The 110,145-nt window shown below is 39.6% G+C and carries 97 protein-coding genes and 3 pseudogenes; 11 read left to right on the top strand and 89 right to left on the bottom strand.

The genetic code is table 11. From position 1 onward, the window contains the following. Positions 1-147 precede the first annotated feature (147 nt). The 9 genes and pseudogenes from rplA to N8M09_RS04225 all read right to left on the bottom strand — a co-directional run bounded on the left by rplA (position 148) and on the right by N8M09_RS04225 (position 8,170). The gene (rplA, locus tag N8M09_RS04265) at positions 148-837 is read right to left on the bottom strand and encodes a 50S ribosomal protein L1 (protein WP_001085675.1); all 690 of its coding nucleotides are present in this window, start codon (positions 835-837) and stop codon (positions 148-150) included. Positions 838-1,044: 207 nt separating this feature from the next. Next, positions 1,045-1,470 (bottom strand): 50S ribosomal protein L11, encoded by a 426-nt coding sequence (rplK, locus tag N8M09_RS04260; protein ID WP_001085807.1) that lies wholly within the window; start codon positions 1,468-1,470, stop codon positions 1,045-1,047. A 122-nt stretch (positions 1,471-1,592) separates the two neighbouring features. Next, positions 1,593-2,309, bottom strand: coding sequence for an LD-carboxypeptidase LdcB/DacB (gene ldcB / locus N8M09_RS04255; RefSeq protein WP_261064043.1), 717 nt, complete (start codon positions 2,307-2,309; stop codon positions 1,593-1,595). A gap of 3 nt (positions 2,310-2,312) precedes the next feature. After that, positions 2,313-2,783 (bottom strand): HIT family protein, encoded by a 471-nt coding sequence (locus N8M09_RS04250; RefSeq protein WP_261064042.1) that lies wholly within the window; start codon positions 2,781-2,783, stop codon positions 2,313-2,315. Position 2,784: 1 nt separating this feature from the next. After that, positions 2,785-3,823, bottom strand: a pseudogene (locus N8M09_RS04245) (M42 family metallopeptidase). 97 nt (positions 3,824-3,920) lie between these two features. Further along, complete coding sequence (brnQ, locus tag N8M09_RS04240; protein ID WP_261064041.1) at positions 3,921-5,246, bottom strand: branched-chain amino acid transport system II carrier protein; 1,326 nt, start codon at positions 5,244-5,246, stop codon at positions 3,921-3,923. A 272-nt stretch (positions 5,247-5,518) separates the two neighbouring features. Beyond that, positions 5,519-6,097, bottom strand: coding sequence for a uracil-DNA glycosylase family protein (locus tag N8M09_RS04235; RefSeq protein ID WP_261064040.1), 579 nt, complete (start codon positions 6,095-6,097; stop codon positions 5,519-5,521). A 53-nt stretch (positions 6,098-6,150) separates the two neighbouring features. After that, the gene (gene pepV, locus N8M09_RS04230; protein ID WP_261064039.1) at positions 6,151-7,551 is read right to left on the bottom strand and encodes a dipeptidase PepV; all 1,401 of its coding nucleotides are present in this window, start codon (positions 7,549-7,551) and stop codon (positions 6,151-6,153) included. 13 nt (positions 7,552-7,564) lie between these two features. Continuing rightward, on the bottom strand, positions 7,565-8,170 hold the full coding sequence (locus N8M09_RS04225; RefSeq protein WP_261064037.1) for a nitroreductase family protein: 606 nt from the start codon (positions 8,168-8,170) through the stop codon (positions 7,565-7,567). A 170-nt stretch (positions 8,171-8,340) separates the two neighbouring features. Here N8M09_RS04225 and N8M09_RS04220 point away from each other — a divergent pair, with 170 nt between their 5' ends. Continuing rightward, positions 8,341-9,141, top strand: coding sequence for an amino acid ABC transporter substrate-binding protein (locus N8M09_RS04220; protein ID WP_261064036.1), 801 nt, complete (start codon positions 8,341-8,343; stop codon positions 9,139-9,141). Between the two features lie 65 nt (positions 9,142-9,206). On the opposite strand, the gene N8M09_RS04215 is transcribed toward N8M09_RS04220, so the two are convergent. From N8M09_RS04215 to recJ, 11 genes and pseudogenes are all read right to left on the bottom strand, one after another. Further along, entirely contained in the window at positions 9,207-10,040 is an 834-nt protein-coding gene (locus N8M09_RS04215) for a metallophosphoesterase family protein (protein WP_261064035.1), read from the bottom strand. 83 nt (positions 10,041-10,123) lie between these two features. Then, the gene (locus N8M09_RS04210) at positions 10,124-11,785 is read right to left on the bottom strand and encodes an ATP-binding protein (protein WP_261064034.1); all 1,662 of its coding nucleotides are present in this window, start codon (positions 11,783-11,785) and stop codon (positions 10,124-10,126) included. Then, a complete protein-coding gene (locus N8M09_RS04205; RefSeq protein ID WP_261064031.1) occupies positions 11,782-12,759 on the bottom strand; it encodes a hypothetical protein in 978 nt (325 codons plus the stop codon). Before N8M09_RS04205 ends, N8M09_RS04210 begins: the two co-directional genes overlap by 4 nt. Positions 12,760-12,834: 75 nt before the next feature. Then, a pseudogene (locus tag N8M09_RS11225) lies at positions 12,835-12,909 on the bottom strand (metallophosphoesterase family protein); the annotation flags it as partial. Beyond that, positions 12,899-14,746: an excinuclease ABC subunit UvrC gene (gene uvrC, locus N8M09_RS04200; protein WP_261064029.1), complete on the bottom strand. Its 1,848-nt coding sequence runs from the start codon at positions 14,744-14,746 to the stop codon at positions 12,899-12,901. The gene uvrC and the pseudogene N8M09_RS11225, both read right to left, overlap by 11 nt. Before the next feature lie 38 nt (positions 14,747-14,784). Further along, positions 14,785-15,486, bottom strand: coding sequence for a M57 family metalloprotease (locus N8M09_RS04195; protein ID WP_261064027.1), 702 nt, complete (start codon positions 15,484-15,486; stop codon positions 14,785-14,787). 78 nt (positions 15,487-15,564) lie between these two features. After that, positions 15,565-16,797 (bottom strand): peptidoglycan bridge formation alanyltransferase MurN, encoded by a 1,233-nt coding sequence (gene murN, locus N8M09_RS04190; protein ID WP_261064025.1) that lies wholly within the window; start codon positions 16,795-16,797, stop codon positions 15,565-15,567. A 4-nt stretch (positions 16,798-16,801) separates the two neighbouring features. Further along, on the bottom strand, positions 16,802-18,022 hold the full coding sequence (locus N8M09_RS04185) for a peptidoglycan bridge formation alanyltransferase MurM (protein ID WP_261064023.1): 1,221 nt from the start codon (positions 18,020-18,022) through the stop codon (positions 16,802-16,804). Between the two features lie 111 nt (positions 18,023-18,133). Continuing rightward, on the bottom strand, positions 18,134-18,913 hold the full coding sequence (locus N8M09_RS04180) for an alpha/beta hydrolase (RefSeq protein ID WP_261064021.1): 780 nt from the start codon (positions 18,911-18,913) through the stop codon (positions 18,134-18,136). Between the two features lie 68 nt (positions 18,914-18,981). Continuing rightward, positions 18,982-20,643, bottom strand: coding sequence for a ribonuclease J (locus tag N8M09_RS04175; RefSeq protein WP_261064019.1), 1,662 nt, complete (start codon positions 20,641-20,643; stop codon positions 18,982-18,984). A gap of 172 nt (positions 20,644-20,815) precedes the next feature. Beyond that, on the bottom strand, positions 20,816-23,038 hold the full coding sequence (recJ, locus tag N8M09_RS04170; RefSeq protein ID WP_261064017.1) for a single-stranded-DNA-specific exonuclease RecJ: 2,223 nt from the start codon (positions 23,036-23,038) through the stop codon (positions 20,816-20,818). A gap of 174 nt (positions 23,039-23,212) precedes the next feature. Between recJ and N8M09_RS04165 the strand changes: the two genes are divergently transcribed. From N8M09_RS04165 to N8M09_RS04145, 5 genes are all read left to right on the top strand, one after another. Beyond that, positions 23,213-23,971, top strand: a complete 759-nt coding sequence (locus N8M09_RS04165) for an amino acid ABC transporter ATP-binding protein (protein ID WP_001229569.1) — start codon at positions 23,213-23,215, stop codon at positions 23,969-23,971. A gap of 10 nt (positions 23,972-23,981) precedes the next feature. Then, positions 23,982-24,776: a transporter substrate-binding domain-containing protein gene (locus N8M09_RS04160; RefSeq protein ID WP_261064016.1), complete on the top strand. Its 795-nt coding sequence runs from the start codon at positions 23,982-23,984 to the stop codon at positions 24,774-24,776. A gap of 12 nt (positions 24,777-24,788) precedes the next feature. Continuing rightward, positions 24,789-25,466, top strand: a complete 678-nt coding sequence (locus tag N8M09_RS04155; RefSeq protein WP_261064013.1) for an amino acid ABC transporter permease — start codon at positions 24,789-24,791, stop codon at positions 25,464-25,466. A gap of 9 nt (positions 25,467-25,475) precedes the next feature. Then, on the top strand, positions 25,476-26,135 hold the full coding sequence (locus tag N8M09_RS04150; protein WP_261064011.1) for an amino acid ABC transporter permease: 660 nt from the start codon (positions 25,476-25,478) through the stop codon (positions 26,133-26,135). A 144-nt stretch (positions 26,136-26,279) separates the two neighbouring features. Further along, the gene (locus N8M09_RS04145; RefSeq protein WP_261064009.1) at positions 26,280-27,470 is read left to right on the top strand and encodes a ferredoxin reductase family protein; all 1,191 of its coding nucleotides are present in this window, start codon (positions 26,280-26,282) and stop codon (positions 27,468-27,470) included. Between the two features lie 98 nt (positions 27,471-27,568). Here the strand turns inward: N8M09_RS04145 and N8M09_RS04140 are convergent, their stop codons facing one another. The 20 genes from N8M09_RS04140 to N8M09_RS04045 all read right to left on the bottom strand — a co-directional run bounded on the left by N8M09_RS04140 (position 27,569) and on the right by N8M09_RS04045 (position 50,702). Further along, positions 27,569-28,699 (bottom strand): ABC transporter ATP-binding protein, encoded by a 1,131-nt coding sequence (locus N8M09_RS04140; protein ID WP_261064007.1) that lies wholly within the window; start codon positions 28,697-28,699, stop codon positions 27,569-27,571. A gap of 112 nt (positions 28,700-28,811) precedes the next feature. Beyond that, on the bottom strand, positions 28,812-29,681 hold the full coding sequence (locus tag N8M09_RS04135; protein ID WP_261064005.1) for a PucR family transcriptional regulator: 870 nt from the start codon (positions 29,679-29,681) through the stop codon (positions 28,812-28,814). A gap of 3 nt (positions 29,682-29,684) precedes the next feature. Next, positions 29,685-30,071 carry a Mini-ribonuclease 3 gene (locus tag N8M09_RS04130; protein WP_000567927.1) on the bottom strand — a complete coding sequence of 129 codons (387 nt, stop codon included), beginning with the start codon at positions 30,069-30,071 and terminating at the stop codon, positions 29,685-29,687. Next, entirely contained in the window at positions 30,064-31,407 is a 1,344-nt protein-coding gene (gene cysS, locus N8M09_RS04125) for a cysteine--tRNA ligase (protein ID WP_261064003.1), read from the bottom strand. The genes N8M09_RS04130 and cysS overlap by 8 nt, the downstream gene beginning before the upstream one ends. Before the next feature lie 81 nt (positions 31,408-31,488). After that, positions 31,489-32,373 (bottom strand): GNAT family N-acetyltransferase, encoded by an 885-nt coding sequence (locus N8M09_RS04120; protein WP_261064001.1) that lies wholly within the window; start codon positions 32,371-32,373, stop codon positions 31,489-31,491. 11 nt (positions 32,374-32,384) lie between these two features. Beyond that, entirely contained in the window at positions 32,385-33,002 is a 618-nt protein-coding gene (gene cysE, locus N8M09_RS04115; RefSeq protein ID WP_261064000.1) for a serine O-acetyltransferase, read from the bottom strand. A gap of 15 nt (positions 33,003-33,017) precedes the next feature. Next, positions 33,018-35,231, bottom strand: coding sequence for a polyribonucleotide nucleotidyltransferase (pnp, locus tag N8M09_RS04110; protein WP_261063999.1), 2,214 nt, complete (start codon positions 35,229-35,231; stop codon positions 33,018-33,020). Positions 35,232-35,956: 725 nt separating this feature from the next. Then, positions 35,957-36,823, bottom strand: a complete 867-nt coding sequence (gene metF, locus N8M09_RS04105) for a methylenetetrahydrofolate reductase [NAD(P)H] (protein ID WP_261063997.1) — start codon at positions 36,821-36,823, stop codon at positions 35,957-35,959. A gap of 100 nt (positions 36,824-36,923) precedes the next feature. Continuing rightward, on the bottom strand, positions 36,924-39,173 hold the full coding sequence (metE, locus tag N8M09_RS04100) for a 5-methyltetrahydropteroyltriglutamate--homocysteine S-methyltransferase (protein ID WP_261063995.1): 2,250 nt from the start codon (positions 39,171-39,173) through the stop codon (positions 36,924-36,926). Positions 39,174-39,433: 260 nt separating this feature from the next. Beyond that, complete coding sequence (locus N8M09_RS04095) at positions 39,434-39,727, bottom strand: helix-turn-helix domain-containing protein (RefSeq protein ID WP_261063993.1); 294 nt, start codon at positions 39,725-39,727, stop codon at positions 39,434-39,436. 185 nt (positions 39,728-39,912) lie between these two features. Then, complete coding sequence (locus N8M09_RS04090; protein ID WP_261063991.1) at positions 39,913-40,278, bottom strand: TIGR02328 family protein; 366 nt, start codon at positions 40,276-40,278, stop codon at positions 39,913-39,915. Further along, positions 40,262-40,666: a YbgA family protein gene (locus N8M09_RS04085; RefSeq protein WP_261063990.1), complete on the bottom strand. Its 405-nt coding sequence runs from the start codon at positions 40,664-40,666 to the stop codon at positions 40,262-40,264. The genes N8M09_RS04090 and N8M09_RS04085 overlap by 17 nt, the downstream gene beginning before the upstream one ends. An 81-nt stretch (positions 40,667-40,747) precedes the next feature. Further along, positions 40,748-41,527 carry a hypothetical protein gene (locus tag N8M09_RS04080; RefSeq protein WP_261063989.1) on the bottom strand — a complete coding sequence of 260 codons (780 nt, stop codon included), beginning with the start codon at positions 41,525-41,527 and terminating at the stop codon, positions 40,748-40,750. Between the two features lie 35 nt (positions 41,528-41,562). Further along, the gene (locus N8M09_RS04075) at positions 41,563-43,164 is read right to left on the bottom strand and encodes a type I restriction-modification system subunit M (RefSeq protein ID WP_261063987.1); all 1,602 of its coding nucleotides are present in this window, start codon (positions 43,162-43,164) and stop codon (positions 41,563-41,565) included. Between the two features lie 29 nt (positions 43,165-43,193). Next, a complete protein-coding gene (locus tag N8M09_RS04070) occupies positions 43,194-44,015 on the bottom strand; it encodes a hypothetical protein (protein ID WP_261063986.1) in 822 nt (273 codons plus the stop codon). 1 nt (position 44,016) lies between these two features. Then, complete coding sequence (locus tag N8M09_RS04065; protein WP_261063985.1) at positions 44,017-44,541, bottom strand: hypothetical protein; 525 nt, start codon at positions 44,539-44,541, stop codon at positions 44,017-44,019. Between the two features lie 9 nt (positions 44,542-44,550). After that, positions 44,551-45,741, bottom strand: a complete 1,191-nt coding sequence (locus N8M09_RS04060) for a restriction endonuclease subunit S domain-containing protein (RefSeq protein ID WP_261063984.1) — start codon at positions 45,739-45,741, stop codon at positions 44,551-44,553. Continuing rightward, entirely contained in the window at positions 45,722-46,477 is a 756-nt protein-coding gene (locus N8M09_RS04055; protein WP_261063982.1) for a hypothetical protein, read from the bottom strand. Before N8M09_RS04055 ends, N8M09_RS04060 begins: the two co-directional genes overlap by 20 nt. A gap of 73 nt (positions 46,478-46,550) precedes the next feature. Further along, a complete protein-coding gene (locus tag N8M09_RS04050; RefSeq protein ID WP_261063979.1) occupies positions 46,551-47,693 on the bottom strand; it encodes a bacteriophage abortive infection AbiH family protein in 1,143 nt (380 codons plus the stop codon). Positions 47,694-47,711: 18 nt separating this feature from the next. Further along, positions 47,712-50,702 (bottom strand): type I restriction endonuclease subunit R, encoded by a 2,991-nt coding sequence (locus N8M09_RS04045; RefSeq protein ID WP_261063978.1) that lies wholly within the window; start codon positions 50,700-50,702, stop codon positions 47,712-47,714. 148 nt (positions 50,703-50,850) lie between these two features. Between N8M09_RS04045 and N8M09_RS04040 the strand changes: the two genes are divergently transcribed. Beyond that, a complete protein-coding gene (locus N8M09_RS04040; protein ID WP_000076168.1) occupies positions 50,851-51,468 on the top strand; it encodes a TVP38/TMEM64 family protein in 618 nt (205 codons plus the stop codon). A 41-nt stretch (positions 51,469-51,509) separates the two neighbouring features. Here the strand turns inward: N8M09_RS04040 and scrK are convergent, their stop codons facing one another. Together scrK and N8M09_RS04030 are read right to left on the bottom strand one after the other, a co-directional pair. After that, on the bottom strand, positions 51,510-52,397 hold the full coding sequence (scrK, locus tag N8M09_RS04035; protein ID WP_020900750.1) for a fructokinase ScrK: 888 nt from the start codon (positions 52,395-52,397) through the stop codon (positions 51,510-51,512). 148 nt (positions 52,398-52,545) lie between these two features. Then, positions 52,546-54,432: a sucrose-specific PTS transporter subunit IIBC gene (locus N8M09_RS04030; RefSeq protein WP_261063975.1), complete on the bottom strand. Its 1,887-nt coding sequence runs from the start codon at positions 54,430-54,432 to the stop codon at positions 52,546-52,548. Positions 54,433-54,810: 378 nt separating this feature from the next. On the opposite strand from N8M09_RS04030, the gene N8M09_RS04025 reads away from it, so the two are divergent. Both N8M09_RS04025 and N8M09_RS04020 read left to right on the top strand, forming a co-directional pair. Further along, positions 54,811-56,265 carry a glycoside hydrolase family 32 protein gene (locus N8M09_RS04025; RefSeq protein ID WP_261063973.1) on the top strand — a complete coding sequence of 485 codons (1,455 nt, stop codon included), beginning with the start codon at positions 54,811-54,813 and terminating at the stop codon, positions 56,263-56,265. Next, entirely contained in the window at positions 56,246-57,211 is a 966-nt protein-coding gene (locus N8M09_RS04020; RefSeq protein WP_261063971.1) for a LacI family DNA-binding transcriptional regulator, read from the top strand. The genes N8M09_RS04025 and N8M09_RS04020 overlap by 20 nt, the downstream gene beginning before the upstream one ends. A 190-nt stretch (positions 57,212-57,401) precedes the next feature. On the opposite strand, the gene N8M09_RS04015 is transcribed toward N8M09_RS04020, so the two are convergent. From N8M09_RS04015 to N8M09_RS03895, 25 genes are all read right to left on the bottom strand, one after another. Then, positions 57,402-58,676, bottom strand: coding sequence for a hydroxymethylglutaryl-CoA reductase, degradative (locus tag N8M09_RS04015; protein WP_261063969.1), 1,275 nt, complete (start codon positions 58,674-58,676; stop codon positions 57,402-57,404). After that, positions 58,676-59,848: a hydroxymethylglutaryl-CoA synthase gene (locus N8M09_RS04010; RefSeq protein ID WP_261063966.1), complete on the bottom strand. Its 1,173-nt coding sequence runs from the start codon at positions 59,846-59,848 to the stop codon at positions 58,676-58,678. The genes N8M09_RS04015 and N8M09_RS04010 overlap by 1 nt, the downstream gene beginning before the upstream one ends. A 125-nt stretch (positions 59,849-59,973) precedes the next feature. Beyond that, on the bottom strand, positions 59,974-60,411 hold the full coding sequence (locus tag N8M09_RS04005; protein ID WP_261063964.1) for a threonine/serine exporter family protein: 438 nt from the start codon (positions 60,409-60,411) through the stop codon (positions 59,974-59,976). Position 60,412: 1 nt separating this feature from the next. Next, positions 60,413-61,171 (bottom strand): threonine/serine exporter family protein, encoded by a 759-nt coding sequence (locus N8M09_RS04000; protein ID WP_049524500.1) that lies wholly within the window; start codon positions 61,169-61,171, stop codon positions 60,413-60,415. Between the two features lie 88 nt (positions 61,172-61,259). Beyond that, positions 61,260-63,161, bottom strand: coding sequence for a Stk1 family PASTA domain-containing Ser/Thr kinase (gene pknB / locus N8M09_RS03995; RefSeq protein WP_261063963.1), 1,902 nt, complete (start codon positions 63,159-63,161; stop codon positions 61,260-61,262). Further along, positions 63,158-63,898 carry a Stp1/IreP family PP2C-type Ser/Thr phosphatase gene (locus N8M09_RS03990; protein WP_261063961.1) on the bottom strand — a complete coding sequence of 247 codons (741 nt, stop codon included), beginning with the start codon at positions 63,896-63,898 and terminating at the stop codon, positions 63,158-63,160. The genes pknB and N8M09_RS03990 overlap by 4 nt, the downstream gene beginning before the upstream one ends. Positions 63,899-63,912: 14 nt before the next feature. Beyond that, on the bottom strand, positions 63,913-65,226 hold the full coding sequence (rsmB, locus tag N8M09_RS03985; RefSeq protein WP_261063959.1) for a 16S rRNA (cytosine(967)-C(5))-methyltransferase RsmB: 1,314 nt from the start codon (positions 65,224-65,226) through the stop codon (positions 63,913-63,915). Then, on the bottom strand, positions 65,219-66,154 hold the full coding sequence (gene fmt, locus N8M09_RS03980; protein WP_261063958.1) for a methionyl-tRNA formyltransferase: 936 nt from the start codon (positions 66,152-66,154) through the stop codon (positions 65,219-65,221). The genes rsmB and fmt overlap by 8 nt, the downstream gene beginning before the upstream one ends. Before the next feature lie 12 nt (positions 66,155-66,166). Then, positions 66,167-68,563 carry a primosomal protein N' gene (locus tag N8M09_RS03975; protein ID WP_261063956.1) on the bottom strand — a complete coding sequence of 799 codons (2,397 nt, stop codon included), beginning with the start codon at positions 68,561-68,563 and terminating at the stop codon, positions 66,167-66,169. Between the two features lie 65 nt (positions 68,564-68,628). After that, on the bottom strand, positions 68,629-68,943 hold the full coding sequence (gene rpoZ / locus N8M09_RS03970) for a DNA-directed RNA polymerase subunit omega (protein ID WP_000979235.1): 315 nt from the start codon (positions 68,941-68,943) through the stop codon (positions 68,629-68,631). A 24-nt stretch (positions 68,944-68,967) separates the two neighbouring features. After that, positions 68,968-69,594, bottom strand: a complete 627-nt coding sequence (gene gmk, locus N8M09_RS03965) for a guanylate kinase (RefSeq protein ID WP_261063954.1) — start codon at positions 69,592-69,594, stop codon at positions 68,968-68,970. 129 nt (positions 69,595-69,723) lie between these two features. Continuing rightward, on the bottom strand, positions 69,724-71,337 hold the full coding sequence (locus N8M09_RS03960) for a ribonuclease Y (protein ID WP_261063952.1): 1,614 nt from the start codon (positions 71,335-71,337) through the stop codon (positions 69,724-69,726). 203 nt (positions 71,338-71,540) lie between these two features. After that, positions 71,541-71,795, bottom strand: coding sequence for a Txe/YoeB family addiction module toxin (locus tag N8M09_RS03955; protein WP_261063950.1), 255 nt, complete (start codon positions 71,793-71,795; stop codon positions 71,541-71,543). 3 nt (positions 71,796-71,798) lie between these two features. Beyond that, complete coding sequence (locus tag N8M09_RS03950) at positions 71,799-72,053, bottom strand: type II toxin-antitoxin system Phd/YefM family antitoxin (RefSeq protein ID WP_000388572.1); 255 nt, start codon at positions 72,051-72,053, stop codon at positions 71,799-71,801. A gap of 131 nt (positions 72,054-72,184) precedes the next feature. Beyond that, complete coding sequence (locus tag N8M09_RS03945; protein ID WP_261063948.1) at positions 72,185-73,282, bottom strand: nucleotidyltransferase; 1,098 nt, start codon at positions 73,280-73,282, stop codon at positions 72,185-72,187. A gap of 9 nt (positions 73,283-73,291) precedes the next feature. Continuing rightward, a complete protein-coding gene (locus N8M09_RS03940; protein ID WP_314726048.1) occupies positions 73,292-74,032 on the bottom strand; it encodes a class I SAM-dependent DNA methyltransferase in 741 nt (246 codons plus the stop codon). 206 nt (positions 74,033-74,238) lie between these two features. After that, complete coding sequence (gene rsfS, locus N8M09_RS03935) at positions 74,239-74,592, bottom strand: ribosome silencing factor (RefSeq protein ID WP_045604793.1); 354 nt, start codon at positions 74,590-74,592, stop codon at positions 74,239-74,241. 11 nt (positions 74,593-74,603) lie between these two features. Further along, a complete protein-coding gene (locus N8M09_RS03930) occupies positions 74,604-75,104 on the bottom strand; it encodes a cysteine hydrolase family protein (RefSeq protein ID WP_078237884.1) in 501 nt (166 codons plus the stop codon). Beyond that, the gene (yqeK, locus tag N8M09_RS03925; protein ID WP_261063945.1) at positions 75,105-75,698 is read right to left on the bottom strand and encodes a bis(5'-nucleosyl)-tetraphosphatase (symmetrical) YqeK; all 594 of its coding nucleotides are present in this window, start codon (positions 75,696-75,698) and stop codon (positions 75,105-75,107) included. It abuts the gene before it with no gap. After that, positions 75,698-76,327, bottom strand: a complete 630-nt coding sequence (locus tag N8M09_RS03920; RefSeq protein ID WP_261063943.1) for a nicotinate-nucleotide adenylyltransferase — start codon at positions 76,325-76,327, stop codon at positions 75,698-75,700. The genes yqeK and N8M09_RS03920 overlap by 1 nt, the downstream gene beginning before the upstream one ends. A 51-nt stretch (positions 76,328-76,378) precedes the next feature. Further along, the gene (gene yhbY, locus N8M09_RS03915; RefSeq protein WP_000060169.1) at positions 76,379-76,690 is read right to left on the bottom strand and encodes a ribosome assembly RNA-binding protein YhbY; all 312 of its coding nucleotides are present in this window, start codon (positions 76,688-76,690) and stop codon (positions 76,379-76,381) included. A 213-nt stretch (positions 76,691-76,903) separates the two neighbouring features. After that, positions 76,904-78,010: a ribosome biogenesis GTPase YqeH gene (gene yqeH, locus N8M09_RS03910; RefSeq protein ID WP_261063941.1), complete on the bottom strand. Its 1,107-nt coding sequence runs from the start codon at positions 78,008-78,010 to the stop codon at positions 76,904-76,906. 2 nt (positions 78,011-78,012) lie between these two features. Beyond that, positions 78,013-78,540: a YqeG family HAD IIIA-type phosphatase gene (locus N8M09_RS03905; protein ID WP_261063939.1), complete on the bottom strand. Its 528-nt coding sequence runs from the start codon at positions 78,538-78,540 to the stop codon at positions 78,013-78,015. Positions 78,541-78,556: 16 nt separating this feature from the next. Then, on the bottom strand, positions 78,557-79,462 hold the full coding sequence (locus tag N8M09_RS03900; RefSeq protein WP_023943579.1) for a magnesium transporter CorA family protein: 906 nt from the start codon (positions 79,460-79,462) through the stop codon (positions 78,557-78,559). A gap of 51 nt (positions 79,463-79,513) precedes the next feature. Next, the gene (locus tag N8M09_RS03895; RefSeq protein ID WP_261063936.1) at positions 79,514-80,080 is read right to left on the bottom strand and encodes a mechanosensitive ion channel family protein; all 567 of its coding nucleotides are present in this window, start codon (positions 80,078-80,080) and stop codon (positions 79,514-79,516) included. Positions 80,081-80,231: 151 nt separating this feature from the next. On the opposite strand from N8M09_RS03895, the gene sstT reads away from it, so the two are divergent. Continuing rightward, positions 80,232-81,437 carry a serine/threonine transporter SstT gene (gene sstT, locus N8M09_RS03890; protein ID WP_261063934.1) on the top strand — a complete coding sequence of 402 codons (1,206 nt, stop codon included), beginning with the start codon at positions 80,232-80,234 and terminating at the stop codon, positions 81,435-81,437. 67 nt (positions 81,438-81,504) lie between these two features. Continuing rightward, positions 81,505-82,458 carry an aromatic acid exporter family protein gene (locus N8M09_RS03885; RefSeq protein WP_261063932.1) on the top strand — a complete coding sequence of 318 codons (954 nt, stop codon included), beginning with the start codon at positions 81,505-81,507 and terminating at the stop codon, positions 82,456-82,458. Between the two features lie 181 nt (positions 82,459-82,639). Here the strand turns inward: N8M09_RS03885 and asp5 are convergent, their stop codons facing one another. The 22 genes and pseudogenes from asp5 to N8M09_RS11360 form a co-directional block, all read right to left on the bottom strand. Beyond that, positions 82,640-82,864 carry an accessory Sec system protein Asp5 gene (asp5, locus tag N8M09_RS03880; protein WP_000569974.1) on the bottom strand — a complete coding sequence of 75 codons (225 nt, stop codon included), beginning with the start codon at positions 82,862-82,864 and terminating at the stop codon, positions 82,640-82,642. Between the two features lie 4 nt (positions 82,865-82,868). Beyond that, positions 82,869-83,048, bottom strand: a complete 180-nt coding sequence (gene asp4 / locus N8M09_RS03875; RefSeq protein ID WP_001287962.1) for an accessory Sec system protein Asp4 — start codon at positions 83,046-83,048, stop codon at positions 82,869-82,871. 1 nt (position 83,049) lies between these two features. Continuing rightward, entirely contained in the window at positions 83,050-84,387 is a 1,338-nt protein-coding gene (gtfB, locus tag N8M09_RS03870) for an accessory Sec system glycosylation chaperone GtfB (protein ID WP_261063931.1), read from the bottom strand. Continuing rightward, positions 84,380-85,891 carry an accessory Sec system glycosyltransferase GtfA gene (gene gtfA / locus N8M09_RS03865; RefSeq protein ID WP_261063929.1) on the bottom strand — a complete coding sequence of 504 codons (1,512 nt, stop codon included), beginning with the start codon at positions 85,889-85,891 and terminating at the stop codon, positions 84,380-84,382. Before gtfA ends, gtfB begins: the two co-directional genes overlap by 8 nt. A gap of 12 nt (positions 85,892-85,903) precedes the next feature. Further along, positions 85,904-88,276, bottom strand: a complete 2,373-nt coding sequence (gene secA2 / locus N8M09_RS03860) for an accessory Sec system translocase SecA2 (protein ID WP_261063927.1) — start codon at positions 88,274-88,276, stop codon at positions 85,904-85,906. Further along, positions 88,269-88,709 carry an accessory Sec system protein Asp3 gene (gene asp3 / locus N8M09_RS03855; RefSeq protein ID WP_261063926.1) on the bottom strand — a complete coding sequence of 147 codons (441 nt, stop codon included), beginning with the start codon at positions 88,707-88,709 and terminating at the stop codon, positions 88,269-88,271. The genes secA2 and asp3 overlap by 8 nt, the downstream gene beginning before the upstream one ends. Further along, positions 88,709-90,238, bottom strand: coding sequence for an accessory Sec system protein Asp2 (gene asp2, locus N8M09_RS03850; protein WP_261063923.1), 1,530 nt, complete (start codon positions 90,236-90,238; stop codon positions 88,709-88,711). Before asp2 ends, asp3 begins: the two co-directional genes overlap by 1 nt. Then, positions 90,222-91,802, bottom strand: coding sequence for an accessory Sec system protein Asp1 (gene asp1 / locus N8M09_RS03845; protein ID WP_261063921.1), 1,581 nt, complete (start codon positions 91,800-91,802; stop codon positions 90,222-90,224). The genes asp2 and asp1 overlap by 17 nt, the downstream gene beginning before the upstream one ends. Before the next feature lie 9 nt (positions 91,803-91,811). After that, positions 91,812-93,029, bottom strand: a complete 1,218-nt coding sequence (secY2, locus tag N8M09_RS03840) for an accessory Sec system protein translocase subunit SecY2 (protein ID WP_261063919.1) — start codon at positions 93,027-93,029, stop codon at positions 91,812-91,814. A 139-nt stretch (positions 93,030-93,168) separates the two neighbouring features. After that, complete coding sequence (locus N8M09_RS03835) at positions 93,169-94,920, bottom strand: glycosyltransferase family 2 protein (RefSeq protein ID WP_261063917.1); 1,752 nt, start codon at positions 94,918-94,920, stop codon at positions 93,169-93,171. Positions 94,921-95,136: 216 nt separating this feature from the next. Further along, positions 95,137-96,330 carry a glycosyltransferase family 8 protein gene (locus N8M09_RS03830; protein ID WP_261063915.1) on the bottom strand — a complete coding sequence of 398 codons (1,194 nt, stop codon included), beginning with the start codon at positions 96,328-96,330 and terminating at the stop codon, positions 95,137-95,139. Beyond that, entirely contained in the window at positions 96,327-97,556 is a 1,230-nt protein-coding gene (locus N8M09_RS03825; protein WP_261063913.1) for a glycosyltransferase, read from the bottom strand. The genes N8M09_RS03830 and N8M09_RS03825 overlap by 4 nt, the downstream gene beginning before the upstream one ends. 193 nt (positions 97,557-97,749) lie before the next feature. Continuing rightward, a complete protein-coding gene (locus tag N8M09_RS03820; RefSeq protein ID WP_261063912.1) occupies positions 97,750-100,194 on the bottom strand; it encodes an SP_1767 family glycosyltransferase in 2,445 nt (814 codons plus the stop codon). A gap of 9 nt (positions 100,195-100,203) precedes the next feature. After that, positions 100,204-101,214: a sugar transferase gene (locus N8M09_RS03815; RefSeq protein WP_000766265.1), complete on the bottom strand. Its 1,011-nt coding sequence runs from the start codon at positions 101,212-101,214 to the stop codon at positions 100,204-100,206. Positions 101,215-101,242: 28 nt separating this feature from the next. Next, the gene (locus N8M09_RS03810) at positions 101,243-102,118 is read right to left on the bottom strand and encodes a glycosyltransferase family 2 protein (protein WP_261063911.1); all 876 of its coding nucleotides are present in this window, start codon (positions 102,116-102,118) and stop codon (positions 101,243-101,245) included. A 40-nt stretch (positions 102,119-102,158) separates the two neighbouring features. Beyond that, positions 102,159-102,287 (bottom strand): annotated as a pseudogene (locus N8M09_RS11335) (acyltransferase); the annotation flags it as partial. Positions 102,288-102,436: 149 nt separating this feature from the next. Continuing rightward, positions 102,437-103,618, bottom strand: coding sequence for a glycosyltransferase (locus N8M09_RS03805; RefSeq protein WP_261063910.1), 1,182 nt, complete (start codon positions 103,616-103,618; stop codon positions 102,437-102,439). 186 nt (positions 103,619-103,804) lie between these two features. Beyond that, positions 103,805-104,683 carry an acyltransferase gene (locus tag N8M09_RS03800; RefSeq protein WP_261063907.1) on the bottom strand — a complete coding sequence of 293 codons (879 nt, stop codon included), beginning with the start codon at positions 104,681-104,683 and terminating at the stop codon, positions 103,805-103,807. After that, a complete protein-coding gene (locus N8M09_RS03795) occupies positions 104,673-106,769 on the bottom strand; it encodes a glycosyltransferase (RefSeq protein WP_261063905.1) in 2,097 nt (698 codons plus the stop codon). Before N8M09_RS03795 ends, N8M09_RS03800 begins: the two co-directional genes overlap by 11 nt. A 479-nt stretch (positions 106,770-107,248) precedes the next feature. After that, complete coding sequence (locus N8M09_RS03790; RefSeq protein ID WP_261064044.1) at positions 107,249-108,133, bottom strand: glycosyltransferase family 2 protein; 885 nt, start codon at positions 108,131-108,133, stop codon at positions 107,249-107,251. 116 nt (positions 108,134-108,249) lie between these two features. Continuing rightward, entirely contained in the window at positions 108,250-109,128 is an 879-nt protein-coding gene (locus N8M09_RS11220) for a CatB-related O-acetyltransferase (RefSeq protein ID WP_314726046.1), read from the bottom strand. A 504-nt stretch (positions 109,129-109,632) separates the two neighbouring features. Continuing rightward, the coding region (locus N8M09_RS11360; protein WP_474104142.1) for an LPXTG cell wall anchor domain-containing protein at positions 109,633-110,145 on the bottom strand (513 nt) is incomplete at its 5' end.

Genomic DNA, 110,145 nt, shown 5'->3' with positions numbered 1-110,145 from the left:
TATCAAAAAAGAAAGGACAAATTTCGTCCTTTCTCGATCTTAGCTTTTCTTCAACCCACTACAGTTGACAAAGAGCCATAAACAACATGCCCGTTCTAAGCAAAAAAACGAGCACTTTCGTACTCGTCCTCTTTTATAAACTACTGATTAAAGTGAGTTTACGTCAACTTTGATACCAACACCTTGAGTAGTTGTGATAGTCAAGTTTGTTACGTAAGTTCCTTTAGCTGTAGCTGGTTTTGCTTTTTGGATTGTTTCGTTGAAAGCTTTGAAGTTTTCAACCAATTTTTCAGCTTCAAATGATACTTTACCGATGATTGCTTGAACGTTACCTGCACGGTCAGCACGGTAAGTGATTTTACCACCTTTAGACTCTTCAACTGCTTTAGCAACATCCATAGTTACAGTACCAGTTTTAGGGTTTGGCATCAAGTTACGTGGTCCAAGGACACGTCCAAGACGTCCAACAAGAGCCATCATGTCAGGTGTAGCGATAACTACGTCGAAGTCCAACCAACCGTCGTTGATTTTAGCAACAAGGTCATCTTCACCAACAAAGTCTGCACCAGCAGCTTTTGCTTCTTCAGCTTTTGCACCACGTGCGAAAACAAGAACACGTGAAGTTTTACCAGTACCGTTTGGCAATACCATTGCTCCACGGATTTGTTGGTCAGCTTTTTTAACGTCGATGTTCAAGTTATAAGCAACTTCTACAGTTGCATCAAATTTTGCAAAGTTAGTTTCTTTTGCAAGTGCTACAGCTTCTTCTACGCTGTATGCTTTTGTGCTGTCGATTTTCTCAAGAGCAGCACGAAGTTGTTTGCTTTTTTTAGCCATTTTCTATTCTCCTTGTAAGTGGTTCAATCGATTTTCATCTCCCACGTCACTCCTCGAAATGATGAAGTCTTGCGGGTTTTCAGTCTATTAATTTTCTTTTCCTACGGCCTTAAGTTCCCTTGCTGTACCCAAGTACAAGCATCAGTCACTTGCCTAGTATGAAAAGCAACTAATAGACTGCTGTGAGATTTTCTACTGTGTTATTGATTAGTCAACAACAGTGAATCCCATAGAACGAGCAGTACCTTCGATCATACGCATTGCAGACTCTACGTTTGCTGCGTTCAAATCTGGCATCTTAGTTTCTGCAATTTCTTGTACTTGTGCACGAGTAACTGTAGCAACTTTAGTTTTGTTAGGTGTACCTGATCCTTTTTCAACACCTGCAGCTTTTTTCAAAAGAACAGCAGCTGGTGGTGTTTTAGTGATGAAAGTAAATGATTTATCTTCGTAAACTGAGATAACAACTGGAATGATCATACCAGCTTGGTCAGCTGTACGAGCGTTGAACTCTTTTGTGAATCCCATGATGTTTATACCAGCTTGACCAAGAGCAGGTCCAACCGGTGGAGCTGGTGTAGCTTTACCAGCAGGGATTTGCAATTTTACAAGTTTTTCGACTTTTTTAGCCATTTTTAAATCCTCCTTTGTGGTTTTGGCGGTAATTAGAGATTTTTACCTCCCACAAGTATGTTTTTCACATACCCATCTATTATACACTATTTATCTGGAATTGCAAGAGAAAAGTTTATTTTTTAATCGACGTAATCTCCACCTTCAAAGCCGAAATACTCTTCCAAACAGAGGCCACTAGCTGCAATCTCTTTAGCCTCTTTTCCGACATAACGAAGGTGCCATTCCTCAGCCATATAGCCTGTTTCCTTTTCCTTGCCTTTGAGATAACGGACAACAAAACCATAATCAGCCGCATGATCCAAGAGCCATTGGGCCGCTTTTTCTTCTGTCACCAAATCACCATTTGTCCCAATCACATCAAAGGCTAAACCTGTCTGGTGTTCGCTATAGCCAGGTCGAGCAGAATAACGGTCGGCAGCTTCTTTCCCATCTTGATTGACATAATCTTGATAGAGCTTGGTCTGAGTTTCATAACTTCTAAAGCCACTGTAATGGTCGCTAATTGGGAAACCTGCCTCTTGCATAGCTTTAATGAGTTTGACCAACTCTGCCTTGGCTGTTGGATTTTCCCCTGGATTGTAGTCTTTTGACAAAGGATAGTGTTTATTTGCTACGATGATTTCATCATATTTTCCTTGGATGCTGTAGTAGTCTCCTTTGTTAACCACTTCTGCTTTTTTCTGGGTGGCTCCTTGTGACTTATTTCCGACTGTCCCCTCAGCTTTGGCAGTTTGTTCTGTTTTAGCTGCTCCATCTTCATTTTTTACTTTTTCTTGTGAACAAGCTGCTAGACTCAAGGCTAGCAAGGCTGTCAAGACAAGGTATCTTTTTTTCATTGTTTATCCTTTCATCTCTATCATCTGGTCCAATGTTTTAGATAAGGTGGCAATCAAGTTTTCTAATTTGCTTCCCTTAACCTGATATTCTTCAGCAATCATTTCTTCCCATGGAACCCACCAAACTGGGCCACGGCCATTAAGTCCGTAACCTTTCATATCACCTGTCCGCCTTGGAAATAGGTGCCAGTGAAGGTGGGCATCTCCATTGCCTAGAAGCTCGATATTCATTTTCTCAGTAGCAAAGGCCTTAGCAACCGCCTCTTGGACTAAACTCATTTCTTCTAGAAAACGGATTCTTGTTTCCTTTTCTAAATGGTGCAATTCACTGACATGTTCCTTGGCTAGAAAGAGACTATAGCCTGCAAAATATTGGTGATTTCCAATCACAAGATAGCCTGTTTCCAACTCTCTCATAAAGTAGGGATTTTTTCCAACTTTAATGAGCTCAATTCTTTGACAAATAAGGCACATATTAGTCCACCAACTCACTCTTGAGATAAGCATCAACCATACGCTCCGTTGGCAACCACCGAGTCAATATGAGTGCGCTCATATGAGTGGCTAGACTCAATACCAGCACCAAGAAGGGCATGTTTGACCTCTGCTCCTGCAGACATGGCTGCTGAAGCGTCCGATCCATAAAATGGATAGATATCCAGCTTAAATGGAATATCTTGTTCTTTAGCCAAGGCAACCAAGTGTTGACGGAAGTCATAGTGATAAGGACCTGAAGCATCCTTGACACAGATGGACACTGTGTACTCATCTGTTTGCTGGTCATCTCCCATAGCTCCCATATCCACAGCTAGATATTCTACTACCTGAGCAGGAATATTAGAGTTAGCACCGTGTCCCACTTCTTCAAAGACTGAAAAAGCAAAATGGGTTGTTACAGGCAATTCAATCTTCTCTTCCTTATAAATACGAAGGAGATTGATCAAAATCGCTGCGCTGACCTTGTCATCCAAATGGCGAGACTTGATAAAACCTGTCTCTGTAACGACAGTTCGTGGGTCAAAACTGATAAAATCACCGACCTCAATGCCAAGAGCACGAGTTCCTTTTTCACTGGTTACTTTGGCGTCCAAACGCACTTCCATATTGTCCTGCGTGCGTTCTGCAGTTCCTGCATCCTTGTAGACATGGCAAGAAGTTTGGTGGATGAGGATGGTTCCTGATACTTTTTCACCTGTACTAGCCACATGAACGGTACAGTTTTCACCTTCAATCATGTTCCAAGGAAAACCACCGATACGGTCCAATTTGAGACGACCATCTGGTTTGACAGCACGGACAATGGCACCCAGCGTATCCACATGGGCAGTCACATACCGATGCTTCTCATCATTTTGACCTTTGATGGTCACATTGACACCGCCCTTGGCTTTGCGAACTGGCTGATAACCAAAACCTTCTAGAGTTTTGACTAAATAATTCGAAATTTCACGAGTAAAACCTGTTGGCGACGCAATGGCTGTCAGTTCTTTGATATATTCTACTGTTTGATTCATTTCTTCACCTCTTTTGCTACCTATTATAACACATTTATCATCGTATAAAAAAAGAAAATCACTCCTGTAGACTTGGCTACAAAAATGATTTTAATGATTATTCCATTTCAAAAACATCGCTTTCTTGCTTGTTTGGTAAAACCAATGAGATCAAGATTCCGACAACAGCTGGTACTAACCATGGGAGAGATGCCTTGGCAAAAGGAAGAGCGTTGACAAGGTTTGCAAGAAACTCAACCTTAAACGAGCTTCCTAGTACGCTTGCAATGGCAATGGCTGTAACAACAGCAATTGTCAACTGCATACCTGGTTTTGAAAGAGCCACAAATTTGTTGACAATGACAATCATAACGATAGCAATCGTGATTGGGTACAAGATAACCAATACTGGAATGGAGTACTTGATAATCGCATCAAGACCCAAATTAGCAATGGCAAATCCAATCAAGGTAAAGGCTGTCGCATAAACCTTGTAGCTGATTTGTGGGAAGCGCTCATTAAAGAACTCAGCTGTAGACACAATCAAACCAACCGTTGTTGTGAAGCAGGTTACGGTAACCATAGCTGCAAGGAAGAGTTGAGCTGTTGAGCCAAAGATTTCTTGAGTCGCTTGTGACAAGATGTAAACACCTGGCGTTCCACCCTTCATCGCTTCAGCTGGTACTGGGAAATGATTTCCAAGGAAACCTAAACCGATGTAAAGAGCGCTGAAGGCAAGGGCAACAACGATACCAACAACCCAAATAGTTGAAATGTATTCTTTCTTACTTGAAAATCCAAGTTGTTTCAAGGTTTGAACTGCGATTACGCTAAAGGCAACTGAGGCAAGGGCGTCCAAGGTATTGTAACCTTCTAGGAAACCTGTACCAAAGGCAGAAGCTTGATAAGCAGTTGAAGCAACTTGAGGACTGGTTCCACCGTATTTGAAAGCTCCCAGAACAACCAAGATAACAATCAAAATCGCAAAGACTGGAGTTAAAATACGGCCGATACGGTCCAAAATTTTTGATGGATTAAGCGAAATCAAATAGGCTGCTGCAAAATACAGAACTGTAAAGACAATCAAACCAAGACCTTTATTTGCATCCGACAAAAGAGGACTAATCCCTACTTCGTAAGCTGTTGTAGCTGTACGTGGGATAGCAAAGAATGGACCGATTGACAAATAAAGAACTGAGAGGTAAAGAGTCGCAAACCAAGGCGCTATCTTTGTTGAAATCTCGTAGATATATCCTTTAGGATTTAGCGTTCCAATAATAAGAGTCAAGACGGCGATACCGACGCCTGAAAAGACAAAACCTGCGATGGCAGGAATAAAATGTTCTCCAGATAGAGCACCTAGAGAAGGCGGAAAAATCAAGTTCCCCGCACCAAAAAATATTCCAAACAGGAGTAAACCTGTTAGGGCACCTTTTTTAGCCATGAAAATCTCCTTCATATTTATAAAATACTGACCTAGTATATCATGAATAGGAGTATGAAAAAAGCTTCACGAAGTAAATATTGAATGTTTTCAAGATTCTCAAAAATGAGAATTGTCTAAAAATAACATCCCCTACCCAGTCCACGCCAAGTAGGAGAAAATTCTAATGTTTATACTCTTCGAAAATCTCTTCAAACCACGTCAGCTTCACCTTGCCGTACTCAAGTACAGCCTGCGACTAGCTTCCTAGTTTGCTCTTTGATTTTCATTGACTATAAAATGGTTTTAATTCTTTTTTTCAAATCTGGCACCACTTCTGACTCAAACCAAGGATTTTTGGCCATCCAGATTTGATTGCGTGGTGATGGGTGTACTAGTGGAAAATAGGTTGGCAAGTAGTTCTGGTAGTGTTTTACCCGTTCTGTCACCTTGCCACTGACTTTCTCCTTTAAATAGTAGGCCTGGGCATATTGCCCAATCAAGAGGGTCAATTGAATATCTGGTAATTCTTGCAAGAGCTGCGGATGCCATTTTTCTGCAAACCCAGTTCTCGGTGGCAGGTCACCTGACTTACCATGCCCTGGAAAGTAAAAATCCATAGGCAAAACAGCAAAATAACCTGAATTATAAAAAGTGTCTTCGTCAACACCAAGCCAATCTCGCAAGCGGTCACCACTTTTATCTTTCCAATAAAGTCCTGCCTCCTGCGTTTTAAGTCCCGGTGCTTGACCGATGATATTGATGCGAGCAGTCTTTGGCGCTGCAAAGAGAGGCTCGATGCCACGCTTTGTATAGGTAGCATTCTGCGGATCTGCCATAATAGCCTGCTTGATTCTTTCAATTTGAGACATCTACTTTCCCTCCAAAAAGAAGTCTAAGCATACAATCTCAGACTTCTATCGTTTTATTTGATCAATTCGTAAATAGCTTCGGCATAGATTGCTGCAGCTCGGAAGAGATCGTCCAAGGCGATAAATTCATTAGCTTGGTGCATGGTGTCAATTGAGTCTGGGAACATGGCACCATAGGCAACACCGCGTTCGAGTAAGCGACCAAAGGTTCCACCACCGATGACTTGCTCGTGACCTTTAAGACCAGTTTGTTTTTCATAAACATTCAACAAGGTTTGCACAAGTGGATCTTCCATTGGCACATAGTGAGGCGTATGACCATGTTCAGAAAGGCTAACAGAAGCGACCGACAAGTTTTCAAGGATTGACTTGATTTGTTCTGGACTTGTTCCTTTTGGATAGCGGATATTAAGGGCAATGGTATTATCAGCACTTGTTTCATCAAAACGGAATACACCCGCATTCATAGAAAGGGCACCCATCTTTTCATCCACATGAGCAATCTTGAGATTTTCACCCTCATGATCGTTCAAGAGAATTTTACCAGCGATGTCAAGGTAGTCTTTAGCTGGACCAGCAAAGTCAAACTGGCTAAGGAAGAGGGCTAGGTAAGTCGCACCATTGACACCTGAAGCAGGCATAGCACCGTGGGCTGATTTACCAATGATCGTCACCTTGTATTGGTCAGCTTCTTCTTGGAGTTCTCCTCTAAGTTTGTGTTCTGCAACAAAGGCATCTAGTTTAGCTTGCAAGTCAGCCAAATCACCTGAAACGACTGCTGTTGCTGATTCAGGTACCATATTTTCACGCAAACCACCTGTGAAGCTGTGAAGACAGGCTGCACCTGTATTTTCACCTGCAAAGTGAAGGTATTCCGTGATATTTCCTTTTTCACCATTGATGATAGGGAATTCAGCATCTGGAGAGAAACCGAAGTCTGGTTTTGCAAGTCCTACGTGCTCGAAGTAGTAGTCCATGTCTGCCCAGCCTGATTCTTCGTCTGTTCCGACAATAAAGCGAACCTTCTTAGAAGTTGGAAGCCCCAATTCTTTGATGATTTTCAAACCATAGTAACAAGCTGTTGTAGGTCCCTTGTCGTCCGAAGCTCCACGCGCATAAAGGCGACCGTCTTTGATAGTTGGTGTGTAAGGATCTGTGTCCCAACCGCTACCAGCTGGCACCACGTCCATGTGGGCAAAGATTCCGAGAACTTCTTCTCCTTCTCCAAACTCGAAATGTCCTGCGTAGTTATCGACATTCTTAGTTGGGTAGCCATCACGGTCTGCTATTTCAAGGAATTTTTCCAAGGCCTTTACCGGTCCAGGTCCAAATGGATGTTCAGCATCAACCTTGCTGTCATCACGTTCTGAGTTGATTTCTAAAAGGCTAAACAAGTCAGCCAAGAGATCTTCTTTGCGTTTTTCTACTTCTGCTGTAAAATCAATTGTTGTCATTTCTTTCTTCTTTCTATCTTTTCTCAATGATTTCATCTACTGGCAAGCGGTAGCTTGGTTCCAATTTTTCGTCTGTGTATCCCACTGTAATCAAGAGTTCTGGGCGGAAGCGGTCTTCGATTTCCAAAACTTCGTTGACTTTTGATTTGTCAAAACCAAGGATCAGATTTGATCCGATTCCTTGGTCTGTAAGAGCCAGAACCAAGTTCATAGCAACCAAACCTGCATTGAGGGCTAGGTAGTCGCTGACTTGTTGTTCATTGTAACGGGCAAATTCAGCAGGCAAATTCTTCATGAAGTATTGAAGTTGCTCTTCAGAAAAGTTATGAGCACCACCAACACGGGCAATCTTACGAGCACGTTTAGCCAAATCTGTGTCTGTAAACAAGGCAATAGTTACAGGCGCTGATGATACCTGTTCAAAGTTTGAACCGTAAGCCAATTTTGCTAGTTCGGCATTTTTCTCACGCACCACTACAAATTTCCAAGGCTGGCTGTTGTGGGCGCTTGGTGCCAAGGTTGCAATTTCGATAGCCGTACGCACATCTTTGGGATCAACTGCCTTATCAGTGAACTGCTTGGTCGCATGACGTTTTTTATTTAATTCAAGAAATTTCATAATCGATTTCCTTTTCTAATTCTACTGCTTCCATTTTACCATATTTTGAAAGAGCTTGCAGGGATTTTTCATGATTAAGTTTTTTTATCACAACCATAAAAAATATATACTGGTTCATCAGGAAAGTTTCTGATAAACTAGCAAGTACTTTACATTTGAATGGAGATACTATGAAAAAATTCAGCCTATTACTAGCCATCATCCCCTTTTTAGTTGCCTGTGGGAATCAATCCACACCCAAAGAGACTAATTCTCAAAAGGCAATCGTCGTTGCTACAGCTGGCGACGTGCCACCATTTGACTACGAAGATAAGAGAAATTTGACAGGCTTCGATATAGAAGTTCTAAAAGCAGTGGATGAAAAACTCAGTGACTACGAGATTCAATTCCAAAGAACTGCCTGGGAGAGTATCTTTCCAGGACTTGATTCTGGTCACTATCAGGCTGCGGCCAACAACCTGAGTTACACAGAAGAGCGTGCTGAAAAATACCTCTACTCACTTCCAATTTCGAACAACCCCCTCGTCCTCGTCAGCAACAAGAAAAATCCTTTGACTTCACTTGACCAAATTGCTGGTAAAACAACGCAAGAAGATACCGGAACTTCAAACGCTCAATTCATCAATAACTGGAATCAAAAACACACTGATAATCCTGCTACTATCGATTTTTCTGGTGAAGATATCGGTAAACGAATCCTAGACCTTGCTAACGGAGAGTTTGATTTCCTAGTTTTTGACAAGGTATCCGTTCAAAAGATTATCAAGGACCGTGACTTAAACCTCTCAGTCGTTGATTTACCTTCTGCCGATAGCCCCAACAACTATATCATTTTCTCAAGCGACCAGAAAGAGTTTAAAGAGCAATTTGATAAAGCACTCAAAGAACTCTACCAAGACGGAACCCTTGAAAAACTCAGCAATACCTATCTAGGTGGTTCTTATCTCCCAGATCAATCTCAGTTACAATAAGATATATTAAAAACGATTGGACAGGCCAATCGTTTTTAGTTTGCATTGGTTATTTTAGGAAACTCTTACAAAAAATCAAAATAATCCTTCACATCCTCTACATACCCATGCTTTTCTATTAAGCCGGCTAAAAGTTCCAGATTGTGCCCCTGATAGTTATCTTCTCTTCGTAGCTCTTCATACATTTCGATAAAGGGAAGTCCCTTGGACTTGGCCAATTCTAACTCCGCTTCATAATCATAAGCGACTTTACGAAATAGGATATTTACCAATTCCCCATCTTCAATCTCTATCACGGCATACTGGGCACGGTGATTTTTTAACTTTTCCCAATTAAAATAGGGCATACCAATCGAACCTGGATTGATAATTTGTTGCCCTTGACTGCCATAACGAAGCAATTGCTTGTGAACATGACCATAGACTGCCACGTCGGTTTCCGCATCTAGCAGTTGATCAAATTTCTCTGTATCATTCTCAACTAGCAAGTCACCACCATAGTTCTTATTTGGCAAATTATGAGAAAGAGAAAAGCGCAGTCCGTCAACTTCTTTCTTTTCTAGCAAAGGTAAGCTTCGTAACCAGACAATCGTTGCAGGATCCATTCGCTCCATCAAAAACTGGGTCAATCGCATGAGCTGGATTTCTTGTGGATGTTCCAAACCATATTCACCATCCAAGGCCTCAAGGACACAATCATCCCAATTGCCTCGAACACTGGCTGTGATAGGAAGGTCCTTTAGCAGGGCGACTAAGTCATTTGCGCCTGGACCAGGAAGAAAAATATCTCCCAGAAGCCAGTATTCACTGACTCCTTGATTTTTAGCATCTGCAATCACTGCTTCTAGCGCCGTCGCATTGCCATGAATATCTGATAAAATTGCGATTTTATGGTTCATATTATTACTTTCTAATATTCGTTTACATTAGTATTTCAAACTATTTGTTTACATTAGTATTTCAAACTATTTGTTTACATAAATTATGTATTCCTTGTATTTTCTTCAATCATTGTTCTGACCTTCTGGCGTTGTTCATCAGTGAGACTCAATTTTAGTAGTTGTTTTTCAATACTAAATTCTGAGGTATTGTATTTCTTATCATACATCTCTAATAATTTATTACGAAGAATAGGCTCGCTGATTAAATGAATTTCTTTTAATAGTTCTTCTTCATCTCCTTCTTCCCCATTCAGTCTACTTATCATAGAATTAATCTTTGTTAAAGCAAAATCACCATAAATGTTATCGATCAAATTTTCCTTCATGATTTCTTGGATATTCTTAGCGAAAGTATTTTGAAGAACTTTACCTTCTGAATATCCAGTTTCTTGACTCTTTTCAAGCATAATCACATTTCCTGGTTTAATATCCGAAAGCATGTAAGGAGAATGAGTTGTGAAGATGAGTTGGAAGTTCATTCCTACTATTCTATTGATTTCATTTATATAGTTGACTAAAAAATTTATTAAGGTTCTAGACCATTCGAGATGCATACCCGATTCTAATTCATCCACTACTAATTGACATGGCCCTTGAGAGGGATTCATTTGTAACCACTTTACATAACTCATCACTTTTAATATATTTGTTTCACCAGTAGACATATTATAATAAAAGTCATCTATTACTCTAAAACCATAGTACTTCAAATCTATTGCATTCTTTTCTAATTTTTCATAGTCTAGATATAGTTTTTCAAATTCGATTCGATTATCAAAATTCTTTTCTACATATCCAATCTCAACTATCCGACTTTTCGTACTATCACTGTATTCTTTTGTCTTATACTTATGAATAAATTGTTCTAAATTATTTAAAAAATCGACTAATAAATTCAGAAATTCGTTCATTTCTTCTGTTTCTATTTCTGTTTTTATTTTATCAAATAGGTTCAAATAATTACCATCTATAAAATATATTTCAATTTCTTCATCTCTTAAGCAATACTTAAAGTCTTTACAAATCTTCACAATTATTTTCAAAATGAGACAGGAGAAAAACTCTCTATTTTCCCAACCATTTAAATATTTATCTGGAATATCATACTTACTGACTCCAAAACTAAATTTATATGACGAAGAAACTAATCCTCGAGAATATAATACTTCATAAGCTTCAAAAATACCATTCAAAATATACCATCTAGAAGATTCTGCTAAGTGAACATCTAATAATGATGAACCTCCGTAGCTTCCGCTTGGACGTCTATCTTCGTTCATGATATAAATCAACTTATCTCTCTTTTGATCATCACAGTATCCATTTATATCAACTTGATCTGTTGCTAGACCTTCTATAGTAATTGACGATAAATCAAAATTTTTATCGAATAGATAAAATTTACCATTAGTATCTAAATATATACAGAAAAATTGATTTATATCTTTGTTTTGATCTTCCTCTCGATGATAATAGCCTATTAGATTTAAAATTGTGCTTTTTCCCACACCATTTATACCAACTATAGGTGAAATATTATAAATAGACTCTCCATAAAAGTTTTCAATATAGTCTGGATTTTTATCAATTTTTAATTCATTCGTTTCAAAATCAAAACTTACTTTATATTCGTCTGAAAAATTAAAAATCTGATTCTTAAAAAACTCATCATACTGTTTAATCACCAAGGCAATTAATTTCATTCTTCTTCTCCTACTAGTCCAATTTCTTTGCTAATATCTGTAACCATTTTTGAAAGCGGTCTTTTCCCATAGTTTTCTTTGTCTGTGTAGTAACCTGTTATAAAGCGATTCAACTCAGCTGCACTTAATTCAAGATCTGTTTGATTTAAGATTTTTGACAAGCCTTCTCTATAACTATCTGTGTATACTTCTTTTTTCCAAATCAATTCATTTACTACATCAATGTGGCTTTGATATAGCTCCTCTATACCCAAATCACCAATGCCAATTTTAAAATCCGAATCATATGAAATGATTTTGATTTCAATCTCATCAGCAGACTTTGGAATGTATGTAAATTTTACATCATCGAATGAAAAACTAGTATCATAGGGACTATATTCTAAATCCTTATTTGATTTCACATGATTACAACTATAACAACTAGGGATTAAATTATAAAATGAAACAGCAAACAGTGGATAGCTGTCTTTTGGAAAAAAATGGTCTAGTTGAGCAGTGTTTACTACTTTAGTCTGACCGTTAATCTCTTGATTACAACCTGGACATTCTTTTTCAACCTCATCAATTATCAATAAGTCTTGATTACAATTATCACAGTGAAGCATTGTATATGTTGAGTTTATATAATTACGATTGCAATATGGACATACCGAAACATTCTTTAAATCAATTATCTTCTTCCTTAATTTTGCATCTATCTTGCTATAAGATTTTTTTAGATACTCTGCTAATCTAGATTCTTTATCTATGAAATTATCCAATAATCCTTTATAATCCTTTAAGAATGAAAATTCATCCTTCATTATATTCAGAAAAGCATCCTGTTTACTCTCAAGTCTCGGTATATTATTTACAACCCAGTTATTTAACTCATATTTAAATTCAGGATAATCCTGAAATTTCATTTTCTCATATAATTCCAAGCATATTTTTTCAACTTCAAACGGATTTGATTTTTCTATAGGTATCATAACTGACTTTCCATTCTATCACAGTAGACTGTTCGCAAAATCCTAATTGACATATTAATCATTCGTTTTTGCTGAGGATTCTGCAATCACTGCTTCTAAGGCTGTCGCATTGCCATGAATATCTGATAAAATTGCGATTTTATGGTTCATGATGGTCTCCTTCTGTTTGATATTCTACTCTTTCTTCCGCAACTTGAGCTAATTCCTCTTCTTCCTGCGGGTTCAACTTTCTTTGCACAGCTTCTGCGACAAGTCTTGGCACCCCAACTTCGACAATCTCATCCACACTGGCTTCCTTGATTTTGGTCAAAGACTTGAAATGCTTCATGAGATTCTGCTTGCGTTTAGGTCCCAGCCCTTCAATTCCATCCAGTTGTGATGAAAAGGAATTTTTGGAGCGCAGTTGGCGATGGAAGGTGATGGCAAAGCGGTGCACCTCATCTTGGATGCGCTGGAGAAGGAAAAATTCTTGAGAATTGCGAGACAACTCCACCACCTCAAGCGGATCTCCAAAGAGCAATTCATGGGTTTGGTGCTTGTCATTCTTTTGCAGACCAGCAATTGGAATGTCCAAGCCCAGCTCCTCTTGGATGACCTGCTTGGCGATATTGACCTGACCTTGTCCCCCATCAATGACAATCAAATCTGGCGGAGTCAAGCCGTCATGTTGAACTCGACCATAACGCCTGCGAATGACCTCTCTCATACTGGCATAATCGTCTGGTCCAACGACAGTCTTGATTTTGTACTTACGGTAATCTTTTTTACTTGGTTTGCCGTTAACAAAGACCACCATGGCTGAAACAGGGCTAGTTCCCATGATGTTGGAGTTATCGAAGGACTCGATGCGAACTGGGGTCGGGATTTGGAGCAAACGACCTAGATTTTCAATAGCTCCTTGTGTCTTTTCAACAGATTTCTCTAGCAGGTTGAATTTCTGTTCCAGACTAACTCGAGCATTCTTTATAGCCAGATTGACCAGTTGCTTTTTCTCTCCACGCTGGGGTTTGAGAATCTTGGTATCCGCCAAGACCTTGACTGCTTCTTCATCGATATCTTGCGGAATCAGTACCTCATTGGGTACTAGGTGAGATTTTTCTTGATAAAATTGTCCCACATAGGTTAGAAAATCCTCATCCGGATCATTATAATAGGGAAAAAGATTGACATCGCGCTCAATGAGCTTGCCCTGACGGACAAAGAAAACCTGGACACACATCCATCCCTTGGCCACATAGTAGCCAAAGACATCACGGTTTTGGAGGTCCTTGGCCATGACCCGTTGCTTGGTTCGAAGCGTTCCAATGGCCTGAATCAGGTCACGGTATTCCGCTGCACGTTCAAACTCCATACTTTGTGCTGCGGATGCCATCTTGCCCTTGAGGTCATCGATGATTTTGTCATCCTGTCCTTTTAAGAAGTCAGAAACCTCCTGAGCCATAGACTTGAAGTAGGCCTCATCCTTCTTACAGATAGTGTGGGCCATACATTGACCGATATGGTAGTAAAAACAGACCTTAGAAGGTGGATTAGTACACTTTCTAAAAGGGAAAATCCGATCCAGTAGCCGCTTGATTTCATTGGCTGCCCCTACATCTGGATAAGGGCCAAAGTAGAGACCGCCGTCCTTCTTGACCTGACGGGTGATAATCAAACGAGGATAGCGTTCATTGGTAATCTTGATGAAAGGATAGGACTTATCATCCTTGAGCATGATATTGTACTTGGGCTTATTTTCCTTAATCAGATTAATTTCTAGGAGAAGTGCCTCAATATTAGACTCCGTAACAATAAACTCAAAATCTACAATTTCAGATACCAAGGTCTCTGTCTTGGTATCGTGACTCCCACGGAAATAAGATCTCACTCGGTTACGCAGATTTTTTGCCTTTCCTACATAGATAATGGTGCCGTTTTTATCCTTGTGAATGTAACAACCAGGGCTGGTCGGCAAGAGCTCTAGTTTTGATTTAATCAAGTTATTCATAGTTCTATTATAGCAAAAAAGTAGGGAAAGATTGTTCCCTACTCAGTAGTCTCATATATTTTTCGAAGGTTTGCAACATCCACTTCCTGGATACCATAAAAGGAACCTGCTGGTTGCATGACAGACTTCTCATCTGTATGGTCCAAGCCAATTGCATGCCCCAACTCATGTTCTGCCGTATGGACAATACGCTCAAAGGAATAGCCATAGTTAGGATTGGACAAATAATAATGATTCAGGCGCACCGTTACAGACAAGAATTGCCCCGTCAAGAGATTGGTCTGACTTTCTGCCTCTCCTGCCACAGGAGTGTTTCCGTTGTTCATCTCAGTAGCCAAGATATCCGCCTTGCTGGACTCAGTCACAATTTCAAAGTTAAAAGCACCAGTTTGATTCCAATTCTGGATTGCTTCTAAATAAGCTTCTTGAAAGCGTGAATCCATCTGGGGATCCAAGTAAATACGAGCAGAAGCCTGTGGCCACCTTCCTTCAGAATGCTGGTGGCTATCTGTCTGGTTCAACTTAGGCAGTTGCCCTGTTCTTTCCCATTGGTCGATACTTTGTTGACCAATCTTTACTGACCGCTCTGCTTGCTTCAGCGCTCCTTGAAAATCCCCGTTCAGATACCAGAGAAATCCAAAAGCAAGAGTGCATAAAAGCAAAACAATCCAAACCAGGCGCCAAAACAAACGCCAAATAAAAGAAAAGAAAGCCCCTATCAAACGAAAAAGCCAGCGCATGTCTCTCCACCTTTCTAGCAAATAAAGTCTATTTTACTAAAACAAGCTGAAAGAAAACTAAATACTGACTTTTTCATCTTAACGTCCTAATATTTTTTTGAATAACTGAATAGCTTTGTATTTTAAAGGTGATGGATGATAACGGAAAGTTCCTGATTTACGTACAATATAGCCATTAAAATTTTGTTTAAAACGCAAAACACCATCACTACCATCAAAAATCCCTTGAATGCCTAAGAAGTTGTATTTAGGTATTCTACGTTTTATGCTTTCCAACATAACATATTTTTGAAGCAGTGCAGGGGCATAGAACTTATTAAACTCAGTGTAAGAACCACTAAAGAGATAAGTCGTTTCCTGAGGCATATAAACAAATAAACTCCCGGCTAAAACAATATCTTCTTCTCCATATTTTTCAATCAAGTCTCGCGCTTCTGCTTTTCTAACTTCAAACGTTTCAAATTGACTAGAATATTCTCTCAGTTGATTTTGTTTTTTCTCAGAATGAGGATTTTTGCTCAAATCAAGTCGCAACTTGTCCAAGATTTCTTCTAGTTTACTTTGTTCACCTTGCAATTTGCTCATATAGTCCGAAAAATTCAAGGTTGCTATGAGAAACTCCGCTTGTTCTCCAAATGAATCATAAAAGTGCTCATAATATTCTAAACTTTTATCACTGTATTCTCTACGTTCAGAGGTTTCTTTTGTTATATTCTTAAAAATCGATAGTTCTTCACGTTTTAACTTTTTCAACCGAATGCCAAACGTTTCAGCCTTTTTCACCAAGGGTTTACCCTTTTTGCTAAAACTTTTAAGCAAATTCTTTTCAGTTAATTCAGTCAAATCTTTATAGTATAACCAATCTGGTTCTCCACCTGGATAACCTGTTGTCAATCCATCAAATTGATAACCTAAATCAGTCAAATCTTGAATAATACTTTTTTTCTCAGCATCTATCGGATTACCTTCACTATCAAAAGTTTGATAAGTTTCATAAGGTTTTACAAGCAACTCTAATACACCATTTTGCTTGGCATATTCTTTTAACTCCGCATAAAAAACTGGAAGATCATCTTGTTGGGTATAAATCGGCCCCGAATTGATCTCCATATGCAGACCACCCAGCATGGGCAAGCTATAAACCAGAGCTGCAACTTGAATTTCTCCTTCTTGTTTCAAAGCAAGATAAACAATTCGAGCCCCTCTTTTTTCTAACAAGTCCCCCATCTGGACCGATTGCATAAAGGAACGAGAAGAAACCTGATCAGAATAAGCTTGAAACTCTTCTTTCGTGAGTGTAATTAGTGCCATATACTTACTTTCTATGTTTTTTTCTTAATGTTTTACGGAAATCAAGAGCAAGTCTTAACAGAGGATAGAGAGGATGGGTAGGCATTGTAAATTCTCCCAAATATTCTTCAATCGTTGGATTAAATTTTTCCTTAAAATGATAAAGTCCACCATTGAGAGAGTTTTCAACACCACCTAAATTTTGCCACAACATACCTCGCTCAAAGGCATAGCGAGCCGTTTCATACCAAGTTAAAATTGGTGCATTGTAACGTTTAAAATCATCATCCATACCAGCATATAGATTGACAGAGGTAATACCAAATTCCAAACTCAAAGTAGCCGCTAACGGAATGTTTGATTTTCCCATATTCATATATCCCTGCAAGAAATCTATTTCCTCTTCTAAACGTTCTTTTTCTTTTATATTTTCCTGAATTTTTGAAGGTTTGGTGGCATCATTAAATTTTTCTGCAACTACTCTATTTTTTTCTAACTGTTCTTCTAATTCTCTTAAACGCTTAGAAACATCCAAACTCGTTAGCGTGATATAGGAATCTTCTTTGAAGTTATCTAATAATTTTTTATAATAAGCTTCGTTTCTTAAATGAATCTCTTTTCGCTTCTCAGTTTTTTTCATCAACTCCGAAAATGAATCTAATAGTTCCAGTCCACCATATTGAATCTCAAGCCCTTTGTTTCGTGCTGTTCGGATAGCTTGCCTCGTTGATTTAGAAAGTTTATCTTCTTCAAAATTTTCCTTATATATTTTCGCCTGAATACGAGGCTGAATGGTGTCATCCATCTCGGTTGTCCGCCCAGACCATTTCACTCCTAATTGCCCTAAAATCTCAACAATAGCAAGATTTTCAGGATATTCTATCTTATCTTGATTGACTAAATATTGAGATAGACAAATACTTGGATCGAAAGTCACAAAAACCGCTCTCTTACTGCGAGCATAAGACTTAATGGACTGCAGGACAAACTTTAAAAGTTCTATATCCCTGTAATCCAATATAGGACCTCTTGGAATATAAAACATTTTATAGCCTAAAGGCAGAGATTTTATGAGAATACTAGCCACAGCCAGTAACTTCCCCTCTTCATAGACACCAAATCTCTCATGTTGCCAATCAGATTTCACTTTTTCCCAAGCACTGCTTTGTAATACATTAGCTAATTCATGTTCTTTGACAAACTGATCATATTCTAATGTGGGAATGCCAATTTGATAACGGTACATTTCCTACTCTCTTTCCTCCAGTATCTTATTACTATTCTACTACTTTCGTTTGAAAAGTCTAGTGAAAACATATTTTATTTTAGTTCTACTACCCCTATGCTGGAGTTCAAACTAACTCAATCTCTCTTCTAATTTGAAATCAATTGGTAGGGTTGCTAAAAAACGTTCCAATTGTTTTTCCCAGTAGTACCACTCGTGAGTTCCAGCACTATGGCTATAGGTCACATCAAAACCTAGTTTTTTGAGATTTTTCACTGCTAGATTATTGGCGTCATACAAGAAATCCTGCTCGCCACACCAAGCCCACAGCTTGGTCTTTTTATCCGATTTTTTAGCCAGACTTTCAAGCGAATAGGGACTAGTTGTCCAATCTTTAATCTCTCCAAAAACACCTCTCCAGTAAGCTGGTGTCCCCAGATTTTGGCTTTCAGGAGAAAAATCTTGAAAACTAAGGGCGCCTGAAAAGCTAGCTGCACGAGAGAAACGATTTGTAGCAAGAGCCAGTTTAAAGCAGCCGTAACCTCCCATAGAGAGACCAGCGATAAAGGTCTTTTCACGCTTGCTAGTCATATTAGGGAAGAAGCGTTTTAAAACCTCTGGCAATTCCTCTGCCAGAGCTGTGTAATAATCAAAACCATACTGAGTATCAGTGTACCAACCATTGCTAGTATTGGGCATAACGACAATGAGATTAGTCCCCCGAAGTAAGCGTTCTACATTAGTCCGCTTGAGCCAGCTATTATGATTACCAGACATTCCGTGCAAGAGGTACAAGACGGGAATATCTTTACACTCTGGTTCTTCCACTCGATTGGCATCGGGGTAGAGGACATTCACTCCCCACTCCATATCCAAGACTTGTGAGTAATACTCGATTTTCATTACTGCCATGATTTTCTCCTTCTATTTTCCGATAAGAAAAAGCCAAAACTCAGCTTTCTCTCTATTTATTTCAAAGATTATTTCGCTTCCATCACCACTGGTAAAATAGCTGGACGACGCTTGGTTTGGTCAAAGAGGTACTTGGTCAGATTATCACGAACCTTCCCTTTAAGATCTGCCCAGTCAAAGTCATCTCCTTGAAGATAGTCTTCTACCGTTTGGTTAATCAATTCTGAACTTTCACGGAGAATATCCCGGCTCTTCTTAAGATAAACAAATCCACGCGTATGAACACGAGCCTTGGCCACAATTTTCTTCTCACGGCGGTTAACGGTGATTGCTACGATGAAAATACCGTCCTCTGACAAGACCTTACGGTCACGAAGAACCACATTTCCAACATCACCAATGGCATTCCCGTCAATCAAGACATCCCCTGCCGAAACCGCGCCAGCTGGGACAAAGTCCCCATTCTCATAAGCCATGCTGGTTCCCTTTTTAGGAATGAATATGCGTTCTGGCAGCATCCCGACGGCCATAGCAGCCTTAGCATGGGCATCCAACTCACGGTATTCCCCTTGAATTGGGAAGAGATACTTAGGTTGCAAGAGATTAATCATCAATTGCAAGTCACGCGCATTTCCGTGACCTGACACACGCAAGCTTTGAGTGATCAGTTTGACAACCCCACCAGCTTGGTAAATCATGTTTTCCACACGCGCCATGACCGCTTCTTTGGCGATAGATGGAGTCGTTACGATATAGACCAAGTCACCGTCCTTGATTTCCACATAACGGTGGCGACCAATCGACATCTTGCGAAGGCCGTTGATAGGCTCACCCATACGACCTGTCTCAAGGATAATCAACTCATTGTCTTCAAAGCGAGACATATCTTTTGGCTTAATCAAAAGACTCTCGTTAGCTAGAGACAATTTCTTAAGACGAATAGCAGTACGGACGATATTTTCAATATCGAATCCTGTCAAGACCACACGACGGCCTGTTGCATCCGCAGCGTCAAACACCTGCTGGATACGAGAGAGGTTGCTGGCTACTGCCGCAACGATGATACGACCATCCCAGTCCGAAATGGTTTGAGTGATCTCGTCCCCAACTTCACTTTCGCTAGCCACTTGGATATTGCTATCTGCATTGGCTGAATCACTAAGAAGAGCTAGAACTCCATCACGACCGATTTCTGCCAAGCGAGCGAAGTCTGTCGCATAAGATTCACTAGCTGTCTGGTCAAATTTGAAGTCACCTGTATAAACGATACTACCTTCAGCTGTCTTCAAGACCACACCCAGACTTTCTGGGATAGAGTGGGTCGTACGGAAGAAGGACACCACAGTCCCTCCAAAATCAATCTCCGTATTCTCATCAATGACATGGAAATCATTGAATTTCTTAACTGTGTCATTTCCTTTGACAAAGAGTTTGGCCAACTCAATGGTCAATTCAGAGCCAAATACAGGCACCTTGGCTTCAGCCAAGAGATAAGGCAGAGCACCAATGGCGTCCGCATGTCCGTGGGTCAAGAAGACCCCTGCGATACGGTCGCTATTTTCAAAAAGGTAGTCCATGTTTGGAATGACTACATCCACCCCTAGTTGTTCATTTTCAGGATATTTCAGACCTGCATCCAAAACGAAAATAGATCCATCGATTTCAGCGATATACATATTTTTCCCGTTTTCACGTACACCACCAAGTGTTGTTAAACTGATATTACTCATTTTTCCTCCGAAAGCTTTGTTTATCTTGATTATAGGGTTACTTTCCCTTTTATTCTAAAACCACTATTACTTTTAGCCGAATCTTTTCCTACCATTATACCATTTTTTTGATGATTTTCAAAATGAAGATTCGTTTTCAAAAAAGAGCTGGTTGCCCAACTCTTTCCTACGTCTACTCTTTTTCTATTAAAAAGTCATAAATTTCTTGCACAGTTCCCAGCGCCATCATTTCTTGGTCTTTGACGGTTTGTTTGAGATTTTGGTAAATCTGACTTTCTCCTATCTCTCGCTTTGGTGCTTCTTTATTGACTGTCATGACCCCATCTTTGATGGTCACAAAGCCTAGCTCTTCAAATACTTGAATCATCTTGACCAGTAAGATTTGTTGAATATTAAGATAAGCTGCCAAATCCTTCAGTTTGTAGCGAATATCAAACTCTGGGAACTGGTAAATAGTCTTGTACAATTTGGCAAACTGATCTCTAGTCCCATAACCTGTCAGATAATAGGCCTTATCAATGTCATTTTTGAAATAGACAGCAGAGAAATTCTGTTCCTGAAAAATGGTCTTCAGCAGGGTAATATCTTCAGGAATAGTTTTTACGACAACAGCTTCACTAGTCGCTATATCTGGCAGTTCTCCAGCAAAATCCAAGACTGGAACCCCTTCTGGCAAGACTGCATTTTTCCCACGGATGTTAAAAAGTTGAACACCCTCCACACGCGCATCCACCATCATCAACTGCAGGGCAGTTTGGCCATTCCATTGGTTGACAGACAATTTGACTGCCAACTCTAGACTCTTGGTTTGAGCAAATTCTGTTGCCCATCTACCTTGTCCGAAGGCCACCACTTCAAAACTCGACTCACCCTTGGAAATTTTCAGCTTGAGATGGGCATTTCCTGCTCCCATAGTACGAGCACTTTCGACCTGAAAATCCTTGATATAAAAGACAGGTTTCTGATTATCCATTCCAAAAGGTGCCAAACGTTCAAAGTTCTTGACTGTTTCCAAGCTAAGTGCTTCCAAATCCAGTTCTTCATCTAGATTTAACTTGTTCTTGCCAGCAGCATCTGCACCTTTTTCACGGACATAATCTTCCAAAACCTGAGATAAATCTGAGAGTTTCTCAACTTCCAGCGTCATGCCAGCCGCACCAGCATGGCCACCAAAGGCGATGAAGAGGTTGCGATGAGGATCCAGAGCCTCAAAAATATCTACTGCTTCCACACTACGAGCACTGCCCTTGGCACGACCGTCTTCTATATCGAGAACAATAACTGTCTGCCCTAGTTCTTCTAACAAACGACCAGCCACGATTCCTAGAACTCCAGGATTCCAGCCTTCCTTGGCCAAGACCTGAACCTTCTTCTCAGGATCCACCATGGTCTTGGCTTCTTCATAGATAGACTGGACGATTTCCTTACGCTCCTCGTTTTTCTGATGAATCATGAGAGCAATCTCATGCGCTTCCTCATCATCAAACCCAGTCAGCAAATCAATGGCAGGATTGGGATCGTCCAAGCGACCTAAGGCATTTAAACGAGGGGCAATCTGGAAACCAACCGTCTCTTCTGTCACTTCATTGGCAGCAATCCCAGCCATGTCTAGCATTTCTTGTAGACCAATACGCTGAGTGTGTCCCAACATTTCCAGACCATACTGAACCAAGATACGGTTCTCATCTGTCAAACTAACCATATCAGCAATGGTACCAATAGCGACCAAATCAAGCAATTCCACTTGTACTTCTTCTAAAAGGGCACAAGCCAGCTTGAAGGCCACTCCGCAACCAGCCAAATATTTGAAAGGATAATCCGCATCTGGATGTTCAGGGTGAACGATGGCATAGGCATCAGGCAGGGTTTCAGGCATAGAATGATGGTCGGTCACAATGACATCTACTCCCATAGACTGGGCCAATTCAATAGCCTCATGACCAGCAACCCCATTGTCCACCGTCACAATCAAAGAAATCCCTTCTTGCTCGATAAAGTATTTATAAACACTAGCATTTGGACCATATCCATCAGTAAAACGATTGGGCAAGTAAACACGGCACTCAGCACCAAGCTGTTCCAAACTTTCCTTCACAATAGAAGCCGAAGTCATACCATCCGCATCATAATCACCGTAAACGAGGATATTTTCCCCTTCTTCAATGGCCTGACGAATCCGTTCCACTGCCTTGTCCATATCATGGAGCAGATAAGGGTCATGCAAGTCCTCCAAGGAAGGTTCTAAAAACTTCTTCAGACTTTCTTGGTTCTGAATCCCTCTTTCAAATAATAACCGAGCCACCTCAGGACCCAGTCCAGCCTTCTTGGCTATCTTTGTAAAATCCGCATCTTCAACCTGCGGGGCAAATTGCCATTTATAAGTAGGTGTTATCAAAAAGACATCCACTCTTTCTAAGAATTCTATTGCTTCATTATAACATGATTTAGGCTTTTTCTCTATCCAGATGCTTTTTTATAAAATTTTAGTGAATTTTTAAGATATGATTTGACAAGAAAAATCTTTTGGTGTAAAATCGTGTTATAAAATCTAACACAAAGGAGATTCCTTATGGCTTTAGTAGAATTTGAACACGTCGAAAAATATTACGGAGACTACCACGCACTCCGCGACATCAATCTCCGTTTTGAAAAAGGGCAAGTCGTTGTCCTCCTTGGACCTTCTGGTTCTGGGAAGTCCACTCTTATCCGCACCATCAATGGTTTGGAGGCTGTAGACAAAGGAAGTCTTCTAGTAAATGGTCACCAAGTTGCTGGTGCCAGCCAGAAAGATTTGGTACCTCTTCGCAAGGAAGTTGGCATGGTTTTCCAGCATTTCAACCTCTATCCGCACAAAACAGTGTTAGAAAACGTAACACTCGCACCCATAAAAGTTCTAGGAATTGATAAAAAAGAAGCTGAAAAAACAGCTCAAAAATATCTGGAATTTGTAAATATGTGGGACAAAAAAGATTCTTATCCAGCCATGCTATCTGGTGGACAAAAACAACGGATTGCCATTGCACGTGGCCTCGCTATGCATCCTGAACTCCTCCTCTTTGATGAGCCAACATCTGCCCTAGACCCTGAAACCATCGGCGATGTTCTAGCAGTTATGCAAAAATTGGCCCACGATGGTATGAATATGATTGTCGTGACCCATGAAATGGGCTTCGCCCGTGAAGTTGCGGACCGCATTATCTTTATGGCTGACGGAGAAGTTTTGGTAGATACGACCGATGTCGATGACTTTTTCGACAATCCAAGCGAACCTCGTGCCCAACAATTCCTCAGCAAAATCATCAACCACGAAAGTGACAAAGTCAAATAAGGAGGCGCCTATGAAAAAGAAATTCTTTTTATCAGCATTATTGATTATCCTTTTCGGCCTTGCTACTGCAAAACCAGTCCAGGCTGATACTAGTGTCGCAGACATTCAAAAGAGAGGCGAGCTAGTTGTTGGTGTGAAACAAGACGTTCCCAATTTCGGTTACAAGGATCCCAAGACAGGAACCTATTCTGGTATCGAAACTGACTTGGCCAGGATGGTAGCTGATGAGCTCAAGGTCAAGGTTCGCTATGTGCCTGTTACCGCACAAACCCGTGGACCCCTTCTAGACAATGAACAGGTCGATATGGATATCGCGACCTTTACCATCACAGACGAACGCAAAAAACTCTACAACTTTACCAGCCCTTACTACACCGACGCTTCTGGCTTTTTGGTCAATAAGTCTGCCAAAATCAAAAGCGTCGAGGACCTAAACGGCAAAACCATCGGAGTCGCCCAAGGTTCCATCACCCAACGCCTGATTACTGAACTGGGTAAAAAGAAAGGTCTGAAGTTTAAATTCGTCGAACTTGGTTCCTACCCAGAATTGATTACTTCCCTGCACGCTCATCGTATAGATGCCTTTTCCGTTGACCGCTCGATTCTGTCTGGCTACATCAGCAAGCGCACAGTACTACTAGATGATAGTTTCAAGCCATCTGACTACGGTATCGTTACCAAGAAATCAAATACCGAGCTCAACGACTATCTTGATAACTTGGTCACTAAATGGAGCAAGGATGGTAGTTTGCAAAAACTTTATGATCGTTACAAACTTAAACCATCTAGCCATACTGCAGATTAAGGAGGACACCCTATGACAGATTTATCATCTTGGACAGCCTATTTTCAGGATTTTGGACAATTTTTCAATGGTTTCCTCTTCACCCTTGCCCTAGCGATTGGATCCTTTATCCTAGCCATGGTTTTGGGTATCTTCTTTGGAGCTATGTCAACCAGCAAACGTCCAATTTTGCGCATTATGGCTCGCATCTTTGTTGAATTTTACCAAAACACTCCCCTCTTGGTGCAGTTTGTTATCGTCTTTTATGGTCTACCCCTTATCAGTGACCACACCATCATGATTTCGATTTATTGGACGGCTGTTCTCTGCGTGGGACTCTATCACGGCGCCTATATCGCTGAGGTGATTCGCTCAGGTATTCAATCTATTCCTAGCGGTCAGATGGAAGCTGCCTTATCGCAAGGTTTTACCTATATCAGTGCTATGCGCTTGATTATCTTGCCTCAGGCTTTCCGTATCATTCTCCCACCTTTGACTAACCAAATCGTCAACCTCATTAAGAATACATCGACAGTCGCTATCATTTCTGGAGTCGACTTGATGTTTGTGACCAAGTCTTGGTCAGCACTTAACGGAAACTACATTCCAGCCTTTCTAGGCGCTGCCCTTCTCTACTTTTCTCTATGCTTCCCTGTTGCCCAGTTTGGTCGCAAGATGGAACAAGCTAATAAAAAAGCCTATTCACTTTAGGAGGTTACTATGGAATCCATTTTAGAAGTTTTGACCCCAGATAACCTAGTCTTTATCTTTAAAGGATTTGGCTTGACCCTCTATATTTCTCTGATTGCCATCATCCTCTCTACCATCATCGGTACGGTTCTAGCTGTCATGAGAAATGGCAAAAATCCTATCTTGCGCATTATTTCCAGCATTTATATCGAGTTTGTGCGTAACGTTCCCAACCTCCTCTGGATTTTTACTATCTTTTTGGTTTTCAAGATGAAGTCCACTCCAGCAGGAATCACTGCCTTTACTCTCTTTACCTCAGCAGCCCTAGCTGAGATTATCCGAGGTGGTCTCAATGCCGTAGACAAGGGGCAATACGAAGCAGGAATGTCACAAGGATTTACTTCTGCACAAATCCTCTACCATATTATTCTTCCACAAGCCATCCGCAAAATGCTGCCAGCCATTATTTCTCAGTTTGTAACCGTGATTAAGGATACCAGTCTTCTCTACTCTGTTATCGCCCTACAAGAGCTCTTTGGAGCCAGCCAAATTCTCATGGGCCGTTATTTCGAGCCAGAGCAAGTCTTCAGTCTTTATATCCTGATTGCCCTCATCTACTTCAGCTTCAACCTAGCAATTTCGAGCCTGTCTCATATGCTAGCCAAACGTTGGCAACAAGCTACAGAATAAACAGCAACTCTCCAGTTAAATTGGAGAGTTTTTTTTGATGAGAGTAAACATTTATAGACCCCAATTTGACACCATACTTTTTCTATGATAAAATGTAACAAATTTATTTACAACAAATTAAATCTAAATGAAATGGAATTTTCTATGAAATCAATCAAAGGACTACTCTTTATCATAGCTAGTTTTATCTTGACTATGTTGACTTGGATGAACACTTCTCCCCAATTCATGATTCCAGGGCTAGCTTTAACAAGCCTATCTCTGACTTTTATCCTAGCCACTCGTCTTCCACTACTAGAAAGTTGGTTTCACGGTTTGGAGAAGGTCTACACTGCCCACAAATTCACAGCCTTTCTATCCATCATTCTACTCATCTTTCATAACTTTAGTATGGGCGGTTTGTGGGGCTCTCGCTTAGCTGCTCAGTTTGGCAACCTTGCAATCTATATCTTTATCAGCATCATCCTTGTCGCCTATTTAGGCAAATACATCCAATACGAAGCTTGGCGATGGATTCACCGTCTGGTTTACCTGGCCTATATTTTTGGACTCTTTCACGTCTACATGATGATGGGCAATCGCCTCCTCACATTTAATCTTCTAAGTTTTCTTGTTAGTAGCTATGCCCTTTTAGGCTTACTGGCTGGTTTTTATATCATCTTCCTTTATCAAAAGATTTCCTTCCCCTATCTAGGAAAAATTACCAAGCTCAAACGCTTAAATCACGATACTAGAGAAATTCAAATCCGTCTTAGTAGACCTTTCAACTATCAATCAGGACAATTTGCCTTCCTAAAGATTTTCCAAGAAGGTTTTGAAAGTGCTCCGCATCCCTTTTCTATCTCAGGAGGTCATGGTCAAACTCTTTACTTTACTGTCAAAAATTCAGGCGACCATACCAAGAATATCTATGACAATCTTCAAGTCGGCAGCAAAGTAACCGTAGACAGAGCTTACGGACATATGATCATAGAAGAAGGAAGAAAAAATCAGATTTGGATTGCTGGAGGCATTGGGATCACCCCCTTTATCTCTTACATCCGTGAACATCCTATTTTAGATAAACAGGTTCACTTCTACTATAGCTTCCGTGGAGAAGAAAATGCGGTCTACCTTGATTTGCTCCGTGACTATGCTCAGAAAAATCCTAATTTTGAACTCCATCTAGTAGACAGTAGGAAATACGGCTATCTTAATTTTGAACAAAAAGAAGTGCCCGAACAGGCAAGCGTCTATATGTGTGGTCCTCTCTCTATGATGAAGTCACTGGCCAAACAGATTAAAAAACAAAATCCAAAAGCAGAGCTTATTTACGAAGGATTCAAGTTCAAATAACCAACTACATTCTCCTGGAATTTCCCAGGAGTTTTTTCTACGCAAACACTCAAAAACACTGCCAGATTTCTCTAGCAGTGTTTTGAGTTTTATTTATCTTAGTAAATTGTTCTTTCAGTTTCTACATCGAAGAAATGTGCTTTGTTCAAGTCAAATCCAAGTTCAACTGTTGCGCCTGTTTGCAAGTAGTCACGAGCATCAACTTTTGCAACAAACTCGTCTTTACCAACTTGGCAGTAAAGGTGAGATTCTGAACCAAGCAATTCTGATACAGAGATAGTAGCTTTGACAACTGATTCTGGGAATGTTTCAAGGAAAGCAGGTTCTGCATTCACGTCTTCTGGACGGATACCGAAGATCAATTCTTTACCTTCATAGCCTTTTTCGCGAAGAACTTTCAATGCTCCTTCTGGAACTTTCAAACGGAAACCGTCTGAAATAATTTCGCTTCCAACCAATTTCACATTGATGAAGTTCATAGCTGGGCTTCCGATGAATCCTGCTACGAATTTATTAACTGGGTTTTTGTAAACTTCTTGAGGAGTACCGATTTGTTCAACACGTCCGATAGTACCTGTACCAGCAGGATTCTTAGTTGCTGACATGATAACGATACGGTCTGCAAGTGTCATCGCTTCTGTTTGGTCGTGAGTTACGTAGATAGTTGTAGCTCCGATACGACGGTGGATTTTAGCGATTTCAGCACGCATTGATACACGAAGTTTGGCATCCAAGTTTGACAAAGGTTCGTCCATCAAGAATACTTTTGCGTCACGAACGATCGCACGACCCATGGCAACACGTTGACGTTGACCACCTGAAAGGTCAGCTGGTTTACGTTCCAAGAATTCTTTCAATCCAAGGATTTCAGCTGCTTCTTGCACACGTTTGTCGATGTCTTCCTTGCTGTATTTACGCAATTTCAAACCGAAAGCCATGTTATCATAAACAGTCATGTGTGGGTAAAGAGCGTAGTTTTGGAATACCATGGCGATGTCACGGTCTTTTGGAGCTACGTCGTTGACAACCACGCCATCGATAGATGCAGTACCTTCTGTGATGTCTTCAAGACCAGCAATCATACGAAGAGTTGTTGATTTACCACATCCTGAAGGACCTACGAAAACGATAAATTCTTTGTCTTTGATGTCCAAGTTGAAGTCTTCAACTGAATAATGTTCGCTGTTTGGATATTTTTTGTAAATGTTTTTAAGATTCAATTCTACCATGAGGTGAACTCCTTTTGTCTTTTGATAGTTTTATTATAGATGAAAACGCTTTACATTTCTATGGCAAGATGACCAAAAAAATAAAAAAGTTCTGTGCAACTTGCACAAAACTTTATAAAATATCTGGTAAAATCAATTGATAACACAGGGTCAGGTCGGTCAATTCTTTCAACTGAAGGCCTGTCAATTCTTCCCATTTGTCAATCTTGTATTGGAGAGAATTGCGGTGCAGATAGAGTTGCTGGGCTGTTTTAGTGAGAACAGCACTATTTTCCCAAAGGGAGAGAATGATTTCCTGAATTTGGTCTTGATCCAAAATCATCTGGCGGAGATATTCCTTGATTACTCTCAAATCCACAAGCCTTTCTCCCATACTCCAAAGATAGAGCTGAGAAAAAGTATGAACACCTTGGTGACCCTGACGCCACCAGGTCTTAAATAAATCCCGCTCCGCTTTGATTAAGTCTGATAGGGCTTGATTTCCTGTCTGAGACCAAACCTGGCCCAACACGATAGAGAGACGCAGTCCAAAGTCATACTCAACCGCTTCAATCGTATCACTTAAAATAGCTCGTACAGAGGTGTATTTATCTTGTTGAAGTACGAAAACATAATCCTGGGCTCCGACCTGAAGCACTGTCTGACAGTTAGGAAAAAGAGTCCTCATCATATCCAGCCAAGAAGCTAGATTTTCCTGCTGAAAATAGGAAAGATGACAATAAACCAACTGAATCTTTTTAAAAGTTTTCGGCGCCTGTCCCTTCCCCTCAACCAGATAAGAATACCAAGGATTGAGCGAACTAGATTGCTCCTGCTGGGTCAAAAGAGCAAACAACTGCTTTTCACGCTCGCTGAGCCCAGCTACCTCCAGCAAAATCCACTGCTGAGAAGCTAAAGGGAGAGTAAGATATCCTTCTTTCTCTACTGGTTGGTCTGAAATCTGAGCTTCAGGAAACCAGTCTTGTAGTTCTTTTGCCATCATGCCCTAGCCCTCCACTTTTTGGATGCACCACGAAATCAAGCTCTCAAGACGTTCCAAATTTTCTGTCATATGAAGATAGCCCATCACGGCTTCAAAACCTGTGGACATGCGATAAGTCACCACATCAGCATTTTTGGCCTTGGTGTGGCTATTGGTATTGCGACCACGTTTGTAGATTTCTTCTTCTTTTTCCGTCAGGACTTGCTCCTCTAACATAAGGGAAATCAAGCGAGCCTGAGCCTTGGCTGAGACATACTTGGTTGCCTCTTGGTGGAGTTTATTGGGCTTGGTCATACCTTTGAGGATGAGGTGACGGCGAATATACATAGAATACACCGCGTCTCCCTCAAAAGCTAACGCAATCCCGTTAATGAGATTGACATCAATCACGTGTCCACCTCACTCCATCTTTGGTGTCAAGGAGCTTAATCCCTTGAGCAGCCAATTGGTCACGGATCTGGTCCGCTGTCGCAAAGTCACGATTGGCACGCGCTTCTTGGCGTTTTTGGATCAAGTCTTCAATCTCTGCATCCAAAACTTCCTCAACAAAGACAATCCCAAAGACTTCCAACATATCCGCAAGAGCTTCCTTAACACTTGCATCATAATTACCTGAGTTAATCCATTTGGCCATTTCAAAAACAACTGTGATACCGTTGGCAGCGTTAAAATCTTCATCCATAGCCGCCACAAACTTATCTTTAAAGGCTTGTAACTCTTTGACATCCACTTTTCCTGTAAATGGTTGCTCATAAGTGTTCTTCAAATACTTGAGATTTGTCTCTGCATCACGCACTGCCTTTTCGGTAAAGTTGATAGGCTTGCGGTAATGCTGAGTCGCAAAGAAGAAACGAAGAACTTGACCATCGAGGTTTTTGAGGGCATCGTGCACTGTGATAAAGTTACCCAAGGACTTGGACATCTTGACATTATCGATATTGACAAAGCCATTGTGCATCCAGTAGTTGGCAAAGGTCTGACCTGTTTTGGCTTCTGACTGGGCAATTTCATTGGTGTGGTGTGGAAACTCTAGGTCGGCTCCGCCACCGTGGATATCAATGGTATCGCCCAAAATCTCTGTTGACATGACCGAACACTCGATGTGCCAGCCCGGACGACCAGGTCCCCAAGGACTGTCCCAAGAAATCTCGCCTGATTTGGCAGATTTCCAGAGGGCAAAGTCTACAGGATTTTCCTTACGAGCTGTTTCTTCATCGGTACGACCTGAAGCACCCAGCTCCAAATCTTCCAAGGTTTTATTAGCCAATTTGGCATAGTTGTGAGATTTTTCCACACGGAAGTAAACATCCCCTTGACTCTCGTAGGCAAAGCCTTTTTCAATCAAATCTTCCACAAAGCGGATGATGTCAGCCATAAACTCCACCACACGCGGATGGCGGGTCGCAGGTTTGACGCCCAAGGCTGTCACATCCTCACGAAAGGCAGTGATGTACTTGTCCGCAACCTCCTGAGGAGTGATGCCCTCTTCCTTGGCACGGTTGATAATCTTATCATCTACATCTGTAAAATTGGAAATATAGGCAACCTCATACCCACGGTACTCAAAATAGCGACGAACCGTATCAAAAGCCACTGTTGAGCGGGCATTCCCCACGTGGATATAGTTGTACACAGTTGGCCCACAAACATACATCTTGACCTTACCGTCCTCAATCGGGACAAATTCTCGCAAATCACGAGACATGGTGTCATAGATTTCAATCATAAATCATAATCAGGAAAGCTAAAATCCAAGAACTGTTAGTTTCGTCACTAAGAGTTCAATTGAATTTCAGTCCGAATCTCTCTACACTTCGGAATCCCTTGCTCCTTTCTCATTCAGATAAACCACCTGAGTCTGTTTGACAAAGCCAATTTTTTCATACAAACGTTTGGCACCTACATTGCTATCTTCTACTGCAATCTGAAATTCCTTATCATTTTGCTCAATTAGTTGGTTGACAAGGGATTTTGCTAAGTAGCTTCCATAGCCTTTCCCACGTTCAGGTTCAGATATTGCTAAACCGTAGAAGTAATTCGTATTAGTCGATAAATCTACCGTGCAAGTTCCAATAACCTGACCGTCTTTTAACAAAATATATAAGCGACTTTCTGGATCCTTCAGAGCTTCAGCGACATATCTATCCACAATCTCTCTAGACTCATGTTCCTCTGAGAATGCCTGAAATTTTAACTGACTAATTTTCTCCTGATACGAACTATCTGCTAACAAAACTTCAAGATTGGAAACCTTTGCTAACGGATAAGGTCTTCTACCCTTACCTAACCAAGTTTCTGTATCTTCATCCTCGACCAAGCCCCAGTTGCTGATAAAATCAGGATGACGTTCTAGAAAAACACGCTCTGTCTGAAAAGTGACTGAACAAATAGAGAAAGAAGCTGTTTCTCTCTCAAAACTAGTAAACAACGCACGCGCAATTCCCTGACGGCGATGATCTGGATGAACCAGTATCGTCACTTCTACATCTTGGTCATCTGCATAGACAGTTAAGAGACCAACAAGTTCGCCTTTTTCATAATAAAGGAAAAAGGCGGGCATGTTTGGGTCAAAATTAAGCATGTTAGAGAGATAGGGATCACGATAGGTACCGTCATAGTTTTGGCAACAGTTAATTAGTTTTTTCGCCTCAGATAGCTCCTCTTGGCTTAACTTGTTTCTTGCTTGAATCATATAGGTATCCTCTACAACCCAGACGATTTGTGACTGGCTTCTTTAGCCTGCTCGAGTTTATTGACGTAGTACTCTCGTTTTTCTTCGACTTCGTGAATGGCCGGCTCATCCTTTTTACCATGTACACGGACAATCTTAGCCGGAATACCGACAACCGTCACATCACTAGGCACGTCTGCCACGACAACTGCTGCTGCACCGACTTTGGCATTTTCACCGATTTCTACAGGACCAATAACTTGGGCATGTGCTGATATCAAGGCTCCCTTTCGAACCGTCGGATGGCGTTTGCCACAGTCTTTCCCTGTTCCCCCAAGAGTCACCCCATGATAGAGGAGAACTCCCGTCTCAACGATAGCTGTCTCTCCAATCACCAAGCCAGAACCATGGTCGATAAAGACACCTGAATCAATCTGGGCCCCTGGATGAATCTCAATCTGAGTCCAAAAGCGCCAAAACTGACTGTGCATACGAGCCAAGAGTTTGAAGCCATGCTTCCAGAGAAAATGCGAAAGACGGTGGGCCGCCAAGGCCTTGACACCTGGATAAGTCAGCAAAACCTCCAAAGTGGTGCGGGCCGCTGGATCATTTTCTTTTACGATATCAATGGTTTCGCGCCACCATCCCATACATTTCTCCTTTTCTTATTCTGAATCTTTTGGTGTTTCTGTAAATTCTTTCTTAGGTTTGTGGTCCTTGTGATGACGTGGGCGGTGAGGTCTCTCAGACTTTTCGCCTTTTTCATCACGTTCAGGTTTTGGAGGACGAGGAAGAAGGGCTTTCATAGAAGCATCCACACGTCCTTTTTCATCAATCTTGATAACCTTAACATCAACTTCATCCCCGATTGCTACCAAGTCTTCGACATTATTGGTACGCGTCCAAGCCATCTCCGAGATATGAACAAGGGCATCTGTCTTATCAAAGAGGTTAACAAAGGCACCAAATTTCTCGATACGAACGACTTTAGCACGGTAAACTTCATCTACTTTGGCTTCACGGACCAAACCAGCAATAATTTCTTTAGTACGGTTAATAGCATCTTGGTCACTAGAGTAGATAGACACATTTCCTTCTTCGTCGATATCAATCTTAACGCCTGTTTCAGCGATAATCTTGTCGATGGTTTCTCCACCCTTACCGATGACAATCTTAATCTTGTCCACATCAATCTTGATGGTATCAATTTTTGGAGCAGTTGGAGCCAATTCTGGACGAACTTCTGGAATGGTAGCTTCAATCACATCAAGGATTTCAAAACGTGCTTTCTTGGCTTGGGCAAGAGCCTCAGTCAAGATTTCTGCAGTAATCCCTTGGATCTTGATATCCATTTGAAGGGCTGTAATCCCGTCACGAGTACCCGCAACCTTAAAGTCCATATCTCCAAAGTGGTCTTCCAAACCTTGAATATCTGTCAAGACTGTGTAGTTATTTCCATCTGAGATAAGTCCCATAGCAATACCAGCTACTGGCGCCTTGATTGGCACACCACCAGCCATAAGGGCAAGCGTTCCCGCACAGATAGAAGCTTGAGAAGAAGAACCATTTGATTCCAAGACTTCTGCTACTAGACGGATAGCGTATGGGAATTCCTCCAAACTTGGCAAGACTTGAGCAAGGGCACGCTCACCGAGAGCACCGTGACCGATTTCACGACGACCTGGCGCACCGTAACGACCAGTTTCCCCTACAGAATATTGAGGGAAGTTATAGTGGTGCATAAAGCGTTTCTTGTACTCTGGATCCAAACCATCAATAATTTGAGTTTCTCCCATCGGAGCCAAGGTCAAGACTGAAAGGGCCTGAGTTTGTCCACGAGTGAAGAGACCAGAACCATGCACACGAGGAAGGAAGTCAACAACCGCATCCAAAGGACGGATTTCATCGACCTTACGACCATCAGGACGTACCTTATCTTCTGTGATCAAACGGCGCACTTCAGCGTGTTCCATCTGTTCCAAGATTTCAGCCACATCACGCATGATACGGTCAAATTCTTCGTGGTCTGCATATTTTTCTTCGTAAACTGCAGTCACTTGGTCCTTAACTGCTTGAGTTGCAGCTTCACGAGCCAATTTTTCTTCTACTTGAACCGCTTTTTGAAGGTCGCTGTTGTAGGCTGCGATGATTTCAGCTTGCAAGTCAGCATCCACATGAAGCAATTCTACTTCTGCTTTTTCTTTACCAACTGCTGCAACGATTTCTTCTTGGAAGGCAATCAATTCTTTAACTGCTTCGTGCCCTTTAAGGAGAGCTTCCAACATGATTTCTTCTGACAATTCTTTAGCACCAGATTCTACCATGTTGATGGCGTGTTTGGTACCAGCTACTGTCAATTCAAGGAGCGATTGCTCTGCTTGTTCTTGCGTAGGGTTGATGATGATTTGACCATCCACATAGCCAACTTGCACCCCAGCGATAGGTCCGTCAAATGGAATATCTGAAATAGACAATGCCAATGATGAACCAAACATAGCAGCCATTGGTGCAGAGGCATTTTCATCATAAGAAAGCACAGTGTTAATCACTTGCACTTCATTACGGAAACCTTCCGCAAACATTGGTCGGATTGGACGGTCAATCAAACGCGCTGTCAAAGTCGCATCCGTTGAAGGACGTCCTTCACGTTTCATAAAGCCACCAGGAAACTTCCCAGCTGCATACATTTTTTCTTCGTAGTTGACTTGGAGAGGGAAGAAATCCCCAGTTGCCATTTTCTTAGACATCACGGCCGCAGTCAAGACAGTTGACTCACCGTAACGTACAACAACAGAGCCATTTGCCTGCTTGGCAACCTGACCAGTCTCTACAATTAACTCACGACCCGCAAAAGTCGTTTGAAACACTTGTTTTGTCATTTTAATCCCCTTTGGATTGATGAAATTATACGCCTTGCCTACAAAGATCAAGATACCAAGGACGTCAAAAGCAAAGTAAAAATAGGAAACTGACGAAGTCTTCGATGAAGACAAGACAGTTTATCTTTTTTACATAGCTTTTCGGCCGGGTTCAATTGCTCAAGATATTTTGGACGGTTCGGCTTGCCGAACATTTCTGTAGAAAAATAGGAAGATGACACCGCACTCGACAAGCGCTAGAAAGCTTATCTTTTTTCCTAAGAAATGAAGCCAAAATTCAATTAAGTATCTTTTTGATATTTCCCTGAAATAGTGCGGACGGGAGGTAAAATTATCCAGTGGATTATTTTAGAAATACAATGGAATTTCAATGGTAATTTTTAATTACTTCGCCTTTTCATTTCTATGCTCAGGCTAAAATAGTTTCCCGAACAATTTTACTCTCAAAAATCCCGTCTTAGATAATAATATTGTTATCATCTAAGATACCACGATAGCGTGAAATAACTTTTAAATACTCACTCCGTTCGTGTTTTTTGAGACACACATTATCAGATTTTGTTTAAAAAATAATCAACTTTAAACAAACTTCTACAACCTAAATACCCTCATCTTTGTATCAAGTACGTACAGAGTCTATTTTATCATATTTTTCTTAAAAAGTGCGGTCTTTACCATTAAAAAGGAACCATTCCCCTCACCTGAGAAGAATGGTTTGCTTTTTATTATCCTAAGGACTGATGATTAAACAAGGCATGGGTTGCTTGATGAATGTATTTTGCTGTTTCAGCATTGTTCATCGTATAGAGATGCACACCAGCCACATCCTGAGTTACCAAGTCCACAATTTGGTCCACTGCATAGGCAAGTCCTGCTGCTCTGAGCGACTCAGGGTCATGCTCATACTTGTCTAAGATGGCTTTAAATTTGCGTGGAAGGTGGATATTCTCACAAGTCTTCAAGAGGCGGAGAGCCTGATTTCGATTCAGAATTGGCATAATCCCTGCATGAATGGGAACATCAATCCCAGCCAAGATACACTTGTCTTGGAAATCATAGAAGCGCTCATTGTCAAAGAAAAGCTGAGTTACAAGGCTCGAACAACCTGCATCCACTTTCTTCTTAAGATTTTGAATATCTGAAATCTGATTTGGCGAATCTGGGTGTCCTTCTGGATAACAAGCACCAACAATATCAAAGTGAGGAGCTTGCTCCTTGATGAACTCAATCAAGTCCGTTGCGTAGCGGAAATCCTTTTGTGGTTCCACATCTGGAATAATATCCCCACGAAGAGCCAAGATTTTCTGCACCCCAACTTTGTCCAAGTCAGCAATGGTTTCAGCAACCTTTTCCTTAGTCAAATAGATGGCTGGCAAGTGAGCAATAGTTGGAATCGCCAAGTCATTTTGGATAAAATCAGCCAAACGGACCGTCGTTTCCTTGATATTAAATTTATTATTGCTGGCAGTCACACTGATAAAGTGGGGAGCCAACTCCTGCATATCTTGAAGAGCAGAAATAATTTTATCATTACCCACGGCTGGGTTGGGAGGGAACACTTCAAATGAGAGTGACGGTGTTTGGCGCGACATAGTCTTTATCCTTTTCTAGTTGATTTTTAGTTAGCTGGACTCTGAAATCCAAGTGAAACAGGCAGATTGACCAAACAGCGCTTCTTGAGAAATCCTTATCTTACAATTTCTCACGCGCAGCTTTAGCTGCTTCAACAAGGCGGATCAAGCTTTCTTTTGTTTCTGGAATACCACGTGTTTTCAAACCACAGTCAGGGTTGATCCAAACTTTCTTGCTTGGCACTTTAGCAAGGATAGCTTCGATTGTATGGTCGATTTCGCCTTCATTTGGCACACGAGGTGAGTGGATATCGTAAACCCCAGGTCCCACTTCTGTTTGGAAGTTTTTCGCTTTGAGTTCGTCCAAGATTTCAAGGTTTGAACGGCTAGCCTCAAATGAGATAACGTCCGCATCCAAGTTGTCGATAGCTGGAATGATATCTGTAAATTCTGAGTAACACATGTGAGTGTGGATTTGTGTGTCTGGCGCTACTGTTGAGTGTACCAAGCGGAAAGCAGGAATTGCCCAGTCAAGGTAGTCTTCATACCAGTCGCTACGACGGAGTGGCAATTTTTCACGAAGAGCAGCCTCATCGATTTGGATGATTTTCACACCAGCAGCTTCAAGATCAAGCACTTCATCCTTGATAGCAAGGGCGATTTGAAGAGTAGAATCCTTGATAGAGATGTCTTCACGTGGGAATGACCAGTTGAGGATGGTAACAGGTCCAGTCAACATACCTTTAACAGGTTTGTTTGTACGGCTTTGTGCATAGCTAGACCATTTGACAGTGATAGGGTTAAGACGTGTTACATCACCCCAGATGATTGGTGGTTTCACCCCACGCATACCGTATGATTGTACCCAACCATTTTCAGAGAAGAGGTAACCTGACAAGTTTTGACCGAAGTACTCAACCATGTCATTGCGCTCAAATTCACCGTGAACAAGGACATCAAAGTCGATATCTTCTTGCCATTTGATCCATTCGTCGATCGTTTCAGCAAGGAAAGCATCGTACTCTTCTTGAGACAATTCACCTTTACGGTAAGCCAAACGTTTAGCACGAACTTCTTTTGTTTGAGGGAATGAACCGATAGTTGTTGTTGGAAGAGCTGGAAGTTTGAAAGCTTCTTCTTGGATAGCTTCACGTTCTGCAAAGGCTGGTAAACGAGTGTAGTCTGCGTCTGTCAAACCAGCGATGCGCGCACGAAGTTCTGCATTAACACCAACACGTTCAGTCGCAAAGAGTTCTTTGTTAGCTGCAAGAGCTTCTGCACCTTGACCATTGCGGATAGCATCCAAATCACGGATTTCATCCAATTTTTCAACTGCGAAAGCAAAGTGGTTCAAGATAGCTGGTTCAAATTCTTCGTTAGCAGTTGTAAATGGCACATGAAGAAGTGAGCATGAGCTAGTCAAAACAATATTTTCAGCTGGGATTTGCTCAAGAACAGCCAAGCTCTTTTCATAGTTGTTACGCCAGATGTTTTTACCATTGACAATACCTGCATAAAGAGTCTTATCAGCTGGGAAGCCACCTTTAACGAGTTCAAGAGTTTTCTTACCTTCAACGAAGTCCAAACCGATTGCATCAACTGGCAAGTTTACAAGATCAGCGTAAACGTCACGAACATCACCGAAGTATGTTTGAAGTAAGACTTCAAGACCTTTTTTGTCAGCCAAAAGCTTGTTGTAGAGGTTCAAGAAGAGAGCTTTTTCTTCAGCTGTCAAATCTTTTACAAGAGCAGCTTCATCTAATTGGATACGAGTTGCACCAAGTTCAGCCAATTTAGCAAAAACTTCTTGGTAAGCAGCCACTAAGCTGTCTACAAAGTCTTCTGCTTTCACGCCTTCTTCAAAGTCTGACAATTGAAGGAAAGTGAATGGACCTACAAGAACAGGACGAGTGTTTAATCCTAGCTCTTTTGCTTCTTGGAACTCATCGAAAATCTTGTGACCTGCAAGTTTAACTTGAGTGTCTTTTTCAAATTTAGGCACGATATAGTGGTAGTTGGTGTTGAACCATTTCTTCATTGGAAGGGCGCGAACATCACCTTTTTCTCCTTGGTAACCACGACCCAAAGCAAAGTAGCGCTCAAGGTCAGACAAGTCCAAGTTTTGAACTGAAGCAGGTACCACGTTGAAAAGGAAAGCTGCATCTAGGAAGTTGTCATAGTGAGAAAAGTCATTTGATGGAATTTCAGTGATACCTTTTTCTTTGACAATGTTCCAGTGTTTCGCACGCAAGTCCTTTGCTGCTGCAAGGAGTTCTTCTTCTAAGATTTCTTTTCTAAAGTATTTTTCAGTTGTAAATTTTAATTCGCGGAATTCGCCCAAACGAGGGAAACCGATGATTGTAGTTGACATGATGTGTCCTCCAAAATTTGTTGTTGAAACTATCTTAACAGAAAAGAATGCGTCTGTATAATTGTAAAAAATTAGGCTTTGATATAGTTTTAAACTATACCTCTGTTTTAGACAAAAGAAAAGGACCTGAGACAACTGCCTCAAATCCTTTGTGTATCTTGTTTTATAGCTTTATTTCAGTTAGACGGTTCAAACGCGTTATTAGTGATTCTTATAAGTGACTATGGCTTGTTATTATAAAAGACTATAACTCAGTTTAATCAACTCTTTCCCTGTTCTAGGGGGACGGCTACTAGTGTCTTTCCTAAACTGGCTAGGACTTTTAAGACTGTGTCCAACTGAGGACTTGTCTTGCCTGTTTCCATCCTAGCTATAACAGGCTGGCTTACTCCACTGAGTTCTTCTAGCTTTTTCTGACTGATACCTTGCTCATGTCTAGCTTCTATCAACTCACTCATAATAGCCACTCGCATATCACTTTCAAGAATTTCCTCCTTGGTAAAGAGTTCAGATCGGACATCCTTCCAATTACTCCCAATAGCACTATTCTTCATCACTTACCCCTCTTTCTTTTAAGTCCTTCAGTTCAATCTTGGTTTTTTAAAATTATAACTTAAAAGTTATTAAAAGTAAATTCAAATACTTATAAAAAGAAGACCTTAGAATCATTCTAAAGGTCTCATTTTAATTATTCGAAAAAATTACAAAAAGAGTTCTAAATTAGAGGTTATACTGACTCTTACTCCAGCTCTATGCCCTTCTCTCGAAGATTAGCCAGACACTCCTCATAGTAGGCATGGTCATGCTCACTATAGATAGGACTAGTCAACTTCTCCTCTGCTAAATCTTCATAGGGAGGACAAGTCTTGCCACGGTAGTTCTTGTCCAGCCACTCTGGACTGACCTTAAAGCCTCGTTTAATCATCTCCTCCATGATCAAGCGATGATAGGCATAGAGACGATAGGGCGAGTGGGTAAAGATATAGTCCACCGTTGCATGCTTTCTGCCCCAGCCATTGCCACGCAGGGCACAACACTCTCGATGTTGCCCCAAGAGTTGAGGACGAGGAAGCTGTGAAATCAAAGCCTCATGCCAAAGTCTCATGACAATCTCCTTTCAGTAAATTTGAATGTTGCAAGTAGGTATTTGGATAGCGATCAAGCAAGTCTCGAGTCTTAGCGATTAAGTCTTCCTTAGAAGCCTGACCAAAGCGGTAGCAATCTAGCAAGAGCATATAGTCTTTGCGCTCAGCATCTGTCGCTTTCTTTTTGAAATAGCCCCAAATATGCTGAAAGGCATTGCAAACCTGACCCCTGTGTTCTGGAATCTGGCAGGCACGGTCAATCATCTCCTGAACCTGACTCACCTCCACCTCTTCATTCTTGAGATACTGACGAATCTCATTGTAAATATTGCTGGAATGGCTCAACACGAGGTATTTGTTTCTAGCCCAGAGTTGTTGGCACTGGGATTTTTGATTAGTTTGTTCCATATTTCTCCTTGTTTTCTATCAGTTTCCAGGAAATATGGAAACAAAGTAACAGTCCTATAAAGTAGACTCTTGAAGTATGCTTTATTGCTTATTAATACTATTTTCTAGTATTTCAATCTCGTTTAAAATGGTATTCAAATGATTTTGATAATTTTCAATTGTCCGTTTATCTAGATAATCTTGAATTTTCTTTTGACTTAGTCTAGAACTCCAATAATCATGAGCCAATTTCAAATAGTAGCAATAGTCTTCTTTTTTTGTAATTGTACGTTTACCTGATTTTATTAATTTATTAACAAAATACTTTTCAAGCCCATAAATATCTTCAAAGAATTCAATAGCACTATTATAGCTATCTAAAAATTTTTCTAAAATCAATCTATTCCCAATTCCCATCGTTAAAGAACCAGCATTAATGATGGGAGTTTTAAAGCCTTCATAATATTGATTAATAAAATAAGCAAAAGTATCAAATCTATCGTTCCCTAAAGATTTTTTTATGATATTTAAACCACCAGTTTTAGGCATGATACTGATGTTCATAGGCGAATAACGCATAACACCAAGAGAATTCTTTAACCCTTCCGAAACATTGGTCTCCTTTAAAATTGACTCATAAAGTTTAGTACCTTTATTAAAGACTGTAGAATCTATATTAAAAGACACATCTCCGTTAGCATAAATTTCTATCCCTTTATGAGAAAATAAAAAATTACTTTGATTTTTTTGACACAGGTTTTCTCCATAGTATTTGAGATAAAAATTCCAAGCTACTTCATCCACATCACTAGTAAAATCATGATGCGAGGTCAATGTTATTCCTACACTTGTTTGATTTTCTTTATTTTCATTTGACTTCATAAGCACACTTCCTTTGCTATATCCTTATTTCTCCATCACCCTTCAAACTCTTTCAAAAACTTTTTGAGTTCAGCATCGGCTTCTGGTGTGGTTCCGTGTAGTTGGTTCAGCATTTCAAGTAGGGAAGCGGTTTGGTTTTGGATTGCTTCATTTGTCGTGTTAATCTTGCTAACGATGTCTGTCAGTGGTTCGACTTCTTCTTCCTCAAAAGTGTCTACGTAGCGAGGGATATTGAGGTTATAGTCATTTTCGACGATTTCTTCATAGCTTGCTAGATGGGCAAACTTATCAATCTCCTCACGAGACTTGTAGGCTTCCAGAATCTTTTCGATATGAACATCCGTCATGATATTCTGATTTTTCCCCTTATCGAACTCTTTAGAAGCATCGATAAAGTAAACATCACGGTTAGTGCGGTTCTTTTTGAGAATGATAACCGTAGTCGGAATGCTGGTATTGAAGAAGATATTGGCAGGAAGACCGATAACCGTGTCAATAGCTCCTTCTTCTAACAAGGCCTTGCGAATGGTTCCTTCCGCATTTCCACGGAAAAGAACCCCGTGAGGAAGAACGATAGCCATAACTCCATTATCCTGCTTGAGATGGTAGTAACCATGCAAGAGAAAGGCAAAATCAGCCTTGGACTGGGGTGCTAGTTTCCCAAAAGGAGAGAAACGAGGATCCGCCATAAAGCCAGAGCTCGCTGACCACTTGGCAGAGTAGGGAGGGTTCATCAGAACACCATCAAAGTTGGTCGGTTCTTGAGTCGGCCAGTCTTCATCTAGTGTATCTGCATTGTGGAGAAATTGATTTTCAACAGGAACACCGTGTAGAATCATGTTCATCCGAGCCAAGTTATAGGTTGAGGTGTTGAGTTCCTGACCAAAGTAGACTACTGTCTGCGGTTTATGAGAGTATTTCTTGGCATTGAGCAAGAGAGAGCCAGAGCCCATAGTCGCATCGTAGATGGTAAAGCCTAGCTGATCCTCACGACCCAAAAAGGCAATCTGAGTCATAAGTTTGGCAACAGGCTGAGGCGTATAGAACTCACCAGCCTTCTTACCCGAGTCAGTCGCAAACTGACCGATCAGATACTCGTAGGCATCCCCCAGTATATCGCCAGCATGACCAGCCACATCTAGCACAGCCAACTCCTTCATGACTGCCGCCACCGTTTGGTTTTGCTTTTGCGGAGTTGCCCCTAGCTTTTTAGAATAGAGGTCAATATCTTCAAAGAGATTTTCATAGAGTTCATCACTCTGCTCAATATCTCGAAACCCCTGAGCCAAATCTTCCAACTGGAAAGTCCCCTCATTGACACGTACTACAAGAGCTGTAAAGGTCAACTCAGGCTTGATACTATAGTTGAGTTCGTCCTTCATGACTGCAAGAAGATCCTCATGGGTGTCCGCATCCTCATAGTAGTTACGATAAACCTCAAGGGCAGCCTCTAGACTCTCACTCCCCTCCTCCATAGTCTCCGCCACAAAAAAGAGCATCTTATCCGACAGGTACTTATAAAAGACCATGCCCAAAAGATAGGACTTGTAGTCATTGGCATCCATCTTAGAGCGGAGAACATCCGCTGAGTTCCACAGGGCTTGGTAGAGCGACTGGGAAGTTTGTGCTGTTTCCATAGTATTTCTTTCTAAATCATTTTCTTAGTTTAATTTAATTTCTTTGCATGGTTAGCTTCCATTTTATGATGAGTTATTGGATTTGTATATAGCCGTCCAAGTGCTAACTTTAGTAAACATGTTAATTTTCTATTACTATCAATTATAAAATTTTGATTATCGTCCAACTCAAACTCTTGATTAGGATACTGACTGTAAGATCTCAACAAAGTACTTTTAACAGCAATATCATCCAAATCTATCTCATAATCTTTTAAAACTGCCAACATCTTTAAGTTGTTAGTCTTAATTTTAAAATCTGAAACAAAACTCACCAGATTAAATTCTTTAAACTCATCAACTTCTGCTTGACTTGCTATACGATAGTAATCATCAATCCCCTTAAATAAGCTACGAATCGTTCTAAAATTTTTGAAATACAATTTATCGTTTCCATCAAAATAGGCATCGTTCTCAGATTTTAGTTCTATACCCTTTTCAATAATTGTTCTTTCAGCTCTTCTATATCTCCATTTCAAGATTGACTTATCAACCATTCTCCTTGATTTAGTTATTTTTTGAAAAACTAAACCGTCATTTTCAACTTTTCGAAAAATCAAATCAATTTTCGAGAACTCTTCTTCATTTACATCATTTAGACCCGCAGTATTTAAAAATTTATCTTCATATTCTTTGACCATCGACATATGCTCATCATCAATTTCAATATAGAACCATTCCTCATGTTCTAATTTTATTTCTGGATCAAATTCTCTACTATTTTCAGGATCAATCTCCGGAGCAACTAGTTCAGAAATGTCATCCGTGTTTTCCAATTTTCTATATATTTGACCTACTTTTACTAAAAACATACTATTCCTTCTCCAAAAATGTAAAATTATTTATTCTTACTAAATTCTGAATTTTACCAACTTCTTTTACATCATTTCTCTTACTGTAAATTATATAAGTATTACCAATCTTATCTTGTACCTTATAATACCTATATTTAAGTAACCAAATAAGATTAAAATAATAAGATTTTTCCATTAAAACAAACCATATCCCAAATATAAATAACACAATAAACATTTGATAAATTAAACTTAAACTACCCAAACCAAGCATTATGACAAACAAACCTATATACGTTGGAATAATTTCATGCTCAACCGGTTGAATTGAGACGATGTTAGCCGTATCAGATTTTACTTTTTTTTCAAAACATTTCAGTAATCCAAATGCAACTACTAGCATTACTAAAATCAAAATAATCATTTTAGTAATACTTGCCAATAAATTTTCAACATTTGGAAAAATATTTATAGTAAAAATAAACAAAATTAAACCAGGAAAAAAAGAACTGAACGACAAAAATAATCTTTCTAAAAATTTCATTAGGAAACCTCAAATAAACATATCTTGCAAGAGTTTCTTTTTCAGTGTTTCTAACTGAGAAATTTTATCCGTGTGTGATTGAATAAATTTATCAAGATTTGTAAAATAATCTGAAATAGCTACTTGTTCTTCTAATTTAGGAAAAATAACATTTCCTAATAATGCATTTTCGTCAGAAACTTTCATATCATTCTTAGCACCTTTATTAACTAACGGTTTTAAATATGAATTTAATCTCAAATCATTTTCAAAATACCTCTCCACAAATCCTGGAAATACATTTTCTTTAGGTAAATAAACAGCATACAAAGTCGAAACTATCCCTGGAATTCCATAATTAGTTTTAATGATTCCGTACGGATTAGCTTTTAAAGGACTTTTTGTATATACAATATTTCCTGTTTCAACAATTGAATACATTTCTACAGATACACCAGCAAAAGATCGTCCTTGAAATTTTATTTGATTTACAATTCCAACCTCCCCAGATACAGACAAAACATCTTCTTTATCAAATTGTTGTTTAGTATTTTTTTTCTTTGAAACAGTCAAATATTTATTAAGTTTATTTATCTCCCACTCCCCATCAAATCCATCCAAACGTATCTCTGGAACTGTCTGTCCAGCTTTTGGAAACATCTTGGAGAGCATGGTCGCCTTGAGATATTGGTAGTTGGTGAGATTGTCCTTGTAGCTAGACAGAAGATTGTCAAGGGTGCGGAAAAGAGAACCAATGGCAGATTGTTCGTCGTTAGAAGCAGGAATACTAAACTCTGTCTGTGAAACTGTCTTCCAATCAGAACGTGGCATCTTTGTTCCAGATGTATCATTTGCAACTCTTTGAAATTTTGGCGATTGAAGTAACGAAAACAGAAATTTTGAATCACAATTTCTTGCCTGCAAGACCCAAAAATCTCCTAACGCAATACCATTAAAATTTGGGTGTAGCCAGTTTTTTAAATATGGACGTAACTTTCCATATAAAATATCATTTGTTTCAAATACTATTCCTTTGCGACAATCAATATTTTTACTTAATTCTTTGTTTAATCTCCCTTCTCCAGAAAGAATATCTTGATATTCAATTCTTGGTAAATCAGGGTTATCAGAACTTTTAGTTCTCCTTTTAGCTATTCCTTCAAAAGTACTTCTTACCCATGAATGTTTATTTTTTAAGAACCTAATTTTTGGCTTCTCCATCCCTATCCTGCTTTCTCACTATTTTAAATTTTAAATTAGATACATTATATTCTTGTTTTATAATTTTTTCGGCCATTTTCTCTGGAGAAACTAACCTAAATGTAGTTTCGGTTATATACTTTGTTAAATAAGTCCTTAACTCATCACATTTTTCAGTTAATTTAGACTCTACCATAAAGTCATCCGCAACTTTTCGATAATCTTCAAAACTATTCACTCGATTTATTTTTTTGTGATAGTCTACAAATATTGCAACTTCCTTACGAACCTCTTCTTTTAACCTAGATAATTCGATATCATCTTGTATAACCAGAGTTAGCAATAATAAATCTCTTAATTTTATAATTGAATTATATTTAGGAAGCAAATAATCTGAATATAATAAAGGAAAAATTTTTTCAAACTCAATATCTTCATCTGATTCTACTTCTTTAGAGATCATCTTTACGAATTCAAATATTGCATCTGCAAATAAATTTTTAGCAATTCTTAAATCGCTCAATATCTCATATGAACGCTCTGCTCGCTCAATTGTATATTGTAAGAAAATACGTTCTCTTTCGTTCTCTTCTTGTTTTTCAAAAAATTCTCGTTGTAACTTATGTTCATCTTGTAGCTGTTTAAGTTGCTGCTTATTTTGAAGCTTTGCAACATACACTGCTACACCAGCACCTAGTAAAGCCCCTATCATGGAACTAATAAACTGAGAATTAAGAAATGTAATTATAAAATCCATTGATTGTAATTTCCCCTAAGTATAAAGTATTAATAATAATATTATTGCAAGTTACATACTATTCAAATATTATTTAATCCAAAAGAACTTCTTTCATCCCATCAATATCATCACTTTTAACGAAGACTACATTTTTATTACCAGTTAATTCTACAAGTTTATCTTTTCCTAGTATGATAGCTAAATTCTTAACAATAGACCGTTTAGCAGGCTCATTATAGTATGTAAAAATAAATCGATAATTGTAAGTATAGTGACTTGTTAAAGTAAAACAATTTTGAAAAATTTCCTTATCTAGTGGGTCAACTGAATGTCCAAAAATAATAATATTTTTTTCATTTAATCCAGCAAATAAATCTTCTCGGTTAATCTTGAAAAAGCCTTCATATTGGCCACCCGTTTCTTTTACAATTCTTTGATAATACTTTTGATAAGGAATTAAATCAGAATTGACATCATTCCCCTTATCTTCTATACCAAAAACCATTGTATTTACTGCTGATTTATTTCTATTTAAATCAATTTCTCCGTGAATATAATGGGTATTTTCTATAGGAATTTTGAAAAGTTCATATGAAGTATGGGTATAATTAAAACTAATTACACTAGACTCTGAAATACTATTGATTGCATCTAGTGCCGTTTCTACTGGAGCTATTTTATCAATTTCAAAATCTAGGTAGTCTCTATATGAAAGATAAATTTCTAATAGATCTGTTAACAACTCTAGATGATAAATAAATTTCTCATTTAATTTTGATAAAGCTACCTTTCTTTCTAATTTATCCCACTCCAAAACCTTAAAAAATTCATTAAATATTTCAGAAATAAAAAACTTCGATGTGAAATTTTCCTGATGTACCAAAAATTCACGAAATTGTTTAGTGTAAATTACCTTCAAATAATCTTTTCCTTTGGAGTATAAAATATCCGGATCTTGCTTAAAATATTCAATCGCTTCAGCGAGATTTGAAATCATTATTTCTAGATTTGACCAATTCTCTCCAAGAGTAGACCTATTCTCATTTATAAACCTAAGGTATAAATTATCTTTATACTTCTCAATATCAATATTATTACTGTTGAGAAATGACTGCAAATGATCTACTTTTTCTAAAAATAAATTATTAGCAAATTCTATGAAATCACTATAACTTGTTTTTCGACCCATGGCTAAATCAAAGCCGTTTCCTAAAATTAATATTGTATCTGCCATTTTTCCTCCAAAGTTTTACTATCTCCCAACCCTCAACGGCTCAATGACTTCCTCTACTAGCTGGGTATAGGCTTCCTTGATTTGTTTTTTATAGAGAAGAGGATTGAGGGCGTCCGCCACCTCTAGTTTATAGTCCTGATAGCGCTGGCTCTTGGTCAGCTGGCTTTCTCCTAGTTGTTTTTTAGCTCCCTTACGGTAATGTTCGACATAATAACGGAGTTCATCTTCGCCGACATACCAGCGCTTGCTAAAGACTTGGATATGTTGCTGGATGACAGCCTCTATCATCTGATCCAAGATATTTGCGATAGACTGGCCACGATAGCTTTCTGGATGTTCTTGAACTTCTCTCCACAGTTCAGTGATGATCTGGGCAAGATTTGGATTGGTCTTCTCAAGGCTCTGAATATAGTTATCCACCGCTTCCTTATCTTGAGCGCTTAGGTTCTTTTCTTGACTTTGACCTTGTTCAATCAGGCTTTGGATCAAGGTTAGGATATAGGCATAGTTGATTTCGTCCACTTGGATAGACTCTAGTTCATAGTGGATATCAAGTGGCTCTCCATCGTCATCATCCTCTACTCGGCTTTTTAATTCTGCAAGGACATTTCGATAAAGTCCCAGATACCTTTCCAACTTTTCTCCATCAAGTCCCGTCTGACTGTAAACTTCTTCCTCATCATACTCTTTGTACACTCGGATAGAGGCTAGGTATTTATCAAAGGCTTGATAGGTTTTAGCTAGTTTCCTCAACTCAGGTGTAGAGACTTGCTCGAGATCTAGATCGTTCACATAGTCATCAGTAGCAAGATTTTTGAAATCACTGCAACTCCGTAAAAAGTTCCTCTTTTCCTCTTCCCAGCTTGGAGCTAGAACCTCGTTTTCACCACCATTTGAGTAGAGTTTGAGGGCATTATCTACTGCTTCCTTAAAGGCTAGGGGCTTTTGGAAGGTGATGATATGACCGTAGGTCTTACTGCTATCAAAAATACGGTTGGTTCGGCTAAAAGCCTGTATCAAGTCCTGCGGTTGCATGGGTTTTCGGTCGATAAAGAGAGTTGATAGACAAGGGGCATCAAATCCCGTTAGGAGACGATTGACTACGATGACTAAGTCCAACTGCTCCTTGCGATAGAGGTATTTGTCCTGCTTTCGAGCTAGACGGTTATTGACATCCGTATTAAAGCCACGAAGATCCGCCATAGTAAAATGGGTATCAAACTCTTGGTTATAGTCTTCTAAAACCTGCTTCATGTGGTCTTGATTAGCTCTTGACTCTTCTTCATTTTCAGTGACCGAGTAGGTGATGGTCATCTTTGGAAAATCAGGAAGGACCTGCTTGACCCTCTCCGATACCTTGACTCTCGTCTCCCCAGCCTTGACTCGTTTGAGCAAGTCATAGTAGGCCTGGGCTTGAGGAATTGACTTGACGGTCAGGATAGCATTATAGGTCTTACCCACTCCTTTTTGGAAGCCTAGCTGTTGACGGGATTTATTGATAATGGCATCCAAGACTTCCAGCATATGCTCCTCATCCTCGTAGACAGTATCTGGTATGTCATTTTCGGATTTATCCGTGATGAGGGTATTGCGATAATCCACCTTAAAGCCTAAAACTGCTCCATCATGGATGGCTTCCTTGACTGTATACTCATGGAGACGGTCACCGTACTGTTGCTGGGTGGTTTGGGCTAGATCGCCAACTTGCTGGCGTTTATTTTCCTTAAAGATAGGTGTGCCTGTAAAACCATACCAAAGCGACTGTGGGAAAAAGGCCTTAATGTCTTTTTGTGTTTGAGGTGTTACAGCACGGTGGCATTCATCCACGACAAAGGCCACTCGGAGACCCTTGATTTTGTCCGCATCTCTTTGGTAAAGATCTTGATCAAACTTACGCATCATGGTGATGATTTTCTGGATGGTCGTTACCACCACACGCTTATCATTGCTTCCTAGTCGTTTGACCAAATCATGGGTATTATCCGTCTCATCAATATCAATGACATCATTGGTAGCATAGGAGAGGAAGGATGAAGTGGTTTGTTGATCCAAGTCCCTGCGGTCAACGACAAAGATTGTCTTTTGGATAGACGGTATTTGGAGGAGATTCCGCGCCACCTTATAGGAGGTCAAGGTCTTACCTGAACCTGTCGTGTGCCAGACATATCCTGATGCTTGCTGGCGAGAAGCTTCCTGCACCGCTTCGATAGCATGGATCTGATAGGGACGCAGGAGGATAAGAGCCTTCTTGCTATCATCAAGGACAGAATACTGCATAACCATCTGGTGGGCACGAGGGATGGAAAGGACTTCGTGGGCAAAGCTGGTCAAGCTCGTTATGGGTTGGTTGTCCTTATCCACCCACTTGGTTAGAAATTGCTTGTTGAGTTTATTTTCTCTGGCTGCAGCGATATAGCGTGTGTCTACTTTATTGGTCACAACAAACATCTGTAAGCTAGAGTAGATGCCGCGGAACTTGCCTTCTCTATCATACTTTTTGATTTGATGAAAGGCATCTAGAAAAGCAACTCGGGGACTTTTAAGCTCAATATGAATCATTGGAAGGCCATTGATCAAGAGGGTCACATCTAGCCTGCGGTCTTGATCCTGAGGATTTACCTTGTCTCTCTCGACTTGGTTGACAACCTCATAACTAGACTTGCCAGCTGCGATATTGTCTCGCCAGATGACAGATAAACGGATAGTCCCCAAACTAGCATCTTCTCTTTGAACCTCAACCTTGGCAATGCCATTTTCGCCTACCAACCACTTGGCTGCATCATAGTAGCTAACAAAGTTCAGTTGGTTCTTTATCTGGCGTTTTTCCTGTTCTGTCAGGGGATGATCTGCCAATAGAGCCACATTGTTCTGGGCTAGCTTTTCAAAGAAGTTTTCCCATAACTGCTCTTCTGTTTTAAGGTCATCTCTGTAAGTCCATTGACTTTCCCCAGTCACCAGTTGGTTGATCAGTTGTTTTTCTATCTCCAGTTCTGGTTTTACCTGTATCATACTCTCTCCTTTGCTACATGTCTGCTCCCTTTATTATAGCATGTTTAGCCTCAAATTCCATCACTCTTCCCATCACAAAAAAGACTCATTCCCCCTTTCTCCTCCAAAATATGGTATAGTAGAGTTATACTATCTATGAGGAGTTTACATGTCACAGGATAAACAAATGAAAGCTGTTTCTCCCCTTCTGCAACAAGTTATCAATATCTCATCGATTGTCGGTGGAGTTGGGAGTTTGATTTTCTGTATTTGGGCTTATCAGGCTGGGATTTTACAGTCTAAGGAAACCCTCTCTGCCTTTATCCAGCAGGCAGGTATCTGGGGACCACCTCTCTTTATCTTTTTACAGATTTTACAAACGGTCGTCCCTATCATTCCAGGAGCCTTGACATCGGTGGCTGGTGTCTTTATCTACGGGCACATCATCGGGACTATCTACAACTATATCGGCATTGTCATTGGCTGTGCCATTATCTTTTATCTGGTGCGCCTCTACGGAGCTGCCTTTGTCCAGTCTGTCGTCAGCAAGCGCACCTATGACAAGTATATCGGTTGGTTGGATAAGGGCAATCGCTTTGACCGTTTCTTTATCTTTATGATGATTTGGCCCATTAGTCCAGCTGACTTTCTCTGTATGCTGGCTGCCCTGACCAAGATGAGCTTCAAGCGCTATATGACCATCATCATTCTGACCAAGCCCTTTACTCTCGTGGTTTATACCTACGGTCTGACCTATATTATCGACTTTTTCTGGCAAATGCTTTGACACGTAAAAATCCGTTTGGTTTCCCAAGCGGATTTTGTGCTTTATTTTGAAACTTCTTTTGCAAGAACAAAGTTTCCAAGAGTAGCAGAACCATTTCCTGCTACTGCTGGCGTCACAATGTAATCACGCACATCAGGTACTGGTAGGTAGCCATTAAGAAGAGATGTAAATTTCTCACGGACACGGTCCAGCATGTGTTGTTGAGCCATGACCCCTCCACCAAAGACAATCACATCTGGGCGGAAAGTCACTGTCGCATTAACCGCAGCTTGAGCGATATAGTAGGCTTGGACATCCCAAACAGGGTTGTTGAGTTCAATGTTTTCCCCACGAACACCTGTACGAGCTTCCAAACTTGGACCAGCTGCATAGCCTTCCAGACATCCCTTATGGAAAGGACAAACACCCTTAAACTCTTTTTCAATATCCATTGGGTGTCTAGCCACATAGTAATGACCCATTTCAGGGTGACCCACACCGCCGATAAACTCACCACGTTGGATGACACCTGCACCGATACCTGTACCAATTGTGTAGTAAACCAAGTTTTCGATACGGCCACCAGCATTGTTACGGGCAACCACTTCACCATAGGCAGAGCTGTTTACGTCCGTTGTGAAGTACATTGGCACGTTAAGGGCACGGCGAAGGGCACCAAGCAAGTCCACATTTGCCCAGTGAGGTTTTGGAGTTGTTGTGATAAAGCCATAGGTTTTTGAATTTTTGTCAATATCAATCGGACCAAATGAACCAACTGCAAGACCAGCAAGATTATCGAATTTTGAGAAGAACTCAATGGTTTTATCGATTGTTTCGATTGGAGTTGTTGTTGGAAATTGTGTTTTTTCTACAACGTTAAAGTTTTCATCACCGACAGCACAGACAAACTTTGTACCGCCCGCTTCCAAGCTTCCATATAATTTTGTCATGATAAACCTCTTGTTTTTATTTTCTTTATTATAGCATATTTTAAAAATCTAAGTTTCTCAATTTTTTAGATTTTCCTCTGTAAATCTTACCATTCAAGCAAAAACGAACAAACATGTCATTTGTTCGTTTTCATTTAGCTAGGAAAGATTAAGCTTTCACTTCGATAAGAGCATCACCCTTCGCAACTGAACCTGTTGCGACTGGAGCTACTGAAGCGTAGTCAGCTGTATTTGTAACGATAACCATTGTTGTATCATCAAGACCAGCTGCAGCGATTTTGTTTGAGTCAAATGTTCCAAGAACATCGCCAGCTTTTACCTTGTCACCTTGGGAAACTTTTTGTTCGAAACCTTCACCGTTCATTGTTACAGTGTCGATACCAACGTGGATCAAGACTTCAGCACCGTTAGTTGTTTTCAAACCAAAGGCGTGACCTGTTGCAAAGGCGATTGAAACTTCAGCATCAGCTGGTGCATAAACCACACCTTGGCTAGGTTTCACAGCGATACCTTGTCCCATAGCTCCACTTGAGAAGACTGGGTCATTAACATCAGCAAGAGCAACAACGTCACCAACGATAGGAGTTACAAGTGTTTCATTTTGAAGAGCTGCTGGAATGTTACCAGTTGTTTCTTCTTGGACCAAACGTTCTGTCTCTACTTCAGTAGCAACTTCTTTTTCATCCTCATAACCAAACATATAAGTAAGAGCAAAACCAAGTGCAAATGATACAGCTACCATAAGAAGGTATTGGGCAAGTTGTCCGTTACCAACATAAAGCATTGTACCAGGGATGATGGTGATACCATTACCAGTACCAGCAAGACCAAGGATTGAAGCCAATCCACCACCGATTGCACCAGCAATCAATGAAAGGAAGAATGGTTTACGGAAGCGCAAGTTCACCCCGAAGATAGCAGGCTCTGTAATACCTAGGAAGGCAGAAAGAGCAGCTGGGAAAGCAAGTGTTTTCAGTTTTGGATTTTTCGTTTTAACACCAACCGCAACAGTCGCAGCACCTTGGGCTGTCATAGCCGCAGTGATGATAGCGTTGAATGGGTTAGCATGGTCAGCAGCAAGCAATTGTACTTCAAGCAAGTTGAAGATGTGGTGCACACCTGACACGACGATCAATTGGTGAACCCCACCAATCAAGAAACCACCGAGACCAAATGGCAAGCCAAGAATTGCTTTTGTACCAATAAGGATATAGTTTTCAACAACGTGGAAAACTGGTCCGATAACAAAGAGTCCAAGGATAGACATGACCAAAAGTGTCACGAATGGTGTTACCAAGAGGTCAATCACATCTGGAACAACCTTGCGGACAGCTTTTTCAAATTTAGCTCCAACAACCCCGATGATGAAGGCTGGAAGAACAGAACCTTGCAAACCAACAACAGGGATGAAACCAAAGAAGTTCATAGCTGTTACTTCACCACCTGAAGCGACTGCCCAAGCGTTTGGAAGTGAGCCAGAAACAAGCATCATACCAAGAACGATACCAACGGCAGGATTTCCACCAAATACACGGAAGGTTGACCACACAACCAAACCTGGCAAGATGATAAAGGCTGTATCTGTCAAGATTTGAGTGTAAGTTGCAAAGTCACCTGGAAGTGGCATTTCAAGAGCGTTGAAAAGACCACGCACACCCATAAAGAGACCTGTCGCTACGATAACTGGGATGATTGGAACAAAAACGTCACCGAAAGTACGGATAGCACGTTGGAACCAGTTCCCTTGTTTCGCAGCTTCTGCTTTCATGTCATCTTTAGATGATGTTGGCAAACCAAGCGCAACAACTTCATCGTACATTTTGTTTACTGTACCAGTACCAAAGATGATTTGGTATTGACCTGAGTTAAAGAAAGCACCTTGAACTTTTTCCAAGTTCTCAATCACTTCTTTATTGATTTTTCCTTCATCTTTGACCATGACACGAAGACGAGTCGCACAGTGAGCTACACTGTTGACATTTTCACGTCCGCCCAAGGCATCGATGACTTTTTTTGCAATTTCCTGATTGTTCATTTGCAAAAATCTCCTTATATAAAATTTTGTTATTGTTTGAAAGCGATTTTATTCGCCCTACGACTATTATTTTATCATGTTTTAGAAATATGTCAAGCGTTTTGCAGAAAAAATATTCTATCCACTTAGTAAGCTCGCTTTAGATTGATTGATTTTGACTGTTTTAGCAGGAATTCCTTAAAAAACAAGTTTGAAATCTTAGTTAAAAGGCTTTTGTTTCATTATCTTTCATATTTTCTTGAAAAGTTGATTAATTTCCTGCTTTAAATTTATGATAAACGTTTAACAGTTTTTTCTCTTTTTTAACATAAAAGGCTTGCATTTTTTATCGAAAACGGTTACTATTAAATGTGATAAGATTTTTGGAGGAATGAATGAATGGAATGGACTACTGAGCGTCGTTACAGACTTTATCAAGATTGGACGCAAGAAGAAATTCAAAATATAAAAGAAAATATGGCACAATCTCCATGGCATACTCATTACCATGTTGAGCCAAAAACAGGACTTCTCAACGACCCAAATGGCTTTTCTTACTTTGATGGAAAGTGGATCCTCTTTTACCAGAATTTTCCTTTTGGTGCGGCCCACGGTTTAAAATCTTGGGCACAGCTAGAAAGTGATGATTTGGTTCACTTCACAGAAACTGGAGTCAAAGTTTTGCCTGATACTCCATTAGATAGCCACGGTGCCTACTCTGGTTCTGCCATGCAGTTTGGCGATAACTTGTTCCTATTTTATACAGGAAATGTCCGCGATGAAAACTGGCTCCGTCACCCTTACCAGATTGGAGCTTTGATGGATAAGGATGGCAAGATTACCAAGATTGATAAGATCTTGATTGACCAGCCAGCAGACTCTACTGACCACTTCCGTGATCCGCAAATTTTTAACTTCAAGGGCCAATACTATGCTATCGTCGGTGGACAGGATTTAGAGAAAAAAGGCTTCATCCGTCTCTACAAGGCTGTAGACAACGACTATACAAACTGGCAAGCCGTTGGCAACCTTGACTTTGCTAACGACCACACTGCCTACATGATGGAATGTCCAAATCTGGTCTTTGTAGGAGAGCAACCTGTCCTTCTTTACTGCCCACAAGGATTGGATAAAGATGTTCTAGATTACGACAATATCTATCCAAATATGTACAAAATCGGGGCTTCCTTTGACCCTAAAAATGCCAAAATGGTAGATGTATCTCAACTCCAAAACATGGACTATGGTTTTGAAGCCTATGCAACTCAAGCCTTCAACGCTCCTGATGGACGCACTCTAGCTGTTAGCTGGCTTGGCTTGCCTGATGTTTCATATCCATCTGACCGTTTTGACCACCAAGGAACCTTCTCTTTGGTCAAGGAACTCACTATCAAAGACGGCAAACTCTACCAATACCCAGTCGCAGCTATCAAGGACCTTCGTGCTACTGAAGAACCTTTCTCAAACCGTGCCCAAACCAAGAACACTTACGAACTTGAACTCAACTTGGAAGCTAATAGCCTGAGCGAGATTGTCTTACTTGCTGATCAAGAAGGCAAGGGACTTTCCATCAACTTTGACCTTGTAAATGGTCAAGTGACAGTGGATCGTAGCCAGGCTGGTGAACAGTACGCCCAAGAATTTGGGACAACTCGTTCTTGTCCAATCGATAACCAGGCCACTACTGCTACGATTTTCATCGATAACTCTGTCTTTGAAATTTTCATCAATAAAGGAGAAAAAGTATTTTCCGGTCGTGTCTTCCCACATGCGGACCAAAATGGGATCCTCATCAAATCTGGAAACCCAACTGGAACTTACTATGAATTAGATTATGGTCGCAAAACTAACTGATGTCGCCAAACTTGCAGGTGTCAGCCCTACTACCGTTTCTCGGGTTATCAATAAAAAAGGCTATCTATCTGAAAAAACCATTCAAAAGGTAAATGAAGCCATGCGGGAATTAGGCTATAAACCCAACAATCTGGCTCGTAGTCTACAAGGAAAGTCAGCTAAGTTAATCGGTTTGATTTTCCCCAATATTTCCAACGTTTTCTATGCAGAATTGATTGATAAACTGGAACACCAACTTTTTAAGAATGGTTACAAGACCATCATCTGCAACAGTGAGCACGATTCTGAGAAGGAACGCGAATACATCGAAATGTTGGAAGCCAATCAGGTGGACGGCATCATTTCTGGTAGTCACAACTTGGGAATCGAAGACTACAATCGTGTGACCGCGCCAATTATTTCCTTTGACCGAAACCTATCGCCAGACATTCCAGTCGTTTCCTCTGACAACTACGCTGGTGGAGTTCTAGCTGCCCAAACCTTGGCCAAGACAGGTGCCCAGTCTATCATTATGATTACAGGGAATGACAATTCCAATTCGCCAACTGGACTACGCCACGCTGGTTTTGCATCTGTACTCCCAAAAGCTCCTATTATCAATGTTTCCAGTGACTTTTCTCCCGTCAGAAAAGAAATGGAAATCAAGAATATCTTGACTCGACAAAAGCCAGATGCCATTTTTGCTTCAGATGACTTAACAGCTATTCTGATCATTAAAATCGCTCAGGAACTGGGCATTTCTGTCCCTGAAGAGCTCAAGGTCATCGGCTATGATGGGACTTACTTTATCGAGAATTACTACCCTCAACTGGCTACTATTAAGCAACCCTTGGAAGAGATTGCCTGCCTCACTGTTGATCTTCTCTTGCAAAAGATTGAAGGCAAGGAAGTCGCGACAACAGGTTACTTTTTACCAGTTACCTTATTACCAGGAAAAAGTATTTAATACTCTTCGAAAATCAAATTCAAACCACGTCAGCGTCGCCTTACCGTAGATATATGTAACTGACTTCGTCAGTCTTATCTACAACCTCAAAGCAGTGCTTTGAGCAACCTGCGACTAGCTTCCTATTTTGCTCTTTGATTTTCATTGAGTATAAGCACAAGAAAACTCAGACCGAATTCGTCTGAGTTTTTTATAATCTTAAATTTTCGAGATAGCGCTGGGCTGTCTCTAGGTTAAAGGTTTTATCTGCGATAAGTTGCTCGACTAGGGGAGCTACCTCTGACTCACTGGCACCTGCTAGGAGTGCTAAAGATTTGGCCTGCAATTTCATGTGACCTTGCTGGATTCCTGTACTCACCAAGGCTTTGAGAGCTGCAAAGTTTTGGGCAAGACCGATAGACACGATAATCTGAGCAAGTTCTTTGGCACAAGGATTTCCCAGTAGTTCGTGACTGAGGGCTACACGAGGGTTGAGTCCGATAGAACCACCCTTGGTCGCTACAGGCATGGGCAGAGTCATCTCACCAACCAATTCTTCTCTTTCCGTGTTCAGCGTCCATTGACTAAGACCTTGATAGCGTCCATCTCGACTGGCAAAAGCATGAGATCCCGCCTCAATGGCACGCCAGTCATTTCCAGTAGCAATCAAAATAGCATCAATACCGTTAAAAATCCCTTTATTGTGGGTAGCTGCTCGATAAGGATCAGCCTGCGCAAACTGGCTAGCCAAAGCTATTTTCTCCGCAATCTCTCGCCCTTGATCCTTTTGACGGCTCAAATAGCGAAAGGCGATGCGACAGTTTGCTGTCACTAGAGAATCGGTCGCGTAGTTGGATAGGATTCCCATGAGACTCTGTCCCTGGCTGAGTTCTTCTAAGACTGGTTTCAAGGCTTCCAGCATGGTGTTGAGCATATTGGCTCCCATGGCTTCTTGGGTATCGACATGAAGATAAACGACTAGAAAGTCTGTTTCGTTTTTGAGCTGTTCTACATGTAAATCACGCGCCCCACCTCCACGTTTAACGATAGAAGGATAGGCTTGATTGGCAAGCTCCAAGAGCTCCGCTTTCTTGCTGGAAATCTTCTCTAGCGCTTGTTCAGGATCATCAACTTGATAAAGGGCTACCTGCCCAATCATCTGGCGCTCATGAACCTGAGCAGTAAAGCCACCTGTTCGCTTGATGATTTTACTGGCATAGCTAGCCGCAGCAACCACGGACGGTTCTTCTGTCACATAGGGAACTGTGTATTCCTGACCGTTAACGAGAACCTCTGGAACCAGCGAATAAGGCAGAGAAAAAGTTCCCACTACATTCTCACTCAGCTGGTCTGCCACAGTCACACTCATCTGTTCATCCTGCTCCAAACTCTCTTGTCTCTCAGGACTAAGGAGCGCCTGAGCTTTTAACAGCTCGAGGCGCTCTTGGTATGATTTTTTAGAAAATCCATTCCAACTTATCTTCATTATTTTTCAACCTTGCTATAACGGCGTTGGTGGTCAACAATTTCAACCAAGGCAAAATCTTGATTTTCATAGCCAGCAAACTGGGCAGAATTTGTTTCATCCAAGTCTACTTCTTCAAAGAAGACTTTTTCATAGTCAGCAACAGACAGGGCAGTTCGTTGGTTGAGCTTATTCAAGCGGCCTTTATCCAGATAAGCTTCATATCCTTCAACCAATTCACCACTGAAGAACTCAGCCACAGCACCACTTCCGTAACTATAAAGGGCAATTTTATCCCCAGCCTTCAAGCTATCTGTATTTTCCAAGAGAGACAAAAGTCCAAGGAAAAGCGAACCTGTATAGATATTCCCCACCTTTTGACTGTAGAGAATAGACTGGTCAAAATGGTTTTGCAAGAGGTCTTTTTTCTCTTGAGGCAGGCTCTTATCCATGATTTTTTTCAAGCCTTTTAGCGCTAATTTAGGGTAAGGCAAGTGGAAACAAACAGCCGCAAAATCATCTAAAGTAAGCTGGTAGCGTTTTTGGTATTCAAGCCAAGTCGTTTTCAAACTATCTAGATATTGTTGGGTAGAATAGACACCATTTACATAAGGAGTTGTTGAGTAATTTGGACGCCAGAAATCCATGATATCACGGGTCTGAGCCACATTGTCATTATTAAAGGCCATAATGCGTGGATTTTGTGTAATCAACATGGCCACACTTCCAGCACCCTGAGTGGGTTCTCCTGGAGTTTCAATACCGTATTTGGCAATATCACTGGCAATGACCAAGACCTTGGACTCTGGAGAATTTTCCACATGCAATTTGGCATAATGAAGGGCCGCTGTCGCTCCATAGCAGGCTTCTTTAATCTCGAAACTACGAGCAAAGGGCTGGATGCCCAGCAAGCCATGCACAAAGACGGCTGCAGCCTTACTCTGGTCAATTCCTGACTCAGTCGCCACAATGACCATATCGATTTCTTGTCTTTCTTGCTCAGTTAAAATAGAGTCACTAGCACTGGCCGCCAAAGTTACGATATCCTCAGTTAGGGGCGCAATACTCAATTCCTTGAGTAAGAGTCCTTTACTTAATTTTTCAGGGTCAATTCCCCTCGCTTCTGCTAAGTCTTGTAATTTCAAGACATATTGACTGGTCGCAAAACCAATCTTATCAATACCGATTGTCATATTTACCTCTGTTTTATCATTCATTGTAAAAAATCGTTCTATACTATTTTATCACAAATGGCAGTAAAAGAGAGAAAAAAGACTTGATTCACCAAATCAAGTCGCTTATTATTCTAACCATTATGCTATTTTCGTAAGTGAGAATACAGTCTGAGAACCACTGTTCCGCTAGCCATTCCAATAGAAATTACCAAAGCCAACATAACAACCAAGGTTGCACTAGCAATGGCATGACTGTAATCTCCTGTCACAAAAAAGGCAGTTGTCCGATAGGAGAGATAACCCGGAACCAGAGGTGCCAAGATGGCTAAGATAAATACCACAGCAGGTGTCTTATAAAGAATACTTAAAATCTGGCTGACACAAGAACCGATAATGGCTGCAATAAAGGTAGCCACAATAACATTGGTCGGTTCCTTGAGCAAGAGATAAATCAGCCAGACAGCCATGCCCAAAATCCCTCCAGGTAAGAGCATAGAGCGTTGCACATTGAGTACGATTAGAAAGGTAATAATAGCAAGAAGACTTGCTACTGCTTGTAATAAAAAGGTTGTTAGTGTCATATTAATTCATCAATACCAAGGCAACAGAAGTTCCTGCCCCTAAAGCAAGGGTAATGAGTAGGGATTCAAACATCTTGCTCATACCAGAGTTTATGTGGTTAGTCATAATATCACGGACCGCATTGGTCAAGGCAATTCCTGGTACAAAAGGCATGACCGCACCAGCTATAATCAAATCTGCCGTTGAAGGAAAACCTGTGTAGCGAGCCCAAAACTGGGCAATCATACCAAAGACAAAGGCTCCAGCAAAGGCTGTCACAAAAGGAATTCGGATAAACTTCTCCACATAAAGGGAAAAGGCAAAACCAAATAAGGTAGCCACTCCTGCCCCAAGTGCGTCGTAGATATTTCCACTAAACATAACTGAAAAGAAAGGAGCACTAAAGGTCGCAGCCAGAGTTACCTGCAACTTAGTATAGGGAAGAGGTTGGGCTTGCAAAGCAGTCAATTGCTTGAAGGCTGTCTCTAAATCAATCCGCCCCCCCACCAACTGACGAGAAATCTGGTTCACATCGCAGACTTTTTCGATGTTATAAGAAGATGAGGTCACGCGCTTCATACGCGAAATATTGGTATTTTCAATGGAGAAAAAGATGGCAGCAGGCATGGCAAGAACATTACAATCCACAATCCCCTGCGAATGCGCAATACGAATCATGGTATCTTCTACGCGATGAATCTCTGAACCACTTTTGAGGAGAATAGTCCCAGCTAACATAATCACATCGATGACGGCATTTAATTCTTTTGACTCTTCCATGCTTTCCTCCTTTTATCAACTTCCTCTATTCTATCACAAATCTGGACTCAAAAAAAATCTTTGCCATGAAATCATGACAAAGATTCGTTTAATCACGAGAATTTTCGTGGTTGCCTTCACTACTTGATTGAGTAGGAGCAGGTGCATTCCCTCGTTGATTTCCTTGTTGGTTCCCCTGACTTGGTGTCGTAGTAGAACCTTGGTTTCCACGTTGGGATGGTGCTGATGATGACGTTGACGGTGGTGTTTTTGGTTTGTAGATTGAAATCTTGACACGCGTCTTAGTCAAATCAACCTTTTCGCCTGCTTTTGGACTCTGTTCAACGACTGTACCCTCAGCAGTTCCATCAGGAGCTGTCGACACTTCTACAACTTCAATATTGGCTTCCTTAATCCCAACAATTTGAACAAGATTATTTTTAGTAAATTCAAGACTAGATCCTTTATAACTTGGCATAGAAACGCTGGTTACTTTCTTAGCAACGGTTAAGGTAATCGTTGAGACCTTGCTCAAATCATAGGTTGTTCCGGCAGCTGGACTCTGTCTGAGAACAGTTCCTGCTTCGCTCTCACTTGATTCCTCTTCCTCAATTTTAATGAGATTTTCAGGAACCTTCTTCTGCTTGAGTTCTGCGATAACATCTGTCGATTTACGGCCGATATAGTTACTCAATTGGAAAGATTGCTTGCCTGACGAGACAACCAAATTGATTTTCGAACCTTCTTTTCGAGTCGTTCCAGCGTCAGGATCTGTACGGATAATCCGCCCTTCTTCCACCTTTTCACTAGCCTCTGTTTTCTCTTCACCAATCTCAAAATTGGCTTTCTTGAGCGTTTCCTTGGCCTCCGCAACTGTCTGACCTGCCACATCTGGAATGGCAATAGTTGCAGGAGTTCTGGATAATATCCAAATCAGAGAGGCTGCAACCAATACAATGCTGGCCAACAAAATCATATAACGAACTCTAAATTTCCGTTTCTTAACAGGTTTGCTTGCATAATTGTCTTCTGAAACCTGCTGACTAGGCTTCGCAGTCTGTGGCTTCGGACTTTGTGTTTGCACCTTAGGAATCGAAGTCAAGGTACTCTGGGATACCTTTGGTAGTGTCTTGGTGTCTGCCTTAGTAGTATCATTAAATACCAGTTTAGGCTCATTACGACGATTGTAAGACAAGCTACTAGACAAGTCCACATACATCTCTGCAACTGACTGATAACGATCTGTCAATTTCTTGGCAGTTGCCTTGATAACAACATTCTCCAAAGCCTGAGGCACAGATGGATTTTCATCAATAACTGACGGCAGTGGTTTCTGGAAATGCTGAAGGGCGATGGTCACCGCACTATCCCCGTCATAAGGGATATGGCCTGTCAGCATCTCATAGAAAATAATCCCCATGGCATAGATATCACTCTGCACAGTCGCCTTCGAACCACGCGCCTGCTCTGGTGACAAGTAATGAACCGAACCCAGCATAGAGTTAGTCTGGGTCAAACTCGTCTCTGCAAAGGCTACCGCAATCCCAAAGTCTGTGACCTTGGCAGTCCCATCTGGTGTCAAAAGGATATTTTGAGGTTTCAAGTCCCTATGGACAATTCCTCTAGTATGGGCCAAACGCATAGCCAAGAGAATTTGTCCCATAATACGGACTGCTTCTTCATTAGAAAGAGGATAGTGTTCCTTGATATAGCGTTTGAGGTCTAGTCCAGCAACATACTCCATTGCAAGATACTGTTGACCGTCTTCCTCACCAATATCTGTTATCCGAACGATATGAGGATGGTCTAGATCTGCCATAGCTCTCGCTTCACGCTGAAAACGAGCTACAGCTATCGGGTCCGTCTGGTAGTTGGTCCTCAGGACCTTCACTGCCACTTCTTCTCCGTCTAGAATTAAATCCTTGGCCAAATAGACATCTGCCATGCCTCCTCGGCCAATCTGTTTCACAATCCGATAGCGTCCGGCAAAAATCTTGCCGATTTGGATCATTCTACATCCTCCTCGTTCATAGAAACAAGGGCAACCGTAATGTTGTCTAAACCTCCTGCATTGTTAGCAAAACGCACAAGCGTCGCTGTTTTATCTGCCAAAGGAATATCACTGGTTACAATATCACAAATCTCACTGCCTGAAATCATGTTGGTCAAACCATCACTATTGAGCAAGAGATAGTCTCCTGGCTCAAGGGTAATCATTCCAAAATCAGGTTGAACTTCATCTTTTTGACCGATAGATTGAGTAATAATATTTTTCTGTGGATGGCTAGCAGCTTCTTCTGGTGTCAATTGACCTGCCTTAAGCAATTCATTGACCAAGGAATGATCGCTCGTTAACTGGTGGTATTCTTCCCCACGAATCAAACCGATACGAGAATCTCCAATATGAGCATAGATAGCCTGATTGCCAATAATAGCAACAGCTTCTAGAGTTGTTCCCATTCCTTTATAGGCATCATCTTGTCCAAGTTGATGAATCTTTTGATTTTCAATTTCTAGGTAATTGGCGAACCATTCACGCACTTCATTGACTGTATCGATTTGGGTATCAACCCAAGCTATACCTAGGTCTGTTACCGCCATTTCACTAGCGATATTCCCTGCGCGATGACCTCCCATCCCATCAGCTAAAATAATCATGGTACGCCCAGCTCTATTGACATAGTGGTTGACATAGTCTTGGTTATTTGTTCGTTTCTGACCAACATCTGTTAATAATGAAATTTCCATGTGTCAGTTCCTTCCTAATCCGATATCTTGCGAAATTGACTGATGAAGAATCCATCACTTCCATACAATTCAGGTGTAATGAGGATACAGCCGTCTTTCATGATATCCTTACATTCATGTTCTAGTTTTACCTGCTCGAACTCAGGATGACTTTCTAAAAACGCCTTAACGACTTGAAAATTCTCCTCTGAGACAATAGTACAGGTACTATAAGTTATTATACCACCTTTGCGTAGTGTTTGACAAACACTACCTAATATTTCTAGCTGAATTTCCTGTAAGGACGCGAAATCTGCCGTTTCTTTATTGTATTTGATATCTGGTTTTCGGCGCAGAAGACCAATTCCTGAACAGGGAGCATCCACCAAAATCTTATCAAAAGAATCCTGACCAAAAAACTCATGCACCTTTCTGGCATCCAATTTTTGCCTTTGAACCCGATCTGCAACTCCCAGACGTTGAGCATTTTCTTGGATCAAGTCCAACTTATGGTCATACAAATCTAGAGCAGTAACCTGACCTGTCGTGAGATAAGAAGCTATATGGGCTGTTTTCCCACCCGGAGCCGCACAAGCATCTAGAACCTGCTCATCACCTTGTAAATCAAGAGTTGGCGCAACCAATTGACTGGACTCGTCTTGGATGGTTATAGCCCCTTCTGCGAACAAATCAAGGCCTGCAAAGTGGCCCTGTTCCTTAACAAGACCAGAAGGAGACAAGGATGAATCACTAGCTTCCAACAAGGTTTGGATTTCCTCTTTTCGTCCTAGGTCTGTTACACGAATGCTAGCCTTGTTTCGCACCAAGAGACTTTCAAAAATAGCTTGCGCTCGCTCTTCTCCGTATTCTTCCTTGAGCTTGGAAACTAGCCAAACTGGGAGAGAATAGGCAATGGAATCACGCTTGTTTTTTCGTTTGATGCTGGTGATATCTGGCCAGCCTTCACGCAAGATACGGCGAAGGACAGCGTTGACCAATTTTTCACTGCCTTTTTTACGGAATTTAGCCAATTCCACCGCTTCATTAACCACAGCATGGTCTGGAATTTTGTCCAAATAGCGGAGTTGGTAGGCACTCATGAGAAGAAGGACATAGAGCCAGTTATCTAACTTATCTCTGTCTTCGATAAAGTGTGATAGGTACCATTCCAGAGTCAGTTTACGGGCTACCGTTCCATAGACCAGCTCGGTCACCAAGCCCTTGTCTGCTGCCGAAAGTTGACTTCCCTTGAGATGCTTATTTAAGGCGATATTTGAGTATGCTTGATTGATAAAAACATCCTCTAATACTGCTAGGGCTAGACTTCTAGCCGTTTCTACTTTAGTCACCAAATCGTTCTCCTACAGTCAATGTCCGTCCAACTCCGTTGAGGAAGGAAGCAATGTCCATCTTAGGTTTACCAGCTGGCTGCACTTGCTTGAGGGATAGAGCCCCTTCTGCCGTTGCGACAATCAATTCTTTCTTGCCGATAGAGAGAATCTCTCCTGGATTTCCCTGACCTTCTACTGCTAGAGCTTCATAAATCTTAAAGCGGTCGCCCTTAAGGAAAGTATGGGCAACAGGCCAGGGGTTCATCCCACGGATTTGGTTAAAGAGTTGACGATTGCTTTTGTTCCAGTCCAATTTTTCTTCCTCTGGCTTGATATTTGGCGAGAAAGTAACCTGACTTGGATCCTGTGGTTCAGGTTTGATGTCACCAGCAATGTAGGCAGGCAAAGTGTCCAAAAGCAAATCGCGACCAACAAGAGCTAATTTCTCAAACAAGGTACCGACATTGTCCTCATCCGTAATCGGAATACTACGACGAGAAATCATATCCCCTGCATCCATTTCCTTAACCATCTCCATAATGGTCACACCAGCTTCCTCATCCCCTTGAATCAAGGCATAATGGATAGGTGCACCACCACGGTGCTTAGGAAGAAGGGAGGCATGAACGTTGACCGCAAAGTCCATGCTATCAAGGAGTTTACTTGGGAGAAACTGCCCAAAAGCAGCAGTCACAATTCCATCTGCTCCTAAATTCATTATAGCTTCCATCTCTGGACTTCCAGATAATTTTTCAGGTTGGTAGATAGGAAGTCCTGCCTCTTTGGCAGCTTGTTTAACTGGGGTTTCTTGGATCACTTTTTTACGTCCGACAGCACGGTCTGGCTGGGTCACAACGGCTAGAATTTCGTAACGGTCATCTGTCAAAAGTCCTTTTAAGACTGTTGCTGAAAAGTCGGGTGTCCCCATAAAGATTAGTTTTGTCATATCTTCTCCTTCTTATAAAAATTGCTGCGGCTCATGGTCAATGCTGAGACGGAGCTCACTATTTTCCCGTTCTTGAGTCAAGGCCAAGACCTGGTTGAGGGTTGGCCCCAGCTCATCTTCTAAACGGTATTTAATTAAAATCTGGTAATGATAGAGGTTGTGGGTACGAGCAATCGGTTTTGGCGTCGGCCCAAAGATGTTACTGGTTTCGGACAAACCTGACCGCAAAATATTCATGACTTCATAAGCACGTTTGACCACCTCTTCTTCTTTCTTGTGTGAAAGGGTAATGCCAATCGTGAAATAATAGGGCGGATAGCCAAGTTGTCGTCTGATTCCCATTTCATAAGCGTAAAAGCCTTCGTAGTCCTGATCCTTGGCAAATCGAATAGCATAGTGCTGAGGATTGTAAGACTGAATCAAGACCTGCCCAGCTTTTTCAGCACGTCCTGCCCGACCTGCCACCTGAGTCAAAAGCTGGAAGGTTCTTTCAGAAGAACGGAAATCAGGTAGATTCAAGGCTGTATCCGCATTTAGAACTCCGACTAAGGTCACATTGGGAAAATCCAATCCCTTGGCAATCATCTGAGTACCTAGTAAAATATCCGCTTCTCCTCGTCCAAACTGGTCTAATAGGGCTTGATGACTGCCTTTCTTACGAGTCGTGTCCACATCCATCCGCAAAATACGGGCCTGGGGAAAGAGTTCTGCCAGCTCGTCATAAGCCTTCTGAGTTCCTGTCCCATAATAACGAATACTGCGACTCTTACAGTTAGGACAGACCTGAGGAATATCCTTCGAAAAGCCACAATAATGGCAGTTCATGGTCTTGGTATCCATGTGCAAGGTCAAGGAAATGTCACAGTTGGGACAAGTATCCACCGTCCCACACTCCCGACACATAACAAAGCTAGAATAACCACGACGATTTAGCATGAGAACCACCTGCTCTTTTTTAGCCAGACGGTCTTGGATGGCTTCTAGCAAAGGTGGCGTAAAGTTTGACGTCTCATTGTGCCCGATATAGTCCCGAAAGTCAATCACTTGAACCTCAGGGATCCTAGCTAAAGGATTGGCGCGTTGGGTCAGACGTAAATGTTGATAGACGCCTTTTCCAGCTCGCGCACGGCTTTCCAGACTAGGAGTTGCTGAACCAAGCACCAAAGCTGCTTGATTATACTGGGACCTTAGAATAGCAACCTCTCTAGCATGGTAACGGGGATTGCTGTCCTGCTTATAAGTCGCTTCATGCTCTTCATCGATAATCATGACACCTAGATTTTTCAGCGGAGCAAAGATGGCAGATCTGGCACCCACAACAACTTGAGCATCGCCACGTTCCACTTTGCGCCATTCATCATACTTTTCACCATTGGAAAGACCTGAATGAAGAATGGCCACCTTGTCCCCAAAACGTGCTATAAAACGCTCCGTCATTTGTGGAGTCAAGGAAATCTCAGGCACCAGCAAAATAGCTGTCTTGCCCTTGTCCAAGGCTCCTTGGATAATCTGCAAGTAAACCTCCGTCTTCCCACTTCCTGTAATCCCTTGAAGGAGGAAGGGTGGCTGATGACTGCCAATCGCACTCACAACTGCATCACGCGCCTGTCTTTGCTCTGGATTCAACTCCAAAGGCTGACTTGCCTCAATGCCTTCAAAATAAGCAGCCGAGCGTTGCACTTCTTTTTGGACTATGGTCACAGCACCTTGTTCCACAAAGAAGTTGACTTGCTCTCGCGAATAGAACTCTAACAAACTAGCCAAAGAAGCACTCTCAGGATGAGACAGCAGATAGTCTCTCAGTTCTAACTTTTTCTTGGCACGTGCAGAAATCTCTACATTTTCTAATTGAGCAAGATCTACCTCATACCAAGACTGGGTCTTGACCTTCTTTTGATCAATCGCCTGATATTCTAGACCAAGCAGGCCTTTTCTAGTCAAACGCATCATTTCAGCTTGCTTACTTAAATCTAGAGAAGAAAAAGCAAGCGAATCCTCTGAACCAAACAAGCGCTCTCGGTATTCCTGACTCAGACCTGCCAGAGGATAGAGAATCTTGTCATAGCTGGAGTTCAGAAATCCTGGTAACATAGCCTTGAGGATAGAGATTTTGTAGGAGAAGACAGATTTGCGTAACTCCTCAGCCAGCCAGAGTTGTTCTTGCGTGAGAACAGGAGAAAAATCCAGCACCTCCGCAATATCTTTTAAATCTTGATTAACCTCTTCTTCATCTGGTTGGGACTCCAAACCAAGAACAATCCCTTGAATCAGGCGATTGCCCTTACCAAAAGGCACATGAACCCGCATCCCAACTTCTAGCATTCCCTCAAATTCCTCCGGAATCCTATAACTATAGGGTTGGTCCGTCTGCATCAAAGGCACATCCACAATAATCTTAGCTATAGCCATCTTCTCACCTCCTCCTTGTCAGTACATTCTTGTAATAGAAAAAATAAGATTGAGTCCCCCCAACCTTAAATTTTTTCACCATCTTCTTTTTCTTTAGCGATTTGCTCTTTGATTTTCTTTTCTTCTTCTTCTTTGCGACGTTTTTCTTCTTCGATACGGCGACGCACTGCTTCACGTTTTCCTTCTGGGTCTGGGTGAATTGTAACGTTTCCTGATTCGATTTCTTCTAAAGCGCGAAGAGTTGATTTTTCAGACTTGAAACCTTGAGTTGCTGGCGCACCTGCTTCCAATTCGTGGGCACGTTTTGCTTCCAAGATTACGAGTGAATATTTTGAAGGAACCTTGTCGAGCAAGGTATCAATAGAGGGTTTTAACATCATTTGCTTGTACCTATTTTCTAAATTTTATCGGGTAGTTGGAGATTTTGGTAACATCTCCTGATAGTGACCAATGACACGATCCACACGGAAGTGCTCTGCTTCGATCACACGTTTGACACGCTCAGCAGCTAGGGGCACCTGATCGTTGACAATCGCATAATCATACTCACGCATGAGGGCAATTTCTTCCTTGGCTTTTTCGATTCGTTGGGCAATTACTTCTGCACTGTCTGTTCCACGTCCTACCAAACGATCTTGCAATTCATCCAAATCTGGTGGTGTCAGGAAGATAAAGACAGCATCTGGAACCTTTTTCTTGACCTGAAGAGCGCCCTGAACTTCAATTTCAAGGAAAACATCGATTCCCTTGTCCAAGGTTTCATTGACATAGGTCAGAGGAGTTCCATAGTAGTTGCCGACATATTCTGCGTATTCCAACATCTGTCCTTGACGAATCAGCTCTTCAAACTCTTCACGAGTACGGAAGAAATAGTCAACACCGTCCACTTCTCCAGGACGTTGTGTGCGTGTCGTCATCGATACAGAGTATTGAAATTGGTTTTCAGAACTCTCAAAAATCTCTCTTCTAACCGTTCCTTTTCCAACCCCTGAAGGACCAGAAAAAACGATTAGTAAGCCTCGGTCTGCCATTGTGTCTCCTTTTAGTCAGTCTGTGAAATAACATTTCTCTAGAATAATGGCAAAAAGCCAGATTATCCTTTACAGTCTTTCTATCTAGTGTAACAAAAAAGCAGTAATTTTTCAACTGCTCTTTCTTATTTATTTAGCATAATCTACTGCACGAAGTTCACGAATCACGGTTACCTTGATATTTCCTGGGTAATCGAGATTGTTTTCAATTTTCTCCCGAACTTTGTGAGCCAAGATTGTGACTTTGTCGTCCTTGATTTGTCCTGGATTGACCATGATGCGGATTTCACGTCCTGCTTGAAGGGCAAAGCTTGTTTGAACTCCTTCAAAACCGTTAGCAATTTCTTCCAAATCATGGAGACGCTTGATGTAGCTTTCAAGAGACTCACTACGAGCACCTGGACGTGCCGCGCTCAAAGCATCTGCTGCAGCAACGATAACTGCAATGACGCTCTCAGCTTCGACATCGCCGTGGTGGCTAGCAATCGTATTGACCACAACTGGGTGTTCCTTATATTTACGAGCCAATTCCATACCGATTTCAACGTGGCTACCTTCAACCTCACGGTCAATAGCTTTTCCGACATCGTGAAGGAATCCTGCACGACGGGCAAGTGCCGCATTTTCACCAAGTTCGCTAGCCATAATACCAGCTAATTTAGCAACCTCAATCGAATGACGCAAGACGTTTTGTCCATATGAAGTACGGAACTGCAAGCGACCCATAATCTTCATCAAGTCAGGGTGAAGGTTTGGCGCACCAATCTCATAGGCAGCAGCCTCACCATATTCACGGATTTTATTGTCAATCTCCTGACGGTTTTTCTCAACCAACTCTTCGATACGAGCTGGATGAATACGACCATCTTTGAGCAACATTTCCATAGTCATGCGGGCAATCTCGCGACGAATCGGGTCAAAACCTGACAAGGTTACCACTTCTGGTGTATCGTCGATGATCACATCGACCCCTGTCAAACTTTCAAAGGTACGAATGTTACGACCTTCACGACCAATAATGCGTCCCTTCATAGTATCATCTGGCAGATGAACTGTTGAGTTTGTTGACTCCGCTACATATTCACCAGCGATACGTTGCATAGCTTGAACCAAGATGTCCTTGGCCATTTTATCAGAACGTTCCTTGACCTCTTGCTCAGCTTCACGAATGCGGCTGGCAATCTCCTTGGTCAAGTTTTCCTCTGTCTGAGCCAAGATAATATCTCGTGCTTCTGCCTGAGACAGAGCACCAATACGCTCTAACTCTTCTTCTTTTTGTCTTTCGACTTCCTCTAATTGCTCTTCACGCGCATCAAGGTTTTTCGCTCTATCAGAAATACTTTGTTCTTTTTGTTCAAGTGTTTGTTCTTTACTCGTCAAATTGTCGTCCTTACGGTCGAGGCTAGTAGCTCTCTCTGTCAAACGACTTTCGATTTGTTTGAGTTCTTGACGTTCTGATTTGAATTCAGCGTCCACTTCTTCACGGTATTTTCTGGCTTCTTCTTTGGCCTCCAATAGTGCTTCTTTTTTAAGAGACTTGCTTTCACGTTTAGCTTCATTAACAAGTAAATCCGCTTCACGCTCAGCTTGTCCACGTAAATTAGTTGCTTCTTGTTCAGCATTTAAAAGCATCAACTCTGCAGCTTCCTGAGATGATTTCATCTTAGCTGAGATGCTGACATATCCAATGACTAAACCAATGATGACGGCAAAAACAGCAATCGCAAGCGACATGATTTCCATGTTTTTACCTCATTTTATTGTTATTCCGAATGACATACATTCTTTTACATTCTACCATAAAAAAGTGATTTTCACAAACCTAAAATAGAATATGTTTTGAGGAATTTGGTGTTTAATCAACTATAATTTATTAGTACAATCTCTATTTCTTAGAAATCGTAGTTTTAGTAGAGATTTGAGAAAAAGCCTACCTTTCAGTAGACTTAGTAATGATCTTTAAAGGACAAGAAAGCCACGCTATCTCCATCTATCATATAAATCAAGCGATTTTCTGCGTCAATACGACGTGACCAGGCTCCTTGGTAATCATATTTGAGCGACTCTGGTTTCCCTATTCCTGTAAATGGATCACGTTGAATATCCTTGATTAGTTTATTGATTCTTTTTAACGTTTTCTTGTCCTGAGTTTGCCAGTAGCAATAATCTGCCCACGCATCTTCTGTAAACTTGAGTAGCATTCATCACTCCTCAATCACATGTACCTGAGTGCTTCCAGCACGAACTTGAGCCATTCCTCGCAAAACCTTGTCTGATAACTCCTTATTTTGAGCGATTCTCAGTGTTTCCTGAATACTGTCCCATTCGCTCTTTGAAAGAACTACAATGTCCTCATCTGGATTTTTATTAACCACCGTCAAAGGCTCAAATTCATCGTTTACCTTCTTCATGTAGTCTTTTAAATGATTTCGGAACGTTGAGTAAAGAACTGCTTCCATAACCATACCTCGTTTTACCTCTTTTCCACTATTATACACAAAAAGAAAGAAATCGTCAGGAACTTGTACAAGATTTTCTTTTCTATCTATTTATTCGTAAAAAATCTCAAAAAGTCCACCTTTCGGTAGACTTAGTTTGTTTCTATTCTAATCGGTACTCTTCCAAAATTCTGCTCTGCTATACTTGGATTTCCCAGTTGGTAAATCTGGTCTGCCTTTTGAGTCATGGCATCCCAGGGTTCTTTGCCAATTCGGCTGACTAGATTGATTTGCCCTTTCAGAGACTTGAGATGTTGTCTGCCTTTTTCGGTAAAGCCAAGAACATGAATGGCTTCTGGCAGGTCACTTTCTATGGCCTGCACCAAAATATAGGCCAAGAGGCGTCTGACACGCGCCTTGGTGTAACGTTTGGTAGTCACTAACTCGACCAATTCTTCCACAGACTGGGCTGTTTTAATAGCTTCATTAATGCGCACAGCCATTTCTTGATTTATCTGATAGATGGTGGTTAGGTCTGGATTTGACAAGATTTGATAGCGGAGCAAAGGAAAATAGTCGTCCCAACTCACCTTATTAGCCTGCTCAAAGAGAGCAACAGATGGCATAAAGCGTTCTAAGAAGTCTTGGTCCTTCTGATGCTGACGAAGGGCTGTCGCCGAAGCAAAGTCCACATCCTTATCCACAGAATGGTAACCAGCCCCCTGACGCTGAATCGGATGGAGTTTGATGTTGCGTCCAGCAACCGCCTTGGCATAGGCCAGAGCAAGGACATGATTGGGCGTATTGCCTGAAAAATCAAGACCTGCAAATTCCTTCCACATGGCCTGAGTTTTCTGGGGATAGGAAAGGGAATCAGCCAGATTTTCCACAAATTGCTCCATCTCAGCACCCTGCTCTGTGTATAAGTCAGCGATTTTCTGGTAATCTAGAACTTCCTCCGTCCCAAAAGCTAGAGTATCAATACCCAAACGAGTCAAGATATCCACAGCTCCTTGGCCGAAGAAATCTGCTGCCTGAACACTGACTAAAAAGGGCAATTCTACTACCAGATCCGCTCCATTTTCCAGCGCCATCTGGGCCCGTGTCCACTTGTCAACGATAGCAGGCTCCCCACGCTGCATGAAATTCCCAGACATAGCCACGATTTTCAGTCCCTCAGCCTGCTCCAGCAGATATTTGTGGCCATTATGAAAAGGATTGAACTCCGCTATAATACCTGTGATGGTCATAGTAATCTCCTACTTCTGCGCCACAAAAAACCAACGGGTGCTTGTCTCTGTTGGCTCCTTGTCCTCAAAGTCCGCATAGAGTTTGAAAGACTTGAATCCAGCCTGTTCCAGCAAAATATCATAGGTCAGAACCTCATAAGTCCGCTCTTCATGCACTTCATCGTGGCGACTAAAAGAATCGTCAGCCTCCCTGACAAAGAAAGTCAACTCATGCACGATGGAGTGAGGAGCTGCATCCTCATAGGTATCCCAGAGCATGGCGAAATCTTCCGCATTTTCATGGTAGGAATAGCCTGGAAAAACCTCATCTGTCTGGTAGATCGAATGCACGTCAAAGATGAAAACTCCGTCTTCATTAAGAGCGTTATACACTTCCTTAAAGACGTCCCCTACTTCCACCTCATCCTGCATATAGCAGATAGAGTCCGAATAACAAGTGACAAAATCGTATTGACCTACCTTGGATAAATCCAACATATTGCCTTCAATAAAATCAATCTTTTGCTTGGCTGAAGCCGCTCTCTTCTCAGCAATCTTCAACATATCCCCACTCAAGTCAAGTCCAGTCACATCAAAACCAGCCTGAGAGAAGCGCACCGATTGAATTCCTGTCCCACAAGCCAATTCCAAGAGTTTCTTTCTCTCCTTGGTCTTAGGCAAGTGACGCAGAGAAAAATCCGTCCATTTGTCGTATAAACTATCGTCCATGACCGCATCATAGACCGCCGCAAAGGTTTCATAAGTTGCCATAATCATGATACCAAGAGCGTTAAAAGCAAGGAGAAAATAGAAAACTTTCTGCCGTATCGTCAGATACAAAGGAAGTTTATCTTTTTCTCACAGCTTTTAGCTCGTGTTCAATTTCGAAAGGAGCCAAACACGACGCTCTCTACCTTTCTATCAATTTTTCTAAAATAAGCAAATAAAACCCAGTTGACTACAACTGAGTTCATCTTCTACGCCAGAGTTTCAGATAAATCTACTGAATTCGCCTCATGCCATAGTTTTTCTAGGTTATAGTGGGCACGCATTTCTTCTGAAAAGATATGCACAACGACAGCACCAAGATCCAGCAAGACCCAACCTCCAGCTGCGTCGCCTTCGACATGACTGCCTTTAAATCCTGCTTCCGCTACTTTTTCACGGATATTATCAGCGATAGCATCCAACTGACGGCTATTCATTGAACTAGTAATAACAAAGTAATCCGTCACGCTAGTCAAATCTTGTACGTCAAGTGCGAGGATATCCTCCGCACGTTTCTCATCAGCCGCTTTCACGACTAGTTCTAGTAATTCTTTTTCGTTCATTTAGTCCTCTTTTAAAAAATATTTTTATAATCTAGGACATCTGCAAAGCGATTCTCCCAAATGTCCTCATAAAATTCATTTATCGTTTCTGCTGGAATGTCATCCCCATCAAAGGTTGTGACAGCACCTTCTGGAATAATCAGCTTATAGCCATATTCAAAGGCAACCTTGACAGAGGTATCCACACAATATTCTGTCTGCATGCCACATAAAACTAATTTTTCAATCCCCTGTTTATCCAAGTATTCTTTTAAGCCAGTTTCTTTGAAAATACTATTATACTTCTTCTGAAAGACCTTTTCATCAGGTTTTCGATTTAAAAGCGCAGATAACTGCCAATCTTCTGATGTTTGAGCTTCAGGATTCTCAATATGTTGAACATAGATAATTTCGATATTCTTACTTCTAGCATGGTTTTGTAAATAAGAAATTTTTTCCAATAGACTATTTGTCTGAAAACCGGTTTCCACTAAAATATTCTGAACATCAATGATTATAAAAGCCGTCTTCATTTAGTCCTCTTTCAAATAGTGCACAAAGGCGTTATAGGTTTCAAGGGTTTGGGGATAGATGGGAAATCCTTGATGAGCTAGATGCTCCACGGTACGAGCTGTTTCATAGGCCACCGTCTTATTGAGCGATAAACTTGCAATCTCACGTGCTACATCCACTCCTGGAAAGGCACGATTGTGCTCGATATAGTCTGCGACATAGATAACCTTATCTAGGTCTGTCATCTGACCAGCTCCGACTGTATGGATTTCAATGGCTCGCAGGATTTCTGAATCATGCAGCTCCAAATCTTCCTGAATTTTGTAAATGCCAACCATTCCATGCCAGACATTATTGCCCCAGTTTTTGAGATCAGAATCTAGCTGGTAACGGTCAATCAAATCCAGAAATTCCTGATCTGACAGCTTTTTAGCATAGTCATGAAGAAGGCCTGCTAATCCTGCTTTCTCAGTATCGACTCCAAATCGCTGAGCCAATTCTATGGCTGCACGCTCTACACCCAAGCAATGAGTTAAGCGTTTTTCAGGTAGAAGCTCTGCCATTTTTTCCAACAAAGCCTCACGGGAGCAGTTGATATAGTCTTGATAGGCCATCAGTAGAGCCCCTCCTTCTCGATATAGTCTAGCACACGCTGAGGTAGTAGAAAGTTGGGTTTCCGTCCTTGGGCAATGAAGTTACGCACCATGCTGGATGAGATATCCATGAGAGGCACATCCACCCAGATAACTGGGTAAGAAGTTCCAGCCTTGTAGCGTGGGCGCTGAACCCCCACAAACTGAACCATGTCAACCAGTTCATCAATTCGGTACCACTTAGGCAGATAGTCCACCATATCGGCACCGATGATAAAGTAATAATCCGTATCAGGATGTTGCTCTGTCAAAATCTTCATGGTGTCGTAGGTGTAGGAAATGCCCTTGCGCTCCAACTCAATGGTTTCAATGTCTAGGCCTTCGATCCCCTCAATCGCCAACTCAAGCATTTTGAGACGATGGTGTTCAGGGATGGTTTCCTTTTTATCTACGTGGGGGGGTTGATATTCCGGCATGAGCAAGACTTGATCCAGTCCTAACTGCTGGCGTACTTGGTCCGCAACGATCAGATGGGCATTGTGAACAGGGTTAAAATTCCCCCCTAAAATCCCAACTTGTTTGCGTTTTCTCTCCTTGATTTCTGGCTCCAACTCTACCTTGGTAAAGGGAGTCAATAGTTCGATTGCCATAGGCTAGTCTCCTTTATTTCTCTGTAAAAACAGTTGTTTGGAGTAGTTTTTTTAGATTTCTTTGACTTTTTTAGAAATCTTGCGATTTTCTTTTTTGCTGGATTGTTTAAACAAAATCAAAATACGGCCAATTTTTTGGACTGTATCCACACCGATTTCTTCTTCCAAGATTTCAGCTACTTCGTGAATGTTTTCATCTGTATTTTGCAAGAGCGTTACTTTAATCAATTCGCGGGCATCAAGAGCTTGACGGACGCTGGTTTTGATTTGGTCGTTAAGTCCATTTTTCCCGATTTGAATGATGGGTTTGAGGGTGTGTGCCTGACTGTTGAGGAAGGCACGTTGTTTTGATGTTAATGACATAATTTCTTTAAAAGAGTTTCTTTTTATACTTTTCTGAAGTGGTGACGGACGTCAGCAAAGTCCTTCGGACTTTCATGACTAAAATTTGAGCCTAAGGTCTCAAATTTTCCGCAGTTGGTACAATCACTTGTACCAACTGACACCACGGCGAAAAGTATTCTCTATAGGCTCGCCCTGCTCGCCCGAATTCAGATAACCCTTTCCTTTCTGTGTTTAAATAATTGCTTTTCGTGTGACGACTGCGACGCCTTCTGGTGCCCAGACGGCGACTTTGGCAGTGCCTGTTACACGGATCCACCCTAGACCTGAGATAACTAGGTCTGTCTTGTCCTTGATGGTAAATACATGCTCAACCAGTTTTGGAAAATCTTCCTTTTCCTTACTATTTGGTGGTGTCAGAAGGGTTCCTAGGTGCTTATCGTAAAAGGCACTAGCACCTTCAAGCTTAGTACGGTGGAGTTTGAGTTCATTGTCAAAGAAGGCAGTGAAACCTTGCTTTTCTCCTGATATAAAGTCAAAGCGTCCGAGTCCACCTAGAAACAGAGTTTGTTCAGGATTTAGCTGATAGGTCTTAGGCTTGATTTCCTTTTTGGGGCTGACATACTTGAAATTTTTGGCCGTCAAGTAGTGGGCCATCTGGTGACGGTGGATAATCCCTGGTGTATCGTAGATATAAGATCCGTCGTCAAGCGGAATCTCAATCTTATCCAAGGTTGTCCCTGGGAAGCGCGAAGTCGTGATGACATTCTGATCACCCGTGATTTCTTGGATAATAGCATTGATAAGAGTTGATTTTCCAACGTTGGTCACACCGACCACATAGACATCACGGCCCTTACGGTAGTGTTCAATCTTGTCAATGACTTCCTTAATGGCATGTTTGTTTTGTGCCGAAGTTATGACAACATCGACTGGACGAAGGCCTTCTTCGTGGGCACGCTCCATGAGCCACTGGCTAATCTTGCTCGGCTTAACTGACTTAGGGAGGATATCTTTTTTATTTCCTACCAAGAGAACATCGTTGCCCGATACAAAACGTGGCAAGCCTGGGATGACAGAACCATTAAAATCAAAGATATCAATGACATTGACCACTAAGGCATCACTGTCTCCCACATCGTGCAAGAGCTTGAGGAAATCATCGTCCGTCAACTGGACATCCGTGATTTCATTATAGTGGCGGAGACGGAAACAGCGTTGGCAATAGACTTCGCCAGTTTCCAAACCTTTTTCAAGTGCCGACTGGGGAGTAAATCCAAGTCCAGCCTTATCTGTCGTCTGAATGGTTGCTCCACAACCAATACAGAGAATTTCTTCCATAGTTAAATTCCTTTTTTATATGTAATCGGTCCGTACTGTTCAGTGATTTTTCGCATCACACGGCGCTCACGAGCTCGGTTAATCTGCGTTTTGATCGAGTCATGTTGGACTAAGGGCTTAACCAAGATTGAGCGGATGCCTGCACGGTGGGCTGCTCGTATATCTGTCATGAGCTGGTCGCCTACCATGACCACTTCGTTTTTATCATAGTGAAATTCCTTCATAGCACGGTCAATCCCAAATGTGAAGGGCTTCAGAGCCCAATAAACGTAGTCAATCCCAAATTTCTCAACTGCTCGTTGGACGCGTTTCTTAGTGTTATTTGAGACTACGATAATGCGAATGCCCGCGTCCCGAAGATCATGTAGCCATCGTTTCATCTCTGGAGTCCCGTCAGGGTTATTCCAAGCAATGAGAGTATTATCTAAATCCACCAAAACAGCTTTGATCCCTTGGTTTTTCAGGCTTTGGACTGTCAAATCATAAACTGCTTCTACAGCAAAGTCTGGCATGTAGTTTTCAATCACCATTTTGGCTCCTTTTCTTTTATTTTCTAGTAATTTTCTTCAGCCATTGAGATAAGGCCACCCATAAAATCAAGCTAGTCATTAAGATATAAATCCAAGCATTTGGCTCTTCTGTAAATGGTAGAGGAACATTCATTCCGAAGAAACCTGTAATAACCGCAAGTACTGCTAGTAAGACGGAGATAATAGTCAAAATTGACAAACTATCATTCAAGTTATTGTTTAGGATGTTGTTGTAAGAAGCTGAGAGTTGTTGCAAGACTTGAGAAATCAAGTCTGTCATAGACACCAACTGATGGGCTTCAATCATGGCATCATCAAACTGCTCTCGTTCGACATCATTAAATCTCCGATAAAGAGCATGGCCCTGGATATGTTCCAAGAGGAGTCGATTTTGTTTTGCTGCTGCTGTCAAGTAAACCATACCTGTCTCCAAGTCAGAGAGGGCGAAGAGATTTTTCTTTGTTGTAGTTTGACGTAGCAAGGCACTAATTTCGTCCTTACTTTTATCCATCTCTTCAATGACAGGATAATAAGCGTTACTGATAATCTCTAAACCAGCAAAGAGAAACTTGTAAATAGAAAGCGACTCATGGCTATCCAGATAAGCTGACATCTGATCAATGACATAAGCATTCTTATGGTTGCTGATGGTAATCATTCGTTGTCTTTCGACGATAAAGGTCATCGGAATCGCTTCATAATATTCTTTGTCTTTTTCTAAATCAAGAACATTATAAATAAAGGTTACCGTCTCCGTTTCGCGGTGATAATCCATGTGGGCACGCTCATTCCTATCCAGTGCGTATTCAATGGTTTCCTTGTCCAAACCATAGATTTCAGAAAGGTCCTCTAGTTTTTTCAACTTATCCAAATCTAGGTTAATCCAGGTACAACCATTGCCCAACTGTTTTTCTAAAAACATCTTCTCTCCTTTACCAAACTCTTTCTATTGTACCATAAATCTGCTAAAATTTCAGGTCTGGTCTGTCCGAGAGAAATTGCTGACGACAGTGATATTGCGATTGGGAACGAAGTGTAGAACCTGGTCTTCTCCTCTGAGTTGCGTTGTCCGAATACCGACGCTGACGACCTTGCCCGATACAGTAATAGGACCATTTGTCAAAACGACCTCATCTCCCACATCCAGTTGATGTTCAAAGAGGATGAAAAATCCATTGATGACATCAGACAGAAAGCCTTGGGCTCCCATCCCAATGGCCACCCCAGCAATCCCAGCCCCTGCCAGCAAACTCGACACTGGCAAACCTAAAATCGACAAAATGCAGTAAAGTAAAAAGAAATAAAGGGTATAATTAAACACATTTTCTAACAGACGTGAGATGGTTTTCTGACGCCCGACATCGTGGCGAGACATTTTTAGAGAAGGTTTGACAATTCTCTGCACCATGGTATGAAGCAGTTTCTTAGCTATATAAAAGAGCAAAAACAGGAATAAAAGAGAAAGTAGCTTGGTCAAGAGATTCTCGATAATCGCTGTTAGATCAAGCTTATTGAGGTAGGTTTGAATAAATTCTTGCATAGAAAACTCCTTTCATTTATTATACCATACTTTCATAAAGTGTCATTCTCCATAAATATTCAAAAATAATTTCAAAAATAGACAGAAAATTCTTGATTTTAGCTCATATTTATACTATAATCATAAACATTACACAACAAAGGAGATTGTTATGAAAAAAATCATTCATGCTTGGAATAAGGCAAGCCTGATCAAACGTATCTTGATTGGCATGCTTATTGGAGGAACTCTAGGACTGACACTTCCTAACATTTCAGGAATTGGCCTGCTCGGAGATCTCTTTGTTGGTGGCCTTAAAGCCATCGCACCAATTCTGGTCTTTGCCCTCGTTGCTAACGCCCTATCCCAACATCAAAAGGGACAAGATAGCAATATGAAAACGGTTATCTTCCTTTACTTGGTAGGAACCTTTGCCGCTGCCCTTATCGCTGTACTAGCAAGTTTCATCGTCCCTGTTGAAATTACCCTAAATAGTGCTAATACCGATATTGCCCCACCAGATGGGATTGGACAGGTCCTCAGCAACCTCTTACTCAAATTGGTTGACAATCCAGTTAATGCCCTTGTCACAGCCAACTACATCGGTATCCTCTCATGGGCAGTTGTTTTCGGGATTGCCATGAGAGAAGCCAGCAAAAATAGTAAAGAATTGCTCAAAACTATGGCTGATGTGACTTCTAAGATTGTCGAATGGATCATCAACCTAGCTCCATTTGGAATCTTAGGACTCGTATTTAAAACCATCTCTGATAAGGGAATCGGAAGCCTAGCCAACTACGGAATCTTGCTTGCCCTCTTGGTGACAACTATGTTCTTTGTGGCCCTAGTAGTCAATCCATTGATTGCCTTCCTCTTTATGAAGAGAAATCCTTATCCCCTCGTTTGGAAATGTTTGCGTGTCAGCGGTGTGACAGCCTTCTTCACTCGTAGTTCTGCGGCTAACATCCCTGTCAACATGAAACTTTGTCACGACCTTGGACTGGATCCAGATACCTATTCTGTTTCTATCCCACTTGGTTCTACTATCAACATGGCCGGGGCAGCGATTACTATTAACGTTTTGACTCTTGCTGCAGTAAATACTCTTGGAATCCCTGTTGACTTTGCAACAGCCTTTGTCCTCAGTGTAGTAGCAGCTATTTCAGCCTGTGGTGCTTCTGGTATTGCCGGAGGTTCCCTCCTTCTTATCCCAGTTGCTTGTAGCCTTTTCGGTATTTCTAACGATATTGCCATGCAAGTTGTCGGAGTTGGATTTGTCATCGGGGTCATCCAAGACTCATGTGAAACAGCCCTCAACTCGTCTACAGACGTCCTCTTTACTGCCGTTGCAGAATATGCAGCAGCCCGTAAAAAATAATCCATAAAGACAAGCCTGCTCAGGTCTTGTCTTTTACGCTTTTATTCTAACTTATTAGGAAATTCTTATGTCTATTAGCCAACGTACGACCAAGCTCATCTTAGCTACCTGCCTTGCCTGTCTTCTTGCTTATTTTCTCAATCTTTCCTCGGCAGTTTCGGCTGGAATTATCGCTCTCTTGAGCCTATCTGATACGCGTAAAAGTACCTTAAAACTGGCCCGCAATCGGCTCTTTTCCATGCTTCTAGCTCTGGCTATTGGGGTTTTGGTCTTTCACTTGAGCGGATTTCATATCTGGAGCCTCGGCCTCTATCTTGCCCTCTACGTGCCTCTAGCCTATAAGATGGGCTGGGAAATTGGCATCACACCAAGCACTGTTTTGGTCAGCCATCTCTTGGTGCAAGAGTCAACCTCACCAGACCTTCTAGTCAATGAACTCCTTCTCTTTGCTATCGGTACAGGATTTGCTTTACTAGTCAATCTCTACATGCCTTCACGAGAAGAGGAAATCCAGCACTATCACACGCTGGTAGAAGAAAAGTTAAAATATATTCTCCAGCGCTTCAAATATTATTTATCCAGAGGGGACGGACGCAACCGAGCACAGCTGGTGGAAGAATTAGACACCCTTTTGGAAGAAGCCCTCAGACTGGTCTATTTGGATCACTCTGACCACCTCTTTCACCAGACCGACTACCATATCCACTACTTTGAGATGAGACAGCGACAAAGTCGTATCCTGCGAAATATGGCCCAGCAAATCAACACCTGTCACCTAGCTGCCAGTGAAAGCCTGATCTTAGCGCAGCTCTTTTCAAAAATTGCAGGGCAACTAAGCCAGACCAATCCTGCTTCTGATTTGCTAGATGAAATCGAACGCTATCTAGAAGTCTTCCGGAACCGCAGTCTACCCAAGACAAGAGAAGAATTTGAAACCCGCGCCACCCTTCTTCAACTCCTACGCGAAGCCAAAACCTTCATCCAAGTAAAAGTTGACTTTTATCAAAAATATGGACAGTAATACTCTTCGAAAATCTCTTCAAACCACGTCAGCTTCGCCTTGCCGTAGGTATTATCTACAACCTCAAAACGGTGTTTTGAGCAACCTGCGGCTAGCTTCCTAGTTTGCTCTTTGATTTTCATTAAGTATAAAAAAGAAAACTTCAGACCAATCACAAAAGGTGAATATCTGAAGTTTTCTTTTATTTGTAAGTTATCACCATGAAGGTTAATAGTAGAACGAATAAGGCCAAACTCACCAATAAAGTAAGAACCTTTACCAAGGTGTTGCTCTGCCAGTAACTTGGTTTACCAATATTACTAGTGGCATCCATGGAAAATAGTTGATTTTGACGGGGTTGTATGGTTACCAATACAATCAAAGCAAGAGAGAGGACAATAGCTAAAACAATCAGTATTTCAATCATAGGCCTACCTCAAAATTCCCAACAAAGTAAAGAGCAAACCAATCAGAATCATCAAACCCAGTAAGAGTGAAAAAGTCTTACTAATCTTTTCCCCTCGGGTTTCTTTTTCCTTCTTGATGGGTTTTTGTTTCAACTCTTCCATGCGACCTTCAACGTCTTTGTAAAATAAATCTTCCTCTGACATATTAGCCTCCTAAAACAGTTTGCATGGTTTCCTGATATCGCACCAAGTCAACATAATTTGCATGTTGGCCTTGCTTTCCAAGTGCCTGACGCATTTGATCAACATCTGAAAGGGACAGTTTAATGATCTCAACCAAAGCAGTAACTTCACTACTTTCAAATAGATGGTCTGGAGCGATGTAAAGTCTATTGTGAACCGTCTGATTGAAGCCCAGAATCAAGAGATTGTGCTCAAAGGCCTGACGCACTGCCTGCAACAACTCATTGCTGTGGTTTATATCCAAGTAAATATCCGACAATTGATAGAGCTCCTGAATCTTCTGCGGGCTAGCATTCTGATAAAGGACCACATTAGGATAGCGAAGCATATCTAAGAGCTTAGAAGACATCTCTGTCACCGCTGCGATACGGAAGGTAACATCAGGCAAGGCTTCTACGATTGTTTCTACTTGCTCAATCTGATCGGAATTGGTCAAGATTAAGGCATCTCGTCTTAGGAAATTATCACGTTTGAACTGGTAATGATAACCCAAGTGCACAAACTGATCATGGTATTTTTCGTCAGTCAACTCTAAAGCGCGCTCATAAGTCGCCTTGTTTGGAATGATAATCTTCTTAGTACGCACATCATCGCTTTCCAAAATCAACTGCATATTGCCCGGAATAGCATCATAAAGAGGTTCCTGCCAAACTAGGATATCTGAGCCAGACTTATCTGGATGATGGAAGGAAACCAAGAAAGGAGTCGCTAAAGTATTAAAGATAAGCTGACTGGTATCTATTTCCAAATCTTGCAAAAAGAAGGTGATAAATTCAACCTTATTTGCAAAGTAACGCATGGACTGACCAGGCAAAGTCAATAAGATATCACCCGTCACATGGTTTTCAAGTAAAACTTGTTGACTGTTGACATCTTGGTAAACGGTCATAATCGGCTCACTATCTGCGCTATGGGTCGTTGTAGCAAAGCAAGCTCCGAAGCGATTGTAATGGTCAACCTGACGTACTCGACCTTCTAGGTCTTTCCAGTCTACCTTTTTAACCAAGCGAGCCTGCAAACCATCAGCATAATGAATGACGGCTCTCTCCTGTGTCATATCTTCAATGCGAGCAGACTGATTATTGCCTGAAATTTCCCAAAAAGCTGGAACAGGAACTTGGTTGAAATAGAGAGGTTTTCCCTTTTCATAGCCTAGATAATAGGTAAAAGGAGAAACCAGACCATCAGGCAGAAAACCATCTGCATCGATGACCACTCCAAGTTGAGACAGTCCAGTAGCGACTAGACTTTCATGTAAATCTCGACTTTCCTGACTATAACGATCATAAAGTTCAATCATGGAGCACCTCCTCTACTGTTTTTTTCCACTTTTCTAAAATTTCTTTGGTTAAGAAACCTTCGGCAATTTGGTAAGAATGGGCACGCATATCCGCCAAACGATTTTCTTGATACAGTTGGCAAATCTTAGCTGCATAAGCTTGCTTGATTTGGTCTTCTACATGGTCAGATGAACTTGGAATTAAATAACCATTTTTCCCATCTTCTATAAAGGTCTGATTACCATAAGGCACATCAAAACCAATTAGAGGTAGACCTGAACCAATAGCTTCCATCAAGGTCAAACCAAATCCTTCACTGGTTGAAGCCGTCAAGTAGACCTCATACCGGCTATAAATCTGCGAAAGTTCCGCATGACCCTTGAGCTGGATATAGTCTTCTGCCTTATGACTAGCAATAATTTCTCGAAGAAGAGAATCTTCTCCACCGCTCCCATAAATATCAAAAGTTAGTTCCGGTATTTCCTTACGAGCCTCAATGACCGCCTTGACCAACCAGTCAATGTGTTTTTCTTTGGCAAGACGTGAAGCCGTAATCAATGAAAATGGCTTACGTCCCTGACTTGACTCAGTTAAAGCATCGATGCTGCCTACAGGAATGGTAACAATCTTTGGACGATGCTGAGTATATTTGGCAAATTGCTCCTGCAACACTTCATTTTGTCTGTCAGTTGATACGATAAAGAAATCAACCTTATCCGCATTGGTAAACTGATAGTCATAATAGTTGTTCCAAAGGATATAATTCTCGTTTGTAGCATTTTCACTATAATGTTCCGCATGAACAACTACCGCTAGATGCGCTACTTGTGCTTCTTCAAACACAACCTGTCCAATGCCTGTCTCTCTATCAAGAATGACCAAATCAGACTTGTTCAAATTCAAGGATTTCATAAAAGCATGCATAAAGGCTTGCTTTCCATAGAAAATCTTATCCTTGAAACGATAAACTTCTTCCTTCCCTTGATTCATCAAAATATCATAGGCTGGAGTTCCGTCCTCATTATAAAAAGTTCGTTGATATAGGACTGCAACATTGTCCTTGGGAGCAAAGTATTCGCTACAATAACGCGTATAAGAAAAGTAATCCTTACGAATCAGTTTTCCTTTAAAGACATACTCGGCATGTTGAACCAAGTCCTTGTCCTCATCCACCAAATAACAGGTTACAAACTTATCTTGGTCAGAAAAGAAGACACGCAAGACCTTACCATTCTTTTCTCTACGGCTTTCCACACCGCCGAAAATAGCCAGGACATCATCCACTGTCACGCTAGTAGGTGCAATCTTGATGTCTGTAAAATGATTATAAAGCCAGATCACTTGATCATCATCAAAACCAATATTGGCTGTTAAGTGCTGAATATTATCGGCTAAAATCATATCTGTAAAGATAAACTTAGAGGACAGATTTAATTTCCGAAAAACACCAGCACGATAGGCTTGGGCGTATTCAACACCACTACTAGCCCAGCCAAGTCCTAAATTTATATTGTAAATTGTCATATTTTCCTCTTTTTATGGGAAATGAGTCATAATCTCACCCTTAGGAGTGACTTCAACCAAGCCCATCAGGAGATTACGCACCATATCCGCACGGATTTGTTCTTTCATGGCTTCAAAGCCTGCATAGGCTTCTTGATAATACTCTACGATTGGATTTTTCTGACTAGCAGACTGACCACCGATAGCCATGGATAACTGTTGTAGATAGTCTACCTGCTCAACCCAGTTGTCATCAATAGCCTTGAGCATAGAAAGTCGTAAAAACTGTTCATATAAGCCATGTTCCTCAAGCAATTCTTTCTTTTCAGAAAGTTCTTTATCAATCACCTGCTTCATAAAGCTACGAACTGCAGTCTTGTCAGTCACATCTATATGATCTGGAACTTCTTTAATATGAAAACTAATATTGGTCACGATAAAGTGGAAGAGTAACTCTCGGCTTTCATATTCTGAAGAAGTCACTTGATCTATGTAACTAGCAATGATTTCCTCTACAACATCCTCTAAGTCACGAGAACCATCTATTAGACGATTGCGCTCCTTGTAAATCATATCCCGTTGAATATTCATACTTTCAGCATATTCTAGAGTCTGACGACGTGCTGAACGTCCAGCACTATCACTAGCATGCTGAGCCTTTTCGACTAGCCTTCGGTATTTACGACCTTTCAATACTTCTGGTTGAGTCATATCTTGAACCTGATAATCTTTGTACTTTTTATGAACCCAAGATGGACCAAATTTCTTGATAACATCGTCCTCCAAGGATACAAAAAACTTACTCATACCAGGATCTCCCTGACGACCAGATCGTCCACGAATTTGTAGGTCGATCCGCTGACTTTCCATCCGCTCAGTCCCAATAACAATCAAGCCACCGAGCTCTGCGACTCCTTTACCAAGCTTGATATCCGTACCACGTCCTGCCATAGAGGTGGCCACTGTCACAGCCCCCATCTGACCTGACTCGGAGATAATCTGAGCCTCACGCGCCGCATTATTAGCATTTAGGACATTATGGGCAATCCCTTCACGAAGCAAGAGTGACGAATAAAGCTGAGACATCTCAACTGAGCCTACAAAAACGAGTAAGGGATTTCCCTTAGCATGGTATTCCTTGATGTACTCCAAAGACGCATACACTTTTTCAGGTAAAGTGACGTATAGATTATCTGGATAGTCAATCCGTTGTCTAGGACGATTGGTTGGAATGCGCACTACAGACATATTGTAGGTTTCAATAAACTCTTTTTCTGCAACCTTACCTGTCCCTGTCATACCAGATATCTTATTGAACATTTTAAAAAGACTCTGATAGGTAATCGAGGCCATAGCTCGCGTCTCTGGAGATAATTTAACATGTTCCTTAGCTTCAATAGCCTGATGAAGACCTCCTTGAAGTTTAGTTTGTTCCAACAAACGACCTGTTCCCTTATCTACCAGTACCATCTCATTCCCACGAATGACATAGTCCTTGTCTTTTGTATAGAGCTTGTGGGCTCGTATAGCATATACTAAATGGCGAGCAAAAACCGCATGTTCTTCCTTGTAAAAATGATCTATTCCTAAAAAGCTTTCAGCAGCTTTAGCACCCTTGGTAGTGAGCCAAATCTCATCCTTCTCCTCTTTAAAGATATAGTCCTCCCCTTCTACCAAAGTTGTTACCAGCGTATCAATAATACCATAGTGGTTAGACTGAACCCGAGGAGCACCTGCAATGATAAGAGGTGTCTGAGCGCTATCCAATAGGATATCATCAATCTCGTCAATAATAACATAATCAAAAGGACGTAAAAACTTCCCTTCCTCATTTGAGGCCAGATTATCATTTAAGTAATCAAAACCCAAATTATTATTGGTGGTGTAAATGATATCAGAAGCATAAATCTTTTTTTTCTTTTCTGGCGTCAATTCCTCTTTTGGATCATCAGTTAAAGGTACCCCGATTGTCAATCCTAAGAAGCGATACACTTGTCCCATTTCCTCGGCATCGCGTTTGGCTAGATAGTCATTGGTGGTAATCAGCATGGTTCCTTTACCTGTCAGGGCATTGAGATAAACAGGCATAGTGGCTGTTAAAGTTTTCCCTTCACCAGTATTCATCTCAGCGACATTCCCCTGATGGATAACAATTCCTCCCATGACTTGGACATCATAGGGAAACATTCCCAGTACTCGCTTATCCGCTTCACGAACAACTGCAAAAGCTTCCACTAGAAGATCATCTACCGTCTCTCCTTTAGCAAAGCGCTGACGAAACTCCACTGTTTTTGCCGCTAGTTCCTGGTCTGATAGAGACTCCATCTTTCCTTTAAGGGCATTAATCTTTCTTAAAATTCTTTTGACTTTCCGAAGTTGAAAATCTTGATATATACCTTTAAACACGATTCGTCTCCTTAATAGAAAAAGAATAGAAATCTAAGGACTCAAAACCAGCACTCAGAAGGGAAACTTGGTAGGTATAGGTATCATCCGGATAGGTAAAATCAAAGACCTTCGTTTTTTCAATTTTTTCTTCAATCACATCCCCATATCTATCAAAAAATACAATCTTTGTATAGACTCCATTTGTAGGAAGACATTCAAAATTCATGCATAATTGATAATCCTGTTTTCTTTTAAGTAAGGGGAGACTGGGCTGTGTCCTGGAGGCTTGATAGTTTACACTAGAATCCCAACTTCTGATTACTACTCCAGAACGTACCAAAGGGTTATAAATACTGATGCATTTGTTAGTATGGTATGAAACCTTCGTACCATACATATAAGTGCTAGCAATCTCTCCCCACCCAATATCTTCTCGTTGTTTGATAATCACTATCTACTCCTTCCGAAATCTTCTAGAACCATGTTATAAAAATGCAAGAACCACAAAACATTGGTATTAGTATCATCATTGTGTCGACCCACTGTTCCTCTAGATAATATCTTAGCTCCAGTATTGCATAGATGAGATACTAATTGTTCATAGGCTTGACTATCCATATCCTCATCCTTCATATAAGATAAGCCAAAAGTTGTCATTGAGAAATCAGCTTGTTTAAAGACATTCCAAAAACGCTGGTCTAGTTGTAACATATGTTGTGAACTAACACCTCCTGTCTGATGTCTTAGAGCATCAAATGATGTGTCAAATACCCCCGGTGCCTCTAAACGCCCACGTCTAGCTATAGTTCCAATATTAGCAAGAGGCTTACCTACAATAATAGCATGAGGTTCAAAGGAAGCACCATAATAAAGGGATGGAAATGTTCCCATAGAGAGGCCTGATAAAATTAAATCTTTAGATGTTAAACCAAGATAATCCAAGTAGTATTGAATTGTTTGTTTTACCTTATTTTCTAATTCATCACTTCCTAAGTAAAAAGCACCTCCTTGTAGACGGGGATCTGAAAACAAGATAAAAGGACAGCCAAGATTTTTCATCATCCAATATCCCTCAAATCCTTCTGCAGGGCGAAAACCTGCAAAATAGACAGCCAAGGGAGGTTTAAAATCGCCTGGATGGAAGAAATAATTAATTTCATCACGTTTACTATCATGTATGATATTTCCACCTAACACAAACTTCCCGAACTGTTTGCGACTCCATCTCTTATGAAGATTTCCTAATTGAAGTTTTCCATTACCACGCCCTTCAATCGATACAAATAAAAAGTAATTAGCATTCTTACTATCTAGGATAATAGCTTTTTCTAAATCAGCTTCTGAATAGACTTCCTCTTCAAAAAAGTCATCCACTGAACCATCCCATATCTTACGAATTACCAATCTAAATTCACAATCGCCTTGTTTTTCGTACTCTAACCATAATTCAATAGGCAAATTTTTACCAACCAAAACATTATAGGACCAATAAGCCAGTTGAGAAAAAGTATCACCAAATTCTCCTTCCAAACTCACATATTCGAATCCTTGATAGGAAATAGCTCCTTCAAAGGAAGGATTAACTTGAATACTATATGGGAATAACTTATCACCATATCCCCCACCAAAGAGAGAAGTTGATAAATCATTGAGTAATTCCTGGGGATCCGAAAAATCTACAGCCTGAGCACACCTCTTTTTTAAGCAATCAAGAATACCCAAATCTGTCGTTTGAAAATCTTGACTATAAAGTAAAGTATAGGGCTCAATATGATGAATAAAAGGCAATAAATCCGATAAATACTGACCATCCTCTATTAAGATAGCATGAAAACTGGTTATCTCTTCCATTTCCATCATTTTACGGAGGGCTAGCGGTGAATTGGGGCAAAAATAATACCAATCCATATTTTCAGGAATTTCATAATGATGAGCCCAATTATCAATCCCTATCTGTAGGATTTTATAGTCCTTTGACATCTGTAACCTCCTCAAGCCAACGATGCAATTTATCTAAGAATCGTTGTCCAGTATGTTCTTTGATTTTATCAATAGAGTATACTAGGGCTTGATTCCACTCTTTTAGTTTATCTGTATAGTAATGTGCAGCCTTGGAAAATTCTATCACATCTGAAATCAAATAACCATTTTTCAAATGTTCCACATAGACTGTTTCAACTTGATTAATCTGAGGAATTCCCGCACTAATACCTGCGATTTGAGTATAGAGATGGGGTTGTTTATTCAAATCCACAATCAAACGAACAAACTCGAGAGTCTTAATCAGATCCAATTCATCATTCATATTGACGAATTGAAAACGTAGTTCCTGCTCCTGATTTTCTTCTAAAGGATTTTCTGCCCCACCATAGTCTACTCCTTTTTCTAAACTATCAGTATGGATTTGTTCCTGAATGATTTCATTGACAAGAATTTCCACCTCTTCCATTTGATTCTGACTAGCAGAAAAGGCTCCAAAAATAACTTCTGTGTCTTTGGTTTCAGCAATAAATGATAAGACCTCAAATAGGGCTTGTCTGTCAATTCCTTCAGAAAAATCTAATTGATAGTAAATAATCGACTCCTTCCGAGTCTGACTTCGACCTAGTCGTAAACGCGTATCAAAAGGAGAGAGATGATAAAATTTATCCGATAGTTTAGGATATAGTTCCTGCAAAAGTTGTAAACTATCCTCTCTATCCACCAATACTACATCTACCTGATCAAATGATGGAGCTAAATCTTTAAAACTAGCTTGAGAATTCCGGTTAATAAAAAGACTCAAAATTTTAGCAGTGTCACTTGGTAGGCAACTGAAGATAAATTGGTCATGATGAGGATGAGAAGGAATGATAAAAATATCCTGTTTTTTCTGTTGCTTTTGCAAATATTTGTCAAAATATTCTGCGATTAGTTGACTCATATCAGTGTAGTGAAGCTGTTTAAAACGATAACCAAATATTGGATTTACCTCTACTCGTCCTCCCTCGTTTAAATACTCCCTAAATCTCCAGATACCTTTAGGATCCAAGTAGTCTTGATAGGTAGGCTGTCCATTATCAAAATAAATAACACTCGATACAAAGCCACGATCATCCATGATATAATTCTTACTCATCTGTCCATCGAAATCAAAATATTGGATCTCAGTAATAAAGCCTTCTACACCATGTTCTACCTTAGCATACTTTTTGCCATTTTTCTGAACCACTATTGCAAATGGACTGTAAAGAAATTGACAATCACTATCCCACTCTATATCTCTTATATTAAGGACCTGGGTGTGTATATCATGCAAGTCTTGCATGTCATCAAAGATAGAATAGACTTCTGTCTCTAAAACACCGTGTCTATGTAAAAAATAACGCAAATGTGGCTGATAGGCTAATACTAATAGCCTTGATGGTATTTCTTGTCTTTGAAAAAGCCTAATTTGATTGAATGTGTCATCAAATTCAAATCTAAAATAAGAACGATACCATGGATTCAAATCAACATGCCATTGACGAGTTGAACCATACCAAGCTGGAATAAAATAATACATAAAAGTCTCCTAAATCAAGGGTTTATAGGTTTCATTTAATCTCAAAGCCTTCATTTCATCTTTGATTGTAAAAATCATACCACCAAACATCATAAATAAACCTGGAATCATGGCAATTCTCAACAACTTTTCATCAGATAAAACAAATAACATTGGAGTACCTGCCATTAACACATTAAAAATTCCTCCTATAATCGAAAAGCGCAATACTAATCGATTAATAAAACGACTTGTTTCCTCACCTGGATAAACTCCATATATATACTCTCCAGATTTCTTCATCCGATCCGATATTTGGTCACCACTCAAATTGACAAAAGCAAAAGCAATACTAAATAAAAAAATCATGGCAATGTATGAATAAATCCATAATGGTTTTCCAGCCCCGTACTGAGCCGATATTTCAGAGAAGACTGATGTCTGAGGGAAAAGGGTCTGTAATAGTAAAAAGATATAGGTAGGCAAACTTAAAAAACTCATAACATACATAAACGGCATACCACCAGCTGGATTTAACATTATTTCCAAATAAGAATAACGCTTAAATCGACTACGTAATCCAATCTTATGAACTGGTATACGATAACGCGCTCTATATATTAGTACCATCATATAAGTTAATACAATGCTGCTCAATACAATAAGTGACATAACTACCGTAGAAATTCGAACAAGCTGAAGAGTATTTAAAATATCTTGTGGAATATTTAAAACAATACTAGCTAGTAAAATAACTACCGATCCACCTACTCCAAGTTGCGCGTTTAAGTCTGATAACCATACTAGGAAGAAGGCTCCTGATATTAATAACAGGGTATTCATTGTAGTTACCATAAAAGATGAATAAAGATGTTGTATCGGTAAGTTCAATGAAAGCGCTAAAGATTGAATCAAAGCAATGACTAATGTTAAATACATCTTTCTTCTATCTTGGACTTCTACTGCCCCTGAAGAAATATTTAATTTCTTAGAAAAAGAGAACAGCTGCCATAGAATCATTGACGACATCCATGGGGATAATCCTATAGAGAACAGTGATAGGCTCCTCAGATTCCCTCCTAGAAGTGCTGTTGAGAACGCTAAATATGCCGTTGAACCACCTAAAAAGTCTCTACTGTTCAAATCAACAAAAGGAAGAGTAATTCGGCTTCCTAATATATAGATAAACAACAGAAACAAAGTTGTTAGTCCTTTTTTTACTGCCATCGATGAGTAAATTTTTTTCACGAAATACTCCTTTATTAAATCTTAGTTTCAATCTTTTCGCTTATATAAGCATACACTTAATTGCTAGTTACTTTTATATTATTATGATAAGGTTATCTTTTTAGTAATACAATCAGAACCATTCAAAACACTTTCTTTCTTACTTGTTCAAAAGATTCAAATATTCCGTATAACGTTTAAAAATATCCGTATCTTCCAAACCAGCCTCTTTTGCTTGCTGGTAGCGCATTTGCAGATTACTTAAAATATTTTTCTTTTCTTCTGTTACATTCCAATCCTTCATAGCATAAATTGCCATACGTTCTGTCAAACATTCAAATACATCTATCAATAACTTTTCATTGATATTTCCACTAATACTATCCAATCCCACTCTATAATTGTAAAGTGATTTATGAATATATGTAGAATGGTAAGATTCCGCAAATAGTCTATAATTTGTTCTTGTATCTTCAATATTCTTCCCTTTAGGAAAAGAAATACATTCAAATAATCTACGAGAAAACAGAATCCCCCAACTTGTTGTAAAAGATAAATCTTTACGTTCTAAGAAAGGTAATTGTTGAATTAATTCCTCTCCATTATAATTTCTCTCGTAATAATCATCAAAAAAATGTATCAAATAAACATTTTGTTCATTATGAAATTCTTTATAATTGGAGACAACCACTTCTGAATCATTCAGTAAGGCCGCTTTATATAAATCCTCTACATAAGTTGAATCAATCCAATCATCTGAATCTATAAAGGATATAAATTCACCTTGAGAACGTATTATCCCTACATTTCGAGCATCTGATAAGCCACCATTATTTTTTTCAAAATAACGGAAACGATTATCTCTATTGACAAATTCCTGGCAAATTTCCTTAGAACCATCCGATGAACCATCATTAATCAATACAACCTCTATATTTGAATATGTTTGTTTAGCAATACTATCCAAACACATCCATAGATAGTTTTCAACATTATAAATCGGAACAATTAAACTAATTAACGGTTGTGGATAAGTGACCCTATTTTCCAAATCTGATACTATAGTTTCATATTTTTTTATCGCATCTGAATATGGGAATTGCTCTATTCTGAGTGAAACGATATATTTAAGTTTCTCTAGATAATAAAAACTTGCGATTCCCTGATTTTCTGCGCTTTTCAATATCTGTTCATGAATTTGAATCTCCTGCAAAGCTAGCGATTCAGTAAAATTAAGAGTTATATTTGTTCCGTGCTGACGATAAATATAAGTTGCTTCTTTCACATAAATAATGCTTTGAATTTTTAAATAAAGATTGAAAAAGAAATATAAGTCCTCTCCGTAGTTAATACTTTCATCAAATTTCTGACTTTCAAGAAGTTCTCTTTTAAAGAGCTTAGAAGCGATACAGTGAAAATCATGGTTTAATTTTCCTAGTTTAGGAAATTCTTCCAAAAAAACATCCCGATTCCGTTTCCCAATTCTTAAAAATTCTTCTTCCTGACTCGAATAAACTCTCAGATAAAAATTCCCATCCAAATAGTAGGATTTGTAGCTTGAAATAGCCACATCCGTATTATTTTCTCTAAGAGCATTATATAGAACTTCTAAATAGTTAAACTCAATCCAGTCATCTGAATCAATAAAAGTAATGTACGCCCCCTCCGAAAGTTCGAGTCCTAGATTACGGGCAGAAGAAACTCCGCCATTTTTCTTTTCAATATAGCGAAAACGACTATCACGTTCTGAATATTCCTGACAGATTATTCCCGATGAATCTGTTGAACCATCGTTTACAAGTAACACTTCAAAATTAGTATAACTCTGATTGATAATACTATCTAAACACTGACGTAAATAATCCTCTTTATTATAAATAGGAACTATAATACTGATTAACTCATTATTCATATCTTCTCCATTTTCCAGTAAACTTATACATTCTAATTTATAAAAACAAAAATCGTTTGATAAATCTCCTATTCACAAATCATGTCCATCCAGCCCTCTACTTTTATAAAATAAAGATGCTTCTCCCTTTAAAAAGAATCCTAAAATTTGAAATATTAAATTATCTATTATTGTGTATTAACTCTGTAATTTAACAAAATACAGATATATCAAAACTTAATTCCCCAAGCTCTTTAGCGCTTCAACCATTTCATCAGGACTATCCACAGAAAAAATACCATCGTAAATACTATCATCTGAGGATTTCCTAGTATTATCAAACGTAAAGATTTTTATCCCTCTATCTCTGGCCTTGGACAAGACATCCAGAACTTCTGTGCCAAGATTAATATCTAAGTAGACTGTTGTATCATCTAATATCCATTCAATTCTATTGTGAATGATACTCTGATAAAGAGTTACATTTTCATAAACTGATAAATTAGTTAAAGCAGGAGCGCAATATACTGGAGCTCCGATATTAAAATGCCAATCAGGTAAAGACTTTATTAAATATTCCAAGTGCTCTACTTCTAAAACCCATGTTGCAATAAAAGCAGTCTTCTTAGATTGGTTACTACGTTCAAAATAATTAAAATTTGCTTTTCCTGATATCATTTCAGACCAATCTAAATCTCTATACACCCACCACAATTCTCGAAGACGCGATACACTATACGTGTTCCAAGGTTTATCATGACTTGCAAAATGTGTTATTACTGGCCTACAATGTTCCAAATTTTCTAGATTTCCTGATGTATTAAGGAAATCTAGTCCTATTAATTTATTAAATTCATAATCCAATTGCAACCATCGATTTTCAAAATAAATGTTTAAAATGCTTTGATCAGCCATTACCACTTGTTCTTGCTTTTCTTCTGTTAATACCAATAAATCATGCGTAATATTTTGCTCTCTCCACATATCATTATTGATTAATAACACTCCAGCATTAAAACCATTAATAGATAATTCCCATCCATAGTTATCTTGTACTGCTGCTATAGGATATCCATTTAGATCTAATTCAAACAAGGGACTTAAATCTCCACTTACAATTAAATCACAATCAAGATAAAGCGATCTACTATCATTTACAACATTAGGAATTAAAAATCTATAAAATGTTGCATAATTTATATAATTTGCAGTTTTAAAATCTTTAAAATCATTAGAATCCAAACGAATATTTTTAATGCTGGAATCAAAATAGTTTAATTTAGGAACTAATAATTTAAACCATTCTGGCGCTATATCACTATTTAAAATATAAAAATCAACTTCTGTATTATGACAAATAATTGATTTAATTGTTGTCTCTAACTGGACTAAATAAGCATTGTCTGCAGCTAACACAATTGATTTTCTCATGACTTTCCTTCCATAAAACTTTTAATCATTTCTACCATTTCATCAGGACTATCATGATGACAAATTCCAACATAAGATTCTTCAGGTATAGTCAAACAACGTGTATTATCGAAAGTCAGCATCGGCTTTTCAAATTTTTTCACTAAATCATAGACATACATTAATTTCTCATCATGATTCAAATCTAAATAAATATCTACCTCTTTTAAACGTTTCTCTATTAACAAAGGAAAATCATTAGGATAAAGAGTAACATTATTAAATTTTGATAATCTCAATAGTTCATTTGCCATAAAAGTATGGGCAGTAATATAAAAATGTACTTCTGGTAATCTTTCAACTAAGTAATCCATTTTTTCTACACACCAAGAATTTGTTAAATTCATACAAGTTAATTTTGGTTTATATATTTGTGCAGAATAAAGTTCACCCTTCTCTTTCCAGATGGATACAATATAACTCCATTCCATAAAAGAATAATGCCACCAATTTTCTCGAAGACGCCCTACAGAAAATTGATTCCACGGCTTATCTTGAGAAATATAATGTAAGATTTTAGGAAGTGGATTAATTGATTTTTCCAAAATCCAAGCATGCCCTTGTTCTGCTGCTCCTCGATCAAATCCTATTTGGTAATTAAAAGTTTCATTAATTTCAATATAGGAATCAAAGAACAACATATTTAAAATAGATTGATCCCCTTCTCCCACATTTTCATGCTCTTTTTCTGTCAAATCAATTAACTTTTGCCTAATATTTTCAGCTTGCCATTTTTTATTATTTATTAACAATACTCCTGCATTAAAACCAATTCCAGCACCAAAACAAGAACGAGTTGCAGCTAAATAATTTTCACCTAAATCCAACTCAAACAATTCTTCCAAATCATCTGTTACCAATAAATCACTGTCTAAATATAAAACTTTATCTTCTGTTACAAAATCTGGAATATAATAACGAGCAAAGGTCATATGATTGATATGAGGCAGTTTATTTGACCAATTCATTTGGAACTGTTGCCCAATAAGCTTGCAATCAATCAAGTCTCCGCCCATCTCTTGAATATACATTCGTAATTTATTGAACCATTCTTGAGGAATGTCTTTGTTTAGTACATAAATTTTTAAACTACTATTGTGTCTACAGATTGATTTCATTGCTGTTTCGATTTGTCGAATATAAGCATAATCACCTGCAAATACTACCGCACGTTTGGTATTTCCCATTTTAAATCCTTATCATTTATTTTAAATAATCTAGTATAGCCCAATATTTAAACGAGAACCACTAAATTCACCCCTATCAAGTGTATACTGTAACAAAAATAATATATGATAGTTTACTCACCTAATAGCAAATATAAGTTCCCTTTAATCTAACTCATTGTATCTATAGATAATAGATACGTGCCTGAGTATTTTAGTTGACTATACTTGCAACAATCTGACTGTTATATACTTCATCCTCAATGAATTCAATATCCTGATCAAAATTGTATTCTGCTGTATGTTTGTGCGCAAATTTAACCTTTGTTTTAGCCCCCATCTTCATCCACTCATATTCTGAATCAATATGACCGATATCCAATACCTGATAACCTTTTCGACTTAAATGATAAGCTAAAACTTTAGCTGTAGGACCTAACATACATAAAATCAAGCGACCAGCCGCATGTTTTTCAATTTCTTGTTCAATTTCATGAACTCTAGAAAAAGCACTATGAGAAGGACAAACAATCCGTTTAATAGAATTGGCCTTATCAAATAAATCATTCCCTACACCTGAACGAGAAGTCGCACCTTCAACTATCAGTAAATCACGGTTTTCCCAGATACTTTTCAATTTTTCAAATTGAGTTTTAGCTTGACTCTTGTCTTCAAAATCGATATAAGGGCGAGATACAAAAGTTGAACCATACCATGAATTACTACATAGTTCTCTGTAAAAATCCATATAATGATCCATGTGATCTTTCCAAAATGGAATTGCCCAAGATGTAAACCTGAAACGATCTGTAAAGGCGTCAGGAAGGCACACAACTATTTCTTCTCTACTTTCCTGTCCGATGATATCTCTCATAGTCGAGACCAACTCTTCATCATAATCCTGGTATGGAATCGAATGCCCTGCAAGCATATTAATTTCTCCATCCCCAAAACGAACCAAAGAAGACTTGTTCTCAATAATATAATCTAAGGTTTCATCTATCCCTTTTACTTGAATCGGATCCAGCTGTTTCCCTAGAATTTCATTATTTATTAATTTCTGTAAATCAGCCAACATTCTTTCAGGATGTTCACTTGAATACAATCTTTGACCATTATTCCCATTTTGAGATTTATAAAAAGCTAGTATCGGTTTAGATAGACGAGTCATTTCTGAAACGATATCAGCCGTTGAACTCACCAAATTGATATCTAAGTATGCATCCATATTTCCCTTCAATTCTTCTAACTTATCTCTTGAAATTGCTGGATAAAGTTGAATATTGGGATAGCGATTAGATAAATCATATAATTTTGGCCCCATACTTGTCCAAGCTGCAACTTGAAAAACAACATTGGGTAGCTGTTCAGCCAAGTAATCCAGTTGTTCAATATTCTGAGAAGCAGTAAATGTTAAGCAAGTTAAACTTGGAACTTGTCGAAAACAGGTAAGATGACCATTTTTCTTAAGATCTTTAATTGCATCAATCATAAATGAAACTTTCCCATTTTCAAAAACGATTTGTCCCAAATTTCCATGATGAGTCGATTGAAAAGTTAATAGCCTTTTATCCTGTTCCTTCAAAGATTTTAAAAAGTTCTCATCTGCACTACCATAATTGATATCCAAATATAGATTTGTTGACTTTTTCAACTTATCTAAGACTGGAGGAACAATCTGTGGATGCAATCTCACATTATCATATACAGCTAATTTTGTTAATTCATCACCCATATCTGTCCAAGCAGCGATATGAAATACCACATCTGGTAGAGCTGTGACTAGCTCTTCTATTCCTTCTAAATTTTGGGAGTTTGTCAAAGTTAAACAAGAAAATTCCTTATCTAAAGACGATGATAGTTCAAAATCTCCTAAATGATGTTGTAAGACTTTAGTCCATTCCAAATCATGAAATTCCCACCATAAATCACGGTAGCGGTTAGCTATCAAAGTAGTCCAAGGCTTTCTATAGGAAACAAAATGTATGATGCTAGGGGATACTAATTCATTAAAATAATTTTCCCATTTATTATAAAAAGCAGTTACATCATGACCTACTTGAAGGTTGTATCCTCTGTCTAGCTCTAACCATCTATTAGAGCAAACTTGATTCAGAATCGTTTGATCACCGTTAAAATTTTCAAATTTCCCTTCATCCACTTCTTTTAATGTAACTATTGATTGTTCAATTAGTCGCTCTTTTAATTTCTCTTGACGCCATTTTTTGTTATTGATCAGCATCACTCCTGCATTAAATGTGACACCATCCGTATCCCAAGCAGCTGCTAATAAATATTCATAAAAGTCAATCTCAAATAATGGTTCCAAAGATTGATTTACAATTAAATCACTGTCCAAATATAAAACTTTATCCTCAGAAATATAATCTGGTATAAAGTATCTGGCATAAGTCATTGGACTTATATACTCCCGAGTTTCCCAACCTTGAAATACAGCTTGCTCTGGCAACTTTACATCAATAATATCACTACCTAACATACGAGCAATTTTTCGTGGTTTTCGAAACCAATCTGGCATAATATCTTGATTTAAAATATAAATCTTAACGTCTCTATTGTGGTATAGAATAGATTTTATGGTTGTTTCTAACTGCGTGGTGTAATTGCGATCACCAGCTAATACAATTGTTTTATTCATCTCATTCCCTTAATCAATTCCCAAGTGATAGATTGCATCTACCAATAACTTTTTAGTGAAATAACCCTCTTTTAGCAAATAACTAAAGGTCTTTATACGATTCGTCATTTCTTGATATTCTTGTAGATTCATTTTCTCAACTATCTCATGAACCTCTTCTAAGCTATCTGCCACAAAGCCCAAGCCCTGATCTACTATAAATTTAGAAGTTGATAGGCTACTTGGTACAATGACTGGTATCCCAGCTGTCAGATAGGTACTAACCTTATGAGATATATTCAGGGTGTAATATTGGTTGCTTTCTCCATCATTTTGATGCGTTCCCCAGACAAGACCAAATCCACCTTTCGATAATTCTAGCAATAGTTCCTCGTCTTTTTTCCATCCTTCAATACTAAGATTTCTAGCACTAGAACCGATCTCCCCTTTATTTGAAAATACTCTTAAAGGCGTATCTTGAGACCAATTTTGTAAGTCTGGAAAACGCTCTAAACTTCCAGCAAAAAAGAGTTCTTTTTTAAACTCTGGGGTATATAAGGATAAATCATGAGGATGATCCCACATACCTTGAACGAGGATTTTCTTAGTTGTCAAGCCTTCTTCCATCAAGCGTTCTTTCATCCTCTCTGATGGGACGATTAAAACATCTGATAGATTATACATATACATATATTCCTTCATAAGATAATAGTTACTATCAAACATGAGAGGAACAACATCATGGATAAAGCAAATAATTTTCACCTGCATATCCTTCAACTTATCAAACAAGACTCGATCAAACTCAAAGCCATTCCAAGTAGGAGACTGAAAGACTAAGATATCACCAATAGAGATACTGGCCATAATCCCATCCAGACGCTTATTCATTTCAGAGGGACTATCTGACGCAATATTGTAAAAATAAATACCAACCTCTCTAAACCCCAGTTGACTTGCTATTTTTTGCACGGCATTTTGGGCAAGAATGACAGTACTATCACCTGCCATACCGTATAGATTTGTTAAATGTAGTTTCATATTGTATTATCTCATTTTTTATTAATATTTACGGAAGCAAAGATAATTTTTCCATCATTCTTCTATAAATCTCTGTACACTGCATATTTTGTTCTTCTAACTTTGCTATCACTCTTTGTAATCGATTTTTATAAACCAAAATATGATTGGTCAAATCATAACCTAAACTTGCCAAAATAGCAATTTTCTCTTCTCTAGCTTCGATTTCATCATATATACGCTTTTCGCTCCATGTATTCGATAAAGTACCAGTCAAACCAACACGGTACCAGTATACACACCGATTCAAATAGACTACCTTCGACGCTCTTAGAAGTGTCTTCCATGTCCAATAAGTATCCTCTGCAATTTTACCTATAGGAAATGGTGAGTCTTGTAACAACTCTCTTTTGAATAACTTCAAGACAGCTACAGTCCAGTTCCCATTTCTGACTTCTTCGACACCTTCCCTATCCATGATTGCTTTTCCTTCAATAACCTCCAGAGAATCATCTGGTTCCGTAACATAAGTCATATATACATAGCGTGTTTCATCATAAGAATTATAACGCCCGATACTAATATCTGCATTTTCTTTTTTCAAAGCACCATATAGTCGGTCTAAAGCATCATGTTCCAACCAATCATCTGAATCTACAAAAGTAACGTATACCCCTGTTGAATGTTCAATTCCAAAATTTCTTGCTGAAGATAATCCACCATTTTCTTTTTCAAAGTAACGGAAACGAGCATCTTTAGCAACATATTCTCTACAGATATCTGCTGAATTATCTGGAGAACCATCATTGATTAATAAACACTCAAAATTCTGATAAGTCTGATTCTGAATACTATCTAAACACATTCGCAAGTAATTCTCAACGTTATAGATTGGAACTACAATACTAATTAATTCATTCTCCATATAATTATTACCTTAAACATTTATTTTTCACCCTTACAAGTTACTTCCCATCACTATGAACCATACTATTCGTCAAAACATTATTGCAAATAAGACATCCTGCTTCAATAATCACTCCTTTTCAAATTGTGATATCACTTCCTATCCAGCAATCTCTTCCAACTCTAATCTATACCATAGTTCACTGTCACTACTTATTTTTCTTAATACCTAAATCACTTTATAAAATTCATGCAAATATTTATTCTACTTAACAAAGCATTACAAGGAAGATATAGTCTGCACTTTATAGCTTTCCATGGTAATAAAAATTACGTTTTATTTGATATCTTTTAAAAAATCCACCATGTCTTGAGGTTTATCATGTAAAAACATTTGATCCACATGATACGGATTAGCTACATTATCAAATGTTAGAATTGTTTTCTTAGCCTCTTGCACCCATTCTAAAACATCAGGAAATTTAAATTCATGATTTATATCTAAATAAACATCACAATCTTCAATCATTTTCTTGCACATCCACCTCATGACAGTTGGATGTAACTTAATATTCTCATAACTAGCTAAACTTCTAAGAATTTCTCCCATTTCTGTAAAAGTTAAAACATGAATTTCATAATCAGGTAAATTTTTAGATAAATAATCAATTTGTTCCAATTGCTGACTACCTGTAATAACCAATGCTTGATGTTTATATTGTTTTACAACTAATTCTTCCTGACTATTAATTTGAGCCCATTCTAATTGACTATATTGCCACCAAACTTCTCGTAAACGACCAACTGAATAAGTTTTCCAAGGCTTATCAGCCGATAGATAATGTATAATGGCAGGGAGGGGAGACAATGGTAAATCAAAAATAAAATATTGTCCTCTGTTATCAGCTACCTGATCATACCCAATCTGAAAATTATAAATATCATCTAATAATACATAATTTTTGCCGATTACGATATTCAAAACAGTTTGATCTGCCTCAGGTAAATGTTCATGCTCACTTTCAGTAATATCAATCAGTTTCTGCTGAATTGAATTTTCCTTCCAATAAGCATTATTAATCAATAGAACTCCCGCATTAAATCTATCTTCTAGACCATAGATTACTTTAGCCGCAGCTAAAGGTTTATCAGTTAAATCTATAGAAAACAACTCGGTCAAATCACGAGTAACTACCAAGTCACAATCTAGGTATAAAACAATATCTTCTGAAACAAAACTTGGAATAAAATAACGAGCATAAGTCATAAAATTAATATGCTGTCCTACTGGAGGTAGCCTCCAACTTTGCATATTACCTTGAAACATCTTGATATCTACTATATCACTATTGCGATATGACATTTTTTCCCTAGTAGAAATAAACCATTCTTGTGGAATATCCTGATTAAAAATATAAACTTTGATATCACTATTATGATAACAAATAGATTTCAAGGTTGTTTCAATCTGACGAATATAACCATAATCTCCTGCAAGTACAATTGCTTTTTTATTCATCTATCACTCCTATATTTTTTTGTTCCAATTGATATCATTTTTGAAAATGAATATCATAAAATTAATAAGATAAATAATTCCTAATTTGATCTCAATTTTTCCATTGCGGTTATTAATCTTATTTAATTAAACTTGCATACAACATAAGTAACAATCGAAGATCCAATTAAACTAATATCCAGACACTTATTCAAAAATAAGAGAACCTTCTAAAAATTTTTTTATTTCTGACACCATTCCATTTGCATCTTCTTGTCGAAAAACTTTACTAAATCCACTTGAATCATGATTGGTATTTTCAAAAGCATAAACAGGCTTATTCTGTTCTATTGCTCTATTAACAATACCATCCACCTCTCCCCAATGGTTAATATCTAAATAAATATCTGATTTCTTCAACAAGTCCTCAATAATATCATCATGATGAACATTTGTGTATATATTCACGTTCTCATAACGATTGAAACTTTCAAGATAATCCGAAATATTTGTTTTAGCTGCTATATGGAAAGCTACCTCTGGAAGATTCTGAACAAGATAGTCTAGATTTTCTAAAGTATCTGAAGCTGTTAAAGTAAAAACATGAAATTGGTGTTGGTTCCTAGGAATGATTTTTAAATCCTCCTGAGAAGTAACGATAGAATTAGCTGGTATATCTTTATAAATTAGGGCATTTGCTCCAATAATGACATTATCTCCAATCGTCACCCCTTTTAAAATGACAACATTGGTTCCAATCCAACAATTTTTTCCTATCGTTATTTTGTCAGCAGTAAATTGAATTTTTTCGATATGGTAATTTGAGTATTTATGATTATGGTCAAAAATCCTTACCCCATCTCCAAACATGGTATCCTTACCAATTTCAATTTCTTTACCACAACGAATCGTACAATGGTCATTAAAGAAAACTCTATTTCCTAGTGTTAATTTAGCATTATTAGCTACTTCTAAACTTACAAATGAACGAAATGTAACATCTGTTCCTAATTCAATAGTGCTGGTGGGGGAAATCTCTATATGATGAAAATCTCCTAATAACTTTACAGAATCTTTAAAATCCATGTTTTTCTTCCACTTCTCTTAATTTATCAATCATTTCTTGAACTTGTTCTACTTTGTAGGTTATCTGTCCAACTTCACGATATTTTGTATTTTCAAAAGCTAAAATCAACTTTCCTCTTTCTGAAAATTGATCCAACATTTCCTCTGTTTTTTCACCATGATTAATATCTAAAAGTACCTGACTAGTCTCAATTAATTCTTGATCTAATTCTACTAAATAATTAATTCCAGCATAAACAGTTACATTTGGATAGACCAACAATTGCTTCAATCGATCACTGACCATCACTCTAGCCGCAATCTTAAATTGAATATTAGGCAAGGATTGAATCAATGTATCAATTTGTTCAATATGATCTGAAGACGTATAAATTAAACAAGTAAGCGGTTCTCTGATAGGATAGATATGTAATTTTTGTAGTGGGTGTAAATGATGATTTTTTCCTAACTCTGTCCATTCAAGACCATGATAATACCACCAAACATCACGATAGGTCTGCGCAGCTAAATCAAACCACGGTTTTCTATGCGAGAGATAGTGGATAATACCAGGATAATCTTGACCTGCTGGTAACTCATAGTCTGTGAATTGCTTATGAATCACAACATGGTTATTGTCAAATTCCATCTCTATCCATCTATTTTCAAAGAGCATATTTAAAATACTCTGATCCGCTTGATCTACCTTATCGTGCCACTCATTTGTCAAATCTATCAAGCGTTGGGACATGTTTTCTTGTTTCCACAAACGATTGTTGATTAGTAAAACACCCGCATTGAACATTTCCCTGCCATAGTATACTCTTCCTCCATAATCTCGAACAGCTGCTAATGGATAGTCTTGCAAATCTGTTTCAAACAAGTTATCCAAATTTTTAGTTACAACCAAATCACAGTCTAAATAAAGAGCCTTATCTTCTTGGACGAAATCAGATACAAAATAACGCAAAAACACTGTGTAACTAATATCTGTTTTATAACGCGAAATTTGCTCAGAAGTTACCCGACAATTGATAATCTCTGAGTCATATACTTCTAATCGCTTGTTTAATTGTTTAAACCATTCATTAGGAAAATCACTATTAATCAGATAAAACCGAATAGAACGATTATGATAGCAAATGGACTTAATTGTCGTCACAACCTGCTCTGCATATGCATGGTTTGCTGCCAAGACAATGGCTTTCTTTTCATTTTTCTCCTGTATCGATAACTGATTTAAAAGTCTTTTTTTCATTTCAAACTCTTTATATGTTGCTGTGTCAGATAAGCCACTAGATCGACCGTCCGCGAGACTGACTTCCAACATCTGACGATAAACTGCCAAGTGCTTTTCTAAAGGATAGCCTAAACTAGCTAGTAAAGTAATACGTTCAGACATAGCATCAACTAAGGCGTGCATCCACTCCTCTGTCCAAATTTTAGAACTACTTCCTTCTCTTTGACGATAGGCATATAGCCCTTTATTCAGATAAACCGTCCTTTCAGCAAGTAAGTAAATTTTTTGATTGAGATAACAATCCTCCCTTAATCTATCTTTATCAAAACATAAATATTTGAACAAACTCGCTCTATAAAGTTTACCCCAGACTGATATGAAGGCAATATTCTTCATTTCTTTTGATTCATATAAGTTTTCAAAAATGGAAACATTGTCATATACTTTTTCATAATAGGAATCTCCAAATATATGGAAGTAGTACATTCCCTCAGATTGATTAAAAGAATAATAATTTCCAACCGCAATATCAGCCTGATATTCCGTTATTTTTTGATATAGGGTTTCTACATAATCTAATTCAACCCAATCATCTGAATCAACAAAGGTCACATAAGATCCTGTCATTCGATCCAATCCCATATTGCGTGCTTCAGATTGACCACCATTTTCTTTTTCGATGTAAATAATCCGATTATCTTTTTGTGCATACTCTTGACAAATTATCCCCGAATTATCTGTAGAGCCATCATTGATAACGATAATTTCAAGATTTTTATAAGTTTGGTTAATTAAACTATCCAAACATTTATCTAGATAATGTTCAACATTATAGACTGGCACAATTACCGTAATTTTTTCATTCATGAGCTCGTTCTCCTTTCCTACTATTATAACATTTTTTTTGCTATTTTTTAAGCTATTAAGGAATTTCCAAATTAAAAAAATATATTTATTTCATTGATAGAATCGTTCATACCGCACTAAATTATAATTACTTCCTGAATTGAATAATTATGCACAAATACAAGCTAAATAATTTAAAATATTTAGCGTTATAATCTTACTGCAGTTACACAATAACATTTTCGAATGATCAATCCTAAAGATAAATTTTTAATTCATCTCAGACATACAAAAAATGACTCGTCTATCTGCATATCAATTATCTTTTAGGAATCAATTGATGTAACTAGCCTTATTATTTTAGAATAGCTATCTAATAAACGTAAAAAGCGACCCACATCAAAAATTAGAGAACATTCTAATTTTTGAGTACAGGTCACTTTTTCTATCTAAAAACATCCACCCAAAATAGAGAAAACAAATTTGTAAAATGTGTTTGACTATCCTTCAAAATATTTAGCTGCAATTGCTTTTTTGACCAAAATTTGTTGATAAGATTCCACGTCTCCATGTTTAAGAGTTTCTTCTTCATGAATAGATAATCGCCAGTTATAAGCTTGAATTTCTCTATCTAATAACTCCTGAGGAGCTCCAATTAATTGGAGAATAGTCATACGTTCTTCAATACTCTTTAAGGGATATACATCTGCAAGATTGACTGTCCTTGTAACACTTGTAGAACGTTTTCTATGGATATAAATAGCCTTATTCATAAAAGCAATTTTATCTGTCTGAAGATAAACTTTATAAGTTGTGTAATCATCCTCTACACTTTTATCTGTTGGATATACAATATCTTTAAACAACTCCGTCTTGTATAACTTCGCCCACGGAACTGTAAAGCATTGACTGAGATTATACTTACTGTCATATTGATGATAAAACCATTCAAATGGCGTATAAGTCTTCTCGAAATAATCACCTGCTCCTACATGAATCAAAAAACTAGCTTGATCATCCAAAAATTGAGTAAAGTTTCCGATTGCAATATCTGCATCTGTTTTTTTCAATAAATCATAAAGATTTTGGATATGATCCAACTCCAACCAGTCATCATTATCTACAAAAACGATATAATCCCCAGTTACAACTTCCAAGGCACGATTGCGGCTAGAAGAAACTCCACCATTTCTTTTATGATAGACTTTAACACGTGCATCTTGATTTTGATAACGTTGACAGATTGCTGCTGAACCATCTGTTGAGCCATCATTAATCAAAATAATTTCAAGATTTTGATAGGTTTGTTGAACGATACTATCCAAGCATTTTTCAAGATATAGTTCTGACATATAAACAGGAACAATAACACTTATTTTTTCCATCATTTTAATCATATACTCCTTTTCTGATGCATTATATAAAAAACAAAGTCGATTTCAATACAGTACGCATTTTTTAAGATATGCCCTAAATCAATTCTAATATTTCTGATAACAGATTAATCACATTTAACTTCCCCTGCATTTGGTAAGTATTCTTTTATAAATCCTGATATATCCTTACTCATGATTTTATCCAATCGTTCAGAAATAATGTCTTCTGGCCAATTCCACCACGCAATTTCTATCATCTGTTCACGGAAAGTAGGCTCTGCGATACGATAACGAATCACTTTGGCTGGATTGCCTCCTACAACAGCATATAGTTCTACATCCTTGGTCACCAGAGCCCCTGCTGCTATGACTGCACCATCTCCAATAGTTACCCCAGCCATGATTTGAGCATTGTTTCCAATCCAAACATCATTACCAACTCGAGTTGGACTTTTCAAAATATGATCATCAGTCATCTGTAATGACTCATCCGTGTAAAATACCTCTAAACTCTTGAATGGATAAGTTGTAATCAACTCTAAATCATGATTTGCAGTGATAAATTGAACATTATGACCAATAGAACAATAATCACCAATTATAACTTGACCTCCGTGGTCATAGTCAATTAATTGTGGAATGCCATATGTATGTTTCCCTACTATTAAGGCTCCGTAATCAATCAAATAGCGACAAGTATATTTTGTCAAGTAATCAAATAAATCTGGACGAGAATCATATATTCGTATTTCTAAGGGAATCGTTTCCTGATGTAAACCTTCCCAGTAGGAATGGCCTACTTCTTCATAGCAACACTCAAAAACTGCTGTTAGTTGCTCTGATTTAGAATATAATTTAAGTTTTTGATCTTCTAATTTCCAAAATCGCTCATTATCATGACCTGCTCCACCAATATCTCTAATCTGACCATCAGGTAAGAATTGAAAATAACGTTGGTGTTGCTTATTTTTATGTGAAAATAAACAGAATTTTCCAGATAGCAATTAAAACTTCCCCCTCCAACTAAATTGACTATATCTATCGGTTCACCTACAATCTGAATAAGTAGTCATCTAACGAAAACTTTATACAAATTTAGTATTATTTACCCTTCATATAGATAGACTATATAGCGCTCTCTTGTTATATACATCTTACCACAAATGCTCTTATAATAAAAGTAACTTACATAGAAATATCAAGGCTATCCCAGAATTGAAAATTAATAAATTTACATACAATTAACGAATTGGAAGGATAATCATATACGATTCAAAGTCATGCCGATGGAGTTTTATTTCTTCAAGGATATTAATCAACAAGTAAAATGAGGTCTTAAAGTCTTGTTTACCATAGGTTACAATCATACAGGAAAAATGCGAATACAACTATCGATCATTAGTGGACATTTACGACGAAATAATGCAAAAAATCCCCTGAATGATTTTTCATTCAAGGGATTCTTCATAAATCGAAATAATAATACTTCCTATGTATTTTTAATCCGATTATTCTTCGTCATCACGTTTACGGCGTTTCGCAAACAGACCTAAACCAGTCACGGCTGCCAAAGCTCCAAGGAGTACAGATGATTTGGAAGCTTCTGTACCTGTATTTGGCAATTGCTGTCTTGACTTACCTGCTGATTCTGATGGTGTTTCAGAAGATAATGTGTTTGCTGATGCCGATACGCTGACTGAAGCTGACGCACTTGTTGACGCTGATTCTGACGCTGATGTGCTTGCTGATTCTGATGCACTTGTTGATGCTGACTCAGATGCTGATGTGCTTGCTGAGGCTGATGCACTGGTTGACGCTGATTCAGAAGCCGATGTGCTTGCTGAAGCTGATGCACTGGTTGACGCTGACTCAGATGCACTTGTGCTTGCTGATTCTGAAGCACTTGTTGACGCTGACTCAGAGGCGCTTGTGCTTGCTGATTGGCTCGCACTTGTTGACGCTGACTCAGATGCTGATGTGCTTGCTGAAGCTGATGCACTTGTTGATGCTGACTCAGATGC

Source organism: Streptococcus mitis (genome assembly GCF_946190375.1).
In the GTDB taxonomy this organism is placed as follows: domain Bacteria; phylum Bacillota; class Bacilli; order Lactobacillales; family Streptococcaceae; genus Streptococcus; species Streptococcus mitis_CJ.
This window is presented reverse-complemented; position numbering and strand designations above follow the sequence as displayed.

Bases quoted from the DNA above. Each gene is read 5' to 3' on its own strand.
- N8M09_RS04075 (WP_261063987.1), bottom strand. From the start codon at position 43,164: ATGGAAACAGCACAAACTTCCCAGTCGCTCTACCAAGCCCTGTGGAAC.
- N8M09_RS03900 (WP_023943579.1), bottom strand. From the start codon at position 79,462: ATGTTTTTAGAAAAACAGTTGGGCAATGGTTGTACCTGGATTAACCTA.
- N8M09_RS04145 (WP_261064009.1), top strand. From the start codon at position 26,280: ATGAAATCAATCAAAGGACTACTCTTTATCATAGCTAGTTTTATCTTG.
- N8M09_RS04015 (WP_261063969.1), bottom strand. From the start codon at position 58,676: ATGAAGATAAGTTGGAATGGATTTTCTAAAAAATCATACCAAGAGCGC.
- N8M09_RS04160 (WP_261064016.1), top strand. From the start codon at position 23,982: ATGAAAAAGAAATTCTTTTTATCAGCATTATTGATTATCCTTTTCGGC.
- N8M09_RS04090 (WP_261063991.1), bottom strand. From the start codon at position 40,278: ATGAGACTTTGGCATGAGGCTTTGATTTCACAGCTTCCTCGTCCTCAA.
- N8M09_RS03955 (WP_261063950.1), bottom strand. From the start codon at position 71,795: ATGCTACTCAAGTTTACAGAAGATGCGTGGGCAGATTATTGCTACTGG.
- N8M09_RS03940 (WP_314726048.1), bottom strand. From the start codon at position 74,032: ATGGCAACTTATGAAACCTTTGCGGCGGTCTATGATGCGGTCATGGAC.
- N8M09_RS03975 (WP_261063956.1), bottom strand. From the start codon at position 68,563: ATGGCTATAGCTAAGATTATTGTGGATGTGCCTTTGATGCAGACGGAC.
- cysS (WP_261064003.1), bottom strand. From the start codon at position 31,407: ATGATTGAAATCTATGACACCATGTCTCGTGATTTGCGAGAATTTGTC.
- N8M09_RS04080 (WP_261063989.1), bottom strand. From the start codon at position 41,527: ATGAAGTCAAATGAAAATAAAGAAAATCAAACAAGTGTAGGAATAACA.
- N8M09_RS03795 (WP_261063905.1), bottom strand. From the start codon at position 106,769: ATGAATGAAAAAATTACGGTAATTGTGCCAGTCTATAATGTTGAACAT.
- N8M09_RS03950 (WP_000388572.1), bottom strand. From the start codon at position 72,053: ATGGAAGCAGTTCTTTACTCAACGTTCCGAAATCATTTAAAAGACTAC.
- rplK (WP_001085807.1), bottom strand. From the start codon at position 1,470: ATGGCTAAAAAAGTCGAAAAACTTGTAAAATTGCAAATCCCTGCTGGT.
- murN (WP_261064025.1), bottom strand. From the start codon at position 16,797: ATGGCACTAATTACACTCACGAAAGAAGAGTTTCAAGCTTATTCTGAT.
- gmk (WP_261063954.1), bottom strand. From the start codon at position 69,594: ATGGCAGACCGAGGCTTACTAATCGTTTTTTCTGGTCCTTCAGGGGTT.
- N8M09_RS04070 (WP_261063986.1), bottom strand. From the start codon at position 44,015: ATGTTTTTAGTAAAAGTAGGTCAAATATATAGAAAATTGGAAAACACG.
- N8M09_RS03905 (WP_261063939.1), bottom strand. From the start codon at position 78,540: ATGGTGATTGAAAACTACATGCCAGACTTTGCTGTAGAAGCAGTTTAT.
- sstT (WP_261063934.1), top strand. From the start codon at position 80,232: ATGAAAAAAATCATTCATGCTTGGAATAAGGCAAGCCTGATCAAACGT.
- N8M09_RS04140 (WP_261064007.1), bottom strand. From the start codon at position 28,699: ATGGTAGAATTGAATCTTAAAAACATTTACAAAAAATATCCAAACAGC.
- asp4 (WP_001287962.1), bottom strand. From the start codon at position 83,048: ATGTCAGAGGAAGATTTATTTTACAAAGACGTTGAAGGTCGCATGGAA.
- N8M09_RS03810 (WP_261063911.1), bottom strand. From the start codon at position 102,118: ATGGAGAATGAATTAATTAGTATTGTAGTTCCAATCTATAACGTTGAG.
- N8M09_RS04250 (WP_261064042.1), bottom strand. From the start codon at position 2,783: ATGTGCCTTATTTGTCAAAGAATTGAGCTCATTAAAGTTGGAAAAAAT.
- cysE (WP_261064000.1), bottom strand. From the start codon at position 33,002: ATGGGATGGTGGCGCGAAACCATTGATATCGTAAAAGAAAATGATCCA.
- yqeK (WP_261063945.1), bottom strand. From the start codon at position 75,698: ATGGCCTATCAAGACTATATCAACTGCTCCCGTGAGGCTTTGTTGGAA.
- N8M09_RS04060 (WP_261063984.1), bottom strand. From the start codon at position 45,741: ATGGAGAAGCCAAAAATTAGGTTCTTAAAAAATAAACATTCATGGGTA.
- fmt (WP_261063958.1), bottom strand. From the start codon at position 66,154: ATGACAAAACTAATCTTTATGGGGACACCCGACTTTTCAGCAACAGTC.
- asp5 (WP_000569974.1), bottom strand. From the start codon at position 82,864: ATGATTGAAATACTGATTGTTTTAGCTATTGTCCTCTCTCTTGCTTTG.
- N8M09_RS04040 (WP_000076168.1), top strand. From the start codon at position 50,851: ATGTCACAGGATAAACAAATGAAAGCTGTTTCTCCCCTTCTGCAACAA.
- N8M09_RS04005 (WP_261063964.1), bottom strand. From the start codon at position 60,411: ATGACACTAACAACCTTTTTATTACAAGCAGTAGCAAGTCTTCTTGCT.
- N8M09_RS03790 (WP_261064044.1), bottom strand. From the start codon at position 108,133: ATGGAAAAAATAAGTGTTATTGTTCCTGTTTATATGTCAGAACTATAT.
- N8M09_RS03930 (WP_078237884.1), bottom strand. From the start codon at position 75,104: ATGAAGACGGCTTTTATAATCATTGATGTTCAGAATATTTTAGTGGAA.
- N8M09_RS04210 (WP_261064034.1), bottom strand. From the start codon at position 11,785: ATGAAATTAATTGCCTTGGTGATTAAACAGTATGATGAGTTTTTTAAG.
- N8M09_RS03805 (WP_261063910.1), bottom strand. From the start codon at position 103,618: ATGAATAAAAAAGCAATTGTACTTGCAGGAGATTATGGTTATATTCGT.
- ldcB (WP_261064043.1), bottom strand. From the start codon at position 2,309: ATGAAAAAAAGATACCTTGTCTTGACAGCCTTGCTAGCCTTGAGTCTA.
- N8M09_RS04225 (WP_261064037.1), bottom strand. From the start codon at position 8,170: ATGAAATTTCTTGAATTAAATAAAAAACGTCATGCGACCAAGCAGTTC.
- N8M09_RS04010 (WP_261063966.1), bottom strand. From the start codon at position 59,848: ATGACAATCGGTATTGATAAGATTGGTTTTGCGACCAGTCAATATGTC.
- N8M09_RS04220 (WP_261064036.1), top strand. From the start codon at position 8,341: ATGAAAAAATTCAGCCTATTACTAGCCATCATCCCCTTTTTAGTTGCC.
- yqeH (WP_261063941.1), bottom strand. From the start codon at position 78,010: ATGGAAGAAATTCTCTGTATTGGTTGTGGAGCAACCATTCAGACGACA.
- N8M09_RS03835 (WP_261063917.1), bottom strand. From the start codon at position 94,920: ATGAATAATGAGTTAATCAGTATTATAGTTCCTATTTATAATAAAGAG.
- asp1 (WP_261063921.1), bottom strand. From the start codon at position 91,802: ATGTATTATTTTATTCCAGCTTGGTATGGTTCAACTCGTCAATGGCAT.
- N8M09_RS04020 (WP_261063971.1), top strand. From the start codon at position 56,246: ATGGTCGCAAAACTAACTGATGTCGCCAAACTTGCAGGTGTCAGCCCT.
- pnp (WP_261063999.1), bottom strand. From the start codon at position 35,231: ATGACAAAACAAGTGTTTCAAACGACTTTTGCGGGTCGTGAGTTAATT.
- N8M09_RS04120 (WP_261064001.1), bottom strand. From the start codon at position 32,373: ATGATTCAAGCAAGAAACAAGTTAAGCCAAGAGGAGCTATCTGAGGCG.
- pepV (WP_261064039.1), bottom strand. From the start codon at position 7,551: ATGACAACAATTGATTTTACAGCAGAAGTAGAAAAACGCAAAGAAGAT.
- N8M09_RS04165 (WP_001229569.1), top strand. From the start codon at position 23,213: ATGGCTTTAGTAGAATTTGAACACGTCGAAAAATATTACGGAGACTAC.
- asp2 (WP_261063923.1), bottom strand. From the start codon at position 90,238: ATGTCAAAGGACTATAAAATCCTACAGATAGGGATTGATAATTGGGCT.
- N8M09_RS04235 (WP_261064040.1), bottom strand. From the start codon at position 6,097: ATGTCTCAAATTGAAAGAATCAAGCAGGCTATTATGGCAGATCCGCAG.
- gtfB (WP_261063931.1), bottom strand. From the start codon at position 84,387: ATGATTGAACTTTATGATCGTTATAGTCAGGAAAGTCGAGATTTACAT.
- N8M09_RS03945 (WP_261063948.1), bottom strand. From the start codon at position 73,282: ATGACCATCACAGGTATTATAGCGGAGTTCAATCCTTTTCATAATGGC.
- scrK (WP_020900750.1), bottom strand. From the start codon at position 52,397: ATGACAAAATTATATGGAAGCTTGGAAGCGGGCGGTACAAAGTTTGTC.
- N8M09_RS04215 (WP_261064035.1), bottom strand. From the start codon at position 10,040: ATGAACCATAAAATCGCAATTTTATCAGATATTCATGGCAATGCGACG.
- N8M09_RS03800 (WP_261063907.1), bottom strand. From the start codon at position 104,683: ATGGATTTTAAAGATTCTGTAAAGTTATTAGGAGATTTTCATCATATA.
- N8M09_RS04135 (WP_261064005.1), bottom strand. From the start codon at position 29,681: ATGATGGCAAAAGAACTACAAGACTGGTTTCCTGAAGCTCAGATTTCA.
- brnQ (WP_261064041.1), bottom strand. From the start codon at position 5,246: ATGGCTAAAAAAGGTGCCCTAACAGGTTTACTCCTGTTTGGAATATTT.
- rplA (WP_001085675.1), bottom strand. From the start codon at position 837: ATGGCTAAAAAAAGCAAACAACTTCGTGCTGCTCTTGAGAAAATCGAC.
- pknB (WP_261063963.1), bottom strand. From the start codon at position 63,161: ATGATCCAAATCGGCAAGATTTTTGCCGGACGCTATCGGATTGTGAAA.
- N8M09_RS03825 (WP_261063913.1), bottom strand. From the start codon at position 97,556: ATGGGAAATACCAAACGTGCGGTAGTATTTGCAGGTGATTATGCTTAT.
- N8M09_RS03815 (WP_000766265.1), bottom strand. From the start codon at position 101,214: ATGAAACTACATTTAACAAATCTATACGGTATGGCAGGTGATAGTACT.
- yhbY (WP_000060169.1), bottom strand. From the start codon at position 76,690: ATGTCATTAACATCAAAACAACGTGCCTTCCTCAACAGTCAGGCACAC.
- N8M09_RS03920 (WP_261063943.1), bottom strand. From the start codon at position 76,327: ATGGCAATCGAACTATTGACTCCCTTTACCAAGGTAGAGTTGGAGCCA.
- N8M09_RS03830 (WP_261063915.1), bottom strand. From the start codon at position 96,330: ATGAGAAAATCAATTGTGTTAGCTGCAGACAATGCTTATTTAGTCCAG.
- N8M09_RS04025 (WP_261063973.1), top strand. From the start codon at position 54,811: ATGGAATGGACTACTGAGCGTCGTTACAGACTTTATCAAGATTGGACG.
- N8M09_RS04195 (WP_261064027.1), bottom strand. From the start codon at position 15,486: ATGCGCTGGCTTTTTCGTTTGATAGGGGCTTTCTTTTCTTTTATTTGG.
- N8M09_RS04185 (WP_261064023.1), bottom strand. From the start codon at position 18,022: ATGTACCGTTATCAAATTGGCATTCCCACATTAGAATATGATCAGTTT.
- N8M09_RS03895 (WP_261063936.1), bottom strand. From the start codon at position 80,080: ATGCAAGAATTTATTCAAACCTACCTCAATAAGCTTGATCTAACAGCG.
- rsfS (WP_045604793.1), bottom strand. From the start codon at position 74,592: ATGAACGAAAAAGAATTACTAGAACTAGTCGTGAAAGCGGCTGATGAG.
- N8M09_RS04205 (WP_261064031.1), bottom strand. From the start codon at position 12,759: ATGATACCTATAGAAAAATCAAATCCGTTTGAAGTTGAAAAAATATGC.
- N8M09_RS03990 (WP_261063961.1), bottom strand. From the start codon at position 63,898: ATGGAAATTTCATTATTAACAGATGTTGGTCAGAAACGAACAAATAAC.
- N8M09_RS04065 (WP_261063985.1), bottom strand. From the start codon at position 44,541: ATGAAATTTTTAGAAAGATTATTTTTGTCGTTCAGTTCTTTTTTTCCT.
- N8M09_RS04150 (WP_261064011.1), top strand. From the start codon at position 25,476: ATGGAATCCATTTTAGAAGTTTTGACCCCAGATAACCTAGTCTTTATC.
- metF (WP_261063997.1), bottom strand. From the start codon at position 36,823: ATGTCGCGCCAAACACCGTCACTCTCATTTGAAGTGTTCCCTCCCAAC.
- metE (WP_261063995.1), bottom strand. From the start codon at position 39,173: ATGTCAACTACAATCATCGGTTTCCCTCGTTTGGGCGAATTCCGCGAA.
- N8M09_RS04095 (WP_261063993.1), bottom strand. From the start codon at position 39,727: ATGAAGAATAGTGCTATTGGGAGTAATTGGAAGGATGTCCGATCTGAA.
- N8M09_RS03820 (WP_261063912.1), bottom strand. From the start codon at position 100,194: ATGAATAAAACAATTGTATTAGCTGGTGATCGCAATTACACCACGCAG.
- N8M09_RS04155 (WP_261064013.1), top strand. From the start codon at position 24,789: ATGACAGATTTATCATCTTGGACAGCCTATTTTCAGGATTTTGGACAA.
- N8M09_RS04045 (WP_261063978.1), bottom strand. From the start codon at position 50,702: ATGATACAGGTAAAACCAGAACTGGAGATAGAAAAACAACTGATCAAC.
- N8M09_RS04175 (WP_261064019.1), bottom strand. From the start codon at position 20,643: ATGAGTAATATCAGTTTAACAACACTTGGTGGTGTACGTGAAAACGGG.
- N8M09_RS03885 (WP_261063932.1), top strand. From the start codon at position 81,505: ATGTCTATTAGCCAACGTACGACCAAGCTCATCTTAGCTACCTGCCTT.
- uvrC (WP_261064029.1), bottom strand. From the start codon at position 14,746: ATGAATAACTTGATTAAATCAAAACTAGAGCTCTTGCCGACCAGCCCT.
- N8M09_RS04180 (WP_261064021.1), bottom strand. From the start codon at position 18,913: ATGGCAGTAATGAAAATCGAGTATTACTCACAAGTCTTGGATATGGAG.
- gtfA (WP_261063929.1), bottom strand. From the start codon at position 85,891: ATGACAATTTACAATATAAATTTAGGACTTGGCTGGGCTAGTAGTGGT.
- N8M09_RS04055 (WP_261063982.1), bottom strand. From the start codon at position 46,477: ATGGATTTTATAATTACATTTCTTAATTCTCAGTTTATTAGTTCCATG.
- N8M09_RS04030 (WP_261063975.1), bottom strand. From the start codon at position 54,432: ATGAACAATCAGGAAATTGCAAAAAAAGTCATCGATGCCTTGGGCGGA.
- N8M09_RS04050 (WP_261063979.1), bottom strand. From the start codon at position 47,693: ATGGCAGATACAATATTAATTTTAGGAAACGGCTTTGATTTAGCCATG.
- N8M09_RS04000 (WP_049524500.1), bottom strand. From the start codon at position 61,171: ATGGAAGAGTCAAAAGAATTAAATGCCGTCATCGATGTGATTATGTTA.
- N8M09_RS03960 (WP_261063952.1), bottom strand. From the start codon at position 71,337: ATGGAAATCATGTCGCTTGCGATTGCTGTTTTTGCCGTCATCATTGGT.
- rpoZ (WP_000979235.1), bottom strand. From the start codon at position 68,943: ATGATGTTAAAACCCTCTATTGATACCTTGCTCGACAAGGTTCCTTCA.
- N8M09_RS04085 (WP_261063990.1), bottom strand. From the start codon at position 40,666: ATGGAACAAACTAATCAAAAATCCCAGTGCCAACAACTCTGGGCTAGA.